Here is a 113,472-nt window from a genome sequence, read left to right as displayed (position 1 = left end):
GACCGCTGGACCGGCAGAGGCTGTTGACCGCCGACGGCGCGGCCCGCCGTTTGAGCCTGCTGGCCGATCTCCTCGACGACGCCGAGAAGGTCATCCGAGCCCGAATCGAGATGGGGTAGTGGAAGCCGCCGGGATAGGCTGATCGATTGCAGGAGGAAGCCGTGCCCAACCGCTCGAACAACGCCCAAGAGGACAACCCGCCGGCCAAAGTGGCCGCCGAATTGAAGACACTGCTCATCGACTACGCCCGCCAGGAGATCGTGTCGCCGCTGTCTCAGCTCGGAAGAACGCTGAAGCTCGGCCTTCTGGGCGCGCTGAGCATAGGCGTGGGGCTGGTTTTCTTGGCCATAGCCGGATTGCGCCTGCTCCAGGCCGAGGCTTCCGGGGTGTTCGACGGAAACATGAGCCCCCTGCCCTATCTGGTGGTGCTCGTCGGACTGCTCGTGGTGCTGGCAGTGCTGGTGGCCGCCAAGACCCGCACATCTAGAGGAGGCCGCTCATGAGCGACATGGACATGGACATGGAACCCGAGCCGATCGACAGAGACGATATCCGGGCAAAGTTTGAAGACCTCAAGACCAGCCTGGACCACACCGCCGACGCGGCACGCGCTCCGATGCTGGCCGTGGGCATTGGCACCGTGGCGGTTCTGGTGGTTTTGGCTTTCCTGCTGGGTCGGCGGCGCGGTCGGGCCGGCCGGACCGTGGTCGAAGTTCGCCGGGTCTGATCGGGCGGGGAAGATGCCGGACCCGCTGGGATATTTGCGCCGACAAGCCATCCGGCGCGGCGTGGCGGGCGGAAGCCGGGCATGGCTCGTGGTGGGCGGTGTGGCCTGGGGGTTGCGCCTGTTGACCCGAATGGCCGGCACCCGCCGCCTGCGAGCTGTGCTGACCGATGAGCTGCGCCCCGGCGAAAGCCTGCTCATCTCCCATCTGCCCGACCAACCCAGGAAGGCGCCTCCTGATTCGGCGACCCGAAACGCCCCATCCCGATCGACCGGATGAGCCGGACGCTCCAAGCCGGCGAATTGGTGCTGCTCACCGACCGGAAGGGCCGCCGCTATCTGGTGACGCTGGCCGAGGGCCGTGAATTCCACACTCACGCGGGTTCGGTGGCCCACGATGCGCTGATCGGCAGCACCGAGGGCATTCAGGTGCGCACGACCCGAAATGCCGAACTGACCGTTTGGCGCCCCACCCTCCGCGACTATGTGCTGAAGATGCCCCGGGGGGCGCAGGTGGTGTACCCCAAGGACAGCGCGGCCATCATGATGCTGGCCGATGTGTTCCCCGGTGCTCGGGTGCTGGAGTCGGGCGTGGGATCGGGGGCTCTGTCGATGAGCCTGCTAAGGGCCGGGGCGATGGTGCTGGGCTATGAGATCAGGGAGGACTTTGCCCAGCGAGCAGAGGAGAATGTGAAGGCCTTTCTGGGATCAGATGTCTCCGAGCGCTACCAATTGGAGATCCGGGATTGCTCCCTGGGGATCGACGCCAATGAACTGGACCGGGTGGTGCTGGACTTGCCCGAGCCCTGGAAGGTTGTGCCCCACGCGGCCGCCTCGCTGCATCCCGGCGGCATCCTGGCCGCCTATACCCCGAGCATTGTGCAGGCCGTGCAGCTAAGGGAGGCCTGCGAGGCCGGGCCCTGGGCGGCGGCGTCCACAGTGGAGATACTGCACCGTGGCTGGCACATCAAAGAAGACGCGGTCAGACCCGAGCACCGAATGGTAGGACACACCGGGTTCGTTACCACCGCCCGCAGGCTCGCCGGCTAGCGGCAGAGGACTCGGCCACCCCGCAGGCTCGCCGGCTAGCGGCGGAGCTCAGTGGATGGAGCTCAGACCTCGATGAAGATGCACTCCCCAGGGCATTCCTCGGCCGATTCGATGGTGGCCTCTTCCTGGCCCTCGGGCACGATGGCCAGCCCCTCGACCCCGCCCGGCTCGCTGAATACCGTGTCGCCCTCTTTCACGTAGGCCAGACCGTCGTCGAGCAACGTGAATACATCGGGGGCGATCTCCTCGCAGAGACCGTCACCAGTGCAGAGATCCTGATCGATCCAGACCTTCATTTGCATCGGTGCAGAGCCCTTTCGTGACGAATGGCGGACGCCGGGAATGGTAGACGCTGGGGGTGCCTAGAGTGTAACCGACCTGAGGGCGATCTCTGCTGTGCGGCGGAAATTCCTCTCGGAGGGCCTGAAGTCAGCTCGCATTTGCGCAACGGCTATTTTGCTGGGGGCGTATAGAGTCGGGGGATATGGCACAGGGCAACGCCACAGCGGACGAGGAGAGGCCAGCCGAGGAGATTCCTTGGGCTGAGCAGGTGGCGGCGCTGGAGAATGAGGTGGCTGCCCTCCGCCAACGGCTTCAAGATGCTCCCAAGCGGGTTCGCACCTTGGAGGAGCGGCTGCTGGAAACCAAAGGACAGCTGGCCAAGGCCGTCTCCCAGAACGAGAAACTCACCTACACCCTGCGCGAGGCCCGCGAGCACATCTCCGCTCTGCGCGACGAGGTGGACAAGCTCACCCAACCGCCATCGGCGTACGGAGCGTTCTTGGGCCACAACGACGACAACACGGTCGACGTGTTCTCCGGGGGGCGCAAGATGCGGGTCGCGCTGCACCCGGAGATTGCGGCCGATGAACTGCGTCGAGGCCAAGAGGTGGTTCTGAACGAATCGCTGAACGTGGTGCTGTCCCGGGTGGGCGATGGCACCGGCGAGGTGGTGACCGTCAAAGAGGTGCTGAGCTGCGGCCGACGGGCGATCATCGTCGGTCGGGCCGACGAGGAGCGGGTGGTGGAGTTGGCCGCGGAGCTGGCCGATCAGCCGTTGAACAGCGGCGACACCGCGCTGATGGACTCCCGTTCAGGGCTGCTCGTCGAGCGGCTGCCCCGACCCGAAGTGGAAGATCTGGTGCTGGAAGAAGTGCCCGACGTCACCTACGAGCAGGTCGGAGGACTTGACGAGCAGATCGAGCAGATCACCGACGCGGTGGAACTGCCCTTCATGCACCAGGAATTGTTCGCCGAATACCAGCTTCCCGCCCCGAAGGGCATTCTCCTCTACGGCCCTCCCGGCTGCGGCAAGACCCTGATCGCCAAGGCGGTGGCCAACTCCTTGGCCGGCAAGGTCTCCGAGATCAACTCAGATCGGGAGGCCCGCTCCTACTTCTTCAACATCAAAGGCCCTGAGCTCTTGAACAAGTACGTCGGCGAGACCGAGCGCCAGATCCGGTTGGTGTTCCAGCGGGCCCGGGAGAAGTCGGCCGAGGGTTGGCCTGTCATCGTGTTCTTCGACGAGATGGAGTCTTTGTTCCGCACTCGGGGCACCGGCATCAGCTCCGACATGGAGTCCACCGTGGTCCCCCAGCTCCTAGCCGAGATCGACGGGGTGGAGGCGCTGCGCAACGTGATCGTGATCGGGGCCTCCAACCGGGAAGACCTCATCGATCCCGCCATCCTGAGACCAGGGCGCCTGGACGTGAAGATCAAGATCCAGCGTCCCGACGCCGACGCCGCCGGCGCCATCTTCGCCCGTTATCTCACCACCGAGGTGCCCATCGCCGCCGAGATGGTGGAAGGACTGGGCGGAGGTGACCCGGACAAGGCGATCCAGGCCATGGTCGAGCAGACCGTGGTCGAGATGTTCTCGGAGGAGGAGCGCAACCAGTTCTTGGAGGTGACCTACCAGAACGGCGACAAGGAGATCATGTACTTCAAGGACTTCGCCTCCGGCGCCATGATCGAGAACGTGGTGCGGCGGGCCAAGAAGCTGGCCATCAAGCGCTCCATTGCCGGAGGGGCGCCGGGCATCCGCATCAACGACCTGTTGGAGTCGGTGTACCAGGAATACCGCGAGCATGAGGACCTGCCCAACACCACGAACCCCGACGACTGGGCCAAGATTTCGGGCAAGAAGGGGGAGCGGATCGTTTTTGTCCGCACGCTTTTGTCCAGCGAGGAGACAAACCAGGGCGGGCGCTCCATCGAGGGGGTCGGCCCCGGCCAATACCTCTGAATCCGATAACCGCCGGCATTCCCACTCATGTCGGGTAGCGTGCCAGCCATGTCCGTTCCCAAGATCTGCGGCATTGAGACCGAGTTCGGGATCGCGCACACCGGCACCGAGGACTCCAACCCGATCACCGCTTCTTCTCTGCTCATCAACTCCTACCTGTCGGAAGTGGAGCGCACCGGCGAGGGAGGGCCTGCATCCGGGGTGTCCTGGGATTTCGAAGACGAGATGCCCGGCAACGACATCCGGGGCATCGCCCCCCTGGGATCGCTGGCCCCCGAGATCGAGACCCACCTGGTGAACGCCGTGCTCACCAACGGGGCCCGCTATTACGTAGACCACGCCCATCCCGAGCTGTCCACCCCCGAGTGCAGCAACGCCCTGGATGTGACCCGCTACGACAAGGCGGCCGAGTTGATTCTGATGCGCTCAATGGAGTCGGCCGCCCGGGTCCTGCCCCCAGGCCAGGAGCTGGTGGTGTACAAGAACAACTCCGACGGCAAGGGCAACAGCTACGGCTGCCACGAGAACTACCTCATGGCCCGCGCCACCCCCTTCTCCCATATCGTGGTCCACGCCACTGCTCACCTGGTGACCCGCCAGATCTTCACCGGCTCGGGCAAGGTGGGCTCTGAGGCACCCGGCCTCACCACTGCGGAGATTCCGTTTCAGATCACCCAGCGGGCGGACTTCTTCGAGGAGGAGGTGGGCTTGGAGACCACGCTGAAGCGGCCGATCATCAACACCCGGGACGAGCCCCATGCCGATGCCCGGCTCTACCGCCGCCTGCACGTCATCGCCGGAGACGCGAACATGTCGGAGGTGGCCACCTTCCTCAAGGTGGGGACCACCGCCATCGTCTTGGCCATGGTGGAGGACAACGTATTGCCCCGGGAGTTCCGCTTCCGGACACCGGTGCCGGCCATGCGACAGGTGTCCTACGACCTGAGCCTGACCAAGGCGCTGGAGCTTCTCGACGGAACTACCGTCACCGCGCTGGATGTCCAGTGGGATCTGCTGGACCAGGCCCGCAAGTACGCCGACAGCCACGGGCTGGACGCGGTGGGCGGCCCGGTGGGCGACATGGTGATCGACCGATGGGAGCAGGTCTTGACCGGTTTGGAGGCCGACCCCATGAGCCTGGCCCGCCAACTCGACTGGGTGGCCAAGTACCAGCTGGTGCGGGGCTTGGCCCAGCGCCATGGCCTGCGGCCCGATGACGCCCGACTGGCCGCGCTCGACCTCCAATACCACGACTTGCGGCCAGAGCGCTCGGTGGCTGCCCGAGTGGGGCTGGAGACCCTGGTGCCGGCCCGAGAGGCCCGAGCGGCTATCTCCGATCCGCCGACAGACACCCGAGCCTACTTCCGAGGCCAGTGCCTCAAGCGGTGGGCGCCCAGCATCGTTGCCGCCAACTGGGATTCGATGGTGTTCGACGTGGGCGACGAGCCGCTCCGCCGGGTGCCCATGATGGAGCCCACCAAGGGCACGGCCGACCATGTCCACGACCTTCTGGCCCGAGCCGACACCGCCGCCGATCTCCTGAACCGCTTGGGGGAGCCGAGCTCGCGCTAGGGCAACTTGCAACCGAACCCGAAGCTGAACCGCTTGGGGGAGCCGAGCTCGCGCTAGGGCATCCCGGCAATCTGTCTTCCCGTCGGGTTGTAGCCGCATCGGGGAGAGTGCGATATCGTGATCGGCACGCACCCACCCTTGAGGGGAAGAGATGGCGGAGAGAGAGCAAATCAGAAGACCCGCACCTCAACGAGAGCAGTCTGATGTCGAAGACGCTCAGGCGGTCTCGGGGCAGGGCGAGGAGTTGAAGGCCGAGCTCGACGAGCTGTTGGACGAGATCGACGAGGTGCTGGAGTCCAACGCCGAGGACTTTGTGAAGTCCTATATCCAAAAGGGCGGCCAGTAGCGGTAGTCTGCCCACTGTGACGCTGCCCCTCTTCGAAGCCGGGGGCGACCCTGGCCCCAACTTCGCGGCGTTGCTGCGCTCCGCCGGACTTGCCCCGCCGGTGCCCGATGCCCCGGCGCCCGACAGGGCCACAGCCCACGCCACCACGGTGGTGGCCATCCGCTGCCGACAGGGAGTGGTTATGGCAGGAGACCGCCGGGCCACCGCTGGGCACCTCATCAGCCATCGGACCATCGAGAAAGTGTTCCCCGCCGACCGCTATTCCGGGGTGGCCATCGCCGGGGCCGCCGGGCCGGCCATGGAGATGGTCCGGCTGTTCCAACTGCAACTAGAGCACTACGAGAAAGTGGAGGGCAAGGCTCTCAGCCTGGACGGCAAAGCCAATCAGCTGGGCATGATGGTTCGGAACAACCTGCCGGCAGCCATGCAGGGATTTGCCGTGGTCCCGCTGTTCGCCGGCTATGACAGGCCCCGCGAAATCGGTCGCCTGTTCCAGTACGACTTGACCGGGGGCCGCTACGAGGAGCGGGAGTATGCGGTGGGAGGTTCGGGGAGCCTTCACGCGGGAACGGTCATCAAGCTGGGATACCGGCCCGATGCCGATGCCGATGAGATGATCGACCTGGCGGTGTCGGCCCTGTTCCGCACCGCTGAGGAGGACTCCGCCACCGGCGGCCCTGATCTGGTGCGGGGCATCTACCCGGTGGTGGCGGTCATCGGCGCCGACGGATTCGACCGAGTGGCCGATGCCGACGTAGAAGCGCGCTTTCGCGACCTGTTGGCCAGCTTGGAGACCAGTGGGGGTGCTTCATGACCGTTTTGGCCGGTCTCGGGAATTGCAGAGGTGATTCACAGTGACCATGCCCTTCTACGTCGCCCCCGAGCAGCTGATGAAGGATCGGGCCGACTTCGCCCGCAAGGGCATAGCCCGAGGCCGGGCCCTGACCGCGCTCAGCGTGCAGGACGGAATCGTGATCTGCGCCGAGAACCAGTCCAACACGCTGCGCAAGGTGAGCGAGATCTACGACCGCATCGCGTTCGCCGGTGTGGGCCGCTACAACGAGTTCGACCAGCTTCGCATCGCCGGGGTTCGCCATGCCGACCTCAAGGGTTACACCTATAGCCGCGAGGACGTGGACGCCCGGAGCCTGGCCAACCAGTACGCCCAAGTGCTGGGCCAGACCTTCACCCATGAGATGAAGCCCATGGAGGTGGAGATCCTGGTGGCCGAGGTGGCGCCGGAGCCCCGCGGCGACCAGATGTTCCACGTCCTCTACGACGGCACGGTGAACGACGAGTCCGGCTACACCGTGCTGGGAGGCGAGGCTGACTCCATCGCCGAGCGGCTGGGCCAGGGCTACAACGGGGAATGGGACAGGGGTGAGGCGATCAGGGCCGCGGCGGCCGCGCTGGCGGGACAGGAGCGGACGTTTGCGGCCGATGACCTGGAGGTGGCCATCCTGGTGCGCGAAACCGGTCGGCGGGCGTTCCAGAGGATCGAGGGCGACGAGTTGGCCGGGCTGCTGAGCTGATGGACCGTCGCATCTTCGGGATAGAGAACCAGTAGTCATGGACCGTCGCATCTTCGGGATAGAGAATGAATACGGCGTGACCTGCGCGCTTCGGGGCCATCGACGGCTCAGCCCCGATGAGGTGGCCCGCTACTTGTTCCGCCGGGTGGTTTCCTGGGGTCGCAGCAGCAACGTGTTCTTGGTCAACGGCGCCCGGCTGTACCTCGACGTGGGCTCCCACCCCGAGTACGCCACGCCGGAGTGCGATTCCGTCTACGACTTGGTGGCCCACGACAAGGCTGGCGAGCGCATTCTGGAAACGCTCATCGACAGCGCGGAACTGCGGCTTCGGGAGGAGGGCATCCAGGGCGACATCTACCTGTTCAAGAACAACACCGATTCAGCCGGCAATAGCTACGGCTGCCACGAGAACTACCTGACGAGCCGGCGCGACGATTTCAGCGAGTACGCCGAGGTGTTGATCCCCTTCTTGGTGAGCCGCCAGATCTACGCCGGGGCCGGCAAAGTGCTCCAGACCGCCCGGGGGGCTGCCTACTGCATAAGCCAGCGGGCCGAGCACATATGGGAGGGGGTGTCGAGCGCGACCACCCGTTCCCGCCCGATTATCAACACCCGTGACGAGCCCCACGCCGATGCCGAGCGCTATCGGCGGCTGCACGTCATCGTGGGCGACTCCAACATGAGCGAGTACGCCACGTTCCTGAAGGCGGGGGCCACCAGCATTCTGCTGCGAATGCTGGAAGATCCCTCGGTGGTGCTGCGGGACATGACGCTGGACAACCCCATTCGGGCCATTCGGGAGATAAGCCATGACCAGACCTGCACCCGCCGCATCCGCTTGGCCAGCGGCCGCGAGGTAAGCGCCCTGGACATCCAGTCCGAATACCTCGACCGGGCCCTCAAATATGCCGAGAGCCGCGACCTGGACCCCCAAGAGAAGCAGTCCCTGCAAATGTGGGAGCACTGTCTGACCCAGATAGCCAACGATCCCCTCAACTTGGCCCGGGAATGCGACTGGGTGATGAAGTACCACCTCATCGAGGCCTATCGGCAACGCCACGACCTGGCCTTAAGCGATTCCCGAGTGGCCCTGCTAGACCTCCAGTACCACGATGTGAATCGGTCGCGCAGCCTCTTCTACCGAATGCAGAACCGGGGCATGACCGAGCGGATGTGCGGGGACGCCGAGATAAACCATGCCGTAGAGAACCCGCCGGCCACCACCCGGGCCCGACTCCGCGGCGAGTTCATCCGGCGGGCCAAAGAGCGCAAGCGGGACTACACCGTGGACTGGGTTCACTTGAAGCTGAACGACCAGGCCCAGCGGACCGTTCTGTGCAAGGACCCGTTCCGGGCCCATGACGAGCGGGTCGAGAAGCTGATCGAATCCCTGTGATGGCCAGGCCCAAGCCGGAGCAGCAGGCCGACCGCCCCAAGGAGGCATCGCGCTGATGGTCGAGGGGCGTCGCCGAAAGCCCGAGCAGGTCAGGCTGGAGCGCTTGCTCCGCCTCATCGCCGCGTTGATAGAAACGCCGCGCTTTTTGTCCATCGAGGAACTGCACACCCGGGTGGGAATTGCACGGGGGGAGGACTCGGCCGGGTATCCGGCGAACGGCCCGGCGGCCAAGCGGGCTTTCCATCGGGACATGAACCAACTGGCCGATGCCGGCATACCGGTCATCTCTGGGCCGGTTCCGGGCCAGGATCGGGAGATCTGGGGATACCGCATCCGCAAGCAGGACTACTCGCTGCCGGAGATGGACTTCGAGGCCGACGAGCTGGCTGCCCTGCACCGGGCGGCCACCGCGGTCCGCTTCGACGGGGTCTCGGGATCGGAGACGCTGTGGAAGCTGGGCGGCCGGGTGGGGGAGGGAACCGACGCCGAGTTGGCCGCGGTGCCCGTCCATCCCGCGCTGGCCGACCTCTTCGTGGCAGTCACCGAGCAGAGAGTGGCCGAGTTCGACTATGGCGGGCAGCCCCGCTCGGTCCAGCCGTGGACCCTGGCCTTTGATCTGGGCCACTGGTATGTGGTCGGCCACGACCAAGGACGGAACGACAAGCGCACTTTCCGGGTGGATCGGATCGAGGGCGATGTCGCCTTGGGCAAGCCCGGCGGCTTCCAGCAGCCGGAAGGCACGGCGCGCTGGGTACCGCTCCAGCCGTGGAAATTTGGAACCGGCCCGGCTATGACCGCCCGGCTGAGGGTTGATCCCGACCAGGCGGTTTGGGCTGCGCGCCGCCTCGGGCAGGAGCCCTCCGAGAAAGGCTCTGACGGGTCTGCGGTGTTCGAGATAGCGGTTCGCAGCCCAGATGCCTTCCGATCCCTGGTTTTGGAGTTCTTGGAGCACGCCGAAATACTCGGCCCCCCCGAGCTGCGCGCCGACATGGTGGCCTGGCTTGAAGGGATCGCCCGATGATTGGGCACTGCGGATATGGCCCTCTTGAGGTAGCCGCCGATCGCAGGGGGCTGGGCGCGTGAGCAGGCTGAGCGCGGGGGATCGCCTGATGCGGATGCTGGAACTGGTCCCCTGGGTGATGTCTCAGGGCGGGGCTGAGCTGAGCGAGGTGGTCCATCGGTTCGACTACCCCGAGCAGGAGTTGCGGGAAGACCTGGTCAAGGTGCTGTTCGTGGTGGGCCTGCACCCGTTTACCCCAGATGAGCTGATTTACGTCATGGGCTTGGACGAGGAGGACAACGGCGGCTGGGTGGCGATCAGCAACGCCGACTACTTCTCCCGCCCGCTCCGGCTCACCCCCGGCCAGGCCCTCGGCTTGATCGGGGCCGGGGAGGCGCTCCTGTCGGGCGCCGACCCCGATGGCCCGCTCAGCCGGGGGCTGGCCAAGCTGGCGGACGCGCTGGGGGTGAGTGTTGGCGAGGACTTGGCCGTGAGCCTGGGGGAATCGGCCGACGAGTGGGTTGAGCCGCTGCTGGCCGCGGCCGCCGACCGCCATCAGGTCCAGATCCGCTACTTCAGCTTTGGAAGGGGCCAGGAATCCGATCGCGTCATCCACCCCCACCGAGTGTTCTCAGAGATGGGCAACTGGTATGTGCAGGGGCATTGCCAGATGGCGGGGGGGGTGCGAGTGTTCCGCATCGACCGGATCAGGGCCCTGGAAGTCTTGGAGTCTGTCTTCGCCCCCCCCTCCGAGACGGGCCCGCCCTCGGCCTTCCAAGCCCGAGACACTGATCCCCGGGTGGTGCTGCGCCTGGCGCCCACAGCTTTGTGGCCCACAGCTTCGTGGGTGATGGAGCGGTACCCGACCGAAGAGCAGGCGCACTTGGACAACGGAATGATCGAGGCCACCCTGCCGGTAAGCGAGATCGGCCGGCTGGAGCAGCTCCTGCTCCAGCTTGGGCCTCAGGCCGAGCTGCGCCGCGCCGATCCGCCGGTGGCCGCCGACCAAGCGCAGCTCGCCGCTCGGCGGGTTCTGGCCCGATACCAGTAGAGGACTCCCACATCGTGAGCGACGAGAGCAGGCCCGCTCCACAAGAGGCTGCTTCGCCGGGCCCCGTCCCGGACTCCGCAGAGGAGACCGGAGAGGCAGCAGAGTCCAAGCCGGGCAAGTCCGCCCTGCGGGTCACAATCGAGTGGGTGGCTGTCTTGGCCGGGGCACTGGCTTTGGCTTTGATATTGCGGGCGGTGCTCTTTCAGGCGTACTACATCCGCTTCACCTCCATGGAGCCCACCCTGAGCAACGGCGACCGGGTATTGGTGAACAAGCTGGGCTACGACCTCCACGACATCAACCGCGGCGACCTCGTGGTGTTCGAGCGGCCCCAGGGAGTGGGCGGTCGGCAAGCCGATGACCTGATCAAACGGGTCATCGCCCTTCCCGGCGAGGTCATCAAATTCGTCCAAGGGGAGGTGTATATCGACGACCGGCGTCTCTATGAGCCTTATCTGGAATCATCTGGCATCACCGCGGGCGGCATGCCCGACAATTGCGGGCCCCTGGTGAATGGAGGCTGCCGGGTCGGAGCGGGCGAGGTGTTCGTCATGGGCGACAACCGGGCCAACTCCACCGACAGCCGGTCATTCGGCCCCATCTCTGAGCATCTGATCGTGGGACACGCCTTCCTGCGCATCTGGCCGGTGACCGAGTTCGGCCGGCTCTGACGAGGACGAGCCGAAAGCCACCCCCCGTCAGCAGTTGGGGAATGGGGAACCGGCTGACGATGAGGGGCTGGCAGTGGGGGAAGGGGAGGGGGGCTTGGGTGATCTGCCCCGGGGCTAACAGTCGGGGTGGTCGTGGCCGTGACCGTGGTCGTGGCCGTGGCCGTGATCGTCGAAGACGTGGATGACACCGCCGGAATGATCTTCGTGCTCTCCGTGGAACACGCAGTCGTCGGCATCGCCGTGGGCCATGCGCAAGCCGAAAACCTCTTGCATATTCTTGTTGTTCAGGACCTCTTTGGGAGTTCCCGCCGCGACCAGCCGATTGGCCAGCAGCACAACCTGATCGCAGAGCTCGGCCTCGTCCATGTGGTGGGTGGATATCACCACGACCCGGCCCCGCTTGCGCTCTTCATCGATGATGCGCAAGATCGTGGCCTGACTGGGCATATCCAAACCGGTGATGGGCTCGTCCATCAACAGCACGTCGGCGTCTCGGGCCAGGGCCTGGGCCACCAGCACGCGTTGTCGCTGCCCACCGGACAGCTCCCCGAATTGGCGGTTGCCCAAATCGGCGACATCCAAGCGGTCAGCGGACTCGTCGATGAGCTCGCGGTCTTTGGCGTTGATCCGCCTCATCAGGCCTTGGTCGCTATAGCGGGACATGCGCAGCACGTTGGCCACCGTCACCGGAACCCAGGTTCGGTTGCCGTGCTGCTGAGCCACCAATGCCACTGACTTCTTCGCCGGCAGGGGTCTGATCGTGCCCGCTGACGGCTGGGACAAGCCGCTCATCAGCCGGAGCATGGTGGTCTTTCCTGATCCGTTGGCCCCAATCAGGGCGGTAGAGGTGCCGTACTCGAAACGGCAGGTCACATCGGCCAGCGCCCGGTGGCCATTTCCGTATTGGGCCTCCACGCCCTCAAAGGCGATGGCATCCGGTTGTCCGACCTCGGCCGCGGTCACACCCACGGCTTCAACGATAGCAGTTGTCCAGGGCGTTCCTCATGCGCTCGACGTGGTCGCTGTACACCGCGTCGATGCCCATGTCCAGCAGTTCGCTGAGCACCCGAGGCTGCTGGGCATCCCAGCCAAAGCACAAGACCCCGAACCGGTGGAACAGGGTGACCAGGCCGCCGGTCCAGTCGGTTTGGTGGAGGTTCACGGAATCGATGCCGACCTCGGCCAAGACGGCGGCCCGCCGCTCCGGACCGCCGTCCATGCGACTCAACCGGGTGGAGTTGCACAAGCGCACGTCGGGCCACAGCCCCCGCAGCCCAGCCAGGGTGCCCACATCGGGGTGGCACAGCCACAGCCGTTCGCGGAGCGGATGCCCGGTGGAGGCCGCGGCCTCATCCACGGCGGCGATCACCGCGGGCGCCGCATCGGAATCCTTTAGGTCGAGTGACAGGTCGAAATCGGCGCCGCATGTGCTGTACAGCTCGGCCAGGGTGGGAATGTGGCCGGGCAGTTCGCCGCGGCGGCATTCGTTGATGGGGCGCCGCCGTCTCAGCCGGCCCCGGCGCACCCATCCGTCGTGGTCCAGAACCGCTTGGCCGTCGGCAGTAACCCACACGTCGCTCTCCAGGCCGGCTGCCCCCATCCCCAACGCCAAGGAGAACGCCGCCAGCGTGTTCTCTCGCTCTTGGGCTCGGGCACCCCGATGGGCGAACCCGATCGGGGGCATTTGGAGGGGGGAGATTCGGGGCGCCACCGGTTCATCTTGGGCTGCCGGCAAGAGCTCGAACAACCCCGCCCCGGAATGGGAGCGATAGCCTCGGAGCGTGGGGAACCTCGGATGGGCCGAAGTCGCGGTGATCGTGGTGTTGGCCTTGGTGGTTCTGGGGCCGGACAAGCTGCCGGGAGCGGCCCGTCAGATCGCCGGTGTCATCCGACAGGTACGACGGATCACCACCGGATTCCAGCAGGAACTGCAAAACGCCCTCGATGAGCCCGTCGAGGCTGAGGCCCGCCGCAGAGGAGAGCTGGCCGTGGAACAATCCAACCAGACAAGCGATCCAACCGCCGACCCGCCCCCGAGCAACCAGTGAGCAACACCGCCGACCCGCCCCCGAGCAACCAGTGAGCAACACCGCCGACCCGCCCCCGAGCAACCAGTGAGCAACACCGCGGGCCGCTTTAGGTCCGACGATGAGACCATGCCCCTGATGGAGCATTTGGCCGAGCTGCGGGTGCGGCTCATCAAGTGCATCTTGGCCGTGGTGGCCGGAGCGGTGGTCTGCTGGGTGTTCTACCCCCAGATACTGGACCGGTTGGTCCAGCCTTACTGCGATGTGATCCCCGAAGAGGCGGTGACCGAAGAGGCGGCGAGACAGAACCTGTTCGGCGGGTGCGAGCTGCTGGTGCTGGATCCGCTGGAGCCGTTCTCGGTGCGGCTGACCGTGGCGGGATACGGGGGAGTGGCCCTGGCGATTCCGGTGGTGCTCTGGCAGGTGTGGCGGTTTGTCCAGCCTGGCCTCTACCCCCGAGAGCGGCGGCATGCGGCCGCGTTCACGGTGGCCGGCGCCCTGCTGTTCGCGCTGGGGGCCGGCTTGGCCTATTGGAGCATCCCCCGGGCGCTGAACTTCTTGGCCTCGATCGGGGGCGAGGACTTGGTGACTGGATTCTCCCCGGCCAAGTACCTGTCGTTCGTGGTGAAGATGATGGCGGCATTCGGCATAGGCTTTGAGTTCCCCATACTGCTGGTGTTCTTGCAGCTTGCCGGAATCGTCCACTACCGACAGCTGATCCGGGGGCGGCGCTTCGCCATCGTCGGCATCGTGGCCCTAGTAGCGGTGATCACCCCCAGCGGGGATCCATTCACGCTTATGGTGCTGTCGGTGCCCATGTACTTGTTCTACGAGACGGCCATCGGCATCGGGTGGATGCGAGCCCGCCGAGAACGCCGCCGAGCCGTTGAGGGGGGAAAAGCCCCAGAGGAAGCCGATGCCGATTCAACGAAGTGAGGACTGGGGGATGCCAGGAGGCCTGAGCCCCGACGGCGCGCTGGTTCGCACCGACGCCGAGGCCCGGTCCCTGGTGGAAGAAGCCCGACGGGCCAACCGGCCCCTGCCCGAACTGGGCTTGCTGGGAGGCGACCTGTGCCGCACCCTGGGGGGCAGGGGCGACCTCGGCACAATCCGCTCCCCCGAAGCGTGGCGGTTCGCAGTAGATGTCGGCGCCGCGCTGTTAGACGGCCGGTTGTTCTGGTTCTGCGCCCACCTGACGGCCCGGCGGAGGGGGTGGGCCGGCGAGGCGCTGGTAGCCATGAACGCCGCCTGGCGGGGAAGCTGGAATCTGGGTCCCAAGGCCCACCCCGGCGATGGGCTCCTCGACGTCTCCCATGGGCGGCTGTCGGCCGGCGACCGGCTGCGAGCCCGGCGCCGGGTGGGCACCGGGGACCATCTGCCCCACCCCAATATCCGCTACCACCGCACCGGTGCCTTCCAGACGGTGCTCGAGCAGCCGCTGATGGTGGAGTTGGACGGACAACAGGTTGGGCGGGCCACCAATCTGTCGATTCGAGTGGAACCGGCCGCGCTCATCGTCGTGGTGTGAGCCGCACGACCGGCAAATCCCGATGACCGGCCATGCGACTACTAGCATTCGCCCCGTGACCTCCGATCGGGCCAAGCAGCAGATGGCCTCAGTGGTCGATGCCCACACAGCACGCCTGGTCGATGTCTCCCACCGTATCCACGAAGTTCCCGAACTCTGTTTCGAGGAGCACGCCGCCCATGATCTGCTGTGCTCGGCCTTGGAGGAGGCTGGACTGGACGTGGAACGCTCGGCATTCGGCTTGGAGACCGCTTTCGTGGCCCGGGCCGGGAGCACGGGGCCTGAGGTGGCGGTGATCTGCGAGTACGACGCTCTCCCGGAGATCGGGCATGCCTGCGGCCACAACGTGATCGCGGCCGCCGGGCTGGGTGCCGGATTGGCGGCGGCTTCGCTGGCCGAGGACCTGAGAGGCCGGGTTCGCATCGTGGGCACCCCCGCTGAGGAGGGCGGGGGAGGCAAGTGCTACTTGTTGGAGCGGGGCGCGTTCGACGGCGTCAGCGCGGCCATGATGATCCATCCCGCCAACCACGAACTCACCCGAATGAACGCCATCGCAGTGGAGCAGATCGAAGCCGCCTATACCGGCCAGTCGGCCCATGCCGCCGCCTCGCCCCACAAGGGCCGCAACGCCCTCGATGGGGCGGTCTTGGGGTATATGAACGTGGCCGCGCTCCGCCAGCACATTCGGCCCGACGAGCGCATCCACGGAATCTTCACCCGCTCCGGCGACAAGCCCAACATCGTCCCCCATGATGCGGCTGCGGAGTGGTACGTCCGCTCCCCCGAGCTCGACAGCCTGGCCGAGTTGAGGGCGCGGGTGGTGGGCTGCCTCGAAGCCGGCGCCGCCGCGGCCGGCGTCGAGATCGACTGCCGGCGCAAGGCGCCGATCTATGCCGACATGATCGACAACCAGGTCATGCTGAACTTCTACATCGGCAACGCCGCCTCCGCCGGGCGGATCGCGCGCGAGCCGCAGGGGGCTGCTGTGGTGGGGAGCACCGACATGGGCAACGTCAGCTATGCCGTGCCCTCCATCCACCCCATCATCAAGGTCGCCCCCGAGCATGTCGCCATCCACACCCCGGAGTTTGCCCGCCATGCAAGATCCGAGAGCGGCGACCAGGCGGTGCTGGACGGGGCGAAGATGCTGGCCATGACGGTTGCCGATCTGTGGATGGACCCCGATGCCCTAGAGCGGGCCGCCGATGAGTTGGCCTCCAGCCTGCAATGACGCAGTACGTTGCCGAGCAGTTCACCCTAGAGGAGGGGGATATCCTCCGCCGGTATTTCACCAACCTGGACAGGCCGGTGTTCGCCCTGGTGAACCTGCCAGAGGTGGTCAAAGGGGCGCTGTTCGCCCGCTACAGCCGGTCGGCCAAGTCGTTGCGAAGGCTGTTCTTAGACGAGTTCGTCGGCGAGCTGGATATCAGCGGCGACGTGACCATCGACGCCACCGTCGGTCTGCGACGAGCCGAAGAACTGTATGACCGGGTGTTCTTCGAGTACGGGGACGACTCGGTGGCCCAGCTGGGCGGGGTCCATCTAGCCTGCGAGCAGGCCTCCAACATCTTGACCAAGGTGCTGGAATGGGGACGGCTGATGTCGTATCTGGAGCAGTCCACCCGGTACATCGACTACCTGGCCCGGATCGGGGGGCGCTATCGCTACTTCCGCGACCCTGAAATCGGGGAGTCGCCCTTGTCGGGACGCTATGTGAGCGATATGGACCGGATGTTCGAGGCCTACGGCCAGCTCCTGCCGGCCATGGCCGACTTCTACCGCCAGCACGCCCCCAAAGACTCCAGCTCCTCTGACTTCGCCTACCGGCAGGCTATTCGAGCCAAGGCGCTGGATGCGGTGCGGGGGATGCTGCCGGCAGCGACCGTGTCGAACGTCGGCATCTACGGCACCGGCCAGTCCTACGAACTGCTCCTGCTGCGGATGCGGGCCCACAATCTCCCAGAGGTCCAGTCGTACGCCGACCTGATGCTGGCCGAGCTGCGCAAAGTGATTCCCTCCTTCTTGAAGCGAGTGGACCTGGAAGACCGGGGCGCGGCATGGAGCCGCTATCTGGGCGACGTCAGCGAGACCCTTGAGAGCGTGGCCGACCACCTGGTGCCCCCTAATCTGCCCGCCGATGACGCCCCGACGGTTCGCCTGGTGGACTTCGACCCACAAGCCGAGATCAAGATGGTGGCCTCCATGCTGTACCCCTACACCCATCTGCCCGAGGAACAGCTGGAGCGCGAGGTTAGGGCCATGGGCGCCGAAGACCGGCTGTCGGTGGTACGGGCCTACGCGGGGGCCAGGGCCAACCGCCGCCACAAGCCGGGGCGAGCCTTGGAGCGGCCCTTCTACCGGTTCGACATCTTGGCCGACTACGGCGCCTTCCGAGACCTCCAGCGCCATCGAATGCTCACCATCGAGTGGCAGGAGCTCACCCCTCAACACGGGTTTGCCCGCCCTGACGCGATAGGCGCCGCGGGCTGCGCCCCGGTGTTCGACGAGGTCATGGAGCGATCAGCGGCTCTCTACCACCTCTTGAATCGGGACTTTCCCGAACAAGCCTCCTATGCGGTGTGCTTCGCCTACAAGGTGCGCTTCGCTATGAGCTTGAACGCCCGATCGGCCATGCACCTCATAGAGTTGCGCACCACTCCCCAAGGCCACTCTGCGTACCGGAGGGTTGGACAAGAGATGTGGCGGCTCATCCGAGACGAGGCCGGCCACACGGCAATCGCAGAGATGATGAAGTTCGTCGACCTCAGCGAGGAGCCCCCTTTGGGCCGCTTAGACTCCGAAAGCCGAGCCGAAAAGCGGCGCCATGCCGAAGGGCGGGCCTAGGCCCTCACAACTTTGATCGTCAAAGAGCACGCATCGCGGGACAAGGGTGTCTATGATCCGCGCTGATCGAAAAACCTGAGAAAGGGACCAGGGGGAGAATGACTGACCCTGAAGAGCACGAGGACATCCCGGCAGAGGACTTCGGCGATGACGACATCGACGTAGATCTCGACGACGACCTAGAGGACGATCTTGACGACGACCTAGAGGACGATCTCGACGACGAGGATGAGGACGAGGAGGCCGACAACGGGTCGGCCAGCGGCTCGGCCATGTCCGACGAAGAGGACGGCGACACCGAAGACATCGACCCCGACAATGTGGAGGCCGATCTCGACACCATCTTGAAAGATCGCCTGGCCGCGGGTGACGACGAGGACGAGGACGAGGAAACCCCCGACCCGGTGCCGGAGACGGCGGGCCAAGTAGCCCCCAAGCGGGACAACGAGTGGACGTGCCAGGGGTGTTTCCTGATCGTCAGCTCCAGTCAGTTCGGGCCCCGCGACAACCCCCGGTGCCCTTCGGGGGAGGAACCCTGCCTATCGCTGGATCGACTGTGAGTTCCGCCGAAGACCTCGATGCGCAGCGGGAGCCGCGAGACCAAATCCTCGATGCGCTGGTTTTCGCGCCCCTGGGGCTCCTCTTGGCGACAGACAAGCCGAGCGCGGATCTGGCTGATCGAGGCCGCCGACACCTGAAAGCCGCTCGCATGCTCGGTCGCATGGCATTGGGCCACTCCTCTGCCCCGACAGATGCCCGCGCCGACCCTCCCGATCCTCAGCCTGGTTGAGCAATGAGCGAGCGGCCCAAGGGCGGCGCAGCCCGACCAGTCCGATCCGACGAGATCGGCGCCATAGCCGGATTGGCTCGGGAAGCCCGCCGCGAGGCCCTGGAATACCGGGGCGGTGAACGATGGATGGCCACCCAGGCTGCTCCTGAGCCGCTTGAAGACCATCTCGCCGGGCTGATTGCTGATCCTGAAGCCATATTGCTGGCAGGCATCTGGGACGACACGCCGGTGGGGTACGGATGGGCTCGGCGAATCGTCCGGCTGGACGGGTCGCCGATTGCCCGGATTGAAGAGCTGTTCGTCACCCCGCAAGGCCGTTCGGTGGGAGTGGGGGAGTCGCTGTTCGACCATCTGGTGCGGTGGGCTCGAGATCAGAAACTCGTGGCGATCGACGCCTTCGTGCTGCCAGGCCACCGCGAGGCCAAGAACTTTTTCGAGACGTTCAAGATGACCGCCCACGCACTGATAGTCCATACCCAGCTTGATCAAGACCAGGCGCCATGAGCGGGCCGGAGCTGTGTGTGGGGGCGGTGGCGGTGCGTGACGGCGCCATACTGCTCATCCGCCGAGGCACTCCGCCGGGGCAGGGGCTGTGGTCAGTGCCCGGCGGCCGCGTGCAGCGGGGGGAGAGCCTGGCCGATGCTGCCCGCAGGGAGCTGCTGGAGGAAACCGGGCTGGAGGGGGAGGTGGGCGAGGCAGTGGGCTGGACCGAGCTCATCGGCCGCCGACGCCATTATGTGGTGGTGGACTTCTGGGTCACGGTAGACCCCGATGCGACGCCTACAGCCGGCACCGATGCAACCGACGCGGCATGGGTGGCCCTAGGCGAATTGGAGGAGTGGGACTTGGTGGACGGCCTGCTTCAGTTCTTGGCCGACCACCGGGTTATCTCCGACTAGCGGTCTGGGCCGCGGCGCCCCGGCGGCTGCGTCTCGGGGGCGGGGTGGGTTCCACGCCGAACAAGGCGGCGATATGGGGAACTCGCTCGGAAAGCCTGGTGACCTCGGCCAATAGTTCTTTGTCGGGATTCTCCGGGACTCCCAAGGGCTGAACGGTTCGGCGCACCGGCGAGAACGCCACCGCCCCCAGCACTGTTATCCAGCGCTTGGACGGCGTGTCGCCGGCCAAGGCGGCGTTGGCCGCTTCGGTCAAACGGGTGACCATGTCCTGGGGGAGGGGCACTCCGGCTTTCGGGGGCCGGGAGCTGAGCCTCAGGGCCCGGACCATTCGCCCGTCGGCCAACGTGGCCGCCACTTCAGCCAGCCACTCGGCGTGCTCCCGATCCACCCGCTCGGTGAGCTTGCTGCGCAGATCTTCAGCAATCGCCTTGGCCTCGTCTTCGGTTGCGCCGTCTTCTGAGGCGACCACGACCGACCGCAGATCGCGCAGGTCGACATCATCGATGCCGGCCAGTGCGGCCTCAGCCCGATCCATCCACTCTGCTGCCCGCATCCGGGAAAGGAGCTTGCCGGCCTCGGCGAGGAATTGATCGCCGGGCTCTGAGTCGGGCCCTTTTTCCTTAGCAGCCTGCTTGGCCGGTTTGGCCCCGGACTCCGGCTTGGCCTCCTTCTCGGGCTTGGCCTCGGACTCCGGCTTGGCCTCCTTCTCGGGCTTGGCCTCGGACTCGGGCCTGGCCTCCTTCTCGGGCTTGGCCTCGGACTCGGGCCTGGCCTCCTTCTCGGGCTTGGCCTCGGGCTCAGAAGAGTCGAGGGCTGCGGCGACCTCCGCCTCCGAAGCCCCCGCTTCGGCAATCGGCTCTGACCCAGCAGCCTCGGCTTCGGCAGCCTTGCGGGCTGCCTCCTTCTTGGCTTGGGCGGCGTCCCGGGCCTTCTTGCGCTGAGCCCGCAAAGCCTGCTCAACCGAGGCGACGCCCTCTCGCACCATCCTCTCGCCCACGGGCTTTTGCTCCTCGGGCAGGCCATCGATAAGCGCCTGACGGTGAGCGCGCCCCGGGCGCAGGCGCTTGGCCTGGGAACGGTCGTCGTCGCGGCGAGACTCCCGGCGATCCCGATCCTTGGAATCGCTCCGGCCGCGGCGATCCTGACGTCCCCGCCGGTCGCCGGCATCGCGGTCTCGGTCTCGGCTCCTGCGGTTGGCCACCAGCTTGGTTGTTACCAGCGGCTGTTCCCGGCCCGACCCCAAGATCTCCAGAGTCTCAGGCAGGGGACGCTTCGACTTGGGTTGGAACACCTCGATTATCTCGATGCCTTCCATGTGGAACTCGGCTTCGACGGTCAGCTCATCGCCCACGCCGGCCGAAAAGGCGATCAGGTCGCTAGACAGCTCGCCCTTCGGTTCCCTCGCGCCAGCGGCTCGCCATGTCCAAGACCCGTCGGGCCGCTGGCTGGTCAACTCAATCTCAATCCTGCGGGACACCGGCGGTCACGCTACCGCATGAGCGGGGAAGTGCAGAACTGCAAGAACTCATCGGCATGCCCCCAACACTGCGGTTGCGGGAAGGCCGAAGCCCCCGAGCTCGACGGCCACCGTCCCCGCGGCCGGGGTGAGGCCGGTGAACACCCGTGGGCGCCACGGCACGCGGGCTTCTACCCGCAGAACCGGAACTCCGGCCGTTTGGTTGACGCAGCCGGTCAAGACGGTGCCGTCGGGACGGGTGGTGTCTACGGTGCTGGAGTCGCACCCCGTGCTGCCGCAGCCGTCGATGAACACGGCCGCGGCTCTCTCGGCCCGATCAGCGGCCAGATTGCGATTGGAAACCAACTCGGCCTGGTCGGCCAGCGATCCGGTGGCCACGGCCACGGCCAGACCCAGCGACAACAGCACGATAGCGGTAGACAAGATGCCTACTCGACCGGCTCGACGGCGACGGCGACAAGCCGGTTGATCCTCACCGAGTCCCACATCTCGACCGGACAGATAACCACCACGGCCACCGATGGTGAGTCTCCGGGGCTGTTGGGAGCGCGCGGCTGGGAGATCAAGCTGATATCGAACGAGGCATCGGTCTGGTTGCAGACTCCGGCAGTGGCAGCTAGGGCGGACTGCTCCACAGTGGCAGCCACTTCGCCCCACCGGGCCCGAGCCGACGGTTCGGCGCCGACCGCGGAGGAGTCGGCCAGGGTGTCGGCGGCATACACCGCGGCAGTTTCTGTGAAGACCGATGTCCGGTATTCGGCCGACCCCAGAGTCCCGGCGGCGTCGAGCACCGCCACGCCGAGCACCACGACCGGCAGGATCAGCAAGAACGCGACCGCGTCGCTCACCGGGCCCCCCTCCGCTTCGGCCCATTGAGCTCAGGCATAGTCAGCACGACCCGGTAATGCTCAGGGCTGCGGAGCGGCCCACCGACCGACAGGCCGTCGCCGTCGCGGTCAGCGCCCCTAGCCGGGTGTCCAGCGGAGCGGCGGAGACCGCAACGATCAGATTGCAGGCATCGGCGGATACTTCGATGGCCACCGGCTGCACCGCCAAGTGCTCGATCTGGCTCAGAGCCGCTCGGGTTGCGGCCGTCTTCACCTCGGAACGAAGCGGAGCTTGGCACTGCCAGCCGACTTCGGCGGCGGCTCGAGCAGCAGCAGCGGCGGCCGCCTGAGAGGCGGCATCGGCTGAGAGCCGGGTCACATGGCTTGCGTACAGACCGGTGACCACCGCCAACAAGAACATCAGCAGCACCGAGGTGCGCAGCACCACCAGCGACGATGCCATGGTCGACTACCCACAAGTCTGGGTGCCGGCCGTCCAAGTGCCGCCCACCGCGGTACACAGCTCATCGCTGGTGATCCGGGCTTTGTCGATGTTGTCCCCGGCTTCAGGGGCATTCGAGCTGAGCTGGCTGTAGACGATGATGGCCACGATGGCGGCGGCGGCAATGGCGACCACGATCAAGATCATCTGGACGATTGCTGATTGCATGGGTGGTTTCTCCTTTGGTACAGGGCTACCGGCTCGCGTCAGAGCACGAAGATCACGGCGGCCATGACGGTAAGACCAGCGATCGCGGCCACCAGGGTGACCGTGGTTCCGATGGCCCGGCTGAGCTGGTCGATCGCCAGGCGTCGCTCGGACTCCAAGGTCCGAACCGATCGGGACAGGGACTTGTCCAGCAGGTCTGACGACGCCGCCCCGGCCCGTTCTGCGGCCACCACCGAGGCCAGCAACGGCTCGGCAGGGGAGCCAGCAATGGCCGCGGCGACTGCGGGCAGCGGATCCCGTCCGGCCTCCAGAGCAGCCCCGATGGCCCCCCGAGCCACGGTGAAAGCCCGACCCGATACCGTCACGGCAGCGTTGACCGCGGCAGCGTTGATGGGTTGTCCAGCCGACGTCAACAGCCGCAGCTTGCGCATCCACTCGAGTACCTTTTGGTCTCGTTCCCGGCAGTAGGCCGCGGCGGCCAGCGATCTGATTGCCATCGGCGCCAGGCGGGGCAGCCATGTTCCGGCCACTACCGCCAAAGTCAGACCTGCGGCCCAGCCGGATGCCGACCGACCGACGAGCCCGCCAACCACGGCGCCGGCAGCCGACAGAGTCCAGCTGGCCGTCGAGACATGGTTGGGGGGCCAGCCGATGGCCGCCGCCTGGATGGCAGCCCGGCTGCTGGTACTGGGCGGGGACAGCAGCAACGCCATCACCGCGGCCACCCCTGAGACGCCGGCGACAAAGTTCATCGTCCCGCCCGCCAGGCTGGGGCCAGCACCCGGGCGCAGAGCGCGGCGGTAAGCAGCGCCAGAAGCAGCAGGAACTGCTGGCCGACCGCGGAGGAAAGCCAGACGCCCACGTCTCGGGCAGCGAATCCGGTGACCGCCAGCATGCCCGCAGCCATCACCACGGTGACCGCGATTTGAGGCATGAGGGCGGCCACATAGCGGTGGAAGTGGCGAGCAGTCTCGGCCGCCTCCATGGCCTCGTCGGCCAGGACGCCAGCCAATCCCACCCACTGCGAACCGCCCCGAAACGCTTCGTCCAACACGGTGGCCAGCATCTCGGCGATAGGGCGTTGGATGGTGGTGGAAAAGCGGTTGGCCGCCTCGGCCATTCCGCCCGTCTCGCACTCAGATGCCATCAGCCGTGCGGCCGCACCGACCCGGCCGGCAACCAGCGGCGCTGCTTGGCGGACGGCTTCCACCACCGTGGGCGCCACCAGCGCCTGGTTGGCCAGTCCGTTGGCCAACTGGGCCAGCTCGTCGGCTTCCCGCAGGCTGCGGCGCGACCTGACCTGAACCGCGATTGCCCATACACCCACGCCGGTCAGCACCATGGCGGCCACGCCGGCCGTCGCCCCCACCAGCACCAGTCCGGCGATGAATCCAAGGGCGACCAGGGCGGCGGCCAGCAGCGGCCCGGCTTGAACCGTGCGCCGCTGGGCCAAGAGCAGGCGCCCCATAAGGAGCGACGAGGGGGTTCCGGCCGAGGTTGGCCACCAAACCGCCATCATCATGGCGAACCCTGCGGCCAGGGCCAGCGCGGCTTGCGCAGTCATTGGCTCATCACCGAGGAAGCCGCCGCCGGCAAAGAAGACACTGCCGGCCTCCTGTCGGTTCCCGGCGCCTGTCCGCCGGCCGCTCGCAGGTCTATCCCCACTGCCTGGTACAGGCGCTCGACTTGGCCATGGGGTCGGCCCACCGGGGAAGACCACCGCTGTCCGGGGGGAAGAGCCCAAAGGCACCGGGTGTCGATGATGTCTTGGCGATCGTCATAGCTGACGATCTGGGTGACATCGGAAATGACCCGCTCTCCCATCTCGTTGCGGCCCATCCACACCAGCAGATGGACGGCAATGGCGATCTGCTGGCGGGCAAACCGGGGATCGGCCCCCTCGCTGCACGCGTACGACAGCAGTTTGGCCAGCACCCCCGGGCCCGGCTGGCTGTGCAGCGTGACCAGGCAGCCATTGAGCCCGCTGCTCATGGCGTCGAGCAGCGCAAGAGTGCCCTCGCCCCTCGTCTCGCCGATCACCAGCTTGGACGAGTTGGCCCGCTTGGCGTCGCGGATGTGGTCGCTCATGGTGAGCTTCCCCACTCCGTCGTTGTTGGCATCCCGGGTGAGACGCTCGAAGCTGTTGGGGTGGATGCCGTATTGAGCCAAGCGGAGCTCAGGGGTGTCCTCTATGGTGTCGATCCTCTCCGATCCGTCGACGGTGGCCAGCAGGGCCTGGCACAGCGTGGTCTTGCCGCCGCCCATGGCCGCCGCGATCACGATGTTGGCCCGGACCGGGCCGGAAACCGCCCCCGCCAAGAGCTTTTGGAGCGGAGGGGCGGCAACGTTGAGGTCGGCCAGCGTGGCCTTTCCGGCCATGTTCGACCGGAGCACCATGGTTGGGGGATGGCACATGAACGCTTCGGCGTGCAGCCGCCACCGGTCGCCGAGGCGGATGTCCAAACGGCTGTCGAGCATGTCGAAGCGCTGGGGCTGCCCTCCGGAGAAGCTAGCCAAGTGCCGGGCCGTCTCGATCAGCTCGTCATTGGACGCAAACGGCGAGTTGCGGCGCTCACGCTGCCCCTCGGCGCGATGGACGATCATGCACTCGCCGCCTCGGATCTGGAACTCTTCGACTCCGGTCTCCTCCAGCAGATCGGCCAGACGGGACTGGGCGGCCTGCGATGCCGACCACAGGTGGGTCTCTCGGTCGAGCGGGTCGAGTCGGCGGGGGGCGACCGCGGTCCACGCCATGCGACGCCCGAGCCGGAGCAGCCACCGGCGGTGACTCCGGCCCAGCTCGGTGGGCACCCAGAGTGTGAACACCCGGCGGCGGCGGAGCCGCTCGGCGTCGGGCTGATCGTCGGACACCACCACCGACACAATCGGCGTGGAACGGCGAGCCCCCGAATCCAGCCGAAGCTGGGAGCGGACGTCGGTGCTGTCGACGGCAGTGATCCACAGCACCGCGGCGGCTGAGGCCACCGCCGATTCCAGGCGGAGTTCCGGCTCGTCGTCTTGCATGAACAGCACCGTGGGATGGCCGGCAGCCGACGCCTGGTCAACCTGGGTCGGGGAGGTGGCCAGAACCACACCGGGGGCGGTGCTGGCAATGCCCTCCAGCACTCCGTCCAGCACCCGCTCCACAGCCTCGCCGTCGAGCCATCGGTCTCTTATGGCCAAAAGCATCAGCTGATCGCCCCATCCGCCTCGGGGGCGCCCGTGCTATGACATGGAGGCCAGCCACCAGGAGGCGACTCCCATATCCACCACTGGCCATCGGACAGCACAGAGGCCAGTTCAGGGGTGGCCTCTATGGTCACGCTGGTGGCGGCGCCATCGTCGTCCACTGCGATCAAAGTCACCAGGGCGGCTGCGCATCCGCCGGAGGAGGGGGAGAACACGGCCCGGTCTCCGCCAGCCGGACCGGAACCACCCCACATCTCCGCGCTCACCATGAACCGCATCAGCGCGGTCGTGCGGTTGGCGTCACCGCTTTGCCTGGGGCGCAGCATCCTGGGCGAGACCAGCGTGCCCTCGGGCACATCGACTGCCGCTATGGCATCGGCCAGCTCAGCGGGCAAAACGAACAGCGCCGCCAAGTCGGCCGGCATGTCGACCGTGGCATGATCGCCCGGCGGGTGGCCCTCGGCCCACCTCTGGGCGGCCGCCACCACCGAAACCTCTGCCATGTCTTGGCCGTCTCGGGACAGCGCGGCGATCGCGGCAATGGTGACGACCAACACGACCGCTGCGGCCAGCAGGCGCCAGCGGAGGGCAACCGGCCATGAGGCGGGCGACCACTGCTCGCGGTTCAGCCGGTTCACCATATCGAGATCCGTTCGCCCAGATATTCGGTTGGCTCGCGGAACCAGGAAAGATCATCGGCCAAGTCCACGGTGTGATGATCGCCCTGTTCAGAGGTGTACCGAACTTGCAGCCGCCACATCCAGAAGCCTCGGCGGGGTATCGACCACCGGCAATGCCCGTGGGCTGCCTCCCAAGCCGGGGAGAGCGACAACACTCCGCCTTCCGGCACTGTCCACCGGGGCAACTCGTTTGGCGGGCACCAAACAACTGGGGGATCGTTTCGGGAAAAGGCAGTTCGGAACCACTGTTTGCGCTGCGTGCTCAGCCAATCCCACTGCGCGGCGGCCACTTTGGCCATGCCCTCCGCGGCCACGGGGCCGGGAGACTTCAGCTTGGCCAGATCAGCAGTCTCGTAAGGAAGCAGTTCCCGAAGCGATACCCCGACGCCTGTAGCCGTCCACAGGCACCCGTTCACCGGGTGATCTACCACATTGAGCGTTGCCCCCGGACGCAGGGCCGTCCAGTGTCGCACCGCGCCGCCCGCTCTCGAAGCCGCGGTCAAGAACAGCCGCCCGCCCGGAACCTCTGGATGGTGGTAGCCGGTGAAGCCGTCGTCATAGGGGACAATCGACTCCCACCGCAACCGCCCCAACAGCGACATCCGGGTCTCGTCGGTCCACGCTGACGAGCAGGTCTTCGCAGTCTGGGTGGGCGGGGGGATGGGCCGGGACGGGGGAGCAGTGGGCCAGGGCGGGGGAGTAGTGGGCCGAGCAGTAGCCGTTGGGATGGGCCGCGGCGGGGGGGTGGGGGCCGCAGTAGCCGTCGGCGGGGGCGGAGGCGTTGGGGTGGGCGCCGCAGTAGCCGTCGGTGAAGGCGGGAGAGTCGGCACAGCCGTCGGGGTCGGTGAAGGGGTGGGGACCGCAGTGGCGGTCGGCTTCGGCGCGGGATTGGGGGGCGCAGTAGCGGTAGGCGTCGGGACAGCTGTCCGCGTCGGCGCGGGCCGGGGCGTCGGCGCAGCCGTCGGTGGGGGCGGCGGTGGCTTCTGTTGCATGGTGTAGGACCAGTAGCTGCTCCGCTGCGTCCAACTGTGGCCGGCAAACTCGTACCAGCCCCCGCTGGTGTCGGGCCCCGGCGGGCCATGGCCACACCCCACGCTCGTGCTGTGAACGACGCAGGAAGTGGAACGGCTATTTCCGGTCGGCTGTTTGCCGTAGGGGGTGCCGGCGTACTCGACAAACAGGTTGGTGTGGTCGTACTCGTGCACCACTTGGGTACGGCTGGTCCAGCACCATTGGCCCGGCGACGCGGCATCGCACGGGGTCAAGTCGAAGTCGAACTTCAGATCGGCAGTCCCCGGTGCCGGGCTGAGCAGCATTGCGAGCAGCGCGGCAGCCACCGCGGTGGCGACAGGCCGCCGCATTCGGTCAGCACGTCTCATTGGTGTTCATCCCCACGTGTTGGTGCATTCCGGGCACCGCGCCCGGGGCCTCGGCATTCAGCGCGGAGTTCAAGGTCCAGTGCTCGGCACACAGCCGTGTTATTCCCGGAACTTCCAGGAGCGCTGCAAGATTTGCTTCGAACAGCACACAGGACTCGGTGGCGATCTTCTCCATTTTGGGATGTCCCTTGATCTCCAAGCCTCGGAACACGACGTCTCGGCACTTCTCTGCGAAGGGACGCCCGTCAAGCGGAGTTGGATTTCCAATGGTCGGGCACTGCGTCCATGAGTTCCCGTGTACGCCGTCTGCCCTGTAGTCGTCGGAGTACGCCTGCTGCACGCACCCGCGGTCCGCTCCGTAGCGCTGTATCGACTGCTCCATCAAGCCTGCGCTGGTGGTGCAGTTCAGTACGGCGTGTGCGACACGCTCATCCTCGGGCCATGACGAGGAATCAGGTGGGGCTGCATGGTAGTTCACGCACCGGGTCATCCAGTCCAAGGCCTCCGGGGGCGGTGACATCACGCGGAACCCGCCCAATTCCTCCAAGGTGGCAGGCCGCAGCACCTGGTATTCACCAGGAGAAACCTCTGTCCACGCGCTCCTGACCGACGCCGGCGGCGGTCGGTACCCCGGGCTGTGCCCGCCCTCGTCGGTGGCACCGGGAGCGATGTCCTTCCAGCTTGGATCGGGCTCCTGCCCATCAGCGACGGGGTCGGGGTGGGAATGGGTGCTTGGCTGGTTGACCACCGGATCTGAGATGTCACCACCACCGGAGCCGAGGCTGAGGGTCCAGCCCTCGGGCAGCTCCGGTGTCGGCAGCGCGGTGTATTCCGGTGAGGGATCGGCCGGTACTGCGACGGGGGTGGATCCGGGGGCGGGCGGCACCGCCACCGTTGAGGAGGATCTCGGTTCGGATGCTTCCACCCATTCGGGGCTCTCAATGGGCCCTGCGGCAGCAGTCGCCTGCGGACCAGTAGCCGGCGGAGCAGTAGCCGGCGGAGCAGTAGCCGGCGGAGCAGTAGCCGGCGGAGCAATTGTCGAAGAGGCCGCGGGCGGATCGGCCCCGTTGCCCGCACAGGCACTCAGCAGCAGCGCTGCGACCAGCCCCATTCGGTGTAAGGCGCCCATAACGCCCTCGCATTCCACACATTTCGACAGGGGCCTTGGAGGCCGATAGTTCTGGCTCAAGCCAGCCATAGCAATCTATTTCATGATGTACCCGATGTCAACAGATATTTTCAATGAATTGCCATATGGCGTCGAGCTCTTCGAGGGCCTGGATATCGGAAGCGCCCTACTGGTCTGGCATAGGGCAAGGATGCGGGGGTGGGGGGGTGCCCCTCGAACTCGTCCGCTTTCCTGGCGATGCGCGCCAAGTCGTACACATCTCTGGCCCGCCTCCTGATGTTGTCGAGATCGCCGGACTCGCACATCTCGGTCTGCGCCAGCAGCTTGTTCATGGCCGTCGTGCCGGGGCCGAGTGTGCGGAATTCAAACCCGCCCAATTCGGGGTGGGCTTCGAGCAGATCGGGATCGCAGACCCGACCGATCATCGACATCACGGGGACTTTCTGAGTCCACAGCGGCGGCTCGTCGACGGCCCGGAAGGCGATGTCGATGCTGGATACCTCCTGCTTCTTCTCCCTGAACTCCAGGAAGTAGCGGCCTTGGCTTCTGCTGGTTTCCCTGAAGGTGCATCCGATCTGCGCCGATGCGGCCATAGCAGCCTTCTTGCACGCCTGCCGCAGCATCTTGGGAGTGACCCCCTCAGCGGGAGCGAGGATCATGTCGATGTCCTGTGACCAGCGTTCCGTGATGGCCCAAGCGGCCGACAGAGATGTGCCGCCTCCGACTCGCATATCCCGAGCCTGGTGGGGCAAGAATCGAATCGTCCAAGGAGGGCATCACCCCATAGCCGTGGTCGCGCTGGCACGGCTGCCGCCAATAAATGCCAGGGGTGAACCTTCCGATGATCGGCATGTCTGCCGCCATCAGCCTGGAGAGGACGTTGCGGGCCACATGCCGCTTGCCCGGAACCGCCGCCGAGCGGAACCATGTGCCGGCGGGGAGCGCCTCAATCCATTCGCGGGCGACACTGGAAGCACTTGGTTTGGTGACTGCCAGCGCTGAGCTAGCCATGTAGAAAGCGTACCGTGCCCTATGAGAGCCGCGTTCCTGCTTTGTCGTGGACTTGGCCTTCTCCTGCCTGCATCCTCTGGCTCCGAGCGTTGAGAATCTTTGTTATGTAAAGTTAGTCGGGGCCTTCAGTCAGTTTCCTGTGCTGGGGCCTCTGGGGGGCTGCCCTCAACGTTGATCTTGGGGAGAATGCGATCGAGCCAGCCCGGGAGCCACCAGTTTCGGGTGCCGAGCAGTTCCATCGTGGAAGGCACTATGAGCATGCGTACCAGGCTGGCGTCGGCGGCAACCGCGGCCGCCAGGCCGATGCCGAACATCTTGATCGCCCGCTGGTCCTCGAACACGAAGCTCCCGAAGACGAACACCATGATCAACGCGGCGGCAGTTATGACCCGCGCCGTGGCGGCCAGGCCGTCGGCCACCGAGTTGACGGGGTCGCCGGTTCGCTCGAACTCCTCTTTCATGCGCGACAGCAGGAAAACCTCGTAGTCCATGGAAAGGCCGAACAGCACTGCGAACAGCATCATGGGTATGAACGGCTCGATCGGGCCGGGCTCGACTCCAATGAGGCCACCGAGCCAGCCCCATTGGAACACCGCGACCAGCACGCCGTAGGCCGCGCCGATCGACAGCATGTTCATAATCACCGCTTTGAGCGGCACGACCAGCGAGCGGAATACGGCCATCAGCAGCAAAAAGGAGGCACCTAGCACCACGATGAAGAACAACGGGGTGCGGACCTTCAAATAATCGCTGACATCGACCTTGACAGCCGTGAAACCCGTCACTTGAGCATCGAGGCCAGTCCCGGCGGTGGCCGCGGGCACAACGGTTTCGCGTATGTCCTTTACGAGGGCTTCGGTCTCGATGGTCTTGGGCCCGGTGGCTGGCCTAACCTCGATCGCCGCGGCGGTCGGAGCAACCGGGTTGTTCGGAATTGGAGGAGTTACGAAACTGACTCCGTCGGTGGCGCCAAGAGCCTGCGACAGGCTGGCGAGCTCATCCATCTGCGACGGCGACGACACCTCGGCCACCACCAGCAGCGGGCCGCTGCCACCGGGTCCGAAGCCGGCGGCAGTCAGGTCATAGGCCTTGCGGGTGGTCGTGTCGGCAGAGAAGTTGCTCTCATCTTGAAAGCCGTATCTCAGATCCAAAACCGGCGCAGCCAAGAGAAGCAAGACGACGGTGCCGCCGATGGCGAAGGTCCAGGGCCGGGCCTGCACCCTGCGGCTGAGCCGATACCAGCCGGTGTCTCGCAACGGCTTCTCCCGGCGCGGCCGCAAGACTCGTCGCAGCCGGTTTCCCTCTCCCCCGAACAGTCCGGCCACCAGCACGATCACAGCCGCTCCAAGGGCAAAAACCAGGAGTTGCCGACTGCCGGCACCGAAGCCGAACAGTGCCACGCTGACCAGCACCGCAACCACCATGCCCCGGACGCGGGTTGTGGCAATCCGGTCGCCGAGCAGAACGATCAGAGCAGGCAAGAGTGTGACCGAGCCCACCAGCACGACGGCCACCGTGGCCGCCGCCGCTATGGCGAAACCGTTCACGAGCGGGATCCCGATCGTGAGCATCACCAGCAGGGAGGCGACCGTGGTCGCTCCCGCGAACACGGCCGACCGACCGGATGAGTTGAGGGCTGTGGCCAGCGCCTGCTCGGGTCCGTGCCCGCTGCTGAGGGCATCGCGGTAGCGGGTGATAATGAACAGGGCGTAGTCGATACCCACCCCCAAGCCGATCATCAAGCCGATGGCGGGCGCGAAGTCCGGCACCGTGATGATGTTGCTCAAGACCACGATTCCAGCCGTGCCGATACCCACCGTTATGAGGGCCGCGCCAATGGTGGCACCCATGGCCACTACCGAGCCCAACACCGCGATCAGCACGAAAATGGCGAAGGCGAGCCCAATAGCCTCCGACTCAGGCGGCTGGAGCTCAGCGAACCAAACACCGCCGACCTCCACATCGAGGCCCTCCATCGACCGGAGATCGAGCTCCTCGATGAGGTCCTCGATCTCGGCGCCCACCTCCTGCGCATCGGTGCCGCTGGTCCCGGGCGGAAGGCTCACGTCGGCGTAGGCGATCAGCCCGGCCTCACCACCCTGCTGGGCGATGCGGTACTGCCCTCCCGGACCGTAGGGCGAGATGACCGTGGTGCCCTCGATGGCGTCGACTCTGGCCAGCAGCTCGCTCAGCGCGGTCAACACTGCTGGGTCGTCGATGCCCTGCTCAGCCCGGAAGACAACAGTCCCTCCGGGCCCGGCGCCGACACCCCCGAAGTGGTCTTTGAGAATCTCGCCGCCAGAGTGGCTCTCGGTGCCGGCAATGGCGAGTTCGCCGCTGTAGGAAGCCCCGAGGCTCCCAGAGATACCGGCAATCAACAAGAGAGCAGCGAGCCAGACTGCTAGCCCGCGCCAGGGATGCCGGAAGCACCATCGGGAAATGGACGTGTACATAGCCGAATCCTAGGCCAGCGGCGGCTGGCCTATATGCTTCCCCTTGGATGGCACGGAAAGTCGTAATCGTTGGCGGAGGGGCCGCTGGACTGAGCGCAGGATTCACCCTCCAAAAGCACGGGCTCGATCCCCTCCTCCTCGAGGCTGGCGACCAGGTCGGCGGACGCATGGGCGGCGACAGAGTCGATGGGTTCTCGACGGACAAGGGCGCCGACTTCTTCCCTTCCTCCTACGACGTCACCTTTCGCATTTGCGAGGAGTTGGGCCTGCCGATTATCCGCACCAAGATGGATATCGGCTGGTATCGGCACGGACGCTGGGTTGTCACCACCCCGATCGACTCTCTTGGCACCTTGCTCAAGAACATTCGACCGTTCTGGACCTTGGGACTCCTGTCTCCCCGGGGAATCTGGCCCACCCTGAAACTGGCCAAGGGCCTCCGGGCCGATGCCCAGTATCTGAATTATGCCAGCGACCACAAGATTGCCGAACTGGACGGGGAGGAAACCTACGGCGACTTCCTCGACAGACTCAGCGTGCCAAAGCATCTAAGGGTCACGTTGGAGGGTTTCCTGGAATTGACGATGGGCTACCCCGAACAGTTCGGTGCAACCTGGATCCGGGCGTTTCTGGGCGAGGTGCTGTTCAAGCCAACCCAACTCTACGTCCCCCAGGGAGGGTGCAGTGCGCTGTCATACGCCCTGGCTGACAGATTGGGGGGAGGCATACGCCTCTCCACACCGGTGAGGCGTATTGTGATCGAAGACGGCGTGGCGACCGGTGTGATCACCGGTGACGGCGAGCGCATCGGGGCAGACGCCGTCATTTGTGCGGTACCGGCTACCAAGGCGCTCGAAATCATGCCAGACCTGTCACCGAGGATTCGCCACGCACTCAGCAAGGTGAACTACTCGCGCGGCATCCGAGTGGTGGTTGGACTCAACCATCGGCCGCTTCCTGCCGGTTGGAGTGTTGCGCTGTACCCCGAGGACAACACTCCGGCGCTGCTGGACCGCACCGTCAACCTGCCCGAATGCGCGCCGCCCGGCAAGAGCACACTGGATCTTTGGGTGGGGAGAGACCGCGCCGAAGAGCTGTTCCCGCTCGACGATGAGGAAATCGTCCGGCAGATGCTCGGCGACGCCCGCCGCAATGCCCCTCCCGGCTCCGCGATCCCCAACGACGACGATGTGCTTTTCACCCGCGTCTACCGGTGGAACGAGGCTGTCTGCATGGGACAGCCCGGAATGTTCAAGGCCATTGTGGAAATGCGCAGTCAACTCAACCAGGACGTGAAGAACCTCTTCATTGCAGGCGATTACATGCGGTCGCCTATTGTCAACGGCGCCACGACCAGCGGCGTCGAAACCGCAGAAGAGGTCGCTGAGGTGCTGGGGCAGCATTCCTGACCCCGGCAGCTCACCCCAACTGTCCCAGCAAACCACCGGTATCGGCTGACGAAACAACTGCGCTTTTGAATTCACCACCGGACTCCCGGCGGTGAATTAAGCTGATAGCGCCTAGCAGAATTGATGCAGCTACAATGAGAAATAGTCTACGTTGCTCCCCCCCCCCCCCCCCTCCCCCGTGCCGATGCTTAGAAGGCACCAATGAAGGTGCCCACCTGCTATCGACACCCAGGCGTTGAGGAAGCCCGCGCCTTCGATCCGGAAATGGCCGGCAACTACCTGGCGCACACCGTGATCGGCGATCCCTTGGCGGATGCCGCAATAGAGGCACTCTCTTCGATGAAGCAGTCAGCATCGGAGGAGGGGCGCCTAATCGCCGCCTACATGAACAAAACCGACGGGGAGAACCTGCCCGATGCGCCCCCTGAGGTCGAAGCGCTCTTCGATCATGCATCGACGCTGCCCGACTGGCTTGAGCTGTCGGCGCTGGCCCCGGGCGTCCACATGTTCCACCGGAACTTGAAGATGGTTCTGGGGGGGATGATCGCGGGCACCCTCGTGGAAGGCTTCTCGACCAACATCAGCAAGTCGTTCTTCATCACTGGCCGACTGCGCGACCAAGGGGTGCGGCGCCTTCAGCAGAATAACCGCCATATGACAGAGATATTCTTCCCCAACGGGTTGGAGCGCTTCGGAGACGGGTGGAAGCTCTCGGTCAGGATCAGGCTCATCCACGCCCAGATCAGGCGCCTGCTCACCGAATCCGAGGAGTGGGACGCCGACGCGTGGGGAACTCCGCTGAGTGCGGCCCACATAGGTTTCGCCATTACCGCATTTTCTGCCCGGCTTCTCAAACATATGAGAAACCTGGGAGCGACCTACAGCGACGAGGAGGCTGCCAGCTTCATGACAGTGTGGCGCTACTCGGGACACCTGATGGGGATCCCCGAGTCGATCCTCTTCCGCGACGAGGCAGAGGCGCTGAAGCTGTTCGAGGTCGGTGTCATGAGCGAGCCGAAGCCCGACTTCCACTCCATTGCGATGGCGAACTCACTGGTCAACTCGGCGCCCCCCGTGGTCGGCGTCGACGGCCGAGACGAGCAGCGGAAGCTGGCGCAGTACGTATACAGGGTGTCGCGGGCCCTCATCGGGAACACGCTGGCCGATCAGCTGAACTACCCCAAGCAGGTCTCATTCGGGGTACTTTCCTGGCAGCGCGCCCACTCGAGGTACTACAAAATCATGTCGAGGATCCTCCCAAAGCATGCGCGAATGAACAGCTTCAACGATTTCATGACGCTCATGTCCGGTTCGAGGTTCGACGAGCAGGGCATCCCCTACCAGATGCCCAACCACGTCTACGCCGAGGAGTCAGACAAATGGTAGGAGCAAGCGCCTCGGGGTGGCGACCCCGCTAGAGCGCGGCCCGGCCGGCGCTGAGACCTCCGTCAACATAGATCACCTGGCCGGTGACGTAGCGGGCGTCGTTGGAGGCCAAAAAGCCCACCACGTCGGCAATGTCGTCGGGCCGACCGGTTCTCCCCAACGGCACAGCCCGTGCTCGCTGTTGGCCCTTCTCCCCTTCGTAGTTGACCTGGGTGCTCTCGGTCTGGATCATGCCCGGGCCGACCGCGTTGGCTCGAATGCCCCGAGGGGCCAGTTCCAGGGCGGTCTGCTTGGTGAAGCTGTCCACCGCAGCTTTGGACGGTGGATAGATGCCCACTCCCGGGGAGTTGGAAAAGGTGGCATTCGATGAGAGGTTGACGATGGCCGAGCCCGGTCCCATCAGCGGCGCCAGTGCCTGGGTGCAGTTGAACACCCCCATCACGTTCACCTCCAGCACCCGGCGCACATCTTCGGGCGCCATCGTGTCCAGATTGGCGAAGATCCAGATGCCGGCGTTGTTCACCAGCACGTCCACCTGATCAAGCGACTCGGCCAAGGCGGCCACTGAATCAGGATCGGACACATCGCACTGCCGCCATTCGCCGCTGAGCGCTTCGGCGGTGGCGGCCGCCGACTCGCGACTCTGGTCCACGGCCACAATGTGATAGCCATCGGCGGCCAGACGCGTTGCGATCGCCCGACCGATTCCTTGACCGGCGCCGGTTACTACTGCTGTTCCCATCGGGTCAGCATGACAGATGGGCGACCGGCGATTGCTACGGTCCCGGCGTGCATCAACACAGCCACTCCTATCGCTGGGTGATGCTCGGCGCGCTGTGGATGGTGTATTTCTCCTTCGGGATAGCGGTATTCGGGATGACCCCGCTGGTAAACGTGATCCGGGAGGACTTGGATCTGAGCAAAGGGGCCATGGGAACGATTCTGGGGGCTTGGCCTCTGGTGTTTCTCGTTGCGGCGATGCCATCTGGAGCGCTGGTCGATCGGCTCGGACTGCGCCGCTCGCTGGGAATCGCCACCGTGATCATCTCTGCCTCCGCGCTGTTGCGTCCGGTCGTCACCAATTTCATCGGCATGTTCGGCTCGGTGGCATTGTTCGGCCTCGGCGGGCCGCTGGTTTCGGTGGGCGCTCCCAAGCTGATCAGCGTGTGGTTCGACGAGGAAGAGCGAGCGCTGGCCATGGGGATCACCATGTCGGCACCGGCCATCGGCGGAGTTCTGCCCCTGGTTACCGCCAACAGCCTCCTCATGCCGGCATTCGACCAGAGCTGGCGGGCGACGCTCATGGTTTACGCCCTCATTACCGTGGCGGTCATCGCCGTCTGGTTGATCGCCGCTTCCGCCGGAGAGAAACTCGCTGCCGGGGCGGACCGCGATGCCAATCCCGACCACGGCTTCTCTGGCGCCAGGGGCCTCCTGCGCCATCGAGCCGTCCGGCTCATGCTGATAGTGGCCCTCGGCATGTTCTTCTTCAATCACGCCCTCAACGGATGGCTCCCCACCGTGATCGAAGACCGGGGATTCTCCAGCTCAGCAGCGGGCTACCTGGCCGGCGCGGTCACCGCCCTCAGCATCGTCGGTGCGCTGCTGGGGCCGCGCCTGATCCCAGAAGGCAGTCGGCTCGCGGTAATGGCCGGGGTTTATGCCGTATTCTCCATCGCCTCCATTCTGCTCTATGTGGACGTCAAGGCGACCACCTTGGCCGGGTTGGCCATCATCGGCTTGAGCAGAGGGCTGGCTGTACCGGTTGCCCTTGTGGTGATGATGCAGCTACCCGGGGTGGCGCAGCGCAATATGGGAGCGGCCGGGGGGTTGTTCTTCACCGTTGGCGAAGCCGGCGGGGTAACCGGGCCGATCTTGTTCGGCGTTCTAGCCGACATCGGTGGTTTCGGCGCCGGGCTAGTGCTGCTTGCCGGGGTTGCCGGCCTGACCGGAATCCTGACCCTTGGCCTTCGCTCGGCAATGGCCCGGGTGGGGGTCGACTAGGCGCCCCGACCCTCGATGAGCTCTTGCAGGGCGTCGTCTTCGCTCACCAGCTTGGTCACCACCGCCTCGTCGACGTCGGCGACGATGATCTCGCCCACCTCGTCGGAGACTGAGGCGAAGAAGCCCAGCTCCTTCATGCCCACGGCCTGTCGGTAGTTGTCCTGGGTTGGTGTGAGGTATTGGATCGACACCGCGCTGTAGCGGCGGATGAGGTACAGGTGCATGAGGGCCATCAGCCGCTTGCGGCGCAGCGCGGGACTGTGGGTGTTCTGGTCTCGCACTGAGAGGATGGCGCGGCCCCGCCGGTCGTTCAGCACCCCGAACACCACGTTGGCCAAGTCGTTGGCGCCGCTGTACACCACCAATTCGAGTATTTCCGACCCCGCGGAGTAGGGCCGCAGCTTCACCTTCAGCAGGGCGTCGATGGCGTTGTGGGCCGCCCAGCGCTCCAGCCAGGCCTCGAGCTCTCGGGTGGGCACCTCGGTCTGCGCCAAGTGCTGGAACTGGGTTGAGCCCTTGCCCATGGCCCGGGTGGTGGCGGTGCGCCCCGAGCTGGCCATGAGCCCGGCGTCTAGGCGGGGGCCGCCGACCAGGGTTTGGGGCGTCTTGTAGGGCGAGTCCACCAGGCGGAACCTCCGCTGGAGCCGGGCCAGGGCCAGCATCCCGTCCTGTTGGAGGGCGGCGGCGAATTCCTCTCCCGCCATTCCATCCACCTGGTGGCCGCCATAGGTGATGAAGTTGAACACGAACCCCAGCCGGCCCAATTCCGCGGGGAATTCCCTCATCTCGTCCTCGCTCATCCCGGTGGTGTCCCAGTTGAACGACGGCGACAGGTTGTAGGCCAGCATCTTGTCGGGATGCACCGCATGGACGGCCTCGGCGAACTCTCGGGCGTCGTCTAGGTCGGCGGTCTTGGTCTCCATCCACAGCAAGTCGCAGAACGGGGCCACCGCCAGCGACTTGGCCACGGCATAGGGGATCCCGCCCTTTACCTGGTAATACCCCTCGGTGGTCCGGGCCACCTCGGGATCCCAGGCCACGTCCAAGCCCATCTCCACGGCCCGCTCCCGGGCGGTGTCGGTGTCAACTGTTCGGGCGTAGCTGAGCCACTCGCCGGCATCCATCCCGAAGGTCTCCCCCTCCGCCGACCGCATGGCCAGCTGGTCGGCCACCGCCTGGGCATAGGTGGCCAGCCCCGACGCCCGGTGCCATGCCTCGGCCAGCGCATCTGAGACCCGGTCCACTGCGTCGTCGGCTCGGGGATCGGGCGAGGAATGGTAGGTGACCGCGGTCTTCTCGATTATCTGGTTGACCCCGGTCTGGTCAAGCCATCCCATCGCCCGCTTGTAGCGGCTCTCGGGAACGGCATACAGCAGGTGGCCGTTCACTCCCTCCACTCCGACCTCGGCCAGCCGGCGCAATACCGCCAGGTAGGCGTCCTTGTAGGAGGGAACCGACAGCTTTGTGGCCCCCATGATGAACGGCTGGTCGCGCTCGTCGGTCCCGCCGTCCAACAGGTTGGCCGCCTCCGCGTCGGTGCGGGCCACGATGATGCCAGGCACTCCCATCACGTCGAGTTGGAATCGGGCCGCGTTCAACCGCTTGATCTGCTCATCGCACGGCACCAGAACCTTTCCCCCCTGGTGGCCGCACTTCTTGACCCCGGGTTTTTGGTCTTCGATGTGATAGCCGGGAACGCCGGCCTCCACGAAGCGGCGGATCAGATTGCGGACATGGGCATCGCCGCCGTGACCGGTGTCGGCATCGGCAATGATGCTGGGGGTGAAGTCCACCACCGGGCTGGCCAAGCGCTCAGATGCGGGCATCCGGGATAGCGCGAAGCGCTGGTTGCGGTCGGCGGTCAGCAGCGCCCGCACCAGTCCGGCCGCCTCGTCGGGCACCATGCTCAATGGGTAGCTGGCCAGATCAGGACCGGGATCCTCGTGCAGAGAGCCCTTGGCCGACGTAGCCCATCCGCCCAGGTAGATGCCCTCGATCCCCGCCCGCTTCATGGCGACGGCCTGGCCTGGCGAGTACGGGCCGAACGTGGAAATGCACTGGCCCTGGTCGAACAGCTCCCGCAGACGGGCATAGAAGCGGTCGGCGGCCACGCGGGCCACGGTGTAGTCCTGGTCGATCGCCCCGCGCTGCTCCACCACCTGGCGAGCCGAGTACAGGCGAGTCACCCCCTCGAAGCGGGGCGAAGCCATCCACGCCTGGGTGGATCGGACCTCGGCATCGAATGAACCGGCAGCGTTGACGGCCATGCTGACACCTCTTTGATGGCTAGGGGGTTGTCGTCCGGGCAGGCTAGCAATCGCGCTGCTTCTAGCCGCACCTTTATTGGCGCGAAGTTGGAACTTGCTGGAGAAAACAGAGCCTGATGCCTAGATGGCTCCAATCCACAACCCGCCGAATGTGTATTCCCAAGACACCCCACTAGGCAGGTTGGAGGTCCACTGCCAGCACCACAGGTAGTTTTCGGCACCGATGGCGCACGAATGCCGCACACCCGCGGCTACGGCGGTGTACAGGCCCCTGGGCGGGTCGGTCTGACCGTCGCCGTTGTGGCCCCAGCAGGCGATGGCGCCGGCGGTTCTGGTGGCGCATGTGTGCCATCGTCCGGCGGAAATGGCGGAGTACTGGCCATCGGGCGCATGCAACTGCCCGTCATCGCCGTTGTAGCCCCAGCAGGCAATGGCGCCGTCGGCATCTATGGCGCACGAATGCCGCTCACCCGCGGCAATGGCGGAGTACCGGCCACCGGGCGCATCCAACTGCCCATCGCCGTTGTAGCCCCAGCAGGCAATGGCGCCGTCGGCATCTATGGCGCACGAATGCCGCTCACCCGCGGCGATGGCGGAGTACTGGCCACCGGGCGCATCCAACTGCCCGTCATCGCCGCGACCCCAACAGGCGATGGCGCCATCGGTGTCGATGGCGCACAGATGCCTTCCGTGCTCCCCGCCCGCGGCGATGGCGGAGTACTGGCCATCGGGCGGGTCCAACTGAGCGTGGGAGCCGCGGCCCCAGCAGGCGATGGCGCCGTCGGCACCGATGGCGCACGAATGCTCCCCGCCCGCGGCGATGGCGATGTACTGGCCATCGGGCGGGTCCGCCTGCCCGTCGCCGTTGTAGCCCCAGCAGGCGATGGCGCCATCGACTCTGATCGCGCACGAATGCCGCACACCCGCGGCGATGGCGGAGTACCGGCCATCGGGCGGGTCCGCCTGCCCGTCGCCGTTGTAGCCCCAGCACACGATGGCGCCATCGACTCTGATCGCGCACGAATGCCGCTCACCGGTGGCGATGGCGGTGTGCGGGCCGCCGGGCCTGTTCAGTTGGCCGTGGTCGCCATGGCCCCAGCACATGATGGCGTTGTCATCTCTGATGGCGCACGAATGCCGCTCACCGGTGGCGAGGGCGGTGAATTGGCCGTCGGGCGCGTCTAGCTGACCCCCATCGTCGCGGCCCCAGCACACGACCGCGCCGTCATCCCTGATGGCGCACGAATACCCCAGCCCGGCGGCGAGGGCGGTGTAGCGGCCCTCGGGCGCGTCTAGCTGACCCCCATCGTCGCGGCCCCAGCACACGACGGCGCCGTCATCCCTGATGGCGCACGAATGGTCCGTGCCGACCGTGAGGGCGGTGTAGCGGCCGTCGGGCGCCTCTGTCTGGCCGTGGGCGTTGTGGCCCCAGCACACGATGGCGCCGCCTTCTCTGATCGCGCACAAGTGATCAGAGCCAGTCGAGCTAGAGGCGATGGCGGTGTAGCGGCCCTCGGGCGCGTCTAGCTGACCCCCATTGTCGCGGCCCCAGCACACGATGGCACCGTCGTCTCTGATGGCGCACGAATGCCCTAGCCCGGCGGCGATGGCGGTGTAGCGGCCCTCGGGCGCGTCTAGCTGGCCCCCATCGTTGCGGCCCCAGCACACGATGGCGCCATCCCTGATAGCGCACGTGTGCATTTGCCCGGCGGCGATGGCGGTGTGCTGGTCAGCGCAGACGCCGAGGACGGCATCGGCATCGATGCCGAACCGGCAGCGGTAGGCGTTGAGGAGAGCCTCTTGGGTGGAGATGAGCTGGTCGCGCCGCTCGAGTTCCTGCATGGTGGGCGTGCCGGCGAACGGGGCGGGTAGAGAGACAGTGCCAGCGGGCTCATCGCCGTCGCAGCCGCCGGGGACGGCATCGGTGTCAATGCTCAACCGGCAACGGTAAACGTTGAGCAATGATTTCTGGGCGGCGATCAACTCGTCGCGCTCTGTGATTTGCTGGCCGGTGACAACGCCCCCTGACGCCGGCTGCGCGCCGGCAGCCGCGACGGCCAGCACCGGAACCAGCAAACACCACGCAACCAGAACAACCAGCAAGAGTTGCCTAACCCGCATAGAAACGGAGCATACCGACTACTAGTCGCAGGCGCGGGCCGATTGGGAGACAACCACGTCATTGATGGAACAAGACAGGCCGCCGGGCCTTACCCTGATTGCTTGTGGCCTACGAGACGTATGGAATGATCGAGGTGGCCAGACCTCTGGCCGAATTCGCCGTCAACCGGTTGGCACCGGGAACTGGTGTAGATCCTGGGCAATTCTGGGCGGCATTCGGCGGGATCGTTGAGCGTTTTCGACCACAGGTTCAGGCATGCCGCAACGAACGAGACGATCTCCAAGCCCGGATTGACGCTTGGCACCAAGACCCTTGCACCCAGCCCGATGAGGCCATCTCCTTCTTGCGCTCCATCGGCTATCTAATCGATGATCCCGGACCGGTGCCGGTGGTCACCGAGGGAGTCGATCCGGAGATCGCAGTGATGGCCGGGCCGCAGCTCGTGGTGCCGGTGGACAACGCCCGCTTTGCCCTCAACGCGGCCAATGCCCGCTGGGGAAGCCTGTATGACGCCTTCTACGGCACCGATGCCATCGACGAGTCTGGAGGAGCCGAGCGGGCCGGGCCGTACAACCCGGTGCGGGGACAGCGGGTGATTGACCGGGTTCGATCCCTGCTGGACAGCCATTTCCCCCTGGCCTCGGGATCGCACGCCGACGCGGTGGCCCATGCGGTGTCCGACAGCCGGCTGCGGGTGGGCCTGTCCAGCGGCAGCTCAACCGGGCTGGCCGATCCCGAGCAGTTCGCCGGCCACACCGGCGATGCGTCGGCGCCAAAGACGGTGCTCCTGCAAAAGCACGGGCTCCACATCGAGGTGGTCATCGACCGAAACCATGACATCGGCCGCGACGACCCCGCAGGAATCGCCGACGTGATGGTGGAGTCGGCGCTGACCACCATCATGGACTTGGAGGACTCGGTGGCCGCGGTGGACGCCGATGACAAGACCCTGGCCTATGCCAACTGGCTCGGTCTGATGCAGGGCAGCCTCACGGCTTCGTTCGCCAAGGGCGGCCGGGCCATGATCCGCAGCCTCAACGCCGACACTGCGGCAACTGATCCGTCGGGGAAGCCGATGACGGTGCGCCGGCGCAGCATCATGCTGATTCGCAGCGTGGGCCTGCACATGGACACCGACATGGTGCTGGTAGGCGGCCAGCCGATTCCGGAGACCATCATCGACGTAGCGGTGGCCGCCTGGTGCGCGAAGTTCGATCTGGTCGGTGCCGGGCCTCACCGCAACAGCCATACCGGGTCGGCCTACATCGTGATGCCGAAGCTGCATGGCCCCCGCGAGGCCGCTTTGGTCGGGGAGCTGTTCACCGCTGTTGAAGACATCCTGGGTTTGGGTCTCAACACGCTGAAGGTGGGGATCATGGACGAGGAGCGCCGCACATCGCTCAACCTGGCCGCCTGCATCGCCGAGGCCTCCGGGCGGGTGGCGTTCATCAACACCGGGTTCTTGGACCGCACCGGAGACGACATCCACACCAACATGTACGCCGGCCCCATGATCCCCAAAGCGGAGATCAAGGCATCGGGATGGCTGACCTCCTACGAGGATGCCAACGTGGCCGTGGGGCTGGCCATGGGCCTGCCGGGGCACGCGCAGATCGGCAAGGGGATGTGGGCCAGGCCCGACGACATGGCCGCCATGCTGGACGAGAAGATCGGTCACCCCCAGGCGGGGGCGTCAACCGCGTGGGTCCCCTCCCCCACCGCGGCCACCCTTCATGCCCTGCATTATCTGGAAGCCGACGTGGCTGCCCGTCAGCGCCAACTGGCCGCCTCTCCCGCCGGCCGCGACGCCGCCGTTCAAGCCATGCTGGCCCCCGCCGTGCTTCCGCCGGATCGCGAGCTGTCTCCCGCCGAGGTCCAGCGGGAGCTGGACAACAACGCCCAGGGCATCTTGGGCTACGTGACCCGGTGGGTGGGCCAGGGAGTGGGCTGCTCCAAGGTGCCCGACATCGACAACGTCGCGCTGATGGAGGATCGGGCCACCCTGCGGATCTCGTCCCAGCACATCGCCAACTGGCTGCACCACGGGCTGCTGGACGAAGATCAGGTAGTGGAGGCCATGCGGCGAATGGCCTCAGTGGTGGACGCCCAGAACGCCGACGACCCCGATTATGAGCCCATGGGCGACGACTTCTCGGCCAGCGTTCCGTTCAGCGCGGCCATCGCATTGGTTCTCGAAGGCCGCGACCAGCCCAACGGCTACACCGAGGCCATCCTCACCGCCCACCGCCGCCGCCAGAAGGCAGCGGGCTAGACAACCAAGCCCGGCCCTGCAACCCCCCGGGGCTCAGATCGACGGATCTTCCCTGGCATTCTCATCTGCCGAAGCTTCTACAACCCCCAGGGGCTCAGATACAGCACTGCTATCCCGCGGAAACCGCCCCTTCTGACGACGCAGTCGGCTGCCACTGTTATGATATCGGTGATATCAACGGCAATGGGGTCGCACCGATGGGTGACATATTGATCCGAGGGGTACCTGACGACTTGGTGGTGGAGATCGATGCCAAGGCGTCGAGCGCTGGGCTGTCCCGGGCCGAGTATCTAAGACGAGTGCTCGCTCGAGAATGCACCAGAGGGCACGGTCGGACAACAGTGGCTGATTTGGAGCGTTTCGCAGAGCGCTGTGCAGACCTCGCTGATCCTGAAGTGATGGCCAAAGCCTGGTCGTGACTGGCTGGCTCATCGACAAGTCTGCCTCTGTGCGATTGGCGAGCAGTCCCGATGTTGAAGAGTGGACGTCAAGAATTCAGCGCGGCCTAGTTCGAGTTACGACACTAACCCAACTTGAAATCGGGTTTTCGGCTCGTTCAGCCGAGGACTACCGCATAACCCTCGAGGAACCCCCGCTGGCCGAGATGCCCGTGGAGTACATAACACCTGCAATTGAAGACCGAGCCTTGGAGATTCAAAGGTCTCTGGCAATTCTCGGCCGACACCGGGCACCGGCGATCCCCGATCTCCTGATCGCCGCTACTGCCGAATCTGCTCAGCTCACCGTGCTTCATGTGGACAAGGACTACGAGCTGATAGCCGAAGTCACCGGCCAGCCAGTGGAACGGCTTCGGCTGCCATAGACCCCACCGCTATTCTGCCGGGCGTGAGCGACCGACCAGACCCTATCCGCATTGAAGACCTCGTAGAACCGGTACTTGCTCCTGAGATCGCTCAAATGATGGAGCAGACGGCGCCCATGGCCGATCAGATCGAGCTGAGCCCCGAGGCGATTCTGGGGGCGGCCACCGCTCAGACCGGGCTCAGCGACTTCGGCCCCGACGAGTTCCGGGCCCCGCTCGAAGTGCTGTGCCGCTCATTGGACACCGAAGCCGACCACTCCCCCATGGGCCGGGTGAGCAGCTTCAGCCAGCTCACGGCGTTTGCGGCCAACCGGCTGCGCACAGAGCAGTACATCAAGGACCACCCCGATGCCCTAGATGTGCCCATCGACCGTCCCATCGTGATCGCCGGACTGCCCCGCACCGGCACCACCCATTTGCACAACCTCATCTCCGCCGACCCCGCACTGCGGTCTCTGCCCTGGTGGGAGGCCATGGAGCCGGTTCCCCCTCCCGAGGAGGCCGGAACCGCAGAAGGCCGCATCGAGCGGGCCAAGAGCGGCCTGGTGATCCTCAACACGGCCATGCCCCACTACGCCCGCATGCACGAGATGACCTGGGATCACGTCCACGAGGAGATCCACCTGCTGGGCATCGATTTCTCCACCATGCTGTTCGACTGTCTGGCCGTGCTGCCCACATGGCGGTCGTACTACAAAGAGCACGACCAGACCCCCCACTACCAGTACCTGAAGCGGATTCTCAAGGTGCTCACCCACCAGCGCCCGCCCCGGGAGCGCTGGGTGCTCAAGTCGCCCCAGCATCTGGAGCAGATAGGCCCATTGATGAACGTGTTCGGCGACGCCACCGTGGTGTTCACCCACCGCGATCCGGTGTCGATCACCGCCTCGTTCGCCACCATGATCTGCTACTCGGCCCGCATGAGCGCCACCCATCCGGTTGACGTCTGCGGCATCGGCCAGTGGTGGGCCCAGCTCATCGCCGACATGCTCCAGTCGTGTGCCGACGACCGCGACCTCGTTCCCCCCGAGCAGTCCATCGACGTTTTGTTCCACGAGTTCATGGCCGACGACGTGGCCATGGTGGAGCGCATCTACAAGCTGGCCGGCCAGCCGTTCACCGCAGAGGTCAAGGCGGCCATGGACGCCTACATGGCTGGTCATCCTCGGGGAAAGCACGGTCGGGTGATCTACGACCTGGCCGACTTCGACATGACCGCACAAGAGCGCCGCCAAGCGCTCAGCTTCTACACCGACCGCTTCGCAGTCGAGCTAGAGCACTAGCCCAGCTCTCTCGAGCCTCACGGGCTGTCGATGAGCAGTCGGTCGGCCCGCACGAAAATACCCTCGGCAGTGGCGGTCACTGTTCCTTCGCACACCATCTCACCGGAGACGTGCAGCTTCCGTCCTTCGCCGCCCGTCGGCCAACCCCGCAGAGTGATGTCTTTGAGCAGCGGCGTGGGCCGCCGGTACACCACTTTCAGCGTGCCGGTGTAGCCGCCCTTGTCGTTGACCACGTTGACCACCCCCAAGAGCTCGTCGAACACCATGGCGATGATCCCGCCGTGGACCATGCCCGGCGGGCCGGCGAAGACCGGCGACAGGTTCATTCGCCCGTGGACCTCGTCGCCCTCGGCCCAGAACTCGGCGGGGGGCGAGGCCGGGTTCAACCGTCCGATGATCGGGCTGTATGGGAAGAACGCCATCGGGTCACGCGATTCAAACCCGGCTTCCAGATCGCCCATGACCCCCTGGTGGTGGAGCCCCTCCATTTGCTCGGCCTCCAGCAGTCCTGCCGCTTGTTCCAGCATTTCAGCGGCCTCTGCCACCGCGTCGTCGCCAACCGCAGTGACTCTGGCCGCGTTCAGCAGCCGGCGGGCCGCTCCGGCCAATGCCAGCCGCTCAACCCCAGCACCGTAGTCGGGGCTAGAAGCAGCGCTAGGGGCTTCCCAGAGGGGTTTTTCGCTCAAGGGTGTGCGGGCGCCGGGCGCCGATTATCCGGGGCTGTACCCGTACTCGACCACATGGTCGGTGCCGGGCAGGCCGGGGGTGACCACCCCGGCTCGCCATCCGCCGTCCACGTTCAACTCGGCGCCGGTTACGTACGACGCCTCGTCGCTGGCCAGGAAAAGGGCGGCGCAGGCGATCTCGATGGGTTCGCCGACTCGGGGAATGGCCTGGAAGATGTAGGGCTCTTTCTCCGCCCGAGGATCATTCATCGGATTGCCCATAGGAGTGTTCACCCCGCCGGGGTGAATGGAGTTGACCCTGATGTCGAACCGGCCCCACTCGATGGCCGCCGTCTTGGTCATGCCCCGGATGGCGAATTTCGAGGCGGTGTAGCTGATGAGGCCGTTCTTGGACTGCTGGCCGTCGATGGAGCTGATGTTCACGATGGAGCCCCCGCCGGCCATCTTCATGGGCTCAAGTGCCGCCCTCATGCCCAAAAAGGTGCCCACCTGATTGACGTTGATGACCGCCATGTAGTCCTCAAGGGTGGTTGCCTCAATGGCAGCCGGCCTGAGGATGGCCGCGTTGTTGACCAGAACCGTCAGCGGTCCCATGTCGGCGGCGGCGTCCAGCGCTGCGCCCCAATCGGACTCCCGGGACACGTCGAGGTGTACGTAGCGGGCATTCTCGCCAATGCTGGCAGCCACCTGCTCGCCGTCTTCGTCTAGGACGTCCCCCAGCACCACTTTGGCGCCCTCTGAGGCGAACAGCCGGGCCTCGGCCTCACCTTGCCCCCGAGCAGCCCCGGTGATGATCGCAACTTTTCCGTCCAGCCGTCCCATCTCGGTTTCTCCTTCATTGATCGGGCGGTGCTTGCCGGCGCCACCCTACTTGCCATCCTCATGCCGCCCTAACCTGTGCCCATGGATATGGGATATCGGGTGTTCGACGCCGACAATCACTACTACGAGCCCCGAGACGCCTTCACCCGATACATCGACCCTGCCTTCGCCGACCGGGCAGTGCGGCCTGTCATCGAGCCCGACGGCGCCGAGGATGTCTACATCGGCGACCAGCGGTTCACCTTCTTGGAACACCGCAGCTTCGACACCGCTCCCAAGCCGGGAATGCTCCGGGAGATGCTCCAGGCCATGAAGCAGGGCCAGGGTGGGGGCAGCGCGGTCAAGAGCAGTCAGGTGTCCGAGCCCCACCGCCCCGAATACGTGACGCGGGCCGCCCGGGTCGAGGTTCTCGACGATCAGGGCGTGGAAGCCGCGGTGCTGTTCCCCACGCTGGCGGTGTGCGTGGAGCACTTCATGGTGGACGACCCCGACTTGCTGTACGCCAACCTGAGGGCCTTCAACCGCTGGTTGGACGACGAATGGGGCCTCAACCGGGACGGGCGCATCCACGCCCCTCCCCTGCTGTCGCTGGTGGATCCCGACCGGGCGGCAGCGGAGTTGGAGTGGGCGCTTGACAGAGGGGCTCGAATCGTGTCCCTGCGCCCCGGACCGGCCGGCGGCCGCAACCTCGCCGACCCGGTCTTCGACCCGTTCTGGGCTCGGATCAACGAGGCCCGGGCAGTGGTCGGATTCCACATCGGCGAGTCGGGCTACAACCAGTCGATGTCGGTACACTGGGGAGAGGCGCCCAATCCCCCCTCGCACCGGCAATCGGCCTTGCAGTGGACCTGCTTCTACGGCGACCGCCCCATCATGGAGACGATCGCCGCCCTGATCTACGCCAACCTTTTCACGGCATTCCCCAACGTGCGGGTGATGAGCGTGGAGAACGGCAGCCTGTGGGTGGACTACCTGATGGCCGCCATGAACAAGATGAACCGCATGGGCCGCAACGGGCCGTGGCTGCGAGGTCCGCTGACCGAGAAGCCCAGCGACATCTTCCGCCGCCATGTGTTCGTGTCGCCATACCATGAGGAGCCGATTGCCGAGTTGGCCCGCTCCATCGGGGCCTCGCAGGTGCTGTTCGGCTCCGACTGGCCCCACGCCGAGGGCCTGGCCGAACCGCTGGACTTCACGGAATCCCTGGTTGGCATGTCCGATGCTGAGATCCGGATGATCATGCGCGACAACCTGGCCGGGCTGGTGGCCCCCTAAACGACTCCGTCCCGCTTGTCGCGGAAGAGCCGGGGATCGTAGGCCACATCGCACCGCTCCAGTGCCGCCTGCCACGCTGGGCTGTTCATCATCACCCGCCGGAGCCCGAGGATAAGCGCAGTGGCGGCCACTCGGGCGCCAGGGGCGGCCGTCAGCCCCAGCAGTGTGGTCAGCCGACGGGGAATCGTGGAGATTGCCCCGTTCATCAGTACCTGGTACCCCGTCCGCTGGGCCGCGGAAATCGGGGGTTTCCGAAGGAATCCGATGGCGTCGCGCATCCCCGGACTGGATGCCAGAGCAGGGTGCCCGCATATCCAGGTCCTCAACTCGGACGCCGTTGCCGGCAGGGGTGATGCTCCCAGCATCTCCCCCACCTTCGTCTGCTCGACCACGAATTGGTCGGCTTCTGCTTCGGTCAAGCGGCCTCCGAAGCGCTGGTAAGCCTCCAAGAAGGAGTCGGTGAGGGAGTTGTGAACCCATGCGGCCAACTCCGGGGTAGATGCGCTGTAGGGCTGCCCGCGGTGCGAGGTGCCGCTCACGCCTTGGTGGGCCGTCTTTACCAGCTCGACGGCCTCGGCCACCTCGGGCATGGCGCCGTAGGTGGCCGATGTGACATAGAACGATGTGCGGCTGAGCCGGCCCAAGGGATCGTCTCGATAGCGGCTGTGGTCGTCCACCCCGGCCACCACCTCCGGGTGAGCGGCCTGGATCAACAGCGCCCGGATACCACCGACGAACACGCTCACATCGCCGATCACCCGCCAGCTCACTGAATCGGGGCCGCACAGTCCCGGATCGCCGGGAAAGTCGCCGGTATGCCTCAGCGGCATGTCGGCGTGGGCGAACATGCCCCTTACCGAGTTGACCACTCGAGTCTTCGCCCAGTGCAACATGGCTACTCCACCTTACGACCGTTCCAGATCGGTGAGGTCTATAACAGGGCGCCTGTTCACAGTCGCTATTGTCCCCCGGCATGGAGATGCTTCCCAGCCCTGAGCCCTTCGTCGGCGAAATCGATTTCGGCGAGGGTCCCCGGTGGCACGATGGCCGGCTCTGGTTCTCGGACTTCTATCAGTACTCCGTGAACGCCGCGTCGCTGGACGGAACCGTCGAGGTGATCGTCGAGGTGCCCGGCCAGCCTTCAGGCCTGGGGTGGATGCCCAATGGCGATCTGCTGGTGGTGTCGATGCGCGACCGCCGGGTGCTGCGCTACGACGGCACCGCGCTCCATGAGCATGTCGACATCTCCGGGATCGCCACTTCGCTCTGCAACGACATGACCGTGGATGCCGAGGGTCGGGCCTACGTGGGCAACTTCGGGTTCGACCTGCACGGCGGTGAGGATGTGGCCGCCGCCACCCTGGCATTGGTGCAGCCCGACGGTACGGCTGAGGCTGCGGCCGGCGACTTGCTATTCCCCAACGGCGCGGTGATCACCCCCGACGGCGCCACCTACATCGTGGGCGAGAGCTTCGCCAGCCAGTTCACCGCGTTCGACATCGGGCCGGAAGGCCGGCTGGAGAACCGGCGGCTGTGGGCTGCGGTTCCCGGCACCATCCCCGACGGGTGCTGCTACGACGCCGAGGGAGGCATCTGGTACGCCGATGCGGTGGGCCGGGCCGCCCTGAGGGTGCTTGAGGGGGGCGAGATCACCCACCGGGTGGAGACGGAGCTCAACTGCTTCGCAGTAATGCTGGGAGGAGACGACCGGCGCACGCTCTTCTTGGTAACGGCACCGGGATCCCATCCTGATGAGGTGCAAGGCCTTGGCCAAGCCCGGATAGAGACCGTTCGGGTGGAGATTCCCGGCGCCGGGCTGCCTTAATTCACCGCAAGAGGACCAAGGAGCAAGATGATGAGATTTTCTGTAAGGGTGGCCTTGGTCGCCGGAGCAGGATCGGGCATCGGCCAGGCCACCGCAGGATGAGCTGGGATCCGTCGGGCCAAAGGGTGCTGATCACCGGTGCCTCCTCGGGCATCGGGGCCGCCTTGGCGGTTGAACTGGCCCGGGGTGGGGCATACGTGGGCTTGGCCGCCCGCCGGGGCGACAGGCTCGAACAGGTATTGGGCGCGGTGCGAGACGTCGGCGGCGACGGCTGTTGGTGGACGCTGGATCTGGCCGACCTCGCCAGCGTGGCACCGTTTGCCGAACGGGCCTGGGCTGATATGGGGACCATCGATGTGCTGGTGAACAACGCGGGCGCCCCTCGGCGGCGGTCGATGAAGCGGCTCACGCCTGAGGAATTGGACGAGACGATGGCGGTGAACTTCACCGGTTCGGCTCGGCTCACCCTGGCTCTTCTGCCCTGCATGCTGGAGCGGGACTCAGGGGCCATCGTGAATGTGTCGTCTATGGGCACACAGTCGATGGCGTTTCGAACCGGGGCCTACGCCGCGGCCAAGGCTGCGCTAAATCTGTTCACAGAAGGACTGTATTTCGATTTGGCCGGAACCGGCGTTAGAGCCCATTTGTTCACCCCCGGCTCTACCGCCACCGAGTTCTCCACCCCGAAGCCGGGGAACGACGACCCGTTTCCCCAGCCGCCTGACGCCTTCATGGACCCGGTGGATGTGGCCCAAGCGCTGATCGCCAAGCTGGGCAACGACGACTTCGAGGGGTTCGCCGCCCCCGCCCTGCTTGAGACCGCCCAAGCCAAACGACCCGACCCCAACGGCTATCTCGTGCAGGCGATCGAGATGATGACTCGTCGCTAGCTAGTCGATTCTCGAGAAGGTCCGGCCGGGGAACAAGTCCACCACTGGCTTCCAGAGATACTCCAAGCGCCAGGCCCGACGGGCCAGATAGCGGAGCACATCGGCCTCATTTCCCGCATCCTGGTCTTGGATGGCTTTATCCAGATCCATCAGCCCATCTTCGAGCGTGTCGGACCGGCGGCCAATGAGGGCGGCGATCTCATCCAACTCGATGGCGGCCAGCTGCGGGCCGATCTGCTTCTGGCGATCCAAACACTCCACCAACAGCGTGGCGTGCTCCAAGCGGTGGCGGGGGTAGTCGCCCTCCACCGCGGGCAGCACCTCATCGCGCAGGTTGGCAATGACGACTCCTTCCAGCGAGCCGGCCATCTCATCGTCGGGAAGCTCGGGTCGCTCCAACTCGATTCCCATTGCGTCGGCCAGCGCCTCGCACGTGGCCCGCTCACAGATGTAGCGGTAGGCCCAGTTCATGCCGTTGGGCATCTGGGGATCGTTGATCACGGTTATACGGGCCAGCGACACGATTGATCGCACGAACTGCTGCACTCTGTAGTAGCGCACCGAGTCGAGGTGTACCGGGAAACCGGACAGTTCCTGGTAGCGGCGAAAGATCGGGCCAAGACCCTCGTCCGGGGTCGAAGGGCAGAAGAACTCCCGTGTGCAGATGTTGCCGAAGTCCTCCATGGGATCTCCGAAATGGGCCCATTCCCAGTCGACGATGGCGCTTACCCGCCCGTTCAGGAACATGAAATTGGCCGGTCCGGTGTCGCCCTGCAACAGGCTCACCCGGTCGAGCCGCTCGGGAACATGGTTCCGAATCCACTGGAGCGAGAAGGTGTAAAGCGGGTCGGTCACCATGCCGTCGAGAAAGCGCTCCACAAAATCCACCTCGCCCAACGCGCACTCCGCCGACGTGGTGGGCACCGGCATGTGATCGAGTCCCAGCGAGTCGGGGTCCAGGGAGTGGAGCAGGGCCAGTTGCCCGATGAAGTCCTCGAGCACCGAGGCCTGCTCTTCGGGCTCGGCGTTGTCCAAGTCGGCCCGCCCGGGCATCCGCTCGTGCAGGGCGGCCTGGAGATCTTCATTCCACCCGCAGATAGCGGGCACCTTCATGCCGGTCTCGACCAGTGCGGTCTGCACTTTGGCCTCGCTCTTCACCGAATGGGTGCCGCTGCCGTCGCCCTCACGGTCGAGGCGCAGGAAGTACTCGGCCACCGAACCGTCGGAGCGGGTCACATCCACCACCCACGCCTCTCGCCGGGCGATGTGGCGCTTCAGATGGGTGACACGACCGCCTCCCGCCTCGGCGATCCAGTCGGTCATCCCATCGGGCAAATCGTGTTTGAGCTCCTCAGCCATCCCGATGGCTTACCACGCCCCGCCCACCGGTGTCGCCGCGCGATCCGCCCTCGCCCGCTGCGGTTGCGCCCGGCCACGCCTATGCTTCGCCATATGAGCGACGAACGAGTATTCGGCGATGTGGCCACCAAGCTGCTGATGGAGAACGATCGGGTAAAGATCTGGGAGATGCGCCTTGACCCTGGCGAGCGGGGCGATCTCCACCGTCACGACCACGACTACGTGCTCGTTCAAGTGTCGGGCGACAAGATTGCGGGAGATTTCGAGCCGGACACGGCCGGGGAGTTCTCCGGCCTGGTGGAGGGCGACGTGATCCCCGGCCAGCCCATGTTCATCTCCAAAGGCGGCATTGAGGCCGCGGTCAACACCGGCGCCGAGCCCTACTACGAGATCTTGATCGAGCTGAAAGGCTGAGCTCTCCAACAACTCATCAACAGCCGCACGATGCGGCGTATGCCTGGCGGCTGCTGGTAACCCTGCTCGCCGGCCAGGTGGTGTTCGGCTCCACCATGACCATCATCGGGGCCTCTCTGTCGGACATCTCGGAGAATCTGGGCACCACCAACGCCACGCTGTCGTGGGCGGTCTCCGCCCCGTTCCTGGGCTTGGCTGCGGGAACCACGGTATTCGGGACACTGGGCGACTTGTGGGGCCATCGGCGGATGCTGATCCTCGGCCTGATGGCGTTCACGGCAGCTACCGGGGTGTGCGGGCTGGCCTGGGATGCCTTGAGCTTCATCGGCTTTCGGGCGTTGGTAGGGCTGGGCGGCGCCATGATGATTCCCAACGGAATGGCCATAATGATGGCCGCATTCCCGGTAAATCAACGGGCTCGAGCCATGGGCTGGTTCCAATTTGCCGCCGTGGGAGGCCCGGCCATCGGCTTGGTCACCGGCGGAGCTCTGGTGGACGCGTTGGGCTGGAGGGCGATTTTCGCGGTCTACACGCCCATCGCGGCAATCGGGCTGATCGCCGCGGTCATGGTGGTGCGCCCTTCCCATCCCGGCCAGGCCAAGCCAGTCGATATCGCGGGCGCCCTCAGCCTGGTGTCCGCGGTGGTCGTCTTGATGGTGGCTCTGGACCGAGGGGCCACCCTGGGCTTCGCCCACCCTTTGGCGTTGGTGCTCTTGGCCCTCGTGCCGGCAACCATTTGGGCGTTTGCGGCTATCGAGCGGCACACGTCTCACCCGATGGTCCCGCTTGAGTGGTTCCACCGCCGGAACTTCGCCGGGCCGGCGGTGGCCTCGGCCACGGCCAATGCGGCCTATATGGGCGGGTTTATCCTCGCTCCCCAGCTCTTGCAGGAGCGCTACGGGTACACGCTGACGGCGGCCACTGTGTTCCTGGTTGTTCGGCTGATCTCTTTCAGCCTCAGCTCGCCGGTGGGTGGTCGGCTGACCGCCACCCGGGGCGAGCGGTGGACGTCGTGTTTGGGAAGCGTGATGGTGGTTTTGGCAATGGTGTCTTTTGCCGCCGGAGCGTTGGTCGACGCTGTGGTGCTGGTAATTGTGGGCCTGGCGCTGGCCGGCGGAGGACTGGGCGTGGCCGGGCCGGCGTACCAGGTGTCGGTAGTGGGGGCAGTCCCGATGGACCGTCTGGGGGCCGCAACCGGAATGTTCCAAACGCTCACCAGCCTGGGCACAGCCGCCGGGGTCCAAGTTCTGGTGCTGGCCGTGGGCGAGAAGGGCACGGGAGCAGCTTTTGCCGGCGCATTTTGGCTCGGCGCGGCGGTTGCCGCGGTCGGCGTTTTCGGGGCGCTGGCTATTTCTTCAACCAACCCCGCTGCGGCGAAGTAGCGGTCAGCTCTGGCCGGTCAGCGCGGCCAAGACCTTGGGGGCCATGATCTCGGCTAGCTCGAGGCACTCCTCTTTCGACCAGATGGCGATAGGGATCCACGGATAGTCCACGGTGAGGAACTCGTAATCGGGGCATCCGCTCACCCGGGCGATGGCCTGGGCTGAGCCCCTCATCTCCTCGTGGACGATGGCGACGCTGGGAACGCCGGCCCACTCCAACTCCACTGCGTCCCGCAAACTGCGGGCACTGCAACTGCCTCAACCACCGAATCCGGTTATGGCGACGGTGGCCTCCTCGGTAAGCCGGCTCCAATCCCCGGGGTCGGGCGGAATCGACACCGAGCCCTTCACCACCTTCAGCGGGGCTTGCGGATCGCTCAGCTTGGCCAGCTCGTCATACAGGGCATCCAGGAAGATCTCCCCCTCGCCGAGGCCGTTGGCCACGAGGGCGACCACCGCCCCGTCCAGACTGGCCGGCCGGGGAGAGAAATCGTGGTCGTCGGTGCGGTCGAACGGGCCGGATGTGGGGTCGAGGCCGATGAGGGCAGTCATATTCTCAGATTACCTTAATGGCGCTCGTCCGGGCGGCGGGTGGCCTGGGAGATGGGCTCGGTGATGGCGAGGGCCAGGTGGGGCAACAAGAGCCAGCTGGCGCCCATGCCGGCGCCTCCGGCGGCCACGACCAGGATGCCCTCGGGTTTGCCGATGCGGGCCATGCGGTCGGATGCGCTGGTGGCGGGCGCGTTGAGCCGGGGCCACAGGTACTGCTGGACGTCGGCTTTCGACCACCCTTCTGCGATGAAGAAGCGATGGTGCTCGTGGCCGATCACGATCACCACGTTGCCGTCCTCGCCCAGCCAAGAGTCACCGGCGATACCGTTGGCCCGGATGTTCGACACCAGCGTGTTGCACACCCCCTCGGCGCTTCGGCTGGTGAAGTCAGTGGCCTCAACCATCTTCATCAGCGAGTGAACGGTTGCCGCGCTCTGCTCGGGGGCCAGTCCCCGCTGCACATGCAGAGGCGCCCAGTCGGAGGCCTCCTCGTTCTCCCCGAAGCAGAAGGAGTAGCGGGCCGGCGTGGAGTAGCTGGCCCGATCCAGGAATCCGGGTATGCCCCGGCACACGTTGCGGATCACCAGGCGCAGCGCCCGGCCGATGGTGGCGTTGGCCCGGAATCCCGGCCCGAAGCAGCCTGCCCCCGAGGCCACTCCCAGCTCGTTGCGCACAGGGCCGTTGACGATCACCACCTGAGCCGCCCCGGAGAGCGTGCCGGTGGTGGAGTGGCAGTTGCCCTTGGGATGCAAGTGAGCCCGCACCGCGGCCACCACCGCGGGAAAGTACTCCGGCAGGCAGCCGGCCATGACCGCGTTCACCGCGGCCTGCTCCGCAGTGCAGGTCACCTCCCGGGTGGGAACAGTGCCCAGCTCCTCATCTCCGGAGAGCCCGGCACAGGCCAAGAACGCGGCCACCTTCTCGGGGGTGGGCGCCATGATGGGCAGCCCGTCGGTCCACCCCCGCTCGAAATAGTCCTCCACCAAGGCTTCGTAGTTGTCGTAGGCGTGTTGGGCGGCCGCGGTCATGGCCCAAAGTTAGAGCTCATGGCGGGTGGTCTCCCATACAGAGCGGATGGCAAAGCTCGACCGGAGGCGGCCCACGCCGCTGAAGCGCGACAAGTGCTGATTGTGGATCCTCTCGAAGTCCCGCTGGTCGGCCACCGCCAAGTGGAGCAGGTAGTCGGCGTCCCCGGCCATCAGATGGCACGACATCACCTCCGGGCACTCCACCACCTCCTTCTCGAACTGGCGCAGGGATGATTCGCTTTGGCTCTCCAAGGAGATCTCGACGAAAACGTCCAAAGAGCGGTTGATGGCCTGCGGGTCGACGATCATCACGTAGTCGGCGATCACTCCGTCGGCCTCTAGCCTGCGGACCCGGCGATAGCAGGCCGAGGGCGACAAGCCCACTCGGTCGGCCAACTCGGCGTTGGACATTCGAGCATCGCCTTGAAGCTCGTTGAGGATGGATCGGTCTGTGGAATCCAAATCCGCCACCGCGCCCACTCCCCTCTCATGCCATCAGATCTCATGCCATCAGAACCCTTAGAGCAGAACTCCTAAAGTCTTGCGCCATAAATTATCCGACTTTATAGAAACAATCGAAGAATATATCCTTTTCCAAGCACTATAGCGACTTATTTTCAAGATTTATTCACCTCTGGCGCGAGTAAGATGTCACCATAGCCTTGGGATCGCGGCGGAGGCAGCAGATGCGCATTGGGGTTCCGAAAGAAATCAAGAACGAAGAGCGAAGAGTCTCTCTGACTCCCGGCGGCGCCGCCGAGCTCGCCGGCCGGGGCCACGAGGTTCTCGTAGAGCGCGGTTGCGGTTCGGGGGCCGGGTTCGCCGACGAGGAGTACACCGCCCACGGTTCTCTTGTCGCCGATTCGGCTGAAGAGGTGTTCGAGTGGGCCGAGATGATTGTCAAGGTCAAAGAACCCCAAGCCGAGGAACGGGCCCTCCTGGGAGAGGGCCAGGTTCTCTTCACCTATCTGCACCTTGCGGCCGACGCGATCCAGACTGCGGAGCTGATGGAGCGGGGCGTCACGGCCATCGCCTACGAATCGGTGGTTGGCCCCAACGGCGGTTTGCCTCTGTTGGCCCCCATGTCGCAGGTTGCGGGACGGATGTCGATCCAGGCCGGGGCCCACTGCCTGGAGTCTTCGGCAGGAGGCCGAGGAGTGCTACTAGGCGGTGTCCCCGGCGTGGCCCCGGCCAAGGTGGCGATCATCGGCGGGGGTGTGGTCGGACGCAACGCGGTGCAGATGGCCATCGGGCTCGGCGCCGATGTCACGGTGATCGACCGCGACGTGTCGGTGCTGGAGGACTTGAGCTCGCGTTATGGCTCGGCTCTGCACACCCTGCACTCCAGCGGAGGCGCCCTAGAGGAGGCGGTACTCGGCGCCGACTTGGTGATTGGCGCCGTGCTCATTCGAGGTGCTCGGGCGCCGCGTCTGGTCACCGCCGAGATGGTGGAGATGATGCGGCCACGCTCCGCAGTCGTCGATGTCGCCATCGACCAGGGGGGCTGCATTGAGACATCCCTGCCCACCACCCACGCCAAACCCACCTATCTGGCCTTCGACGTGGTCCACTACTGCGTGGCCAACATGCCCGGCGCAGTCCCCCGAACGTCGACTTTCGCCTTGGAGAACGCCACTCTTCCCTATATGGCCAATCTGGCCGATCAAGGGCCGATGGAGGCTTTGCGGTCTGATGCCGGGCTGCGAGCCGGGTTGTCGGTCTGCCGGGGACAGATCACCGAGCCGGCGGTGGCCGAGTCGCTGGGGCTCGACCACACCGCACCCGAGCAAGTCCTGGGCCGTGGCCGGCGCGCCGCTTGAAGGATTGCGCCTAGATCAGCTCGGCCATCCGCTCAGCCATGGCGATGACGTTCAGGTTGGTGTTCGCCCTCGGGGTCTCCGGCATTATCGAAGCGTCGCAGACCCGCAGCCCCTCGGTGCCCCACACCTGACCGCGGGGCCCAACCACTGAGGCCCGGTCGTCGGCATGGCCCATCGCGCAGGTGCCTGCCCCGTGGTAGAAGGCCACATGGTTGGCGAACACATGGGCCGACAACTCCTCGCGTGCCAAGCTTGGGGGCAGGAAGACCGGGCCCTCGGCCACCTTCTTGTACGGGGGCGACGAGAGCAGCTCCAATCCCAGTTCGAAGGCCTCAACCAAGCGCTCGAGATCGGGCCTGTGGGCCAAGAAGGGGTAGGTGATGGCCGGCCGGTCTATCGGGTTCGCCGACACCGGGCGGACCGACCCCCGGATCTCCACCTGTTGCAGGGCGGCGTTGAAGGCGAAGACGGTGTCGAGACCCCCAGCCTCGGCTCGGCGCCGGGAATTGGCCGACAGATCGATCGCTCCCACCGGGAAGAGCTGAAGGTCGTTGGCCGGACCCGTCGAGCTGGTGAACCGCAGCAATGTCTGAATGGTGACATCTCCGGGAGAGACCATCCCCGGTTTGGGCGCCGCGAACAGGTAGACGGCCGGGTGGTCGGAGAAGTTGGCGCCCACGCCCGGCCGGTCGGCAACAACGGGGACTCCCATTCCGGCCAGCTCTGAAGCTGGGCCGACACCGGAGCGCCACAGCAGCATCGGCGACTGGACCACTCCGGCAGCCAAGACAACCTCGTCAGCGGGAATTGTCTCCTCCTGGCCGCCGACCACCGTTTCCACCCCAGTTACCCGATTGCCGCCCCAGCGCAATACCCGCGCCAGGCAACTGCCTCGAACCTCCAGGTTGGGACGGCCTCGGATCTCAGGGGTCAGGTAGGCGTCGGCCGCGGACACCCGCTGCAAGCCCCGGCGGTTCCGGGGCAGTGGACCAGCGCCAAACGAGCCAGGAGCGTTGTGATCGGGGATATAGCCGTGGCCCGCTGCGCCGCAAGCCTCATAGAACACCGCATGCACCGGGCTGAGCTCCGCCTCCGGTGTTCGGACGATGGGCAATGGGCCATCGCGGCCATGCCATCTGTGGTCGCCGTCGGGATCGGACTCCAGTCGCCGAAAGCTGCCCAGCACCGCCTCCCAGCGCCATTCGTCAAACCCCCAGCCATCGAAATCAGCCGGCATGGCCCTGACTGCGATGCCGCCGTTGACCGCGGAGCTGCCCCCGATCACCCGCCCCCGGGGATAGGGCTGCGTTCGCCCCCCGGGCAACCTCACCTCGTCGCCCCAGTCGTGGCGGGGATGGGACGACACGGTGATGTCGGCCAGTTCTGGAGGCAGCCGAGTGCCGTGGTCGGGACCGGCTTCTAGGAGCAACACCCGTCGGGCGGGATCCTCCGAAAGTCGCGAAGCCAACACCGACCCCGCCGAGCCCCCTCCCACGATGACGGTGTCGAACGCCCTTTCAGCCTCCACTCTGCTGCGCGGCCTTGTTGGATTCGCGCTCGCCCCGGACGAATGCCTCCCGGGCTTTTTCGCCTTCTCCCATGAGGTTCAGCTCATAGGTGAACCCCTGCTCGAAACGGTAACTGCGGTGTACATCCACCGGATCGATCCCGTTGATCGACCATTTGGCCTTGCGGATCACTCCGGGCGGTTTGGCCGCGATCACTCCGGCCACCCGGCGGGCCTCGTCAATGAGCTGATCGCCCGGCACCACGCTCAGCACCGTGCCCCACCGGTGCAGATCCTCGGCGGCAACCGGCTCACAGCTGTACATCATCCAGCGCATCACCTTCTCGGGCACCAGCCGAGCGGTGTGGGTGGCAGCCCCCAGGGCGCCATTGTCCACCTCGGGCATGGAGAACTTGACTCCCTCGGCGGCCACCACCAAATCGCAGTTGCCCGCGAGGCCGATGCCCAGTCCCAAGCAGAAGTCCTGCACCGCGGCGATAACCGGCACCGCGCAGTCGTACACCGCGCCGAAGGCCTCATAGCAGGCATCGCCAGTGCCCAATACCCCCTCGAAGCCCTCCATGGCCTGCATCTCTTTGATGTCGACCCCGGCGTTGAACCCCCGGCCCACCGCGGTGAGGATGACGGCCCGCACGTCGGAGTCGGATTTGAAGCCCCGGAAGACCTCGGCCAGCCGGTAGGTGTCGGCAATGTTGAGGGCGTTCACCGGCGGATTGTCCATGGTGACAACCGCGATGCCCTGCTCATCGGTCTCAGTGTGAATGGCCACAGTGCGCTCCTTTGCCCGACTCTGGTTCCCGGCGGCTCAGCGTATGCCTACCCCGCGGCGGCTACTAGCTTCTACCCCAATAGACTTCCTGTTCCCAGAAAGCGAGTCCATCTTGCGCATCGGCTATCTGATCGACACCAACCACGGGTACTACGACCAGCCCCTGCCCGAACCCCAAAACGCAGCCGGCGCCCTCGACGCCATGATCGAGGAGGGCATCCTCGCTGAGCAGTCCGGTTTCCACTCCATTCAGGTGCCCGACCGCCATGGCCGCACCGAGTCGTATTTCGGCTCGCCGCTGAACTTGCTGATGATCCTGGCCCGGGAGACCAACCGGGTGGCCATCGGCTCCTACTGCCTGGTCAACACCCTCTACCACCCCATGCTGATAGCCGAGCAGTGCGCCATCATCGACAACATCTCCAGGGGCCGGCTGTACATGACCTGGGGCCGGGGCTTCCATGCCGGCTACTGGGGGCAGTTCGGGGTTCCGTCTGAGCGGATGCTGGGCCGCTACCTGGAGAACGTGGCCGTCATCGACAAGGCGCTGCAATCCAAGGGCGAGCGGTTCAGCCACGACGGCGACTTCTATGAGGTACACGATGGCCTGCTCTCCCCCAACTCCTACCAGCAGCCCCGGTTCCCGTTCTGGGGAGGCGGCCAGCTCCCTGCGGCCATCGAGCGGTGCGGGGTCTACGCCGAGTCGTGGACATGCGACGACTTCCCCATCCTCAAAGAAGTCTGGGACCAGCAGGCCGGCGCCTACCGGGCCAAAGCCATCGAGCACGGAAAAGAGCCGTTCATCGTCTTGATGCGCAAAGCATGGGTGGCCGACACCTTCGAGCAGGCCGCCGAGCAGTACGGCAGCCACTACGTGCCCGAGATGCGCTTCTACTGCGAGCAGGGAATCCTGGCCCACCATCCCGAGTTCGACTCCCCGGAGAAGATCACCACCGAGTCGGCCCGCGAGCACATCGTGGTGGGCACCCCCGCCCAGTGCCGGGAGCGCTTGGAGCAATACCACGAGGAGCTGGGCGTGCAGTACTTCACCGTTCAGTTCCGCATGGTCACCGGCCCCTCCTTCGAGGCCACCCGGGAGCAGATCCAGCGCTTCGGCGAGGAGGTGGTGCAGCCCCTGCACCGCAAGTACCCCGCCCCCGACCATCCGGCCATCCCCGCGGCCTGCCGGTGGTGACCCGATGAGCTCGGCAATGCCAACCCCGACCATCGAAGAGCTAGAAGCCCTGGTGGGCCGGCCCTTGCCCGGAGGGACCTACACCGTAGAGCCGTGGCGGATGTGGTTGACCAACGACGTGGTGGGCGCCCCCCAGCGCACCGACGGCGTCGCCCATCCCATGTTCTGCTACTACGGCGCCATGGCCGGAATGGGCCTCACCATCGAAGAGATGTTCACCTTGTGCTCGGCCTCGGCCGACGACGGCCCCATGTTCGGCGAGTCCGACCTGCAACAGATCCGGCCTCTTCAGATCGGCACCACCTACACCGTTCGGGGCGAGATAACCAGTGCGGTGCGCAAGCAGGGGGCCCGCACCGGCACCTTCGACATCGTGGGCTTCCGGCTGGAGGTTGTGGCCCCCGACGGCGAAGTGTCGGGCGTGGTTACCAACTCCTTCGTCTATCCCAGGAGGTCGGCGTGAGCCCAGCACCAACCCCAGCAGTGGGCGATGAGCTCCCCCGGCTGGTGATCGAATCGGTGGACGCCGAGAAGATGAAGACCATGGCCGCCCTGCTGGGCGACCCCAACCCCATCCACTGGCATGTCGAAACGGTTAAGGATCTGGGCATGGGCGATCAACCGGTGAACCAGGGGCCCAACAACATGGCCTATGTCATGAACATGCTGGGCGATTGGGCCGGGGGCACTGAGCGCATCCAGCGGATGCGGGTGCGCTTCTTGGACAACGTCTTCGCCCATGACCGCTTGGAGGCCGGCGGTACCGTCACCTCAGTGGATGATGACGGCACCGTGGAGTGTGAGATCTGGCTGGCCCGCGACGGCACTCATCCTGTCCTGGCCGGAACCGCCACCCTGCTGTTGGGCTAGGTGGCCATCCTAACGTTGTAGGCCCCGGAGAAAGACCGGATCACCAGCGCGACCAAGAACATCGCCACCGTGCCCAGGGCCATGGTGGCGCCGGCCGCGGTGTCGTGGTGGTAGCTGATGAGCAGGCCGACCACCACGGCGACCGAGCCAAGGACCGCCGCGGTGATCATGATGTAGGGAATTCGGCGAACCAGCATGGCCGCGGTGGACGGTGGGGCGACCAAAAAGGCGAACACCAACAGGTTCCCGACGGCCTGGAACGACGCCACGATGGAGATGGCCAACAGCGCCAGCAAGGCGGCGTGGGCTAGGCGGGGCCGCAGCCCCATAAGACGGGCTTGGACCTCGTCGAAGGTCATCACCAGAAACGCCCGGTGCAGAAGCACGACTCCCAGCAACACGATTCCAGCGATGATCAATTGGCGAATGAGGTCGCTGTTGGTCACCCCGGTGATGGAGCCGAACAGGAACCGCGTGAGGTCGCCGGAATACGCCCCCGAACTGCTGGACATGATCACCACCGCCAGGGCCAAGAACCCCACGTAGAGCAATCCGATGGAGCTGTCGTCGGGCAGCGGCGAATAGTTCCGTATGAGGTTGATCCCCGAGACCATGACCAACGCGGCGATCAGCGCCCCAATCGTGGTGTCGCCCCCTACGATGAAGGCGATGGCCAGGCCGGGCAGCACTCCGTGGGCCAGTGCCTCGCCGAAGAAGCTCATCCCCCGAAGGACCACCCAGGTTCCCACCGTGGAGGTGGCCAGCACGGCCAGCAGCCCCGACCACAGGGCGTTGCGCATGAAGATGTTGTCTATGAAGGGATCGACCCACCAGTCGCCCGGACTGGTCAGAAACTCCATCCCCCGAACTCTAGGTCAATCTCTCCGGATGCCCGGTCAGCCCAGCCCCTCGGCAATCTTCTGGGCATTGCTGCGCAGGTAGCTGATGTAGGTGTCCGAATCGCTCCCCGCCGGGCCCAGCGATCCGGTGTCCAGGGTCACCACCTGCACATCGGCTTCCCGGCCCAGGGCCTCGGCATCTTGAGAGCTGTGGGAGGACTCGGCGAATATGGCGGTAACCCCGGTCTGGCCAATCAATCCGATGAGCTCTTGGAGTTCGGCCGGATTGGCCGCCCCAACGGAGGAACCCCCGGGAATCACCGTCCCGACCAACTCGAATTGGTACCGGTCGGCGAAATAGCCGAGGGCGTCGTGGTTGGTGACCAGGAGGCGCTCCTCATGGGACAGCGGTGTCAGGATTTCATCGATCTCCGCGTCCAGCGCCATCAACTCGCCCCGGTATTCCGATACGCAGGCATCTAGCGCAGCGGAGTCCAGGCCAGCCTCTGAGGCCAGGGCCCCGCTGAGGGCGGGAAGGGCATCGGCAACGCGAATCGGATCGAACCACACGTGGGGGTCCTCTGCCCCGTGGCCATGTTCCTCTTCTTCCTCTTCCTCTTCTTCCTCTTCCTCGTCGTGGTGCTCCAATTCCATGCCGGGGGCGAAACCGATGGTTGCGATGTGATCGGCCATGTGGAACACCGGGGTGCCTGCTTCCTCCACTGCATCAATGGTGTCCTCCAAACCCTCTTCCAAGTCGAGGCCATTGGCCACGATCATGACGGCTGCCTCCATCCGGCCCCGATCCTGCAAGGAAGGCTGGAAGGCGTGAGGGTCCCCGCCAGGGGGAATGAGCGTGATCACATCGGCCAGGCCGTCGCAGGCCACATTGGCCACCACATCGGCCCAAATGGAGGTGGTGGCCATCACCGTCGGCAAGCCGCCGCCCGCTTCGTCGTCGTCATTGCCACACCCCGAAACGATCAGGGCCAATACGGCCACCACGAGAATGAACCCGCCGACTGGCTTGTTGATATCAGTAATCGTTCTCACTCTCGTTACTGTATTTGGGAATGAGTGCCATTCGCAAGCATCTGGTGAGATACTGAGGTCAAATGACTGCCTCGCCCGCCCCCGCGCCTCACAACAAGGACCCCCTTTCCGAGATCCACCTCCAGGTCGGCGTCAGGTTGGACCGGCAAGAGCACCGCTATACCAGCGGGCGGAGACAGCTCGTTGAAGTGCTGGCCCGGGCAGGCCAGCCGATGACGCTGCCCGACATCGTGGGCGCCGATCCGGAGCTGGCCCAGAGCTCGGTGTACCGCAACCTGGATGTACTGGTTCGCTGCGGGGTCATCCGCCGCATCAGCGCTGGAGGCGATCATGCCTACTTCGAGCTGGCCGAGCCGCTGCTAGACCACCACCACCACCTGATCTGCATTAGCTGCGGCACTATCGAGGACATTCGCATCGAAAGCGATGTCGAGCGCCTCGTCGACCAGAGCTTGGCCGATGTCGCTTCCCGATCCGGGTTCACCCCCATCCATCACAGCCTCGACCTACACGGCCACTGCGCCGACTGCTGATTTCCGGCCGATGCGGCTGACCGAGCTCCGACTATGCCCAGAGTTGGCCCAATGGCGCCGTGATGTCCGGGACTTCCTGGGTGCCGAGATGGCCCCCGACAAGACAGCCGACCATGTCGATCCCTCCGACCTCACCGGCTTAGACCGGGCCTTCGAGCGCCGGCACCAGAGGGAGGCCGCACGCCGGGGGATGCTGGCCGTCTCCCTGCCAAAAGGCGACGGCGGCCTCGGCAAGTCTCGGGCCTGGAAGCATGTGTACGACCTAGAGGCCGCCTACCACGGTGCGCCTTCCATCGACACCGGCGTGACGCTGTGCGGATTCGTGCTCTCCCGCTTCGGCACCCGAGCCCAAAAAAACCGTTGGCTGAGCCCCATGGTCGAGGGCGAGATGCTGGGCGCCATCGCCTACAGCGAGGCCGGTGCCGGCAACGACCTGGCCGCCATCTCCACTACCGCCACGCGGGTCGCCGGGGGGTGGGAGTTGTCCGGCGTCAAGTCGCATGTGACCGGGGCCCACAAAGCCGATGTGGCCGTCGTGCTGGCGGTGACCGACCCCAAGGGAAGCGCCCGATCTTCGATGACCATGTTCCTGGTTCCCCTGGACGCTCCTGGGATACAGGTGCGGCGAAGGCCGACCATAAACCGCTGGACCCTTGGTGAGGTCGCATTTCTTCGCGTTCAACTCGACGACGATTTCGTGCTCGGCGAGGTCGGCAAGGGTTGGTCGCAGGCAATGGCCGCGGTGACCGCCGAGCGGGGCTCCCTGGCTCACTATGGATGGGCAGAACGCTGGTTGGAGCGACTGCCGGCGGGAGTTCCCCCGCGGGAGCGGGCCCGGCTGCATGCCACTGCCGCTCGGGTCAGAGCCTTTTCCCAGCGGTTGATCGACTACGAGTTGGCCGGCCGGCCAGTGGGATATGAGGCGTCAGTGGTGAAGGTGACAGCCACCGAACTTCTCCAAGACATCGCTCGGGTCGCCCGGTCTGGTTCCGGACCGGGCGAAACCGACTGGACTGCGATGTTTGAAGAAGGGCCGCCGTTTTCCTACGACGTCCTCGAGGCGATCCATCCAACCATCTCTGTCGGTGCCAACGAGACCCACCGAGACATGATCGCCGCCGCTCTGCTTGACCAGGGACCTCCCGCCCGCTCTCCCCTGCTTGCCACCGGCAACGACAGCGTCGTCGATGCCTGCGCTGACATGGCGACTGACGCCCGCAAGATCATCGCAATAACCGCCCACGATGCCCTTGGGCGACCTCTGTATGGGCAGCAGGTGGGAAATTTCCAAGTGGCGCGCCATCGGTTTGTGGACATGGCTTTGGCAGCCGAAGCAATGGAACTCACCGCCGTGGAGGCATCAAACGCCCCACCCGGCCCCCAGCGCGACTACTTGGTATCAGCGGCCAAGGTGACCAGCAACGAGGGTCTGTTGGATGTCGTAGCCGGCGCCCACCAACTTCACGGTGCCGACGGCTACTACCGCGACCACCCCCTCGCGTCCTATACCCGCCAAGCCTGGAAAGCCCAATCTCAGGGCGGAACCACCGCGGAGCATCTGGAGCGGTTGGCCCGTTTGACCGAGTAGCCCGCTAGACAGGGGCGCTTCCGGCGATAGTGACCCGGTGGAGCACTCGCTCTTCGCCGGTCACATCACCGACTACGGCGTGCTGGGTTGACCGGTTGTCCCAAATCACCAGGTCGCCGTCGCGCCAGCGATGCCGATAGGTGTTCTCGTAACGACCGATTGCCCCGTAGAGGTGCTCCAGCAGCGGGCGGCTCTCTTCTGGTGTCCACCCGTCTATCCGGGTCACGTAGTTGTCGTTGACGAACAGAGCCTCCGCCCCGGTGTCGGGGTGAGTCCTCACCACGGGGTGGACGGCAACAACCGCTTCGTGCTCCAAGCCGGCGTCGGCGGCCAGGCTGGTGCCCTCATGGACAGCAGAAAGGGTGCGGAGCACGGCCTGGAATCCAGGCGACAGCGATGCGAACGCCTTCACTGCGCTGGCGAACATCGTGTCGCCGCCCACCTCGGGCAAAACCCGGGCCAGCAGCAGGGTGTAGGCGTGTGGGTCGCTCATATGGGTTGAATCGGAGTGCCAAGTCTGGGTGATGGGATTCGGGTCGTAGATCTTCATGATCCCCGGATATCCCTCGATCGACGGCACATAGGGGTGGATTGAGATGTCTCCCCACTGGGCGGCAAAAGCGAGCTGGTCTTCAGGGGTTATCGCTCCCTGATCGCGGATGCAGATGACACCGTGCTCATGGAGGGCGTCGCGCACCGCGGCGAATGCAGCGCCGTCGATCTCCCCAGTCAGATCCAGCCCTAGCACCTCCGCCCCCAGTGCCCCTGCCAGTCGCCGGACCTCCATGACGAAGGACTTTAGCCAGTCATTGGATGCCCAATTGCCCGGTCATTGAATTCGCGATGCGGCCTTGTGGACCGACGGCGCTGTCCACCGGACGATCTCCTCTATGGCCGTGCCCACGAGCGAGCGATCGGGAGGTGGGTGCGAACCCAGGCAGTCTTTGAGTAGGGGTGTTGTGGCTGGTCTAAGGTGTTTGCGATGAGGAGTCGGCGGGGCCTCAGGTCTCATTTGGTGCTGCGGTTGGGGGCTGGGGGTTTGGTGTTGGCGCTTTTGGGCGTGACGCTGCACGCCGCGCCGGCGGTGGGCGAGTCGGCGCAGTTCGAGTCGGCGTTTGCCGCCTGGGGCGGGGCGGTTGTGGCCGGGGTTGAGGCGCCTCAGGGGGGCTCTGGCGACGGGCCGGCCCCTGGGGATGACGGGGAGTTCGGTTTAGGCGACGGGCTTGCCCCTGGGGATGATTTGGGCGGTCCGGGGCTGGGCGAGGCTGTTTCGGAGCTGGGTGTTTTGGATTTGGTGGGGGCCGACGGTGTTTGGACGATGATCGACGGTGGCCGCGAGGTTCCGTTGCGGTTGTTGGACGAGTCGGAGGTGGCAGAGCTGGGCGAGGTCCGGTCGTTGGCGGCGTCGTCGGCGGCGAGCGCGTATGCGCCTGGGGCGGTTGGGAACGCGTCGGGTGCTTCGGCGTCGGGGGCGGGTGCGGCGGCGAAGCCGAACACCTGGTTCGTGTCCGACACCGGGCAGCCGCATCTGTTGGTGGGCGGTGTGAACGTGCTTTTCGGTTCGCATGTGGGCGGGCCGGCCATCGAGGCGGTGTGGGGCCGCCATGGCGTCGCGCCCGGGCGGGTGTCGCCGCTGGGCGAGTTGCCCAACGGGTTCTTGGTGAAGACGGTGTCGGACGCGGAGTCGCTGCGTCTGGCGGACGCGTTGTCGGCCGAACCCGGTGTCGAGGCTGCGGTTCCCAACACGTTCACGCCGTTCGAGGTGGGGCCGGTCGCCATGGATGTGGAGGCTTCTGACTATGCCTCGCAGACGGCGGCTGCTAGGCAGCGTTGCACCAAGTACACCGGCCTTTGGGCCGATGAGCTGTCGAGCTGCCAGTGGCACTTGGACGCGTCTGGCGACTACCGGTACGACGACATTTCCCCTTCCTGGTCTTGGCGGAGGGTCAGGGATCCGGTGGCCGATCTAAACCTCGGCGATGTGTGGTCCGCGACGATGGGGGCCGGGGTGACGGTGGCGGTGGTGGACCGTACTTGGAATCCGAACCACGAGGACCTCGTCGACAACGCGGACACCAGCCGGAGCACGAACTGGGGCGGTTTCACCTCGGAGACCACCCGAAGCGGCGCCTATCACGGTACTGCGGTTGCCGGGGTTGTGGGCGCCCGCGACAACGCGGTGGGCGGGCGCGGCGTCGCGCCCCGGGCCACGCTGGTGAACTACAACCTGTTGGACAACTACTCCGAAGCGAGAGCGGTCGAGGCGCTGACGCTCAACATGGAGTCGGTGGCGGTGGCCAACCACAGCTACGGCGCTACGTCCCGCGTTGGGTTTGCTATGAATGGTTTGGCGTGGGAGAGGGCCTTGGAGACCAGCCTCGAGCAGGGGTTCGGCGGCAAGGGAACCTCCCATGTGAAGGCGGCCGGCAACGGCAGCTTCTATCGTGATAAACCGCGCTACTGGTCGGCCCACGAGGAGGCCAACAACTTTCGCGGCATCATCTCGGTGTGCGCGGTGGGCCCGTCGGGGACGTTGGCGTAATACTCCGAGAGAGGCCCCAATCTGTGGGTGTGCGGGCTGTCAAACGGCGGCCCGGGCCAATCGGGGATCTTGGCGCCCATGGGTCAGAACCAATACCGCGACACTTTCGGGGGCACCAGTGCGGCTGCGCCGATGGTGTCGGGGGTGATCGCGTTGATGCGCAGCGTGAACGCCGAGTTGACGTGGCGGGATGTCAAGGTGATCCTGGCCGACACGGCGCGCAAGGTAGACCCGCAAGACTCCCACTGGCTGAGCGGCGCCCGGAAGTACAGCTCTATGGGGCCGGTGGCCGAGTCCTACTCGTTCAGCCACCGGTACGGCTTCGGTTTGGTCGACGCCGATGCCGCGGTGGATGCCGCGGCGGGCTGGACGCTGTTGCCCCCGATGCAGACCTATGCGGCTTCGCACACCGGCGATGTGCCGCTGCCGGGGCGCGGCGAGGAGATCGAGTTGGCCACAGATGTGGCGACGGCCATCGATTTCACTGAGCATGTCAAGGTCACCGTGGCCGGCGACATATCGGACTTCCGCGACTACCGGTGGACGCTGGTGTCGCCTTCGGGCACCGAATCGCTCCTATCGCCGGAGACCGGGTCGTGCATAGAGGGCTGGTGCTCGTTGCGGAGTTCGTTCGACTTTGGGTCGTCGCGCCATCTGGGCGAGAACCCGAAGGGCACCTGGAAGCTGAGAATCCAGCACATGCCGACTTACCCGGACTGCCGCCCAGAGACAGCCACCTACACCGGCTGGTGGCACACCGTATATTGCGGCACTGGCTTCGGGGAGGTCATCAGCTCGTGGGGAATCGAGGTGACGGGGCACACGGGCGGGACATCGGAGCCGGTTTCTTTGTCGGTTTCGGCGGCGAGCGTCGCGGAGGGCGGGAGCGTGGATGTGACGGTGTCGGTGGGCGGCCTGGCGCCGACCGAGGATCTGGTGGTGCCGCTGGCGTTCGCCGGCGTGACCGCTGAGGCGGGCGCCGATTACTCGGCGCCGGCGTCGGTGACGGTGCTGAAGGGCTCGTCTTCGGCGACTGCGACGATCTCTATCGCCCAGGACAGCGTGCATGAGGGCCCTGAGGCGTTCGCGGTCAGGTTGGGCGTTTTGCCGTTGGGGTATCGCCCTGGGTCGGGGTTGGTGTTGGTGTCGATTGCTGATGACGATCCGCTGCCGACATTGACTCTGCACGCCGCAAGCGCGTCGGTGGTCGAGGGCGGTTCGGTGGATGTCACGGCGCGGCTCAGCGGCTTGTCGTCTGAGGATGTGACCGCGACTTTGTCCGCGGCGGCGGTCGCTCCGGCCCAGCCATCAGACGGGTGGCTGGCCTCGCCGGCGGTGTTGAGGGTCCCGGCGGGGTCGACGGCGAGTTCGGGGTCGGTGGTGTTCGCGGCGTCGCAGAACGATGTGTACGAGTTGTCGGGGTCGGCGGCGAAGTCGTTTGAGGTGTCCGCTGTCGCTGTCGGCGGCAACGGCGTGGCCGACCCGGCCGCGATCACGCTGGGGATCGACGACGACGAATCGACCCCGGTGGTCTCCATCGTCGGGGGCGCCGCTGTGGTGGAGGGTTCCGCGGCGGAGTTCACCTTGACCGCCAGTCCGAGGCCGTCGGCCGAGCTGGCGGTGAGCGTGACGGTGGCCCAGCAGGGCGCGTTCGGCGCGGTGACCGGTTCGCGGGTGGTGACCATCCCCGCCTCGGGCCGCGCGGTGCTGGTTGTGGCGACGACCGGCGACTCGGCGGTGGAAGCCGACGGGTCGGTCACCGTAACGGTGACCGCGGGGGCCGATTACACGCCGCCGCCGGCATCGGCGAGCGTGGCGGTGTTCGACGACGACAGTCCGAGGCCGCGGGTTTCGGTCGCCGGCGGGCCCGCCGTGGTCGAGGGCGCGGCGGCGGAGTTCACCCTCACCGCGTTCCCGGTGCCTTCTGGCGATCTGGCGGTGGGCGTGATGGTGGCCCAGCAGGGCGAGTTCGGCGTCGTCGCAGGTTCGCGGTCGGTGGCGGTCCCCGTTTCGGGCAGCGTTGTGCTGTCGGTGGCGACGGCCGGCGACTCGTTCGGCGAGCCCGACGGGTCGGTGATCGTGACTGTGGTCGACGGTCTCGACTACGACCTGGGCACGAGCAGCACGGCGACGGTCGTTGTGGCCGACGACGACGGCGGTCCGGTGCCGGTGGCGGTGTCGTTGTCGGCGGCAGACGCCTCGATTCCTGAGAATGGGGGCGCGACCGATGTGGAGATTGCTTTGAGTCGGGTGCTGGTGGTCGGTGAGACGGTGAGCGTGCCGATAACGGTGTCGGGTGTGCCGGGCAGCGACTGGATATTGGGCGACCCGGCCGGGCCGGGGGTGGTGCGCACCGGCTATGGCAGCACCACCGCGGTGGAGTTCAGCGTCGGCGGGCGCGCCGCGGTGATGCGCTTCGAGGCGATAGACGACGCCGCCATGTTCGACCGGCCCATCACGTTCGCGTTCGGCACCGGGACAAGGGCTGTGACCCATACCGGGTTCGCCGGCGGCGTCACAGCAGGCGGGCCGGTTACCATCACCATCGCCGACAGCGACCTCCCGCCGGTGTGCGACGGCCCGCCGACGGTGTCGGTGGCCGACGCCACCGCGGCGCGGGGCGAGGACCTCGAATTCCGCGTCGTTCTCAGTTGCCGGTTCAGCGGTACGGTGGTGGCTCATTACTACATAGCGCGCGACGGTGAGATCGACGGGAATACCCAAAAGGTCACGTTCGGGCCCGGCGGCACGCACGCGACGGCGAGCGTGCCCACCAAGGACTCCGACACGGTGAAATTGCAGGTCGCATGGGCCCCCGGCGCCGCGAACGCCTTCCGTGTGCCCGCGGCCACCGGAACCGTCACCGAAACCCCGCCGGTGGTCAGCATCGCCGCCGGCGGCGACATCACCGAAGGCGCCGCCGCGACGCTCATCGTGACTGCGGTTCCCGCGCCACAGAGCCCGATCACCGTCACCATGGACATCTCCCAAAGCGGCGACTTCGCCCATAGCGCAGGGCGGCGAACCCTCGTGCTGAACGGCGCGGCGATGGTCTACTCGGTTGCGACCCGGGATGACAGTGTCGACGAACCCGACGGGTCGGTCACCGTGACGCTGGTGGACGGCGCCGGCTATGACTTGGGCACCAGCAGCGCGGCGACGGTGGCGGTGGCCGATGATGATGACCCGGTGCCGGTGGTGACCATCGCCGCGGGCGGCGACGTCACCGAGGGACACAGCGCGACGTTCACCGTCACTGCGGTGCCTTTGCCGGCGAGCCCGATGGCGGTCGATGTGACGGTGTCGGCGGCCGGGGACTTCGGCGCGACGACCGGCACCCGTACGGTGACGGTGCCGACCTCGGGATCGGCGACGTTCGCGGTCTCTACCTCCGACGACAGCGCCGACGAGGCCGACGGGTCGGTCACCGCCACTGTGGTGGACGGCGCCGGCTACGACCTGGGCGCTGACAAGTCGGCGACGGTGGGTGTGGCCGACGACGACGATCCGGCGCCGCAGGTGGACATCACTGCTGGCTCGGGGGGCACCGAGGGCACAGATGCGGTGTTCACCATCACCGCTACGCCGCAGCCGGCCGCCGACCTCGATGTGGCCGTGGCGATCGCGGTGTCGGGCGATTACGGCGCCGCAACCGGAACGCGGACCGCGACGATCTCGTCGGGCACCACCCAGGCGACCCTGACCATCGCCACGGTCGACGACGGCGACGACGAGCCCGACGGCAGCGTCACCGCGACTTTGGTCGCGGGCAGCGGTTACACCGTCGGCCCGCTGGCGTCGGAGACGGTGCAGGTTCTCGACGACGACGACCCGCCGCTGGTGATCCCCGAGGTCAGCATCGCTGCTGCTGGGGATGTGACCGAGGGCGCCGACGCGGTGTTCACGGTGACCGCGGACCCCGCGCCGCCGGCCGGTGTTGACGTGAGCGTCACTGTCTCGGCGGCCGGCGACTGGGGCGTCGCGGCCGGCCCGCAGACGGTGACGCTGGCCGCGAACACGCCGACGGCGACGCTCACCATCCCCACTGCCGGCGACTCCGTGGACGAGGCCGACGGCAGTGTCACGGTGTCGTTGGACGCTCCGGGCGCGGACGCGGGCTACGCGGTCTCGGCGACCCAGGGCGAGGCGTCGGTTGCGGTCGCTGATGACGATGTGGATCCGCTGACGGTGTACATGATCTTCTTCTCGACCTCGATAGCGGAGAACGGCACCGGCTATGACAACCAGGCCGGGCTGAACATCGGATTGACGCGGACGATGCGGTCGTGGGAGACGCTCACGGTGCCGTTGAGGGTGACCGGTGGCGACGAGGGCGCGCAGTGGACGATGCGCGACCTCAACGATCCCGACGCGGTGTTCGCCAACGACTTCGAGGTCACCTTCGGCCCCGGCGACCAGCGCGTCGAGTTGGCGTTGACGGCTGTGGCCGACAGCGACTGGGCCGACCACGAGATCACCGCGTGGTACGGCACCGGCCCCCGGGCGCCGACCCTGAACGGCAGCACCGACGGCGTGATATTGGGCATCTCGTGGGGTCCCGACGGAACCGAGCGAGCCGACGGTTCCACCACCGTCGTCATCATCGACAGCGACGAACCTCCCCCCGAGGTGAACATCACCGACAGCACAGGCGGAACCGAGGGAACCGACGCTGTGTTCACCATCACCGCCTCTGAACCCGCAACAGCCGACCTCGACGTGAGGGTGGACATCACCACAACCGGCGACTGGGGAGCAACCACCGGCACCCGCACCGCCACCATCCCAACAGGCAGCACTGAGGCCACCATCACCATCGCCACCACAGACGACGACACCGACGAGCCCGATGGGTCGATCACCGCCACCCTCACCGCGGGCAGCGGCTACACCATCGGACCCCACCCGTCGCAAACCGCCCAGATCGCCGACGACGACGACCCGCCCCCCGAGCCCGCCATCCCAGACTGCGCCGCCAGCCCCAGGGTGTCGGTGGCCGACGCCGCCGCCCAACAAGGCCAAGACCTCCAATTCGAGATCAGCCTCAGCTGCCGCTCAAAACGCGACGTCACCGTCTACTACGCCGTCGCCCACGACCGCCGCCTCGGCAACGTCATCACCATCACCATCAACAAAGGCGAAACCGGCGCAACCGTCAACGTCCCCACCGCGGGCACTGACGCAGACATCGAGTTCCACATCGTGTACCTCATCGGCGCCGCCAACTACACCGCCAAAGCCAAAGCCACCATCACCAACTAACGGTCTTTTTGGCGACTCATGCTGGGGTGGTTGAGGGTCCCTGATTGGGGGCCTTCGATGCCGTAGAGGGCGGCTGCGTTCTCCCACAGAAGCTTGTGCCGGACCTCGTCGGAATGGCCGGCGAGCGACGCCTCTATCCGCTCGCGGACGTTGCCGTAGAGGCAGGTCGGATGGGGGAAGTCAGTCTCGAACAGCACGTTGTCGACGCCGATCTTGTCGAGCAGCCGCTGGGGAGCGGTCTCCTCGAACCAGTAGCAGGCATAAACCTGGCGGCGGAAATACTCACTGGGCATCATCTCGAAGTTGGGGGCTTGGCCGAGTCCGCCGCATTCATTGAAGGAGTGGTCCACCGCCTCAAGCACGAAGGGGATGAAGCCGATGCCGCTCTCCACCGACACGAACTTGAGGTCGGGATAGCGAGGCAGCACGCCGGATCCCAACAGGTCGGTGAGCTGGATTCCGTTTTTCAGGAACATCTCCAGCGACGCGTAGGCGTAGGTCGACGGCTTGCCGTGGGCCGCCATCCGCTCAGGAGTGAAGCCGGTAGTGGTGTCGCCGCTGCCGATGTGGAAGCTGATGGGAAGTCCAGCCTCCTGGGCCACCGACCACAGGGGACCCCAGTGGGGGTCGCCGAGCAAGGGCAGCCCGAACCGCTGGGGCTCCCCGGTGAACAAAACAGCCCGGTGGCCGAGTTCAGCGCACCGGGCGACCTCGGCCACCGTGTCGTCGATGTCCCAGAAGGGTGTTGAGATGACGGCCACGAACCGTCTCGGGTCGGGCGAGATCCAGTCGAGTTGGAAATTGTTGTAGGCCTGCACGCAGGCCAGCATCAGCTCGCGGTCTTTCAACTTCAAGAAGTGCTGCGCCCCGAAGCCGCCGACGTTCGGATAGAGCACCTGGGCCCAGATCCCCTGTTCGTCCATGAGCTTCAGCCGCTCACTGGCATCATAGGCGGCGGGGTGGATCTCCTCGAACACCGAAGGGCCGGCAGGAAAGGGCTCCGGCCACCCGGCCACCGCGGTCATGCCAACTGAAGAGAACACCTCTCCGCCCACGAACCAGTGGTCCTTGCCCTCGTCGGTGCGCTCGACCCGGGGCACCCGGTCCTTCAATTTGGCGGGAACCCGAGACACAAAGGTGTCAGGAGGCTCAGTCACATGGGTATCGACGTCGATGACGAGCTCGGTGCTGGGCATCCCCCAAGTCTGCCCCACTCCTCTACCAACCGTCAGGCTGGCTGCATTGATCCCTATTTGGTTATGCGCGCCATACCCCCGTCGATCACCACGGTTTGGCCGTTCATGAAGCTCGATTCGGCCGAGCACAGGAACACCAGCAGTCCGACAAGGTCTTGGGGTTCACCAGGCCGTCTAACGGTTTGGCGGGCCAGCAACCTCTGCACTTGCTCTTCTGGGAGCTTGGCGGTCATCACGCCGGGAGCAATCCCATTGACCCTGATGTTGTCGCCCGAGAGCTCATCGGCAAGCACCTTGGTAACACCGTTGAGGGCGAGCTTCGAAACCGTGTAGGCGCCGGCATCGATCAGCGCGCCGTTGGACGACTGGTTGACGATGACGCCCCCGCCGCGGGTCCGCATCGACTCCGCGCAAGCCTTGGCGCACATGATCGGGGCGACAGTGTTCACGGCCAGGATCTCCATCCACTCTTCGGCGGAGAGGATGACCGCCTCGCTCCACTTCCCCCGGGCCAGCCCCGCGTTGTTGACCAGGATGTCCACCCCGCCGAATGCGTCGATGGCGGCTTGCACCATGGCATCGATGTCGTCGCTGGAGGTGACATCGCACCGGACGCCAACAGCCCGAGCCCCAGCGCCGGCGATCTCATCGGCAACCCGGCTAGCCGCTTCGCCATCAATATCGGCTACCACCACCGCGGCGCCCTCCGAGGCCAGGGCGTGGGCGTAGACGACACCCAGCCCCCCAACCCCGGCACCTCCGGCACCGGTGACTATCGCAACCTTGTTTTCGAGCCTCATTCGATCACCTCAAGTATTCGACGCAGCACGGTAGTCGCTGATTGCACCAGAGATTTGGCGCCAAGCGAACTGCAATAGTCAAGGATTGTGGGCGAACCCATCTACTATCCCACCAGCACACGCCTGAGCAGGTGATGCCGAATGGGGGGAAATTAGTGCCAAGCAAGCAAGATCTCTGTCAACACTTGTGCCTGTATCGGATCAGAACCCCATGACCACGGTGGCCCAAATCGTGGCCAACGACCTCTGTGTGGGTTGCGGGCTCTGCGAGACGATCACCAGCGGTCGGGTGAAGATGGCCATGACCCCCGCCGGTTCGCTGCGGCCATCGCCTATCGACGGTTTCAACCCCGAGGAGGAGCAGACGATCATCGGCGCATGCCCCGGAGTGGTGGCCGAAGCCCGATCAGACCCTGGCCTGCCGCTCGACCCCATCTGGGGACACCACGGCACCATGAGGCACGCCTGGGCCGCCGACCCAGAAGTACGGTTCAAGGCGGCCACCGGAGGGGTGCTCACCGCCCTGGGCCAATACCTGCTGGACTCGGGAACAGCGGCGTTCGTCCTGCATGTGGGGGCCGACCCGGCTCAGCCGATGCGGAGCCGGTGGGTCAGCAGCGAGACCTCCGAGGCTGTTCTGGCCAACACAGGGTCGAGATACGGGCCAACCGCGCCGCTGGCCGGACTGGGCGCCGCGCTCGATCGCAATGAGCCACTCGCCATCATCGCCAAACCCTGCGACCTCGGCGCGGTGCATCGGCTGGCGGCGGTCGACCCCCGAATAGACGAACTGGTTGTGGCCCGGCTGACCATGGTGTGCGGCGGCCAGTCGCACTTGTCCAAGTCGCAGCGGCTGCTTCGACAGTTGGACATCTCGGAGACCGCCGTGTCGCTGTTCCGCTACCGGGGTCACGGAAATCCCGGACCGACCAGGGTGGAAACCCGCGACGGACGGGCCTTCGAGATCCCATATCTGGAGATGTGGGAGGACGAGGGCACCTGGGATCTTGAGACCAGGTGCAAGCTGTGCCCTGATGCCCTGGGAGAAGCCTCAGATGTCGCCGTCGCCGATGTATGGCCCGGTGGTGCGCCCGTTGGCGAGGATGACGGATTCAGCGGCATCGTGGTTCGCAGCGAGGTCGGCGAGTCTCTGGTCGGCCAAGCCGCGGCCGACGGCCATATCGTGCTCGGCGAGCCGATCAGTCCCCGAGAGTTAGACGACATGCAGCCCCACCAAGTCCGCAAGAAGCAGGCTCTGGCCGCCCGGTACCGGGGCATGGCCGACGCTGGGGTCTCCCCTATCGCCACCCACGGACTGCGGATCGAGGAACTGGGCCATCGCCTCTCCCCCGCCGAAGCTGACGCCCAGCGAGCCGGCACCGCAACCCGAATGAAGGCCGCCCGCTCTTGAAGGGCGCCGAGAACGATCACCCCGGCGTTGACGGCGGCGTCGCGAGCGCCGGTACCCGCGGGGCCGGCGATATCGCCGGCGCCGGCACATCAGGTTTCACGGCTTGTCGCCCCAACGGCCTTAGGCGATCACTCCTTTGGCCTTCAGGTCGATCACGTCGTCCCAGTCCATCCCCAGATTCTCGGTGAGAATCTCGTCGCCGTGCTCGTTGAAGCCCGGCGCCCTTCCCGGCGCGGCCGGCTCGCCGTTGAATTGAACGGGGGGCGCCACCAGCTTGAACGGAATCCCGTGTTCGTTTACCGCATCCTGGACGTATCCGTTGGCCCGCACCTGAGGATCGTCGACGATCTCCAAGGTGTCGAGCGCCGGCGTCCATTGACCGGAGAAGTCGGCGAACAGTTCCCGGACCTCGTCCAGGGTCCGGCACATGACCACTTCGCTCACGATGTCGCTGGCCGGGCCGGCGTTGGCCATCAATGCCTCATGGGTGGCGAACCGCTCGTCGTCGATCAGCTCGGGGCGGTCGATCACCCCGCAGAACTCCTGCCAGTAGGGGAGGGGCTGGAGGCAGGTGATGTTGATGGTGTACCCATCGGCGGTGGCGTAGTTGCCCAGCAGCGGATGGCTGCGTCCGCTCAGGTCGACCGGTCGCCACGGCGTGTTGTTCACGTGCGACATGGCCACGCCGGCCCCCATGGCCCACAAGCCGGTTCCGAGCAGCGACACTTCCAGGGAAATGGCCTCGCCGGTGCGCTGGCGGTGGAACAGCGCGGTGGCGATACCACCGGCAATGGTCATCGCCCCAATAGAGTCGCCGTACGCCGGCCCCGGCTGCGAGGGCATGCGGTCGTCGTCGGTGTGCCAGGTGCCTATTGCCGCCCCCGATCGCACCCAGAACGAGGTCATGTCGTAGCCCCCCCGATCGGCTTCCGGACCCTTGTGGCCCCACGCGGTGCCCGCGGCGTAGACGATGCTCTCGTTGTGGGGCCGCACCTCTTCCTCGGTGATGTGCAGCCGCTCACGCACGTTGGGCGGCTTGTTGGTGAGGAAGACATCGGAGATGGCGATGAGCCGGTGCAGTATCGACATGCCCTCCTCGGTTTGGAGATCGAGGCCGAGGCTGCGCTTGCCCCGGTTGGCATGCTCCATGATGGCGTGAACCTGGCCTGAGAGATCAAGCGCCCCGCTCGACACCAGACCCCGAGCCGCGTCGCCCCGCTGAGCGTGCTCGATCTTGACGACGTCGGCGCCCCAGTCGGCCAGCACCGCGGAAGCCGCGGGCACGAAGGTGTGATCGGCGACATCCAGTATGCGGATGCCCTGCATCGGTTGAACCATGATCAGCCCCTCTTGCTCAATTTGGCCGAGTGCTTGGAGTGCGCGACGGCTCCGTTCTTGTCTACCGGATCAAACCGCTTCAACCCTGATCCCAGCTGAGAGGGCCGTCCGAGGTTGCCGCCGTCAACTTCGACTTGAACGGCCCTGGTCCCAACTTGAGGAGGCCGATCAGGCTGACCGAAGCCTGGACATCATGAGCATGAAGACCACCGTGCTGGGCAGCGCCACTATTGCCACCGCGCTGCCCACATCGAGACTGGCTCCAGCAATGCCGCCAATCGCCAGCGGAATCACCAAGAAGGCGGTGCGCATTCCCGCGGTCAGCGCACCGAGCCCTGCGCCTGGCTGGCCGGGGCGCTTCGCCGCGGTGTCATAAGCCGAGGGCAAAAGCGCAGCGATCCCAAGCCCAGCTAGGGCGTAGCCGGCAACAATGAGATACCGGTTCGGAACCAGCGAGGCGATCGCCACCCCGGCCCCGGTCATAGCCACCGACAGTCGCATAAGCCTGTCGTGTCCCAGGCCCACGCTCATCCAATCACCGGCGAATCGCGCCGCAGTCATCCCACCCATCACCGCCACGTAGCCGAGGGCCGCGAATCCAGCAGAGGCGCCCAAGTCGTCGTTGAGGCGAAACGCGGCCCAGTCGATGGACGTGGACTCCATGGTCGCCGCGGAAAACCCAACCAACCCCAACAGCACCAGAGCCGCTCTGGAGCGGTGGACGATTCCACCGACCCGGCCCGAATCGGAGGCTTCGCCAGGTTGGCCGGGAGTCTCATCGACTCGAAGAAGCCCGGATCCGACATAGCCGATGACCGCGAGCATCACCGCGGCGGCAACTATGAGATGAACGGGCAGGGAAACCCCGGCGGCCGCCACTTGCGACGACGCTGTTCCCCCGATCAGGGCGCCCAGACTCCACAATCCATGAAGTCGGTTCATCACCGGTGAGTGCCGACGGGCGCTCAGCCATGAGCCCTGCATGTTCATAGCGACGTCGACCAGCACATCGAAGGCCATCATCAACGACAGGCCCACCAGCAGCAGCGCCGGCGTGGTGGAGAGCCCAATGACGGCCAAAGTCATCGCCAGCAGAGCCCCGGCAATGAGCAACACCACCCGGGTGCCAAAGCGAGAAATCGCGCCACCAGCGCTGGCGCTGCCTACCAGACCGAATACTCCGGCGATCGACAGCAGTGCCCCCACGCCGGCGATAGATATCCCCACGCGGTCGCGTATCTCCGGCATCCGGGGTATGAACGAGGCGAAGATCGCCCCGTTTGCGAAAAATTGCACCGCAACCGCCCGGAGCGCCCGCTGGTCAGTTCGGCTGAAGGTGCCAGGCACCGAGTGAGCGTACTCATACTTCGCCGATCCCAAACAGATGGGCGGATTCACCTCGGCGATGTGAACTCGCCTAGACAGTTGCATGAGGATGCAGACATGACCGAGGTGTACCGCGACCCGCACGCCGCGATAGGCGACCGCGTGGCTGATCTCCTGGGCCGCATGACGCTTGAGGAGAAGGTTGCCCAACTCGGGGCGGTCTGGCTCACCGCGGTGGTGAGAGACGAGGTGTTCGACGCCGACCATGCCGCGGAGATCCTGGCCAACGGCATCGGACAGGTCACCCGCATCGGTGCCAGCACCGGCCTGTTGGCCAACGAATCGGCCCAACTGGGCAACTCGATCCAGCAGATTCTGGTGGAGCGCACCCGGCTGGGAATCCCCATGGTCATCCACGAAGAGGGGGTCGGCGGCTTCCTTCACCGCGGCGCCACCACGTTCCCCCAGGGGTTGGGGCTGGCCGCCACCTGGGATGTCGAGTTGATGGCCGAGGTCGCTGAGGTTATTCGCACCCAGATGACCGCGGTCGGCGCCCGCCACAACCTGTCGCCGGTGCTTGATGTGGCCCGCGACCCCCGATGGGGCCGGGTCGAAGAGACCTATGGGGAATCTCCCGAGCTCTGCGCCCGCATGGGAACTGCCTACGTGCAGGGGCTCCAAACCGACAACCTGGCCAACGGCGTGGTCTGCACGGGAAAGCACTTCCTCGGCTACGGCTATTCCCTGGGGGGACGAAATCAAGCCCCGGTACACATCGGCGAGCGGGAGCTTCGCGAGGTGTATGCCGAGCCGTTCGCCGCAGCCATACGCGACGCCGGCCTGGCCTCGATCATGAACAGCTACTCGTCGATCGACGGAGAACCGGTCGCCGCCAGCAGAAGGCTGCTCACCGACTTGCTGCGCGGGGAGCTGGGCTTCGATGGGACGGTGGTGGCCGACTATTTCGCCGTCCTCCAGCTGCATTTCAACCACATGACGGCCCTCGACGCGGCTGAGTCGGCGATCCAAGCCCTCTCGGCCGGACTGGACATCGAACTGCCCGCCCTCGACTGCTACAAGCATCTCCCGGAAGCGGTGCGTGCAGGCCGCATCGGCGAGGCAATCGTCGACGAATCCTGTGCCCGGGTGCTGGCCCAGAAGTTCCAGCTCGGCCTGTTTGAGAACCCCTACGTGGACGCCGATGCCGCCCTTGCGCTGTTCGACACGCCTGAGCAGCGGGCTCTGGCCCGGCGGGCCGCGGCCGAGGGAGTCATCTTGTTGAAGAACGAGGGGGTTCTACCCCTTGACCCCTCGATCTCCCGACTGGCGGTTGTCGGCCCCCACGCCGATGATCCCCGGCTGCTCCAGGGCGACTATCACTATCCGGCTCACCTGGAGATCATCTATCAGGGGCGCACCGAGGCGGTGACCGAAGCGCTGGGGGGCATCGGCGCCGACATGGACGCCGATCAGCTTCCCGAGGCGGGAGGCCGGTTCTCGCCCGGACCGCACTTCAATCCCCATGTGACGCCGGTTGGCGGCCTTCGAGATGCCCTGCCCCACGCCGAGGTCGTCCACGTCGCCGGGTGCGCCGACGCGGGCCGCGACACATCCGGAATCGCCGCGGCGGTTGAGGCCGCGGCGGCCGCCGACGTTGCCGTGGTGTGCGTGGGCGCCCGATCGGGGCTGGTGGCGGAGTCCACCGTGGGCGAAGCTCGCGACGCCACCGATCTCCAACTGCCGGGCGTGCAGTCGCAGCTTGTCGCCGAGGTGGCAGCCACCGGAACTCCGACCATCGTCGTGGTGATCAGCGGGCGGGTTCACACCCTCGAAGAGGAGTCGGAAGCCGCCGACGCGTTGCTGTGGTCGATCCTGCCCGGCGAGGAGGGCGGCAGGGCCATAGCCGACGTGCTGGTCGGCGCGGTCAACCCGGCCGGCCGCCTGCCGGTCACCATGCCCAGGCACGTTGGACAGATACCGCTGCACCATGACATGCGGCGGCGAGGGGATCGATCGGAGTTCTACGGGGACTACGTCGACCGCAGCGCCCAAGCGCGGTACTGGTTCGGCCACGGCCTGTCCTACACCACCTTCGAATACGGCGATCTGACGGTGGCCGCGGGGTCGACCACTTCGGCAACCGAGATTTCGGTGCCGGTTGCCAATGCCGGCCAGCGCGACGGAGACGAGGTGGTTCAGCTCTATGCCACCGATGAGGTGGCGAGTGTGGCCCGGCCCATCCGCGAGATGATCGGGTTCGCCCGGGTGTCGATCCCCGCGGGCCAGACTCGCACCGTCGCCTTCACCGTCCATCCCAGCCGCCTGGCGTTCCATGGCCGGGACATGGAGCTCATCGCCGAGCCGGGCCTCTTCACCTTCCGGGTCGGGGCCTCATCATTCGACCCCGACATGCGCGAGGCCCAAGTGGAGCTGACGGGTGAAGTTGCCCGCTACGACCGTCAGGCCATCGTGGCCACCTCCGTGGAAGTCACTTGAGCGGCTACTCCCCTGCTCTGGCGGTCACGGGCGCCACAGGGCTCGCGGCAGTTGCTTCTCCTTGTCGATGAAGGGCAGCAACTCCACGGTCGCCTCGTGCAGTTCGCCGTCGTGGTCCTGCAACTGGACCCTCTTGCCCACCCACTCGTCCCCGGGCAACGGACGATCGAAGCGCACGTAGCCGACTCCCTCATCTCGGGTGGGCGACCATGTGCCGATGGTTATGTGCCCGGCCGGAGCGTGCTCAAAGCACACCGACATGAAGGTTTCCGGCGTCGCGGTCGGGCAGGCCAGCCCAAGCAAGAGCTGGCTGCGGTCGGCGGTCTCCAACGCGGCTCGGCCGATGAAGTCCGCCTTGTCGAAGTTGACAAAATGCCCGAGGCCGGCGCTGAACGGAGTCAGATCGGGTTCGATGTCGCTGCCGTTGTCCAAAATGCCGGCTTCGATCCGCCGTATTCCCATGGATGACGAGGTGCTGAACTCCATGCCGAACTGCTCGCCGCTGGCGAACAAGTGATCCCAGAGGGCATCGTGGTCGGTCGGCTCGGGGCCGCTGTTGCAATAGACCTCGATTCCCACCTCCCCGGTCCATCCGGTGCGAGAGACCCACAGCAACTGGCCGCCAATGTCGAAGAACCCGGCCCGGAAGTACTTGAATTCGTCCGACAGCCCGCCGCCGGTGGCGGCATTCAGCACATCCAGCGACTTCGGGCCCTGGATTTGCAGCACCTGCGAGTTCGGATCGGACACCTCGGCATCAAGCCCGATAGCAGCGGCCTTGAGCCAGCTCATGAACTCGCCATTGGCCTTGACATACCAGTAGCGATCCGCCCCCAGCCGCATGACCACGCCGTCCATCACTATTGCGCCGTCCTCATAGCAGGCGAGGGCGTAGCGGCATCGGCCCACACCCAGCGTGTCCGCTTTGCAGACGAGAACCTTCTCCAGCACCCCAGCGGCATCGGGTCCGACGATCTCAAGCGGCTGCTCTGGAACGTCGTACAGCATTACGCCATTGCGCAACTTCCAATAGTTGGGAATCGGATCCTCTTCGTCGGACGCCTTCAGCGGATACAGGCGGCCGCAGTACAGGCCGAAGATCGTTTGATCAGTGCCATACCGACCGGCAAACGGCGACTTGTGCTGCCGATATGAACTGAGATCGACCGTCTCGAACGCCTCGATGTAGTAGTGCCTATCCCCCGCCATAGGGCATTCAGCCTATAGCCATTTCCATCGGCCCAGTGAATGCCCGTGGCGGCGTTGGAGCCAGCAGATGACACCGCGTTTTACTGGGGCCACTCGATGTTGTAGTCGTCGAACCAGAACCGGGCCTCGCGGATGGCATCGGGTTCGGTCCGCAAGTCGAGGTCTTGGTTGAGCTGCTCGGGGGTGGGCCCGATCTGTTCGGCGATCGACGAGAGGCCCTCGATATCCAGGTTGTAGCAGCGCACGGCGTTGAGCCCGAGCAACAGGCGGGTCTCCTCCACGGGGATCTGCTGGAAATCGGTCTCGAGGCGCTCGATCGTGTTGGGCCAGCTTCCCTCCGGGTGGGGGTAGTCGGTGCCCCACATCAGGGCGTCCACACCGTTCACGTAGCGCCGCCGCAGCTCGACCTTGCTCATGGTGGAAGCGCCGATGAACACGTTGGCGCCGATGTACTCCGAGGGCAGGCGCCCGATGAGGCCCTTGGTGCGCGAGCTCATCTTCTTGACCTTCCAGTTGCGTCCCCCGAACATGGCGTCGGCCTTGAACAGCAAGTCGCCCAACCACCAAGAGCCGCATTCCACCGGCGCGTAGCGCAGGTTGGGATGGCGGTCGAAGGCCCCGGAGAACAAGAGCTGCCACAGGGGGCGATGGGTCCAGAACGCGACCTCGAGCATGTACTGGGCCATGTTCTCGTTGTACGACGGGGTGTCGGCTTCGCCCGAGTGGGTATGCACCACGAGCCCGGCCTCGGCGCAGGCGGCCCACACCCGGTCGTAGCTCTCGTGGCCGTAGGAGGGGTGCTCGTGCCACATGGTCGGGATCATGATGCCCCGCACGCCGGGCTTGCCGGCCAGCGACTCGATCTCTTTCACCGCCTCGTCCACGCCGTGGGTGATGGGCACCAAGGCCACGCCGGCGCGGCGCGGCGGGTTGGTGGCGCAGAACTCCTCGAGCCAGCGGTTGTGGGCCCGGGCACCGGCCCAGGCCCGCCGCGAGTCGGTGATCTGCCCAGCAGAGAGTCCGGCCCCGAACGGGGGCGCCTCCATTCCGGTGACCGCATCGCCGTCAGCGAAGATGATCTCCCCGGCAACCCCGTCGGCGTCGAGGGTCTTGTCGCGGATGTCGGGATCGTAGGCACCCTTCAGCCCGATCTCGTTCTCGCTCTCCCACTGCTCGACGTACTCGCCGTTGAGCTCCTCGACCATGGCCCGGTGCTGATGGCGGGTCACCAGCCACTCGTCGAACTCGGGATGGAGCGACGACTCGAGGTACTCGCGGTAGTCCTCTACGAACAATCCGGCGTGGGTGTCGGACGAGACGATGATGTAGGGGGCGTTGCTCTGGTCAACGCCGGCGACAGGGTTGGGCATTGGTCGGCTCCCTCTTCAATTCGGGCTGAGCACACCAGCTAGAGCGCTGACCACACTGTACTGCCACGCCGGCGACGACTCGCCAATGGCACGCTCGGGGAGGGTGGGCGCGGAGGGACTCGAACCCCCGGCCTCTTCCTTGTAAGGGAAGCGCTCTTGCCATCTGAGCTACGCGCCCGGTGCGATGGCCAGGTTAGACCGGCGACGCCGACCCTCCCGCACCAATACCCTCGCCAGCAGGGGCGCCGAAGGTGCGCCGCTGAGCCAGGATCTCGGCGAGCAGCGGCGGGGTGGCTGCCACTACCGGCGAGCGAGTCTCAGACAGCGCGTCGGGCAGAAGGGGCCGCCCCCATGCCTCGCCCATCGCCACTCCAGCCTCGGCGCACACCAAGGCGCCGCCCAGGTAGTCCCAGGTGGCGTGGCCCCCGGGTGTGCAGTCGATGTAGGCGTCGAGGACGCCCTCGGCCACCGCGCACAGATCCAGGGCGATCGAGCCCAAGACGCGGTATTGCCCCCAGCCAAGATGCCGGGGGGGCAGATGGGTCAGCCCCACGGTGGCCTCACCCAAAAACTGCTGAGACGTCGGCCCTGATCCCCGCCGGCGGTGCTCTCCCGATGCCGGGGCGAGTTGCCGGCCGTCGACGGTGGCCCCCCGTCCCCGAATCGCCCGGTACGCCTTGCCGTTCACCAGGTTCTGCACCAGAGCGGCCAGCAACCCGCCAGAGTCGACTGCGCACATGCTGGTGGAGTACCACGGCAAGCCCCGAGCGGCGTTCGAGGAGCCGTCCACCGGATCGAGCACCACCAAAAGGTCGCGCCCGGGGTCGTGCGATCCCGATTCCTCGCTGAACACCCCGAAGCCGGCCTCGGCCAGCACCTTCCGGGCCGCCTCGTCGGCGGCAACGTCGAAGCTGTACTGACCCTCCCGGTTGCCGGTCATCTTCCAGCCGTCCACCCGAGATACCGCCTCGGCCACCGCCGCTGCGGCCCGGTCGAAGACTGCCAGAATCCCGTTGCCGTCCACCAGACGAAGCTAACCGCTATCGGATGGCCAACAAGGTCAATTTCGCGGTTCAGACCTGGTTCGCCAGCGCCGCCCCCTGGGGCCGGCAACGGGTAGCCAGGGCAGCTCTTGCTGTGGCAGTGTTGGGCTCTTGGCTGTCGTCGATATCGCTACCTTCATCGCCGATCTCAAAGACCATGCCGCTGACCACGGCTTCCATGTCCACGATGATCGCCATTTCGTGGAGACCTACTCCATGCGCCAGGCATGGGAGGTGGACCTGCACCCCTCGGCTGCCTGCGGCGGCCCGCTCGACGTACACATCACCCTGGAGGTGGATCCCCGGGTGATGCTGAGCTTTGAGGACCACATGATGGAACTGCCCGAGGGGGTGGAGCCCACCGAGGACTTCAAGCTGCCCATGGTGGTGTCGTGGAGCCTGCCGCCGCTGCCCGATGGCCCCGACCTGCTGCTTTTGGCCACCGACCTCGCCGGCATCGGCGGAATGGACCTGCCGCTCGACGTGTCGGCCATCGACGCCTACGCCGCGGTGACCGACGCCCCCGAGCGGAGCGTGTCCATCACCGCCCGGGTGGAGGTCTCGATCAGCGGCATGTTCACCGGCCAGGAGTGCCTGGGCGGCGTGATGCCCAAAGTTGCCGATATCAGCGAGTTCCTGCTGGACCGCGCCCCGGCCTGGCTGGGGGATATCTGAGAGCTGCCTGGCCGAGGGCAGCCACATCGCGAACTCCTTGCTAAAGGCCGGCAGCGAGTCGGTAGCATGGTTAACCCATGGTCCGTCGGCTCAAGATCATCGTTGCGCCGGAAATTGCCGGCAGCGCTCGGGGCTGGCGCCACTTCCCGGGCCAAGTCTTCATCGTGACGGTGGCCGCGCTCATCTACTTCGGCGTGCGGATGCTCACCAAGGGGGCGGAGGTTGCCGCCTTCAAGAACGCCTACGACCTGCTCACCTTCGAGTCCACCCTGGGCTTGGACCTGGAAGCGTGGTCGCAGTCGGCAGTGCTCGACTACCACTGGATGGTCACCTTCTTCAACTGGGTGTACATCTGGCTGCACTGGCCGGTGATCATCGGCGCCCTGCTGCTGCTGTACCGCTACAACCGGCGCCGCTACACGCTCATGCGCAACGCCATGATCGTGTCCGGCGCTCTGGGACTGTTGTTCTTCGCCTTCTTCCCGGTGGCCCCGCCCCGGTTCTTCGACGGCTTCACCGACACAGTCACCGACCTGTCCACCTCCTACCGATACCTTCAGCCTCCTTCAGTGGTGAACAAGTACGCCGCTTTGCCCAGCTTCCACGTGGGGTGGAATGTGCTGGCCGGGGTGGTGCTGTTTCGCAGCACGCGGTCGATTCCGGTGCGGATATTCGCGGTGGCCTCACCGCTGCTGATGTCGGTGGCCGTGGTGCTCACCGGCAACCACTGGGTGATCGACGGCTTCGTGGGCACCGCACTGGCCCTTATCGGTTTGTACGTCGCGCACCGCCTCGGCTGGCTGACCCGCCGCTGGCAGGAGCCGAGCGAAGAAGATGCCCCCGGCACAGCCGGGCAGATGGGCACGGGCTCGGCCAAACAACCCGAGTTGGCCAAAGTGGGCCCGGCGGGGATCGAACCCGCGACCGAGCGATTATGAGTCGCCTGCTCTGACCACTGAGCTACGGGCCCGCCGACATCCTAGTGGTCCGCCTATTGGTCGGCAGGGGTGGATTGCGAAAGGCAAGTGCCGTCGCACTGATGCCGGTTTGGCTCCGGGGGTGAGACTCGAACTCACAACCTAGCGGTTAACAGCCGCTTGCTCTGCCGGTTGAGCTACCCCGGATCGACCCGTGATTTTACCCCCTCGGCGGGTTGGCTCACTCATCCAATACCACCGACAGCACCGAGACCACCACCAACGGGACGCCCAACCACTGCCACCCGCCGAGTTGCTCGTCGAACAGAAACCAGGCCCACAGCACCGCCAACGCCGGAGCGACCATATTCATCAGCGTGATGGCCCTCAGGGACACGTGCCGGTGGCTGTAGTTGACCATCAGGTGGGCAAGTCCGGCGGTCACCGCCATGGTGGCGGCCACCCCCCAGCTCCAACCGTCGGCAATGACCAAGGGGTCGAACGACAGCAGCGCGATCGGCAGCATCATGGCGGTGGAGATCGCGGACCATCCGGCCTGGTACTCCAGGGCGCTCAAGTGGTTGCGAGCCACCCGGGAAGCCACCAAGTAGCCGGCAAACGACAACACGGCCACTACCGCCAGCAAGTCGCCGCCCAAAGACCCGCCTCCGGTGCTGTCTGGCCGGCCCAGAAGCACCAGGATCATTCCGGCGATGGCCACCGGCGTGGCCAGCTTCACCCGATAGCTGATCTGCTCGCCGAATACCCGGCTGGCGGCCCACAGCAGGAATATGGGGGCAGTCGAGCCGATGATCATGGCGTTGGCCACCGAGGTGGTCTTGATGGCGGTAAAGAACGTGGCCGCATTGACGGTGAACACCACGCCGCCGGCCAGGGAGTGGCGCAGCACCCGGCGGTCGAGCCGCCCTCCCCGCAGATGCAGCGCAGCCACCGACCAGGCCGTCGCCCCGAACAGTCGCCAGAATGCGAACGGCAACGCGCCGAACTCGTTGTCGCGGACGAATATGGGGCCCCAGCTGAACAAGAAGATGCCGGTGGCCGCAGCCCACATCCCCACGCCCCGCCGGGCAGCGGGCGTTGCGGCGCCGGGCGCGCCGGGCTCCGAAGCGGGGGGCGAAGAGCTAATGGTCGAACGCCGGCAAGACGTGGCGGCCGAGGAGCTCGATGGAGGCCATGACCTTGTCGTGGGGGATGTTGTAGGGCTGCACCGCGCACAAAAGGAGGTCGGTGCCGATCTCCTCGTAGCCCCTGGCCAGGCGGACCACCTGGTCGGGGTCGCCGATGAGCGCGGTGCCCATCTCCACCAGCCCTTCCAGATTCATGGCTTCCTGGACCATGCCACTGTCCAGCACATCGGTGACGGCGCTGAGATATTGGAAGTCGTTGAAATCAAGGCTGCGGTCGGCCTGCCAGGCGGGCATCGACGCGGAGAGCTGCAATGCGGCGACGGGATACCACTCGAACGACTGCCGCCCCACCTCGCAGGCCTCGTCGGCGGTGGGGGCGCAGTGGGCCATGGTGAAGCTGGCCACCCGGTTGTTGATGCGACCGCCCACCGGATCTGTGCAGCCGGCGATGGCGTTGCGGTAGATGTTGATCTTGGCCTCGAGGTCGGGCATGGGCACGAACACGCTGAACGACAAGAGCCCCATCCCCATCGACCCCGCGATGCGGTGGGTCTCATCGCTGCCCGCCGCGGCCCACATGGGAGGGCACGGCTGTTGGACCGGCTTGGGGATCACCCGGCGCCGGGGCATCGACCAGTAATCGCCCTCGAAACTGTATTCGTCGTTCATCCAGCAGCCGGCGGTGTGCTCTACGGCCTCGGCCCACATGGCCCTGGTCTCGTTGGGGTCTATGCCGAAGCCCTCCAACTCGGCCCGGCTGTTGGACCGGCCGGTGCCGTACTCCACCCGCCCGCCGCTGATCACATCCAAGGTGGCGGCCGACTCGGCCGAGCGCACCGGGTGGTTGTAGGGCTTGGGGGCGAGCCGCACCCCGTAGCCGATGCGGATGTTCTCGGTGCGGGCCGCGATGGCACCGTAGAGCACTTCGGGGTTGGAGCAGTGGGAGTACTCCTCCAAGAAGTGGTGCTCCACCGTCCACACGCTGTCGAAGCCCATCTTGTCGGCCAAGACGGCCTGCTCCAGCACCTCCTGGTAGGCCCGGCGCTCGCTGTCTTCGTCCCAGGGGCGGGGCACGGGGATCTCGTAGAACAGCGCGAACCTCATTGGCTCGACACTGCTAGCTGTTGGGAGACGAGGCGATCAGGCTCAGCACCGTGTTGGGGTCGAGGGGCTGGCGGTTGGGATACACCCCGAAGGGGGCCAGGGCGTCTACCACCGCATTGAACACCGCCGGGGGCGCCCCGATGGCGCCGCCCTCCCCAGTTCCCTTGTGCCCGCCAGGGGTATCGGATGGCACGACCACATGGCCGCACTCCAACTCGGGCACATCGGCGGCGGTGGGCACCAGATAGTCGAGGAAGGTGGAGGCCAGCGGGTTGCCGCTCTCGTCGTACACCGCGTGCTCGTACAGCACGCCGCCAATGCCCTGCGCCACACCCCCGGCGATCTGGCCGTCGACCACCATGGGATTGATCAGCACCCCGCAGTCCTCGCTGACCACATAGCGCAGCAGCGTGATCTTGCCGGTGCCCGGGTCGAGCTCGCAGGTGCAGATGTGGCAGGCGTTGGAGTGAGTGGAGGGCGGGGCCTTGTAGCGGGCGGTGTGCTCGAGGCCAGCCTCGGTCCCCGGCGGCAGCGCGTCGGAGTTCTGATAAGCGGTGGCCGCCACTTGGGCCATGGTCATCGACGCTGCCGGTGTGCCCTTGACCGAGATCACCCCGTCGGCCACCTCCAGGTCGTCGGCGGAGGCCTCCATGAGGTGGGCGGCGATGGCCACCACCTTGTCCCGCACGCCCGATGCTGCCGCCCGGGCCGCGCTGCCGGCGATGACCGCCGAGCGGCTGCCGCCGGTGCCGAACCCGTAGCCGGAGCCGTGGCCCTGATGCAGGGTGACGTCTTCGGGGCGTACCCCGAGCTCGTCGGCCACTAACTGGGCCATGGTGGTCTCCAGGCCCTGGCCGTGCGAGCCGGTGCCCATGAACACGTTGACGTGGCCGTCCACCTCCACCCGGAGCATGGCCGACTCGGTGCCCAGCGGACCCATGCCCATCGACGTGGGCTCTATGTAGAGGGCCATGCCCAGGCCCAGGTAGCGACCCTGCTCTCGGGCCGCGGCCTGCTCGGCCCGGAACTCGTCGTAGCCGATCATCTCGGCCGCCTGCTCCAGGGTCTTCTCAGGCGAGATGGTGGTCTCGAAGTACAGCCCGGTGGACACCTGATAGGGCAGGTCTTCAGGGGTGAGCACGTTGCGGCGGCGAAGCTCGAGCGGGTCCATGCCGATCTCCCGGGCCACCCGGTCGATCATCTGCTCCCGGGCCACGCTCTCCATCTGCCACGGGCCCCGATAGGCGCCGCGGCCACAGGTGTTGGTGTACACCGTTCGGGCCCGCCAGCTCACCGGCCCCATCCGGTAGGGGCCGGGGTACAGCATGGTGGCCATGGCCCCAGGGGTGGCCGGGCCTCCCAGCGGGTAGGCGCCGTCGTCTTCTAGCTGGTCCACGTCGGCGGCCAGAAAGCTGCCGTCTTCGCCCACCGCCATGGTGACCGTCATCTGCTCGATGCGGGCATGGTTGGAGGCCAGCAGGTTCTCCCGCCGGTCTTCGATCCACTTCACCGGGCCGGCGAGCAGCTTGGCCGCCACCAGTACTGCCATATCCTCGCGGCCCAAGAACATCTTCTGGCCGAAACCGCCGCCCACATCGCCGAAATGCACCACCATCTTGTGCTCGCCGATGCCCAGCACGCGGGCCCCGACAAGCTGCAACTCGTGGGGGCTCTGGGTGGACGCCCACACCTCCATGACCCCGGCGTGGGGCTGCCAGGAGGCCACGATGCCCCGGGTTTCCATGGGCACGTTGGTCTGGCGGTGCTGGTGCCATGTCTCGGTGATGATGTGGGCCGCGTTCTCGAAGGCCTCCTTTTGGCCCGGGTTGGGCACAACCAGATCGTGGGCCAGATTGCCGCCCAGTTCGGGATGGACGTGGACCTCCGCGTCGGCCGCGGCCTCGTAGTCCACCACCGGGGTAAGCGGCTCGAACTCCACATCGACCAACTCCAAGGCGTCCTCGGCGATGTAGCGGCTCTCGGCCACCACCATCACATAGGGGTCGCCCACGAATCGCACATCGCCGTCGGCCAGCATGTTGGCCGGGGGCGCAGGCGACGTCGGCGGGTGCAGCGACGCCCGCAGCGAGTCGTTGTAAGAGTTCAGGTCGGCGCCGGTGAACACGGCGCGAACCCCATCCAGGGACTCGGCCTCTGAGGTGTCGAGGCGGGTGATGGTGGCCCGGGCCAGGTCGCTGCGCCCGAAGGCGGCGTGGAGCATGCCGGGCAGGACGATGTCGTCCACATACCGGCCGTGCCCGGTCACCAGCCGGGGGTCCTCCAGCCGCTTGACCGACTGGCCCACATATCTCGCCGCGGCTGCTGTACTCATGAGTGCTCTCCCTTGAGGCGGGCGGCGCTGACGCCCAGGGCCGCTAGGTGAATCATGATCCCCCACTTCCCTTCATGGTGGCCGCGGCTTGGCGGGTGGCGGCCACGATGCCCTGGTACCCGGTGCAGCGGCAGAGGTTGCCGGAGATGCCGTGGCGGATCTCATCGTCGGAGGGGTCGGGGTTGGCCTCCAAAAAGGCGGCCACCGACACCACGAAGCCGGGCGTGCAGAACCCGCACTGGAGGCCATGGCAGTCGCGGAACGCCTCCTGCACCGGGTGGAGGGTTTCCTCGTCGAGGGCGAGTCCCTCCACTGTGGTTATGTCGGCGCCGTCGGCCTGCACTGCGAACAGCAGGCACGAGCGCACCGCCTGGCCATCCATCAACACGGTGCACGACCCGCACACTCCGTGCTCGCAGCCCAGGTGGACGCCAGTACACATGGCCTGCTCCCGCAGGAAGTCGGCCAGCGTCAGACGGGGCTCGGCCGCTCCCCGGCGGGTGCGGCCGTTGACCGTGATCGAGATGGGAATCTGGTCAGCCATTGCCGGCCTCCGAGGTCAATTGGGACAGCGCTTCGGCCAGCACCCGGCCCACCAGGGTGGAGCCGGCTTGGCGGCGGTAGTCGGCGCTGGCGTGTACATCGCCGATGGGGTCCATGTCGTCGGCGGCCAGCCTGCCGATCTCGGCGGGGTCGGCATCGGCGGCGGACAATCCCATCAGAGCCGCCTCGACCGAGGTGGCCCGCAGCGGTGTGGGACCCACGCCCAGCATGCCCACCGCGGCCCGGTTGATGCGGCCATCGCCATCGGCGCCGATGCCCACCGCGGCGCCGGCCAGCGCGAAGTCGCCGCTGCGCCGGGCGATCTCGTCGAAGGCGAAGCCGGCGGGCTGCTCCCATGAGGGGAACCGGAGGGCGGTGAGCAGCTCATCGGGGGCCACCGCGGTCGTGAAGGTGGACTCGAAGAACTCGGCCGCTGAAACCTCGCGGTTGCCCGATGCCGACGCGATCTCAGCCACCCCGTCGAGCGCAAGCATCACCGCGGGGTACTCCGACGCCGGGTCGGCGTGGGCGATTGAGCCCCCGATGGTGCCCCGGTTGCGGATCTGGAAGTGGCCGATGTGGGGGGTGGCCAAGTGCAGCAGCGGCACTCGCCCGGCCACCGCGGTGTCGGATTCGACGGCGGCCTGGCGGGTCATGGCCCCGATGCGGACACCGCCGTTGTCGGGCGACACGCCGAACAGCTCTTCCACCCGGTTCAAGTCCACGATGTGCTCGAAGCGGGTGAGGCGCATGGCCAAAAGGGGCACCAGACTCTGGCCGCCGGCCAGGAGCTTGGCGTCGTCGCCGTGCTCGGCGAGCAGGCCAACCGCGTCGGCCACTGTCTCGGGAGCATGGTAATCAAAAGAAGCAGGTTTCACCGCCGGAGACTGTAGCCCGGCTGATAACTCACCATGCAAGCAACCGGCTGCGTCAGCGCTGCAAACATTGCCAACCCACCAGCTCTGAGCTTCAGCACTGCATACGTGGCCTCCAGCGGGTTCTGGCAGACTGTGGCGATGGCCGACGCAGCCGAGGCGCTCCGCAGCTACTGGAACGACCGGGGACCGGTGTGGGTGGAGTATCGGGAGAGGCTCGATGCCATGCTGGCCCCATTGGGAGAGGCCGCCATCGCCCGGCTGCATCCCGACCCCGGCGAGCACGTGCTGGACATCGGCTGCGGCACCGGCACCACCAGCTTGGAGCTGGCCCGCCTGGTGGGCGAGGCCGGGCATGTGACCGGGGTGGACGTTTCGGGCCCCATGCTGGACGAGGCCCGGCGCCGGGCCGACAACGCCGGGTTGGCCAACGCCTCGTTCGTGGTGGCCGATGCGGGGGCCCACCAGTTCGAGCCCCGCCACTACGACGCCGCCTTCTCCCGCATGGGGATCATGTTCTTCGCCGAGGCGGTGGCCGGGTTCACCAACCTCCGCAGGGCGCTGCGGCCCGGCGGGCGGCTAGGCTTCGTGTGCTGGCGGTCGCCGGCCGAGAACTCCTGGGTCACCGAGCCGGGGCAGGCGGTGGCCGATATCCTGGGCCCACCCGAGCCGATGGACCCCGAGGCGCCCGGGCCGTTCTCTTTGGCCTCGGCCGACCGGATCAGCTCAGTCCTCACCGAGGCCGGGCTGGTGGACATCGACATCACCCCCCATGACCTGCCCCTGAGCATCGGCGACGGGACCACCGATGAGCTGGTCCGCTACTACACCGACCTCCTGCCCGCCACGGCCATCCCCGACAATGCCGAAGAACACGTTATCGACCGGGTCAAAGCCGCCCTCGGCGCCATGGTCGAGCGCCGCCGCACCCCCGAAGGCATCACCATGGGCGGCGCCGCCTGGCTGGTCAGCGCCCGGGCCTAGCTGGAGCCGCTAGCCGCTTGAGCCCGGCCTCTGGCCGCCTCTGTTTGGCGGCGGGCGCTGCGGCCGGCGATAACAGACCACACCACTACCAACACGGTGGCTGCGGCCATGTAGCCGTGCATCTCGCGAAGCCCGATCTGATCGGCGAGGGCGCCGAGCGGGAACGCCACCAGGCTCTGGGCGCTGAACGCGATCATCACCAGGCTCTGCACCCGGCCGTGGTACACCGGCTCGGCCAAGATGAGCGACATCGACATGTTGGCGGTTTGGAATGTGGTGGCCGCGCCGCCCAGGAAGAAGAGCACCGGCAGCGCCACCAGATGATTGGGAGTAACGGCGAGAACACCCACGCCAACCGCCACCGTCGCCAAGCTGAAGACCCGCAGCCGCCAAAGCAGGCTGTTGTCGCGCATACGGGCCACTTGGAGGGCGGTGACGGTGCCGCCGAGGGCGTTGGCCCCCTGGAGAATGCCCAGCCATAGCGCCCCCACGCCGAACACGCTCTCGGTGAACTTGGGCAGAAACGCCATGTAGGGCATGGCCACCAACAGCATGAGCGCGGTGGAGATGACCACCACGCGCAGATAGGGCTGCCGGGCCACGTAGGACACCCCTGCGGCGATCTCCTCGAAAGGGCTGTTGGCCTCGCGCTGTTGGGGCCGCGACTTCGGCAGCATCAGCACCGGGATGGTCCCCAATGCGGTGAGGCCCGCGCTCAGAAGGTACACCCCGGCCAGCCCGAAGCCGGGAGTGTCGGCCAGCACCCCGGCAAGAGCCGGCCCCACCGTCTGGGAGCTGGCCACGGTCAGCTGGGTGAGCGAGATGGCGTTGGACAAGAGCTCGCGCTCGACCACCTCGCCTGTCATGGCGATCCGGGCCGGCCCCATGAACGCGAACGACGACCCCTGGATCAGCGCCGTGAGCAACAGCATCCAGAACTGCTCCAGGCCCAACACCACCATGATCCCGAGCCAAAGGGCACTGAGGGACAGCGAGACATGGGAGCCGACGATGAGCGCCCGACGGGGGAATCGGTCGGCGGCCACCCCTCCGAACGGGGTGACGGTGACCATGCCGATGCCGAAGGCCAAAAGCACCAAGGCGAAGCTGGAGTTGCTGTCGGTGAGCTGGATGGCCAGCCAGCCCCGGGCCAGGATCTGCATGCCGACCGCGAGGAACGCCACCAGCCCCGACCACCACAACAGGGCGTATTCCCTATTGGACAGCGACGCGAACATCCCGGTTGTCGAGGCGGGGGCGGCGTCGCTCACGCTGCGACGGTACCGGCCTTCGGCTTCCGACGCGGCACTTGCCGCCCCGCTGTCGTAGCTTCAGGCCATGGCTGACTCCAATACCGCTGAGGAAACCAAGGCCGTGCTGCGGCGGTGGTACGACGAGATGTGGGGGGCTCAGAACCCCGACTTGGTGCCGGAGTTGGCCGGGCCGACCTACGTGCGCCACGAGATGGGCGGCACCCGGTCGGTGACCGCCGAGGAGTACCAGCAGCAGGTGGCCGCGCTATGCAGCCAGGCCGAGTTCACCGACCTGCGCTACCGCCTCATCGCCGAGGACGACCACGTGGTGGCCATCGGCTCATGGAAGGTGGACGGCAACCAGTGGGATTGGGTGCAGGCCTTCCGGGCCGAGAACAACAAGCTGGTGGAGACATGGCTGTCAGGCATCGGCTTCGAGTCGAACTGGGGCTCCGAGGTGGTCCGCCCCTGAATGTCCGAGGAAATCAACGCGGGATTCGCACCGGCGTTGACATGGAGAAACCTCAATGTGGCAAAGTGTCGCAGGCGTAGAACCGATCAGGTGCCAGCCGGTGAACGTCTCTTGGGAATCCAACAAATCAAAGGAGCCGGCTGGTGAGAGTTCGACGGATGGTGTGGGCGTTGATCGCGATGGGGCTTGTTACCGCGTCGTTGGGAGCAGTGGCGGCCAACGCTCAAGACGGCGGCGATGGGGCCTCCGACAGCGGCGAGTTGCAACTGGTGATCCTGCACCACAACGACGGCGAGTCGCAGTTGGTGCAGGCATCGTCTGATCTGCCCGATTACGGCGGCGTGGCCCGCTTCGCCTCGCTGGTACACCAGCTCCGGTCGCAGGCTGCCGACGACGGCGCCGCGGTGATCACCATCTCGTCGGGCGACAACTTCTTGAGCGGCCCCGAACTGTCGGTGAGCCTGGATGACGACAGCCCCTTCTACGATGCGCTGGCCCTCAATCTCATCGGCTACGACGCCTTGACCATCGGCAACCACGAGTTCGACCTGGGCCCCGACCTCTTGGCCCGGTTCATCGCTGAGGCCACCACCGCTCCGTTCATCAGCGCCAACCTCGACTTCTCCGGCGAGCCGTCGCTGGCCGCGCTGGTGGATGAGGGCCGGATCGCCCCGTCGGCGGTAGTGGAAAAGCAGGGCCGCAGCATCGGCATCATCGGCGCCACCACCCCCGACCTCACCTTCATCTCCAGCCCCCGCAACGTGGCGGTGATGTCCAACGTGGCTGAGATCGTGCAGGCCGAGATCGACCAGCTCACCGGCGAAGGGGTGGACATCATCGTTTTGTCCACCCACTTGCAGGCCCTGAGCGGCGAGGTCGACCTGGCTGCCCAGCTCATCGGCGTCGACGCCATCGTGGCCGGCGGCAGCGGCGCACTGTTGGCCGACGACAGCACCGTGCTGCTGCCCGGCGACGGCGACCCCTACGGCCCCTACCCGCTCACCGCCACCCTGGCCGACGGTTCCAGCGTGGCGGTGGTGACCACGCCGGGCGACTACACCTACGTGGGCCAGTTGACCCTGAGCATCGACGCCGACGGCAACGTGACCGCCATCGACGAGGCCAGCGGCCTGCGGCGAGTGGCCGGCGGCGCCGAGGCCGATGCGGTGGCACCCCACCCCGACGTGGTGTCCCAGGTGACCGAGCCAGTGGCCGCCGCCCTTGAAGAGCTGGCCGCCGCCCCGGTGGGCACCACCGAGGTACCCCTCGACGGCCGGCGCTCGCCAGGCATCCGCACCCATGAGACCAACCAGGGCAACCTGCTGGCCGACGCCCTGTTGTGGAACGGCCAGCGGCTGGCCGCCGACTTCGGCGTGCCCCAGCCGGTGGTGGCCATCCAGAACGGCGGCGGGATCCGCAATGACTCGGTGATCCCGGTGGGACCGGTGAGCGAGCTGGAAACGTTCAACATCTCCCCGTTCGGCAACTTCGTGACCGTGATCGAAGACGTGTCGCCCGCCCAGATGAAGGTGATCTTCGAGAACGCCGTGTCCCGGGTGGAGAGCTCCAGCGGCCGCTTCGCCCAGATCGCCGGCATGACCCTGGTCTACGACCCAGCCGGCACCCCCCAGGAGATCGGCGAAGACGACACCGTGACCACCGAGGGCACCCGAGTGCAATCGATCACCCTCGAAGACGGCACCGCGCTGGTGAGCGACGGCGCCGTGGTGGACGGCGCCCCCTCCATCGCCCTGGTCACCCTCAACTTCTTGGCCAACGGCGGCGACCAGTACCTGTTCGGCGACGGCACCCGCACCCACCTGGGCCTCACCGACCAGCAGTCGCTGGCCGCCTACATCAAAGACGGCCTCAACGGCACCATCGGTGCTGCCCAATACCCCGAGGGCGGCGAAGGCCGAATCACGGCTGCCATGGCTGATGACATGGACGACATGGGCGACATGGATGATATGGACGACGAGGTGGAGGAGATGACCGGCGACATGGATGATATGGACGACGGCATGGCCGGGGAAATGGACGGCGAAGAGCTCGCCGCCACCGGCGTCGAGAGCCGCCTGCTCCTCATCATCGCCGCCGCCCTCGTCATGGCCGGCCTCCTGCTCGCCAGCCTGTCCCGGCAGCTCAACCCCACCCGCCGTCAGTATCCGCTCAATCCCTAGAGGATCCGCCATTTGCCAGCTCGAAGGGGGTTGAGCGAACTGCCCTAGCCCCTATCCTGCCCTGACGCGGGCTTGGGCCTGCCAGGCGGGTCCGGATCTGACTCTGATGGGCTGCCGATAATCTCGTGGTGGAGATACCGGTACAGATCTTGTGCTCTGTCCCTGAGGTAGTCGAGCACGCCATCATCATCACCGAAAACTCGATCTGGTTGAAGCGGGCCAGGGTCTTCCAGCAGTTCGACAATTCTCATGATGTCGCGGCTGGCGGGCGTAGTTCCGTACCGGCGCATATGGAACAAGATGCCGTCTTCGAGCGAATAGGGGGATAGCTCATCTATGGCCTTAATGTCTATGTAGTCGCGGAGCTTCGGCCGATACAGGATGACGTCCAGCTTGGCTGCCAGCAGGTCAGGCAGCGACCCCACTCTCATGCCAGTCACAAGGATCGGGGCCCTCAAAACGGTCAAATGCCCCACCTCTGGTCGGGGCTGCGGCCGGAAAACCTGAACGGCGACACCGTCAATCCGGGCATCAAGAACATCTGCCCCCGCGCTGAGAGTTTCGACCCTCTTGCCCGGTGCGATCTGGACAAGCTTGCCTACGAGGGCCTCGCCGGAAAAGGGCTCGAAAGTCATGTAATCCAAGTCGAATGAGATCCTATGGTTCAGATGTATCGTCAGCGCCGTCCCCCCCCCATAATCGACCCTTCGATCCCTTGGACAGCCTGCGCCAGTACCGGCCACACCTCGATCATTTCCGCCGGGAGCACGTCGCGGTAATCGCCGACCTCAGGCACGGCCGCTCCTGGTCTCGATGGCGGCGTCAATACACGCGGCGAGATGACCCGTGTCGTACCCGCGCATTTGCCGGCACTTTGACAGGGCACTCACCGGAAGCGCATTGAGCGCCCACTGCCTCGCGGCCCGGTCGGGACCGTCGAGCAACACCCCGGCCACGTAGTCGGCATGCTCAGGGAGCTTGAGCTCACCAGCTTCGGAGCCAGACCAGAACACCCACCAGAACTCCGGCGGAACCCGAACAGGACACTCCCCGTGCTCGCTTGTTGGCCATCTCGGCAGATGGGCCAACGCCGTGACGCATTCCTCGGTCAAGGTCAGGAACCACAGATCGACGTCGAGAGATTTGTACCCCCAGGGGATGCTGGCTGTCTCCTTTTGGGCGTACTCGTCCTCTGCAAGGCGACCCAGGCATCTCTGGGCGTGCCTTTTGGAGATGCGCGCCGCATCAGCCACCTCTTCAGCCCGAACGCCCCGGGGCCTGTCGCGCAGCACCGCCAAACACGCCCGTTCGGCTGGAGTCATATCGACGGTCGGATCGTCCTCAGCGGCGAGGTAGCCGGGCAGCCGGGACCGCTTCGCGTGAGAGGGATCGGGATCTTGGACCAGCAGTGCCCGGAGGCGATCTTCCCCAAGGGGTTGCCTCGTCGCCTCCAAGGCAGCCAGCACCCGGCCAGCCGTGGCCGACGACACTCCGAGCATTCGGGCAAGATCAGAGCGCCGGCCTTCCCAGCGCACTGCCGCGGCAACCCACCGGCCAGCCCCGATCCTCGATCCGTGCATGGCCGTTCCGGAGGTAACGGTGAAGTCGCTGCGGCACCCGCGACACCGCCATCTCAAAGGCGGCACCCCCGACCTCACAGCTACTTCGCCAGATCCGCAATTAGGACACCGGGGACCGTCCGGCCAGCGCAAACCGGCTATCTGCCGCTCAGCAGCGAGATCGTCGAACACCTCCCCATCAAGCAGCGACACCGGTCCCGTCACCCACCCAGAATAACGCAATGGGGTGTCAACTTCAAAAATATCCGACATCGACACCTGAGTGGCGACGTGTAGCCCCAATGGGCCTTAGGGCTCGCGTAGATAGGTGAGAAGCTCACCCGACACCTTCGGGGCGTTGCGCGGGCACTAGAGGTCTAAGGGCCTCACCTGAGGTCGGCAGCGGTATGGGGCTTCGCATAAAGCGGCGTCGCCCACGCCTGACGATCTTCGCCAGAATCTGGGCCGCATCCCCAATGTCTTCGGCGAGATGCGCATCCGATCGGCTCACAGAACTACAGCGTCCTCCACAAGCGCCCGATGCTTCACCGTCAAGCCGCCCATCGAAACCACATCCGCATCGCGGCCCAGCATCTCCTCAAGGTCGGCTTTCAGCCCGACCAGAGCCGTCAGCGACCCTTTGGTACCGAAATCAACGAGGAAGTCGCAATCGCTGTCTGCACCGTCTTCGCCACGGACAGTCGCATTGCGTCGAGGACTACTAAGCCTTCCAGCATCTGAGAATCCCAACCTACAAAATCCGAGATTCTCAGCCTACAGATTCTGATTTGAGCAAGCCTGCTGCCGAAACCTCCAGCTCAACCAGCCCAAAAGGCAAGGACAGCACCCCGATGCACTCTTCCTAGCCGGCCTCCATCTACCGGCGATTGAGGTGTCTACCGTACAATACATCTGTGCTACAATCTTGTCGGTGAGCACAACTACCACGGTCCGTCTCAGTGACCAGGAGCGAGAGCTGCTTGCTGAGCTTGCCGATGAGTACGGTGGCCAATCAGGTGCCATCCGAGAAGGCATCCATCTCCTCGCCCAACAGAAACACCGGCGCGAAGCCCTCCGCGAGTTCTTGGACGAATGGGTTGAAGAAACAGGACCGCCGGACCCCGAAGACATCGCCGAGATGCGCCGCCGCTACTTCCCCAAGTGATCCTCGACGCGGGGCTTCTCATAGCAGTCGACCGCGGCGAGTACACCGCCCGCTCCTTCCTGGCCGCCACATTGCAGGAGGGCGCTGTGCTGCACACGACCGCTCCGGTTGTCGCCCAGGTGTGGCGCGACGGAAGCCGACAGGCCCGGCTCGCCAAGTTCCTCGGAACAGTTGAAGTACACGATTTCACCCTTGCCGATGCCCCAGTGGTGGGAGGACTGCTCCGCCGGTCCCAAACCTCAGACGTCGTCGACGCCCACCTAGTGGCCCTCGCCCTCCGCCTACTCGACAGTATTCTCACCGCCGACACCCCAGACTTCTCCGCCATCACCTCCCACCTCGGCCCCAGAGCCCCGCACATCCACCACTGGCCATAGCCAAGGGACTGCTACAGCGGTCAGGGTGCCAGCGCGGTGATGGGAAGAACGGTCGTCCCGTCGGGGCGGTCGTAGCCATAGCCGGTTGCGGTGATGATGAGCAGTTTGGAAGGTGCGCCCACCTTCTCTGTGTCTACCTTCTTGCTGAGCCTGAGCAGAGAGCTGGCAGCCTCTTCGATCCACTCCTCGCCGCCGAGCTTGGCTTCGACGGCCATCCACCGGCCATCGCGGGTCTCAACGATCACATCAGCCTCGAGCTTGTCGCTGTCGTGGTAGTGGTAGACGGTGGCATCGTTGCGTTGCCCATAGATGCGTAGGTCGCGCACCACCAGTGATTCGAACAGGAACCCGAGGGTATTCAGATCCCCTAGAAGCCGGTCTGGTGTTGCGCCGGTGGCCGCGGCGGCCAAGGAGGGATCGGCAAAGTGCCGCTTGGGAGAGCTGAGAAGCGTCGCCCGAGACCGAAGATGGGTAGACCAATGAGGCAAGTCCTCCACGATGAACAGGCGCTCCAACGAGCGGACATACTCAGTTGCCGTCGTGCGGTTGAGGCCCCGCTCGCCCGGCGCCTCTCTGGCCAATTTCGTGAATGAGGCCATGGTGGCGATATTCCGGCTGACGGAGGCTATGAGCCGTTGAACCCCGGTGGGATCGCGCACCACGCCGTCGACTGAGGAAATGTCAGTGCGGCATATCTCGCCGAGGTAGTTGCGGAGCAGGAGTTGGGCCTGGGCGACCGGCTTGTTGAGGTGCCGAGGCCATCCGCCACGGCAGATTGCATCGACGACATCGGCAAACGAAGCCTCTGGACGATGGACTGCTACCTCATCTCCGTCGAGCAGCGACTTGAGCGAAGCCTCACCGGTGCTCTCGCCGGTTTCGAGAAGAGACATCGGGCGCATTCGAACTCGGCCGATTCGGCCAGCCCCAGAATGCCTGGTTATGTCGTCGACGGGCACCGCGGAGCCGGTGAGCAGAAATCGGCCGGTGCGCTGCCCCTCGTCACAAGCGTGGCGAACCTGGTTCCAAACATCGCCGGCGAGCTGCCACTCATCCAACAAACGAGGCTCCTGCCCGGCCAGAACGTAACCCGGCGCCGCCGCAATAGATCTCCGGGCGTTGAGGTCTTGGTCGAACAGCACCTCGCTCTTGGCGAAATTGCGCCCGCTCCACGTCTTGCCGCACCCCTTCGGCCCCTCGATGACGACAGCCGGCATGGCTGCGAGCGTCTCAGCAATTGCCTCATCGCTGACTCGCGAGATGTAGCCCTCAGGCGTAAGCGTTGCCGCCATATCGACTCCCAGCAGGTGTGGGGATAATTCTCCATCCTACAGTTTCTGGTACTTACAGCCTACACTTTCTGGACATCTCAGCCTACAGATTCTAGGAACCTCAACCTGCAGATTCTGATTTGAGCGAGCCTGCTGCCGAAACCTCCAGCTCAACCAGCTCAAAAGGCAAGGACAGCATGGCCGGACCCCTCGCCCCATCCAAAGAGACCCAACCGCCGTTAATCGCTTCGGGCGGTTCGCTCGCGACCCTCTGCTAGAGACGCCTGTGCCCGTCGGGACATTCTTGACCGGGTGTGGGGAGCGGGTGGCGGCAGGGCTGTCCCGTTTCTGTGGAAGCGCCACAGAAACGGGTTATCGGCATCTCAGGTCTACCTTGGAACTGATCGCCTTCGTTAGGTTGCGCAGATTCGCCGCTGGGCCGACCGTGCTGAATGTTTCGGAGCTCTTCGCCTAGCGCAGCGGCGAGGCGTGGCACTTCGTCTTCTGCAATTTGCCACAGCGCGTCATGGTCAACTCTTCCGTAGTCGTGAATGAGGAAATTGCGGGTTGCTTTCGCCTCGCGAAGCGGAAGGTCTGACCTCCGCTGTTTGAGTTCCGCGGTAAGGCTTCCGGCTGCTTCGCCGATGATCTCCACGAGTCTCTCCGTTGTCCTGCGCGGCTCGAAGTCTGAGTCGTATCTACTGCGGCCGCGCGAGACGACTATCGCCAGTTCCCGGGCAGCCTCCAATATGTCCTCTATGAGATCTTCGTCGGATTTCACAAGAGCAGCGCATCTGCGAATAACTGCTCGTATCCGGGTTTCACATTCTTGGCCTCTACCACATCGACATTGCATCCCAAGAGATCCTCGAGGTCGCATTGGAGGCCAGCGAGGTCAAACAGGGTCGCGCCTGAGGCGGTTTCAACAATGAAGTCGCAGTCGCTTGCGTCCACGTCTGAACCGCGGGCGACAGAACCAGTAAGTGCGATAGAGGTGGCTTTGCGGCGAGCAGCAATGGAGCGAATCTCTTCGCGGCGCTCTCCGAGAATGAGGTCGCGGCGACTCTTAGCAAGCTGGCCGTCCGCTTTGACAGCGGCCCTAGTACCGTTCCGCTCTAGGCCAGCCTCGTGTTCCACGCGCCAAATTCTAGCTTCCAAGAACGGTCGGTGGCGGATGACATCCGACGCCGCCGCCATGTGCAGCCGCTACTTCCCCCGGCAACCCTCGACACTGAAACCCCCGACTTCTCCGCCCTCACACACCACCTCGGCCCCAGAGACCCGCACATCCACCACTGGCCATAGCCGGACACCCACCTCGGCGGACTGGGTTTCGGAGAAACTGTCATAGGCCGATGCCATTATCGGAGGCCCCAGCGGGACTACCGTCAATAACACCGGTGTAGTTCCCATTCAGCCCCTTAGGAGATGGCGTGCACGAGGTTTACCTCGATTACAACGGGTCGGCACCGCTCGACCCACGGGTGGCCGAAGCCATGATCCCTGCGTTGCAATCCGGAATTGGCAATGCTTCATCGGTTCACCGTTTCGGGCAGCGCCAAGCAGCGGCCGTTGATGATGCCCGCGAACGCGTCGCTGCACTTGTAGAGGCCTGCCCATCAGGGGTGGTCTTCTGTGCAGGGGCCACCGAAGCGAACAACCTGGCATTGATCGGACTGGCTGAAGGCGCTCCGGCTGAGCGAAACAGAGTCGTGATCTCGGCGGTAGAGCATGCCTCAGTGCGCGAGCCAGCCCAATGGCTGCATGAGCAAGGCAAGGCCAAGGTGGATGTGGTCGGGGTGACCCAAGGCGGATTCGTCGACCTCGATGAACTTGACTCGCTGTTGGGACCTGACGTTTTGGCCGTATCGGTAATGGCTGCCAACAGTGAGACCGGGGTTTTGAACCCATTGGATGAGGTAGCGGAGCGGACAGCCAGCGTTGGAGCTGTGTTTCATTGCGATGCCACTCAGATGCTGGGACGACTGCCATTGTCGCTGGGTGATGTAGGGATCGACCTCTTGTCCATGAGTGGTCACAAAATCTGCGGTCCAGGAGGCGTTGGAGCGCTAGTAGCGACGCGCCATTCGCTAGCTCGCCTTCGGCCAGTTATCCACGGAGGAGGGCATGAACGGGGTCTACGGTCAGGATCGCTGAACGTTGTCGGGATCGGCGGGCTTGGAATGGCCGCGGAGTTAGCAGCCGAGGAACGTGATGCCGAGTCTGCTCGGGTACGCGCACTGAGGGATCGGCTGTTGAATGGTCTCAGATCCGAGCTAGCAGGGGTTCACGAAAACGGAGATCCAACTCAACGACTCCCCAATACGGCCAGTGTGCGTTTCGAGGGTGCTGATGCCGAGGCGGTTGTCTTCAATATGGATCCAGTAGCCGTCTCCACCGGATCAGCTTGTAGCTCGGGCGCAATCGAACCTTCCCACGTGCTCTTGGCCATGGGCCTTTCCCGCGACGAGGCATTCGAGTCAGTCCGTTTCAGCTTGGGACGGTTCACCACCGAAGCCGAGATCGATGCCGCCATTCGACAGGCCGTCAAGGCAGTGGACTATGTCCGCGCCATGACAGGAAGCGACGACTGATGCGACTCGCCGAGGCCGCCAATGATGTGTTTGCCAGACATGAGACGTTCCATCCCCGATACGGATGGTTCCGCAAGGCATATGCCACAGCAGCAGCACATGAACGTGGATTCACAGCCGAAGACGCTCCGGTTGCAATCGGCGTCGGAAAAAACATGGTCCGTTCGATCAAGTTCTGGGGCCTAGCGGCCAAGATCATCACTTCAGATCCCAATTCAGCCAGCAAACGCTCTCCTGACATGATTCCCACCCGATTCGGTCACAGCCTCTTTGGACCAGACGGGTGGGATCCATATATGGAGGATCCAGGCACTGTCTGGCTCCTTCACTGGATGCTTCTCGCCCCGCCATCGTTGTTACCGGTCTGGTGGCTTGCCTTCAATGAGCTACACGCCGTCAATTTCGATGATGACATGCTGACCGGTGCCATAGCTGCTCAGATAGAGGCTGCTGGGACATGGCCGATGCCTCACCACACTGCGATTGAGAAGGACGTCTCGGCGCTGCTCCGCACCTACGCTCCCGCTGTACGAACCTCACGAACAAGCTTCGAAGCCTTCTTTGACTGTCGGCATGACAACTTAGATTGTCAGATAGACAACCAACAGATAGCATTTCCCGGTGCAACAGGACTCCTTGAGCAGTGAGCTCCAGTCTCAAGTAGATCGCGCAGTTGATCGCCTTCGCATGGCGGGTACCGACCTCCAGAATATCGAAGTGAAATCAGGCGCGGGAGGCCTGCCAAAGTCGGTAGCCGCATCAGTTTCGGCTCTTGCCAATGCTCGAGGCGGACTCGTCATTCTTGGGCTGAGCGACGGTGATTTCGTGCCAGTGCCCATCGATGCGAGAAAGCTTGCCAACGACCTCGCTTCGACTTGCGCCAACGAGCTTGAGCCCCCGATCCGAGCAGATATCGACATAGCTGAAGTGGATGAGCAGCCTGTGGTAGTCGCGATGGTAGAGGAGCTGCCTGCTGGACGAAAACCCTGCTACTTGAAGTCGAAGCGGCTCGAAAGCGGATCGTATATACGTACCCATGACGGCGACCGCCGCCTGAGCCTCTACGAGATCCACATCCTCATGTCCGGGCGAGGACAGCCTCTCGACGACATTGCAGTCGTGGACGGAGCAAAGCGAAGCGACCTCGACGAGAACCTTGTCAGCGCTCTCCTCAGCCGTATTCGAAGCCGACGGGGACCGGCGATCGCCGATCACAGCGACGACGATATCCTCCGCATTCTGAGCGTGACCGCTGGAGAGAATTCCGAGCCTTCCATCACACTTGCGGGAATTCTGTCACTGGGCCGATATCCTCAGCAGTTTTTCCCCAGCTCAATGTGACCTTCGTGGCGTACCCAACAGTAACCGGCAGGCCAATGCGAAACGGTATCCGCTTTCTCGACAACGTTCCCATCGACGGGCCGATCCCCCTGATGGTCGAACAAGCTCAAGCCGCTGTACGGCGCAATACCACCCGACGAGCTGAGGTTACCGGTGAAGGACGCCTCGATCTATGGGAGTACCCCGACGAGGCGGTACGGGAGACCGTGGTGAACGCTCTTCTGCACCGGGACTATCACCCCTCCGCCCATGGAACCCAAGTAAGGGTCGAGCTCTATCCTGATCGGCTCGAGGTTGTGAATCCTGGAGGACTCCACGGCCAGATTAACCGCGACCTCCTCTTCGCCAAACCGGTCTCCTCATCTCGCAACTCTCGACTGGCCAAGCTGCTTGAAGACATCGAGATTCCCCACACCAATCGAGCGGTATGCGAAAACCGAGGGTCGGGGCTGCTGGCCGTTGCCGCTTCCCTATATGAGGCAGGACTCGACTTACCGGTCCTCGAAGACCGAATCAACGACTGTTCCGTGACCATTCGAGGCCGCGCCTACCTCGCCGAGAACGAGGCCGCGGCTTCGCCCGGCCCGCTCTGGCCCATTCCATCCCGGCACAGCGATGAACCCTCGACCACCCGCAGCAAGATCGAAGAACTGCTCAGCGAGGGTCCTCTCTCGACCGGAATGCTGGCAGACAGGCTCGACGTCTCCAGACAAGCGGTGCTCAGGTGGATGCGTATCATGGAGGAAGAGGGAGAAGTAGAGCCGACAGAAATCGTACGGCGAAGCCCGCGAAACCGCTGGCGGCTCGTGGTCTCAGATCCGACGGCATCCTAAGACCGACAGGGGCACGCGCCAGTGGCCCCCCAATTTGAGGTGGCTCAGCAGCCCATGGGCTGGAGTTCGTCTTCTAGGCCTTCTTCTTCTCGTACCAGGTTCCAGCCGAAGCGCTCGGCTAGGGCTTCGCGGCCTTCGTCGGGGCCGCTGGCGATGATCTCGTCGCCGGCATAGAGCACGGCGCTGCCCCGGGGGCGATACATGTAGCGCCCGGCCCGGCGGATGGCCAGCACGGTGAAGCCGGGCTCGATGTTGAGGGCCAGTTGCTTCAGCGAGGTGCCGTCGGCGCCGCTGCCCGACGCCACCGGGAGGTCAACTACCACCTCGTCGGAGTCGCCGAGGGCGATCTCCAAAATGGGATGGACCTCCTCGCCCTGTTCCACCAGCGAGATCATCTGGCGGGCCTGATCGCCGATGTCCTCGGCGGCTTGGCCCAGATGCAGCAATCCCCGCAGCGGCGCGGGGTCGATGTTGTTGGCCGCGGCCCGCAGCACCCATAGCTCAAGCTGGTGGTTCATCTCATCGAGGCGGCCCTCCAACAGCCGCACCTGGGCGGCCAGGCCCCGGTCGTTGAGCACCAGCGCCGAGTAGGCAAGCCCCACCGCGGCCTCCGAGAGGTCCTTCATCTCCACCAGCACGTCCACCGCCCGATCCAGATCGGAGATCCACGGATCCTCAGGGGCCATCGGCTCCTCCCACATGGGTGCGGCGGCCAGTTGGTGCAGCCTCATGATCCCCGCGGGCGAACCCCGCAGAAACAGCACATCTCCGGGCATCATGAGCTGGTCGCCGCCCACGTCGGTGATCCAGCTGCGGTCCCGGCGTATGGCCATGACCCGCATCCCGGCCACCACGGGCAGCTCCAGGTCGCCGAGGGGGCGGCGCACCATGTGGGATCCCTCGTGTACCACCAAGCGGTGGGAAATCTCCTCGGCGCTGGTCATGTCGGCCACCAGCTCAGCGGGGATTCCCAGGCGGCGGGTCACGATCCGGGAGATGTCCACCGCGTCGTTGGCGATCCGCTCGATGGCGCTGATCACCTGGAGCACCGACGACATGCCGTCGGCCTCACGGGGGTGGCGAACGGCCAAGATGCACACCGCCCGCATGCCCTGCACCAACTCGGTCATCTCGATCTCGAGCTCGTCTACTTCGGTGGCCATGTCCGGGTCGCCGAAGTACAGGGCGGCATAGGCCAGATCCACCATCAGCTCGGAGAGATCCTTGGCCTCGGCGAGCATGGCCCGAAGATTGCGGGGTTTATCGTCCATTGTGAACTCCCTTCAAACTAGTGGTGTGTTGTGGGCAATTCACCCTGCCCCTATCGCCTCGATGGCGAACACCAGGGTGAGGGCCCCTACCAGATCGAGCACCGCGGTCACCGTCGGAATGCCAACCGAATCGGGGTCGACCCCGAAGCGGACCGCGGCGATGGTTCCGTAGTAGGCCATGGCCACCACCACGACCAAGGCCAAGACGCCCCCGACCAGCGCCACCCCCACCAGTCGGCCCAACCCCGGCCCTGCCAAGTCCACCACAGATCCCGCTCCATGGGAGACCAGGGCCAAAAAAGCGAACACCGGCAGCGCCAACCCCACCGTCACCCCCACATCGCTGCGGGCCCGCCGCTGGGGCACAATCGAGGGGCCGATCAAGCCCAGGTGCAGTTTGCTCGACAGCCGATTGGCCAAGATGCCCCCCAACGCGCCGGCGGTGGCCAAAAAGCCTGGTATCAGCACCAACAGCACGGGGCGGTCGGAGAACACGTCGAACCGGTTCTCCACGGTGACCCCGGCCATGAGCGACAAGAACCCGGCCAGCACCAACACCGGCATCGACTCTCGCAGCACGGTGCGCAACAGCGGGGCCTGCGACCGGACGGCGGCCACCAGCGACCCCACGGTGGCTGCGGCCACCACTGCGGCCACCACCGGGGTCACCACGTCGTGGCGCACCAGATAGGACGCCAAGATGAGTGCGGGCAGGGCCAGCACGTCGCCCGCTGCGGTCACCATGGGGGCGGTCACGTTGTCGGGATCGAGACCCCAGCGAACCGACGCGGTGGCCATGCCCAGCGTCACCAGCATCACGAAGACCGAGGCCAGCGTGCCTCCCACCACCGAGATGACCACGTAGTCGGCCACGCCGATGGCGTTGTCCACCCCGAGATTCGACGCCGCCGCCGAGGCCAGCAAAGCCAGCACCAGCGACAGCACGAGGGTAAGCACCATCGATGCCCACACATTTTGGCCCACCACGCTGGACGACCGCAGCGACAGGCGGAACGTGCCGGTGTGGATGGCGGTGCCCAGCCGGCTGCCCAGCGCCCCGAAGATCTTCCCCGGCAAAGCGATGGCCGCCGGCACCAGCAGCAAGAGTCCGGGCAGCTCGGCCAGTCGCTCGTGGCTTCGGCCCAGCACCACGCCGGCGACCACGCTGGTCACCGCCAGAATGCACAACGCCCCCAACGACTGGCGTACGCCGCGGGGATCGGGGCCGAGCAGCCACACCCGGGGCAGGCGCAGCTGTGGATGGCGAACGCCGGCGAAGCCGAAGAGCTTCATGACCAGGCCCGGCGCGGTGACACTTCTGTGACAGAGGGAGTACCGCGCCGCATTTCCCGGTACCCCACCCCCGCTATCCCGCCGCGGCCTGGCCCAGCTGGCGCAGACGGGCCTGGCAGTGGTCCCAGGCCTCCCGCAGGATGTCGGCCACCGGGCGCACCTCGTCGATGCGGCCCATCACCTGGCCCCCGAAGGGGACGGCCACGTCCATCTGCCCGCCGAAGTACTGGTCCATAAGCCGGTCGAGGCCAGGCATCTGCACCTGGTCGTGGTGCTCCATCTCGGCGGTGAGCTCAGTGCGCAGCGCCCGCATGCCGGGACGGCCGAACCGGTTCAACAAAACGGTGTCGGTCTCAGCCGCGTCCACCACCGCCTGCTTCCAGTTGTCGTGTACCGGCGACTCGGCCGACGACAGCATCCGGGTGCCCATCTGCACCCCGTCGGCCCCCAGGGCCAGCGCCGCGGCCATCGACACGCCGTCGCAGATCCCGCCCGCGGCAATCACCGGCACATCAACAGCAGCGACGACCAGCGGGGTCAGCACCATGGTGGACGATCCGTGGGGGTTCTTGAAGCCGCCGCCCTCCACCCCTTCGACGATGAGGCCGTCCACCCCGGCGTCCACTGCCTTGAGGGCCCCCCGCAAGGTGGGCACCACATGGAAAACAGTGACCCCAGCGTCTTTCAGCATCGCGGTGAACCGGTTGGGGTCGCCCGCCGATGTGGTCACGAACCCCACCTCATGTTCGATCACGAAATCGATCACCGTGGCGTCGGGCACCAGCAGTTGGGCGATGTTCACCCCCCACGGCCGGTCGGTGAGGTCGCGCATCTTGGCGACATCCACCTTGATGTCGTCAAGCTGCCCCGAAGAGGTCTCGACAATGCCCATGGCGCCGGCGTTGGAAACGGCGGAGGCAAGCTGGGCTCGGGCGATGTAGCCCATAGGGGCCTGCACGACGGGGATGTCGATGCCCAACAGCTCGGTAATCCGGGTTCTCATGGCGCCAGCATCACCGCCAGGCACTCCTGGTGCGAAATCCGAATGCGGGCCGGGCAAAGTCGTCGGCCACCCAGACAGTGGATTCGGCGCGCCCGGTGCGAGCCCTGGCCCAAAATCCTGGGCAGCGAGCCCGTCGGCGTCATCTCCGGCGTTCCTGGCCCAGGCCGCGGCGGCGCATGATCTCCCGCAGAACCGGGGGCATCGGACGGCGTAGCGGACGATGGAAAAGGGGCAGGCGGTGATAGGGCGACGGCCGGTCGCTGCTCCACTTGCCCGGGGGTGCCGAGGTGATCGAGGCCAGTCCCACCAGGCAGGTGTCGTAGTTCACCCGCCAACCGGCATAGTCGCGCCACGCCTGCTCCCGGTCGGCCACCACCGGAACTCCGGCCCGCTGAAGGGTTTCATAGGTTTCGTGGAACTCGTGGCGGCGCACGGTTATGGGCGCGGTGGGATCGGGATCGGGGTCGTAGTCGATGGCAAAGAAGTCGGCGATGTTGCGCAGCGCCACATAACCGGCCCGGATCATGAACGGCGCCGAGGGCGAATGGGGCACCGCCACCGTCGACAACATGATGGCGGCGGCGTCCAGCACCGCGCCCGCCGCGGTCACCCACGACCGGTCGGGGCGCACCGAGCGGAAATAGGCCAAAGCTGGGTATGTCTGATGGGTCTCTTCGAGCTGAACGAACCAGTGCTCCCACTCGGTCCACGCCTCGCCGGCCGACTCAAGGGCGCCGTTCTCATGGGCCAAGACGATCATGGCCTCGGGAGTCGGAGGGGTTCCCGCCCTGATCTCCAGGCGGCCCACTGCCACTTCCCGGGCGCTGAACGCGCTGTACATAGTGGGCAAGTAGCTGATCAACAGCGCCACGATGCCCAAGCCGATGAGCGCCTCGCACACCGCTAGCAGCAGGCTGAACAGGTCTTGCGTCTCCCGAAAGCCCAAGGTGGTGAGAGACGAGCCGCTCAGCACCAAAGCGGCCTGGTAGGGACGCACATTCAGCGACCAGAACATCAATGAGAACCCGTAGGTGACGCCCGAAGCCCATACCAAGGGCAGCATCATGAGGGTGGTCGGAGCGTAGAGGGCCAGCAGCGCGTCGCGGGCCTCGTACGGCTTGCGGCGCCGGGCCAGGGCCGAGAACAGCAACCCCATGCCCGAGTACAAAAAGCGCATCAGCAGGCTGCGCTCGGCTCGGGGCACCACCACCGTTTGAACTGCGGCCATGAGCGTGCCAATAGCGATCAGCGCGCCAATGGCGAACACAAACCCCTCGGACACGCTCATAGTGGCCACAGATTACGGGAAAGCCGCCGCCGGCGAGCCCAACCAAGAAATACCGCTCGCACCAGCAGCCAAGCCCGGGTCCCGTGATGATGGCTACCGCTACTGTTCAGCCATGGCGAGAATCCAGATCGGCCCCGAGCTCACCAACGATGCCCCGGTGGGAACCGCTATCGGAGCAGTCCCGCCTCGGCGGACTCCCGTCGAGGTGCCCGCCCATCGGTATATCTCTCCCGAGTGGGCCGAGTTGGAGACGGCCCATGTGTGGCCCAAGGCCTGGCAGCTGGCCTGCACGGTCGACCATGTACCAGCGCCGGGCGATTGGTTCGAGTACTCGGTGGGCAATTTGTCGGTGCTGGTGGTGCGGGGCGACGACGGGGTGCTGCGGGGGTTCCAAAACGTGTGCCGCCACCGGGGCAACGTGCTGTGTACCGGTTCGGGGTCGGGACTGACCGAGCTGCGCTGCATCTACCACCGCTGGAGCTGGACGCTCGACGGAAAGCTGCGCGAGGTGCCG

The 113,472-nt window shown here is 65.7% G+C and carries 110 protein-coding genes, 3 tRNA genes and 1 pseudogene (2 of these 114 only partly in view); 56 read left to right on the top strand and 58 right to left on the bottom strand.

Going from position 1 to position 113,472, the window contains the following annotated elements; translation table 11 throughout:
* The 5 genes in view from ACOGXA_RS02195 to ACOGXA_RS02175 are tightly spaced (at most 27 nt apart) and all read left to right on the top strand, a layout consistent with a single transcriptional unit that may run on beyond the window.
* Positions 1–119, top strand: the 3' end of a protein-coding gene (locus ACOGXA_RS02195) for an LON peptidase substrate-binding domain-containing protein (protein WP_419925650.1). 502 nt of this gene lie to the left of the window's left edge; 119 of the gene's 621 nt are visible here — the last part of the coding sequence; its start codon lies off the left edge, out of view; it ends in the stop codon at positions 117–119.
* A gap of 27 nt (positions 120–146) precedes the next feature.
* Positions 147–503: a hypothetical protein gene (locus tag ACOGXA_RS02190; protein ID WP_419925649.1), complete on the top strand. Its 357-nt coding sequence runs from the start codon at positions 147–149 to the stop codon at positions 501–503.
* Entirely contained in the window at positions 500–727 is a 228-nt protein-coding gene (locus tag ACOGXA_RS02185) for a hypothetical protein (protein ID WP_419925648.1), read from the top strand. Before ACOGXA_RS02190 ends, ACOGXA_RS02185 begins: the two co-directional genes overlap by 4 nt.
* Before the next feature lie 13 nt (positions 728–740).
* On the top strand, positions 741–1,004 hold the full coding sequence (locus tag ACOGXA_RS02180) for a hypothetical protein (RefSeq protein ID WP_419925647.1): 264 nt from the start codon (positions 741–743) through the stop codon (positions 1,002–1,004).
* Positions 1,001–1,774, top strand: coding sequence for a tRNA (adenine-N1)-methyltransferase (locus ACOGXA_RS02175; RefSeq protein ID WP_419925646.1), 774 nt, complete (start codon positions 1,001–1,003; stop codon positions 1,772–1,774). The genes ACOGXA_RS02180 and ACOGXA_RS02175 overlap by 4 nt, the downstream gene beginning before the upstream one ends.
* A 62-nt stretch (positions 1,775–1,836) precedes the next feature.
* Here the strand turns inward: ACOGXA_RS02175 and ACOGXA_RS02170 are convergent, their stop codons facing one another.
* Positions 1,837–2,070, bottom strand: coding sequence for a ferredoxin (locus tag ACOGXA_RS02170; protein ID WP_419848251.1), 234 nt, complete (start codon positions 2,068–2,070; stop codon positions 1,837–1,839).
* 188 nt (positions 2,071–2,258) lie between these two features.
* On the opposite strand from ACOGXA_RS02170, the gene arc reads away from it, so the two are divergent.
* From arc to lepB, 9 genes are all read left to right on the top strand, one after another.
* Positions 2,259–4,019, top strand: a complete 1,761-nt coding sequence (gene arc, locus ACOGXA_RS02165; RefSeq protein WP_419925645.1) for a proteasome ATPase — start codon at positions 2,259–2,261, stop codon at positions 4,017–4,019.
* A 48-nt stretch (positions 4,020–4,067) separates the two neighbouring features.
* Positions 4,068–5,591: a depupylase/deamidase Dop gene (gene dop, locus ACOGXA_RS02160; protein WP_419925644.1), complete on the top strand. Its 1,524-nt coding sequence runs from the start codon at positions 4,068–4,070 to the stop codon at positions 5,589–5,591.
* A gap of 151 nt (positions 5,592–5,742) precedes the next feature.
* Positions 5,743–5,937: a ubiquitin-like protein Pup gene (locus ACOGXA_RS02155; RefSeq protein WP_419925643.1), complete on the top strand. Its 195-nt coding sequence runs from the start codon at positions 5,743–5,745 to the stop codon at positions 5,935–5,937.
* Positions 5,938–5,953: 16 nt separating this feature from the next.
* On the top strand, positions 5,954–6,751 hold the full coding sequence (gene prcB / locus ACOGXA_RS02150; RefSeq protein ID WP_419925642.1) for a proteasome subunit beta: 798 nt from the start codon (positions 5,954–5,956) through the stop codon (positions 6,749–6,751).
* A gap of 46 nt (positions 6,752–6,797) precedes the next feature.
* Positions 6,798–7,469, top strand: coding sequence for a proteasome subunit alpha (gene prcA, locus ACOGXA_RS02145; RefSeq protein ID WP_419927031.1), 672 nt, complete (start codon positions 6,798–6,800; stop codon positions 7,467–7,469).
* 37 nt (positions 7,470–7,506) lie between these two features.
* The gene (gene pafA / locus ACOGXA_RS02140; RefSeq protein ID WP_419925641.1) at positions 7,507–8,865 is read left to right on the top strand and encodes a Pup--protein ligase; all 1,359 of its coding nucleotides are present in this window, start codon (positions 7,507–7,509) and stop codon (positions 8,863–8,865) included.
* A 55-nt stretch (positions 8,866–8,920) separates the two neighbouring features.
* Positions 8,921–9,886 carry a helix-turn-helix transcriptional regulator gene (locus ACOGXA_RS02135; RefSeq protein WP_419925640.1) on the top strand — a complete coding sequence of 322 codons (966 nt, stop codon included), beginning with the start codon at positions 8,921–8,923 and terminating at the stop codon, positions 9,884–9,886.
* 58 nt (positions 9,887–9,944) lie between these two features.
* Positions 9,945–10,916, top strand: coding sequence for a helix-turn-helix transcriptional regulator (locus tag ACOGXA_RS02130; protein ID WP_419925639.1), 972 nt, complete (start codon positions 9,945–9,947; stop codon positions 10,914–10,916).
* 14 nt (positions 10,917–10,930) lie between these two features.
* On the top strand, positions 10,931–11,587 hold the full coding sequence (lepB, locus tag ACOGXA_RS02125) for a signal peptidase I (RefSeq protein ID WP_419925638.1): 657 nt from the start codon (positions 10,931–10,933) through the stop codon (positions 11,585–11,587).
* Between the two features lie 114 nt (positions 11,588–11,701).
* Here lepB and ACOGXA_RS02120 read toward each other — a convergent pair whose 3' ends face one another.
* Complete coding sequence (locus tag ACOGXA_RS02120) at positions 11,702–12,556, bottom strand: metal ABC transporter ATP-binding protein (RefSeq protein WP_419925637.1); 855 nt, start codon at positions 12,554–12,556, stop codon at positions 11,702–11,704.
* 4 nt (positions 12,557–12,560) lie between these two features.
* Complete coding sequence (locus ACOGXA_RS02115; protein WP_419925636.1) at positions 12,561–13,271, bottom strand: glycerophosphodiester phosphodiesterase; 711 nt, start codon at positions 13,269–13,271, stop codon at positions 12,561–12,563.
* 97 nt (positions 13,272–13,368) lie between these two features.
* Here ACOGXA_RS02115 and tatB point away from each other — a divergent pair, with 97 nt between their 5' ends.
* The 8 genes from tatB (at position 13,369) to ACOGXA_RS02075 (ending at position 19,675) form a co-directional block, all read left to right on the top strand.
* Positions 13,369–13,635: a Sec-independent protein translocase protein TatB gene (tatB, locus tag ACOGXA_RS02110; protein ID WP_419925635.1), complete on the top strand. Its 267-nt coding sequence runs from the start codon at positions 13,369–13,371 to the stop codon at positions 13,633–13,635.
* A gap of 66 nt (positions 13,636–13,701) precedes the next feature.
* A complete protein-coding gene (gene tatC, locus ACOGXA_RS02105; RefSeq protein ID WP_419925634.1) occupies positions 13,702–14,550 on the top strand; it encodes a twin-arginine translocase subunit TatC in 849 nt (282 codons plus the stop codon).
* A gap of 10 nt (positions 14,551–14,560) precedes the next feature.
* A complete protein-coding gene (locus tag ACOGXA_RS02100) occupies positions 14,561–15,142 on the top strand; it encodes a hypothetical protein (RefSeq protein WP_419925633.1) in 582 nt (193 codons plus the stop codon).
* A 55-nt stretch (positions 15,143–15,197) separates the two neighbouring features.
* On the top strand, positions 15,198–16,373 hold the full coding sequence (locus ACOGXA_RS02095; protein ID WP_419925632.1) for a M20 family metallopeptidase: 1,176 nt from the start codon (positions 15,198–15,200) through the stop codon (positions 16,371–16,373).
* Complete coding sequence (locus tag ACOGXA_RS02090; protein WP_419925631.1) at positions 16,370–17,986, top strand: FAD-dependent thymidylate synthase; 1,617 nt, start codon at positions 16,370–16,372, stop codon at positions 17,984–17,986. Before ACOGXA_RS02095 ends, ACOGXA_RS02090 begins: the two co-directional genes overlap by 4 nt.
* A 98-nt stretch (positions 17,987–18,084) precedes the next feature.
* The gene (locus ACOGXA_RS02085; protein ID WP_419925630.1) at positions 18,085–18,546 is read left to right on the top strand and encodes a hypothetical protein; all 462 of its coding nucleotides are present in this window, start codon (positions 18,085–18,087) and stop codon (positions 18,544–18,546) included.
* Between the two features lie 233 nt (positions 18,547–18,779).
* Positions 18,780–19,280 (top strand): N-acetyltransferase family protein, encoded by a 501-nt coding sequence (locus tag ACOGXA_RS02080; protein ID WP_419925629.1) that lies wholly within the window; start codon positions 18,780–18,782, stop codon positions 19,278–19,280.
* Positions 19,277–19,675: an NUDIX hydrolase gene (locus ACOGXA_RS02075; protein WP_419925628.1), complete on the top strand. Its 399-nt coding sequence runs from the start codon at positions 19,277–19,279 to the stop codon at positions 19,673–19,675. The genes ACOGXA_RS02080 and ACOGXA_RS02075 overlap by 4 nt, the downstream gene beginning before the upstream one ends.
* Here ACOGXA_RS02075 and ACOGXA_RS02070 read toward each other — a convergent pair.
* From ACOGXA_RS02070 to ACOGXA_RS02005, 14 genes are all read right to left on the bottom strand, one after another.
* A complete protein-coding gene (locus tag ACOGXA_RS02070) occupies positions 19,662–21,152 on the bottom strand; it encodes a hypothetical protein (protein ID WP_419925627.1) in 1,491 nt (496 codons plus the stop codon). The two genes, ACOGXA_RS02075 and ACOGXA_RS02070, sit on opposite strands and share 14 nt — an antisense overlap.
* Positions 21,153–21,200: 48 nt before the next feature.
* Positions 21,201–21,575 carry a hypothetical protein gene (locus ACOGXA_RS02065; RefSeq protein WP_419925626.1) on the bottom strand — a complete coding sequence of 125 codons (375 nt, stop codon included), beginning with the start codon at positions 21,573–21,575 and terminating at the stop codon, positions 21,201–21,203.
* Between the two features lie 5 nt (positions 21,576–21,580).
* On the bottom strand, positions 21,581–22,000 hold the full coding sequence (locus ACOGXA_RS02060) for a hypothetical protein (RefSeq protein ID WP_419925625.1): 420 nt from the start codon (positions 21,998–22,000) through the stop codon (positions 21,581–21,583).
* A 40-nt stretch (positions 22,001–22,040) separates the two neighbouring features.
* Entirely contained in the window at positions 22,041–22,442 is a 402-nt protein-coding gene (locus ACOGXA_RS02055; RefSeq protein WP_419925624.1) for a hypothetical protein, read from the bottom strand.
* Between the two features lie 6 nt (positions 22,443–22,448).
* Positions 22,449–22,649: a hypothetical protein gene (locus ACOGXA_RS02050; RefSeq protein ID WP_419925623.1), complete on the bottom strand. Its 201-nt coding sequence runs from the start codon at positions 22,647–22,649 to the stop codon at positions 22,449–22,451.
* A 38-nt stretch (positions 22,650–22,687) separates the two neighbouring features.
* On the bottom strand, positions 22,688–23,401 hold the full coding sequence (locus tag ACOGXA_RS02045; RefSeq protein ID WP_419925622.1) for a type II secretion system F family protein: 714 nt from the start codon (positions 23,399–23,401) through the stop codon (positions 22,688–22,690).
* The gene (locus ACOGXA_RS02040; protein ID WP_419925621.1) at positions 23,398–24,213 is read right to left on the bottom strand and encodes a hypothetical protein; all 816 of its coding nucleotides are present in this window, start codon (positions 24,211–24,213) and stop codon (positions 23,398–23,400) included. Before ACOGXA_RS02040 ends, ACOGXA_RS02045 begins: the two co-directional genes overlap by 4 nt.
* On the bottom strand, positions 24,210–25,838 hold the full coding sequence (locus ACOGXA_RS02035; protein ID WP_419925620.1) for an ATPase, T2SS/T4P/T4SS family: 1,629 nt from the start codon (positions 25,836–25,838) through the stop codon (positions 24,210–24,212). The genes ACOGXA_RS02040 and ACOGXA_RS02035 overlap by 4 nt, the downstream gene beginning before the upstream one ends.
* A complete protein-coding gene (locus tag ACOGXA_RS02030; RefSeq protein ID WP_419925619.1) occupies positions 25,838–26,479 on the bottom strand; it encodes a hypothetical protein in 642 nt (213 codons plus the stop codon). Before ACOGXA_RS02030 ends, ACOGXA_RS02035 begins: the two co-directional genes overlap by 1 nt.
* Positions 26,473–27,120 carry a hypothetical protein gene (locus ACOGXA_RS02025; RefSeq protein ID WP_419925618.1) on the bottom strand — a complete coding sequence of 216 codons (648 nt, stop codon included), beginning with the start codon at positions 27,118–27,120 and terminating at the stop codon, positions 26,473–26,475. Before ACOGXA_RS02025 ends, ACOGXA_RS02030 begins: the two co-directional genes overlap by 7 nt.
* A complete protein-coding gene (locus tag ACOGXA_RS02020) occupies positions 27,074–27,544 on the bottom strand; it encodes a hypothetical protein (RefSeq protein WP_419925617.1) in 471 nt (156 codons plus the stop codon). The genes ACOGXA_RS02025 and ACOGXA_RS02020 overlap by 47 nt, the downstream gene beginning before the upstream one ends.
* Before the next feature lie 339 nt (positions 27,545–27,883).
* Positions 27,884–28,789: a hypothetical protein gene (locus ACOGXA_RS02015; RefSeq protein ID WP_419925616.1), complete on the bottom strand. Its 906-nt coding sequence runs from the start codon at positions 28,787–28,789 to the stop codon at positions 27,884–27,886.
* 347 nt (positions 28,790–29,136) lie between these two features.
* Entirely contained in the window at positions 29,137–29,757 is a 621-nt protein-coding gene (locus tag ACOGXA_RS02010) for a nucleotidyl transferase AbiEii/AbiGii toxin family protein (protein WP_419925615.1), read from the bottom strand.
* Positions 29,758–30,162: 405 nt separating this feature from the next.
* Positions 30,163–32,490: an MMPL family transporter gene (locus ACOGXA_RS02005; protein ID WP_419925614.1), complete on the bottom strand. Its 2,328-nt coding sequence runs from the start codon at positions 32,488–32,490 to the stop codon at positions 30,163–30,165.
* A gap of 47 nt (positions 32,491–32,537) precedes the next feature.
* Here ACOGXA_RS02005 and ACOGXA_RS02000 point away from each other — a divergent pair, with 47 nt between their 5' ends.
* Entirely contained in the window at positions 32,538–33,899 is a 1,362-nt protein-coding gene (locus ACOGXA_RS02000) for a protoporphyrinogen/coproporphyrinogen oxidase (protein ID WP_419925613.1), read from the top strand.
* A gap of 291 nt (positions 33,900–34,190) precedes the next feature.
* A complete protein-coding gene (locus ACOGXA_RS01995; RefSeq protein WP_419925612.1) occupies positions 34,191–35,285 on the top strand; it encodes an oxygenase MpaB family protein in 1,095 nt (364 codons plus the stop codon).
* Between the two features lie 28 nt (positions 35,286–35,313).
* On the opposite strand, the gene ACOGXA_RS01990 is transcribed toward ACOGXA_RS01995, so the two are convergent.
* On the bottom strand, positions 35,314–36,027 hold the full coding sequence (locus ACOGXA_RS01990) for an SDR family NAD(P)-dependent oxidoreductase (RefSeq protein WP_419925611.1): 714 nt from the start codon (positions 36,025–36,027) through the stop codon (positions 35,314–35,316).
* A gap of 47 nt (positions 36,028–36,074) precedes the next feature.
* Between ACOGXA_RS01990 and ACOGXA_RS01985 the strand changes: the two genes are divergently transcribed.
* Positions 36,075–37,289, top strand: a complete 1,215-nt coding sequence (locus tag ACOGXA_RS01985) for a CynX/NimT family MFS transporter (protein WP_419925610.1) — start codon at positions 36,075–36,077, stop codon at positions 37,287–37,289.
* Here the strand turns inward: ACOGXA_RS01985 and ACOGXA_RS01980 are convergent.
* Together ACOGXA_RS01980 and ACOGXA_RS01975 are read right to left on the bottom strand one after the other, a co-directional pair.
* Entirely contained in the window at positions 37,286–39,556 is a 2,271-nt protein-coding gene (locus ACOGXA_RS01980) for an isocitrate lyase/phosphoenolpyruvate mutase family protein (protein WP_419925609.1), read from the bottom strand. The genes ACOGXA_RS01985 and ACOGXA_RS01980 overlap by 4 nt on opposite strands.
* 120 nt (positions 39,557–39,676) lie before the next feature.
* Complete coding sequence (locus ACOGXA_RS01975; protein ID WP_419925608.1) at positions 39,677–41,677, bottom strand: hypothetical protein; 2,001 nt, start codon at positions 41,675–41,677, stop codon at positions 39,677–39,679.
* 125 nt (positions 41,678–41,802) lie between these two features.
* On the opposite strand from ACOGXA_RS01975, the gene ACOGXA_RS01970 reads away from it, so the two are divergent.
* The 4 genes from ACOGXA_RS01970 (at position 41,803) to ACOGXA_RS01955 (ending at position 46,056) form a co-directional block, all read left to right on the top strand.
* The gene (locus tag ACOGXA_RS01970; RefSeq protein ID WP_419927030.1) at positions 41,803–43,950 is read left to right on the top strand and encodes a malate synthase G; all 2,148 of its coding nucleotides are present in this window, start codon (positions 41,803–41,805) and stop codon (positions 43,948–43,950) included.
* Between the two features lie 197 nt (positions 43,951–44,147).
* On the top strand, positions 44,148–44,369 hold the full coding sequence (locus ACOGXA_RS01965) for an antitoxin (protein WP_419925607.1): 222 nt from the start codon (positions 44,148–44,150) through the stop codon (positions 44,367–44,369).
* Entirely contained in the window at positions 44,360–44,773 is a 414-nt protein-coding gene (locus ACOGXA_RS01960) for a PIN domain nuclease (protein ID WP_419927029.1), read from the top strand. Before ACOGXA_RS01965 ends, ACOGXA_RS01960 begins: the two co-directional genes overlap by 10 nt.
* 23 nt (positions 44,774–44,796) lie before the next feature.
* Positions 44,797–46,056, top strand: a complete 1,260-nt coding sequence (locus ACOGXA_RS01955) for a sulfotransferase family protein (protein WP_419925606.1) — start codon at positions 44,797–44,799, stop codon at positions 46,054–46,056.
* A gap of 17 nt (positions 46,057–46,073) precedes the next feature.
* On the opposite strand, the gene ACOGXA_RS01950 is transcribed toward ACOGXA_RS01955, so the two are convergent.
* Positions 46,074–46,664 carry a PaaI family thioesterase gene (locus ACOGXA_RS01950; RefSeq protein ID WP_419925605.1) on the bottom strand — a complete coding sequence of 197 codons (591 nt, stop codon included), beginning with the start codon at positions 46,662–46,664 and terminating at the stop codon, positions 46,074–46,076.
* Between the two features lie 102 nt (positions 46,665–46,766).
* Positions 46,767–47,564: a glucose 1-dehydrogenase gene (locus ACOGXA_RS01945; protein ID WP_419925604.1), complete on the bottom strand. Its 798-nt coding sequence runs from the start codon at positions 47,562–47,564 to the stop codon at positions 46,767–46,769.
* A gap of 81 nt (positions 47,565–47,645) precedes the next feature.
* Here ACOGXA_RS01945 and ACOGXA_RS01940 point away from each other — a divergent pair, with 81 nt between their 5' ends.
* Positions 47,646–48,839 (top strand): amidohydrolase family protein, encoded by a 1,194-nt coding sequence (locus ACOGXA_RS01940; RefSeq protein ID WP_419925603.1) that lies wholly within the window; start codon positions 47,646–47,648, stop codon positions 48,837–48,839.
* On the opposite strand, the gene ACOGXA_RS01935 is transcribed toward ACOGXA_RS01940, so the two are convergent.
* Complete coding sequence (locus tag ACOGXA_RS01935) at positions 48,836–49,732, bottom strand: oxygenase MpaB family protein (protein WP_419925602.1); 897 nt, start codon at positions 49,730–49,732, stop codon at positions 48,836–48,838. The genes ACOGXA_RS01940 and ACOGXA_RS01935 overlap by 4 nt on opposite strands.
* 86 nt (positions 49,733–49,818) lie before the next feature.
* Between ACOGXA_RS01935 and ACOGXA_RS01930 the strand changes: the two genes are divergently transcribed.
* Together ACOGXA_RS01930 and ACOGXA_RS01925 are read left to right on the top strand one after the other, a co-directional pair.
* Positions 49,819–50,664, top strand: a complete 846-nt coding sequence (locus ACOGXA_RS01930) for an SMP-30/gluconolactonase/LRE family protein (protein ID WP_419927028.1) — start codon at positions 49,819–49,821, stop codon at positions 50,662–50,664.
* A 98-nt stretch (positions 50,665–50,762) separates the two neighbouring features.
* Positions 50,763–51,554, top strand: coding sequence for an SDR family NAD(P)-dependent oxidoreductase (locus ACOGXA_RS01925; protein WP_419925601.1), 792 nt, complete (start codon positions 50,763–50,765; stop codon positions 51,552–51,554).
* Here ACOGXA_RS01925 and ACOGXA_RS01920 read toward each other — a convergent pair whose 3' ends face one another.
* Positions 51,555–52,913: a phosphotransferase family protein gene (locus tag ACOGXA_RS01920; RefSeq protein ID WP_419925600.1), complete on the bottom strand. Its 1,359-nt coding sequence runs from the start codon at positions 52,911–52,913 to the stop codon at positions 51,555–51,557. It abuts the gene before it with no gap.
* Positions 52,914–53,006: 93 nt separating this feature from the next.
* On the opposite strand from ACOGXA_RS01920, the gene ACOGXA_RS01915 reads away from it, so the two are divergent.
* Together ACOGXA_RS01915 and ACOGXA_RS01910 are read left to right on the top strand one after the other, a co-directional pair.
* Complete coding sequence (locus ACOGXA_RS01915; protein WP_419925599.1) at positions 53,007–53,327, top strand: hypothetical protein; 321 nt, start codon at positions 53,007–53,009, stop codon at positions 53,325–53,327.
* 77 nt (positions 53,328–53,404) lie between these two features.
* On the top strand, positions 53,405–54,709 hold the full coding sequence (locus ACOGXA_RS01910) for an MFS transporter (RefSeq protein WP_419925598.1): 1,305 nt from the start codon (positions 53,405–53,407) through the stop codon (positions 54,707–54,709).
* Between the two features lie 3 nt (positions 54,710–54,712).
* On the opposite strand, the gene ACOGXA_RS01905 is transcribed toward ACOGXA_RS01910, so the two are convergent.
* From ACOGXA_RS01905 to ACOGXA_RS01895, 3 genes are read right to left on the bottom strand one after another with little or no spacing between them, the layout of a single operon-like run.
* Complete coding sequence (locus ACOGXA_RS01905; protein ID WP_419925597.1) at positions 54,713–55,261, bottom strand: UGSC family (seleno)protein; 549 nt, start codon at positions 55,259–55,261, stop codon at positions 54,713–54,715.
* A 14-nt stretch (positions 55,262–55,275) separates the two neighbouring features.
* Positions 55,276–56,289 carry a hypothetical protein gene (locus ACOGXA_RS01900; protein WP_419925596.1) on the bottom strand — a complete coding sequence of 338 codons (1,014 nt, stop codon included), beginning with the start codon at positions 56,287–56,289 and terminating at the stop codon, positions 55,276–55,278.
* A gap of 9 nt (positions 56,290–56,298) precedes the next feature.
* Positions 56,299–56,760: an Lrp/AsnC family transcriptional regulator gene (locus tag ACOGXA_RS01895; protein ID WP_419925595.1), complete on the bottom strand. Its 462-nt coding sequence runs from the start codon at positions 56,758–56,760 to the stop codon at positions 56,299–56,301.
* 215 nt (positions 56,761–56,975) lie between these two features.
* Between ACOGXA_RS01895 and ald the strand changes: the two genes are divergently transcribed.
* On the top strand, positions 56,976–58,109 hold the full coding sequence (gene ald / locus ACOGXA_RS01890) for an alanine dehydrogenase (RefSeq protein WP_419925594.1): 1,134 nt from the start codon (positions 56,976–56,978) through the stop codon (positions 58,107–58,109).
* Positions 58,110–58,119: 10 nt separating this feature from the next.
* On the opposite strand, the gene ACOGXA_RS01885 is transcribed toward ald, so the two are convergent.
* Both ACOGXA_RS01885 and ACOGXA_RS01880 read right to left on the bottom strand, forming a co-directional pair.
* Positions 58,120–59,637 (bottom strand): GMC family oxidoreductase, encoded by a 1,518-nt coding sequence (locus ACOGXA_RS01885; RefSeq protein WP_419925593.1) that lies wholly within the window; start codon positions 59,635–59,637, stop codon positions 58,120–58,122.
* Positions 59,627–60,406 carry an enoyl-CoA hydratase family protein gene (locus ACOGXA_RS01880; protein WP_419925592.1) on the bottom strand — a complete coding sequence of 260 codons (780 nt, stop codon included), beginning with the start codon at positions 60,404–60,406 and terminating at the stop codon, positions 59,627–59,629. Before ACOGXA_RS01880 ends, ACOGXA_RS01885 begins: the two co-directional genes overlap by 11 nt.
* Before the next feature lie 43 nt (positions 60,407–60,449).
* On the opposite strand from ACOGXA_RS01880, the gene ACOGXA_RS01875 reads away from it, so the two are divergent.
* Genes ACOGXA_RS01875 through ACOGXA_RS01865 form a run of 3 tightly spaced genes read left to right on the top strand, consistent with a single transcriptional unit; the run spans position 60,450 to position 62,471 of the window.
* Positions 60,450–61,601 carry an LLM class flavin-dependent oxidoreductase gene (locus ACOGXA_RS01875; protein ID WP_419925591.1) on the top strand — a complete coding sequence of 384 codons (1,152 nt, stop codon included), beginning with the start codon at positions 60,450–60,452 and terminating at the stop codon, positions 61,599–61,601.
* A gap of 16 nt (positions 61,602–61,617) precedes the next feature.
* Positions 61,618–62,064: a hypothetical protein gene (locus ACOGXA_RS01870; protein ID WP_419925590.1), complete on the top strand. Its 447-nt coding sequence runs from the start codon at positions 61,618–61,620 to the stop codon at positions 62,062–62,064.
* The gene (locus tag ACOGXA_RS01865; RefSeq protein ID WP_419925589.1) at positions 62,061–62,471 is read left to right on the top strand and encodes a MaoC family dehydratase; all 411 of its coding nucleotides are present in this window, start codon (positions 62,061–62,063) and stop codon (positions 62,469–62,471) included. Before ACOGXA_RS01870 ends, ACOGXA_RS01865 begins: the two co-directional genes overlap by 4 nt.
* Here ACOGXA_RS01865 and ACOGXA_RS01860 read toward each other — a convergent pair.
* Together ACOGXA_RS01860 and ACOGXA_RS01855 are read right to left on the bottom strand one after the other, a co-directional pair.
* Positions 62,468–63,331, bottom strand: coding sequence for a metal ABC transporter permease (locus ACOGXA_RS01860; protein ID WP_419925588.1), 864 nt, complete (start codon positions 63,329–63,331; stop codon positions 62,468–62,470). The genes ACOGXA_RS01865 and ACOGXA_RS01860 overlap by 4 nt on opposite strands.
* A 36-nt stretch (positions 63,332–63,367) precedes the next feature.
* On the bottom strand, positions 63,368–64,363 hold the full coding sequence (locus tag ACOGXA_RS01855) for a metal ABC transporter substrate-binding protein (protein ID WP_419925587.1): 996 nt from the start codon (positions 64,361–64,363) through the stop codon (positions 63,368–63,370).
* 62 nt (positions 64,364–64,425) lie between these two features.
* On the opposite strand from ACOGXA_RS01855, the gene ACOGXA_RS01850 reads away from it, so the two are divergent.
* Both ACOGXA_RS01850 and ACOGXA_RS01845 read left to right on the top strand, forming a co-directional pair.
* A complete protein-coding gene (locus tag ACOGXA_RS01850) occupies positions 64,426–64,896 on the top strand; it encodes a Fur family transcriptional regulator (protein ID WP_419925586.1) in 471 nt (156 codons plus the stop codon).
* A gap of 10 nt (positions 64,897–64,906) precedes the next feature.
* Entirely contained in the window at positions 64,907–66,484 is a 1,578-nt protein-coding gene (locus ACOGXA_RS01845) for an acyl-CoA dehydrogenase family protein (protein WP_419925585.1), read from the top strand.
* A gap of 4 nt (positions 66,485–66,488) precedes the next feature.
* Here ACOGXA_RS01845 and ACOGXA_RS01840 read toward each other — a convergent pair whose 3' ends face one another.
* Positions 66,489–67,271 carry a TauD/TfdA dioxygenase family protein gene (locus ACOGXA_RS01840; RefSeq protein WP_419925584.1) on the bottom strand — a complete coding sequence of 261 codons (783 nt, stop codon included), beginning with the start codon at positions 67,269–67,271 and terminating at the stop codon, positions 66,489–66,491.
* Positions 67,272–67,466: 195 nt separating this feature from the next.
* On the opposite strand from ACOGXA_RS01840, the pseudogene ACOGXA_RS01835 reads away from it, so the two are divergent.
* A pseudogene (locus ACOGXA_RS01835) lies at positions 67,467–69,260 on the top strand (S8 family serine peptidase); the annotation flags it as partial.
* Between the two features lie 42 nt (positions 69,261–69,302).
* A complete protein-coding gene (locus tag ACOGXA_RS01830) occupies positions 69,303–74,288 on the top strand; it encodes a Calx-beta domain-containing protein (RefSeq protein ID WP_419927027.1) in 4,986 nt (1,661 codons plus the stop codon).
* Here ACOGXA_RS01830 and ACOGXA_RS01825 read toward each other — a convergent pair.
* Both ACOGXA_RS01825 and ACOGXA_RS01820 read right to left on the bottom strand, forming a co-directional pair.
* Positions 74,285–75,484 carry an amidohydrolase family protein gene (locus tag ACOGXA_RS01825; protein ID WP_419925583.1) on the bottom strand — a complete coding sequence of 400 codons (1,200 nt, stop codon included), beginning with the start codon at positions 75,482–75,484 and terminating at the stop codon, positions 74,285–74,287. The genes ACOGXA_RS01830 and ACOGXA_RS01825 overlap by 4 nt on opposite strands.
* A 53-nt stretch (positions 75,485–75,537) precedes the next feature.
* Positions 75,538–76,284 carry an SDR family NAD(P)-dependent oxidoreductase gene (locus ACOGXA_RS01820; protein WP_419925582.1) on the bottom strand — a complete coding sequence of 249 codons (747 nt, stop codon included), beginning with the start codon at positions 76,282–76,284 and terminating at the stop codon, positions 75,538–75,540.
* Positions 76,285–76,495: 211 nt separating this feature from the next.
* On the opposite strand from ACOGXA_RS01820, the gene ACOGXA_RS01815 reads away from it, so the two are divergent.
* Entirely contained in the window at positions 76,496–77,695 is a 1,200-nt protein-coding gene (locus ACOGXA_RS01815) for a Coenzyme F420 hydrogenase/dehydrogenase, beta subunit C-terminal domain (protein WP_419925581.1), read from the top strand.
* Positions 77,696–77,815: 120 nt separating this feature from the next.
* Here the strand turns inward: ACOGXA_RS01815 and ACOGXA_RS01810 are convergent, their stop codons facing one another.
* On the bottom strand, positions 77,816–79,033 hold the full coding sequence (locus ACOGXA_RS01810; protein WP_419925580.1) for a CaiB/BaiF CoA transferase family protein: 1,218 nt from the start codon (positions 79,031–79,033) through the stop codon (positions 77,816–77,818).
* 168 nt (positions 79,034–79,201) lie between these two features.
* Complete coding sequence (locus tag ACOGXA_RS01805; protein ID WP_419925579.1) at positions 79,202–80,380, bottom strand: MFS transporter; 1,179 nt, start codon at positions 80,378–80,380, stop codon at positions 79,202–79,204.
* A 96-nt stretch (positions 80,381–80,476) separates the two neighbouring features.
* Here ACOGXA_RS01805 and ACOGXA_RS01800 point away from each other — a divergent pair, with 96 nt between their 5' ends.
* Positions 80,477–82,855, top strand: coding sequence for a glycoside hydrolase family 3 N-terminal domain-containing protein (locus ACOGXA_RS01800; RefSeq protein WP_419925578.1), 2,379 nt, complete (start codon positions 80,477–80,479; stop codon positions 82,853–82,855).
* 24 nt (positions 82,856–82,879) lie between these two features.
* On the opposite strand, the gene ACOGXA_RS01795 is transcribed toward ACOGXA_RS01800, so the two are convergent.
* From ACOGXA_RS01795 to ACOGXA_RS01780, 4 genes are all read right to left on the bottom strand, one after another.
* Positions 82,880–84,064, bottom strand: coding sequence for an aminomethyltransferase family protein (locus ACOGXA_RS01795; RefSeq protein WP_419925577.1), 1,185 nt, complete (start codon positions 84,062–84,064; stop codon positions 82,880–82,882).
* Between the two features lie 80 nt (positions 84,065–84,144).
* Complete coding sequence (locus ACOGXA_RS01790; RefSeq protein ID WP_419925576.1) at positions 84,145–85,434, bottom strand: amidohydrolase family protein; 1,290 nt, start codon at positions 85,432–85,434, stop codon at positions 84,145–84,147.
* 104 nt (positions 85,435–85,538) lie between these two features.
* A tRNA-Val gene (locus ACOGXA_RS01785) sits at positions 85,539–85,612 on the bottom strand.
* A gap of 15 nt (positions 85,613–85,627) precedes the next feature.
* Positions 85,628–86,458: an inositol monophosphatase family protein gene (locus ACOGXA_RS01780; RefSeq protein ID WP_419925575.1), complete on the bottom strand. Its 831-nt coding sequence runs from the start codon at positions 86,456–86,458 to the stop codon at positions 85,628–85,630.
* A 130-nt stretch (positions 86,459–86,588) separates the two neighbouring features.
* Here ACOGXA_RS01780 and ACOGXA_RS01775 point away from each other — a divergent pair, with 130 nt between their 5' ends.
* A complete protein-coding gene (locus tag ACOGXA_RS01775) occupies positions 86,589–87,152 on the top strand; it encodes a hypothetical protein (protein ID WP_419925574.1) in 564 nt (187 codons plus the stop codon).
* Between the two features lie 77 nt (positions 87,153–87,229).
* On the top strand, positions 87,230–88,090 hold the full coding sequence (locus tag ACOGXA_RS01770; protein ID WP_419927026.1) for a phosphatase PAP2 family protein: 861 nt from the start codon (positions 87,230–87,232) through the stop codon (positions 88,088–88,090).
* Here the strand turns inward: ACOGXA_RS01770 and ACOGXA_RS01765 are convergent.
* The 7 genes from ACOGXA_RS01765 to ACOGXA_RS01735 all read right to left on the bottom strand — a co-directional run bounded on the left by ACOGXA_RS01765 (position 88,050) and on the right by ACOGXA_RS01735 (position 94,074).
* Positions 88,050–88,122, bottom strand: a tRNA-Ile gene (locus tag ACOGXA_RS01765). The genes ACOGXA_RS01770 and ACOGXA_RS01765 overlap by 41 nt on opposite strands.
* A gap of 78 nt (positions 88,123–88,200) precedes the next feature.
* A tRNA-Asn gene (locus tag ACOGXA_RS01760) sits at positions 88,201–88,276 on the bottom strand.
* Positions 88,277–88,310: 34 nt separating this feature from the next.
* Complete coding sequence (locus tag ACOGXA_RS01755) at positions 88,311–89,141, bottom strand: DMT family transporter (protein ID WP_419925573.1); 831 nt, start codon at positions 89,139–89,141, stop codon at positions 88,311–88,313.
* Between the two features lie 70 nt (positions 89,142–89,211).
* Positions 89,212–90,321, bottom strand: a complete 1,110-nt coding sequence (locus tag ACOGXA_RS01750) for an LLM class flavin-dependent oxidoreductase (RefSeq protein ID WP_419925572.1) — start codon at positions 90,319–90,321, stop codon at positions 89,212–89,214.
* Positions 90,322–90,334: 13 nt separating this feature from the next.
* Entirely contained in the window at positions 90,335–92,653 is a 2,319-nt protein-coding gene (locus ACOGXA_RS01745) for a xanthine dehydrogenase family protein molybdopterin-binding subunit (protein ID WP_419925571.1), read from the bottom strand.
* Between the two features lie 52 nt (positions 92,654–92,705).
* Positions 92,706–93,197 carry a (2Fe-2S)-binding protein gene (locus tag ACOGXA_RS01740; RefSeq protein WP_419925570.1) on the bottom strand — a complete coding sequence of 164 codons (492 nt, stop codon included), beginning with the start codon at positions 93,195–93,197 and terminating at the stop codon, positions 92,706–92,708.
* Positions 93,190–94,074 (bottom strand): FAD binding domain-containing protein, encoded by an 885-nt coding sequence (locus ACOGXA_RS01735; protein ID WP_419925569.1) that lies wholly within the window; start codon positions 94,072–94,074, stop codon positions 93,190–93,192. The genes ACOGXA_RS01740 and ACOGXA_RS01735 overlap by 8 nt, the downstream gene beginning before the upstream one ends.
* 138 nt (positions 94,075–94,212) lie before the next feature.
* Between ACOGXA_RS01735 and ACOGXA_RS01730 the strand changes: the two genes are divergently transcribed.
* Positions 94,213–95,055, top strand: a complete 843-nt coding sequence (locus tag ACOGXA_RS01730) for a class I SAM-dependent methyltransferase (protein ID WP_419925568.1) — start codon at positions 94,213–94,215, stop codon at positions 95,053–95,055.
* Here the strand turns inward: ACOGXA_RS01730 and ACOGXA_RS01725 are convergent.
* Positions 95,052–96,326, bottom strand: a complete 1,275-nt coding sequence (locus ACOGXA_RS01725) for an MFS transporter (RefSeq protein ID WP_419925567.1) — start codon at positions 96,324–96,326, stop codon at positions 95,052–95,054. The two genes, ACOGXA_RS01730 and ACOGXA_RS01725, sit on opposite strands and share 4 nt — an antisense overlap.
* Positions 96,327–96,393: 67 nt before the next feature.
* Here ACOGXA_RS01725 and ACOGXA_RS01720 point away from each other — a divergent pair, with 67 nt between their 5' ends.
* Both ACOGXA_RS01720 and ACOGXA_RS01715 read left to right on the top strand, forming a co-directional pair.
* A complete protein-coding gene (locus ACOGXA_RS01720; RefSeq protein ID WP_419925566.1) occupies positions 96,394–96,780 on the top strand; it encodes a hypothetical protein in 387 nt (128 codons plus the stop codon).
* Between the two features lie 143 nt (positions 96,781–96,923).
* The gene (locus ACOGXA_RS01715; RefSeq protein WP_419925565.1) at positions 96,924–98,963 is read left to right on the top strand and encodes a bifunctional metallophosphatase/5'-nucleotidase; all 2,040 of its coding nucleotides are present in this window, start codon (positions 96,924–96,926) and stop codon (positions 98,961–98,963) included.
* Between the two features lie 44 nt (positions 98,964–99,007).
* On the opposite strand, the gene ACOGXA_RS01710 is transcribed toward ACOGXA_RS01715, so the two are convergent.
* The 3 genes from ACOGXA_RS01710 to ACOGXA_RS01700 form a co-directional block, all read right to left on the bottom strand.
* Positions 99,008–99,706 carry a nucleotidyl transferase AbiEii/AbiGii toxin family protein gene (locus tag ACOGXA_RS01710; protein ID WP_419925564.1) on the bottom strand — a complete coding sequence of 233 codons (699 nt, stop codon included), beginning with the start codon at positions 99,704–99,706 and terminating at the stop codon, positions 99,008–99,010.
* 45 nt (positions 99,707–99,751) lie between these two features.
* Positions 99,752–100,747, bottom strand: a complete 996-nt coding sequence (locus tag ACOGXA_RS01705; RefSeq protein WP_419925563.1) for a transposase — start codon at positions 100,745–100,747, stop codon at positions 99,752–99,754.
* Between the two features lie 282 nt (positions 100,748–101,029).
* Positions 101,030–101,272, bottom strand: coding sequence for a nucleotidyltransferase family protein (locus tag ACOGXA_RS01700; RefSeq protein ID WP_419925562.1), 243 nt, complete (start codon positions 101,270–101,272; stop codon positions 101,030–101,032).
* 181 nt (positions 101,273–101,453) lie between these two features.
* Here ACOGXA_RS01700 and ACOGXA_RS01695 point away from each other — a divergent pair, with 181 nt between their 5' ends.
* Both ACOGXA_RS01695 and ACOGXA_RS01690 read left to right on the top strand, forming a co-directional pair.
* Positions 101,454–101,687, top strand: coding sequence for a ribbon-helix-helix domain-containing protein (locus ACOGXA_RS01695; RefSeq protein WP_419925561.1), 234 nt, complete (start codon positions 101,454–101,456; stop codon positions 101,685–101,687).
* Entirely contained in the window at positions 101,684–102,064 is a 381-nt protein-coding gene (locus ACOGXA_RS01690) for a hypothetical protein (RefSeq protein ID WP_419925560.1), read from the top strand. The genes ACOGXA_RS01695 and ACOGXA_RS01690 overlap by 4 nt, the downstream gene beginning before the upstream one ends.
* A gap of 20 nt (positions 102,065–102,084) precedes the next feature.
* Here the strand turns inward: ACOGXA_RS01690 and ACOGXA_RS01685 are convergent, their stop codons facing one another.
* From ACOGXA_RS01685 to ACOGXA_RS01675, 3 genes are all read right to left on the bottom strand, one after another.
* Positions 102,085–103,356 (bottom strand): ATP-binding protein, encoded by a 1,272-nt coding sequence (locus ACOGXA_RS01685; protein WP_419925559.1) that lies wholly within the window; start codon positions 103,354–103,356, stop codon positions 102,085–102,087.
* Between the two features lie 253 nt (positions 103,357–103,609).
* A complete protein-coding gene (locus ACOGXA_RS01680) occupies positions 103,610–104,191 on the bottom strand; it encodes a DUF86 domain-containing protein (RefSeq protein ID WP_419925558.1) in 582 nt (193 codons plus the stop codon).
* Positions 104,113–104,532 (bottom strand): nucleotidyltransferase family protein, encoded by a 420-nt coding sequence (locus ACOGXA_RS01675; protein ID WP_419925557.1) that lies wholly within the window; start codon positions 104,530–104,532, stop codon positions 104,113–104,115. The genes ACOGXA_RS01680 and ACOGXA_RS01675 overlap by 79 nt, the downstream gene beginning before the upstream one ends.
* Positions 104,533–104,768: 236 nt before the next feature.
* Between ACOGXA_RS01675 and ACOGXA_RS01670 the strand changes: the two genes are divergently transcribed.
* The 4 genes from ACOGXA_RS01670 to ACOGXA_RS01655 are packed head-to-tail and all read left to right on the top strand — an operon-like array spanning position 104,769 to position 108,103.
* Positions 104,769–105,929, top strand: a complete 1,161-nt coding sequence (locus ACOGXA_RS01670; RefSeq protein ID WP_419925556.1) for a cysteine desulfurase family protein — start codon at positions 104,769–104,771, stop codon at positions 105,927–105,929.
* Positions 105,929–106,576 (top strand): DUF4007 family protein, encoded by a 648-nt coding sequence (locus tag ACOGXA_RS01665; protein ID WP_419925555.1) that lies wholly within the window; start codon positions 105,929–105,931, stop codon positions 106,574–106,576. The genes ACOGXA_RS01670 and ACOGXA_RS01665 overlap by 1 nt, the downstream gene beginning before the upstream one ends.
* On the top strand, positions 106,551–107,270 hold the full coding sequence (locus tag ACOGXA_RS01660; protein ID WP_419925554.1) for a helix-turn-helix domain-containing protein: 720 nt from the start codon (positions 106,551–106,553) through the stop codon (positions 107,268–107,270). Before ACOGXA_RS01665 ends, ACOGXA_RS01660 begins: the two co-directional genes overlap by 26 nt.
* Before the next feature lie 35 nt (positions 107,271–107,305).
* Positions 107,306–108,103 carry an ATP-binding protein gene (locus ACOGXA_RS01655; RefSeq protein ID WP_419925553.1) on the top strand — a complete coding sequence of 266 codons (798 nt, stop codon included), beginning with the start codon at positions 107,306–107,308 and terminating at the stop codon, positions 108,101–108,103.
* A gap of 44 nt (positions 108,104–108,147) precedes the next feature.
* On the opposite strand, the gene ACOGXA_RS01650 is transcribed toward ACOGXA_RS01655, so the two are convergent.
* The 4 genes from ACOGXA_RS01650 to ACOGXA_RS01635 all read right to left on the bottom strand — a co-directional run bounded on the left by ACOGXA_RS01650 (position 108,148) and on the right by ACOGXA_RS01635 (position 112,958).
* Positions 108,148–109,374, bottom strand: coding sequence for a potassium channel family protein (locus ACOGXA_RS01650; protein ID WP_419925552.1), 1,227 nt, complete (start codon positions 109,372–109,374; stop codon positions 108,148–108,150).
* Between the two features lie 39 nt (positions 109,375–109,413).
* A complete protein-coding gene (locus ACOGXA_RS01645; protein ID WP_419925551.1) occupies positions 109,414–110,667 on the bottom strand; it encodes a magnesium transporter in 1,254 nt (417 codons plus the stop codon).
* 73 nt (positions 110,668–110,740) lie between these two features.
* Positions 110,741–111,670: an NAD(P)H-dependent flavin oxidoreductase gene (locus tag ACOGXA_RS01640; RefSeq protein ID WP_419925550.1), complete on the bottom strand. Its 930-nt coding sequence runs from the start codon at positions 111,668–111,670 to the stop codon at positions 110,741–110,743.
* Positions 111,671–111,809: 139 nt separating this feature from the next.
* Positions 111,810–112,958, bottom strand: coding sequence for a hypothetical protein (locus ACOGXA_RS01635; RefSeq protein ID WP_419925549.1), 1,149 nt, complete (start codon positions 112,956–112,958; stop codon positions 111,810–111,812).
* Positions 112,959–113,070: 112 nt separating this feature from the next.
* On the opposite strand from ACOGXA_RS01635, the gene ACOGXA_RS01630 reads away from it, so the two are divergent.
* Positions 113,071–113,472: the 5' end (the start) of an aromatic ring-hydroxylating oxygenase subunit alpha gene (locus ACOGXA_RS01630; protein ID WP_419925548.1), read on the top strand. The gene runs 993 nt beyond the window's last position; 402 of the gene's 1,395 nt are visible here — the first part of the coding sequence; the start codon lies at positions 113,071–113,073; its stop codon lies off the right edge, out of view.

The sequence above is a fragment of the Candidatus Poriferisocius sp. genome (assembly GCF_965208475.1).
Classification (GTDB): domain Bacteria; phylum Actinomycetota; class Acidimicrobiia; order Acidimicrobiales; family Bin134; genus Poriferisocius.
The sequence above is the reverse complement of the archived record's forward strand: the minus strand, read 5'-3'. Positions and strand labels throughout refer to the sequence as shown.

Excerpts from the sequence above, each read along its gene's own strand:
- ACOGXA_RS02185 (WP_419925648.1), top strand. The coding sequence starts at position 500 with ATGAGCGACATGGACATGGACATGGAACCCGAGCCGATCGACAGAGAC.
- ACOGXA_RS02180 (WP_419925647.1), top strand. The coding sequence starts at position 741 with ATGCCGGACCCGCTGGGATATTTGCGCCGACAAGCCATCCGGCGCGGC.
- ACOGXA_RS02175 (WP_419925646.1), top strand. The coding sequence starts at position 1,001 with ATGAGCCGGACGCTCCAAGCCGGCGAATTGGTGCTGCTCACCGACCGG.
- ACOGXA_RS02170 (WP_419848251.1), bottom strand. The coding sequence starts at position 2,070 with ATGAAGGTCTGGATCGATCAGGATCTCTGCACTGGTGACGGTCTCTGC.
- arc (WP_419925645.1), top strand. The coding sequence starts at position 2,259 with ATGGCACAGGGCAACGCCACAGCGGACGAGGAGAGGCCAGCCGAGGAG.
- dop (WP_419925644.1), top strand. The coding sequence starts at position 4,068 with ATGTCCGTTCCCAAGATCTGCGGCATTGAGACCGAGTTCGGGATCGCG.
- ACOGXA_RS02155 (WP_419925643.1), top strand. The coding sequence starts at position 5,743 with ATGGCGGAGAGAGAGCAAATCAGAAGACCCGCACCTCAACGAGAGCAG.
- prcA (WP_419927031.1), top strand. The coding sequence starts at position 6,798 with ATGCCCTTCTACGTCGCCCCCGAGCAGCTGATGAAGGATCGGGCCGAC.
- pafA (WP_419925641.1), top strand. The coding sequence starts at position 7,507 with ATGGACCGTCGCATCTTCGGGATAGAGAATGAATACGGCGTGACCTGC.
- ACOGXA_RS02135 (WP_419925640.1), top strand. The coding sequence starts at position 8,921 with ATGGTCGAGGGGCGTCGCCGAAAGCCCGAGCAGGTCAGGCTGGAGCGC.
- ACOGXA_RS02115 (WP_419925636.1), bottom strand. The coding sequence starts at position 13,271 with ATGCCCCCGATCGGGTTCGCCCATCGGGGTGCCCGAGCCCAAGAGCGA.
- ACOGXA_RS02100 (WP_419925633.1), top strand. The coding sequence starts at position 14,561 with ATGCCAGGAGGCCTGAGCCCCGACGGCGCGCTGGTTCGCACCGACGCC.
- ACOGXA_RS02090 (WP_419925631.1), top strand. The coding sequence starts at position 16,370 with ATGACGCAGTACGTTGCCGAGCAGTTCACCCTAGAGGAGGGGGATATC.
- ACOGXA_RS02085 (WP_419925630.1), top strand. The coding sequence starts at position 18,085 with ATGACTGACCCTGAAGAGCACGAGGACATCCCGGCAGAGGACTTCGGC.
- ACOGXA_RS02080 (WP_419925629.1), top strand. The coding sequence starts at position 18,780 with ATGAGCGAGCGGCCCAAGGGCGGCGCAGCCCGACCAGTCCGATCCGAC.
- ACOGXA_RS02075 (WP_419925628.1), top strand. The coding sequence starts at position 19,277 with ATGAGCGGGCCGGAGCTGTGTGTGGGGGCGGTGGCGGTGCGTGACGGC.
- ACOGXA_RS02055 (WP_419925624.1), bottom strand. The coding sequence starts at position 22,442 with ATGGCATCGTCGCTGGTGGTGCTGCGCACCTCGGTGCTGCTGATGTTC.
- ACOGXA_RS02050 (WP_419925623.1), bottom strand. The coding sequence starts at position 22,649 with ATGCAATCAGCAATCGTCCAGATGATCTTGATCGTGGTCGCCATTGCC.
- ACOGXA_RS02045 (WP_419925622.1), bottom strand. The coding sequence starts at position 23,401 with ATGAACTTTGTCGCCGGCGTCTCAGGGGTGGCCGCGGTGATGGCGTTG.
- ACOGXA_RS02040 (WP_419925621.1), bottom strand. The coding sequence starts at position 24,213 with ATGACTGCGCAAGCCGCGCTGGCCCTGGCCGCAGGGTTCGCCATGATG.
- ACOGXA_RS02035 (WP_419925620.1), bottom strand. The coding sequence starts at position 25,838 with ATGCTTTTGGCCATAAGAGACCGATGGCTCGACGGCGAGGCTGTGGAG.
- ACOGXA_RS02030 (WP_419925619.1), bottom strand. The coding sequence starts at position 26,479 with ATGGTGAACCGGCTGAACCGCGAGCAGTGGTCGCCCGCCTCATGGCCG.
- ACOGXA_RS02025 (WP_419925618.1), bottom strand. The coding sequence starts at position 27,120 with ATGTCGCTGTTGGGGCGGTTGCGGTGGGAGTCGATTGTCCCCTATGAC.
- ACOGXA_RS02010 (WP_419925615.1), bottom strand. The coding sequence starts at position 29,757 with ATGCGAGTCGGAGGCGGCACATCTCTGTCGGCCGCTTGGGCCATCACG.
- ACOGXA_RS02005 (WP_419925614.1), bottom strand. The coding sequence starts at position 32,490 with ATGTACACGTCCATTTCCCGATGGTGCTTCCGGCATCCCTGGCGCGGG.
- ACOGXA_RS02000 (WP_419925613.1), top strand. The coding sequence starts at position 32,538 with ATGGCACGGAAAGTCGTAATCGTTGGCGGAGGGGCCGCTGGACTGAGC.
- ACOGXA_RS01990 (WP_419925611.1), bottom strand. The coding sequence starts at position 36,027 with ATGGGAACAGCAGTAGTAACCGGCGCCGGTCAAGGAATCGGTCGGGCG.
- ACOGXA_RS01980 (WP_419925609.1), bottom strand. The coding sequence starts at position 39,556 with ATGGCCGTCAACGCTGCCGGTTCATTCGATGCCGAGGTCCGATCCACC.
- ACOGXA_RS01975 (WP_419925608.1), bottom strand. The coding sequence starts at position 41,677 with ATGCGGGTTAGGCAACTCTTGCTGGTTGTTCTGGTTGCGTGGTGTTTG.
- ACOGXA_RS01970 (WP_419927030.1), top strand. The coding sequence starts at position 41,803 with ATGATCGAGGTGGCCAGACCTCTGGCCGAATTCGCCGTCAACCGGTTG.
- ACOGXA_RS01965 (WP_419925607.1), top strand. The coding sequence starts at position 44,148 with ATGGGTGACATATTGATCCGAGGGGTACCTGACGACTTGGTGGTGGAG.
- ACOGXA_RS01945 (WP_419925604.1), bottom strand. The coding sequence starts at position 47,564 with ATGGGACGGCTGGACGGAAAAGTTGCGATCATCACCGGGGCTGCTCGG.
- ACOGXA_RS01940 (WP_419925603.1), top strand. The coding sequence starts at position 47,646 with ATGGATATGGGATATCGGGTGTTCGACGCCGACAATCACTACTACGAG.
- ACOGXA_RS01935 (WP_419925602.1), bottom strand. The coding sequence starts at position 49,732 with ATGTTGCACTGGGCGAAGACTCGAGTGGTCAACTCGGTAAGGGGCATG.
- ACOGXA_RS01930 (WP_419927028.1), top strand. The coding sequence starts at position 49,819 with ATGCTTCCCAGCCCTGAGCCCTTCGTCGGCGAAATCGATTTCGGCGAG.
- ACOGXA_RS01925 (WP_419925601.1), top strand. The coding sequence starts at position 50,763 with ATGAGCTGGGATCCGTCGGGCCAAAGGGTGCTGATCACCGGTGCCTCC.
- ACOGXA_RS01920 (WP_419925600.1), bottom strand. The coding sequence starts at position 52,913 with ATGGCTGAGGAGCTCAAACACGATTTGCCCGATGGGATGACCGACTGG.
- ACOGXA_RS01915 (WP_419925599.1), top strand. The coding sequence starts at position 53,007 with ATGAGCGACGAACGAGTATTCGGCGATGTGGCCACCAAGCTGCTGATG.
- ACOGXA_RS01900 (WP_419925596.1), bottom strand. The coding sequence starts at position 56,289 with ATGACCGCGGCCGCCCAACACGCCTACGACAACTACGAAGCCTTGGTG.
- ald (WP_419925594.1), top strand. The coding sequence starts at position 56,976 with ATGCGCATTGGGGTTCCGAAAGAAATCAAGAACGAAGAGCGAAGAGTC.
- ACOGXA_RS01875 (WP_419925591.1), top strand. The coding sequence starts at position 60,450 with ATGCCTACCCCGCGGCGGCTACTAGCTTCTACCCCAATAGACTTCCTG.
- ACOGXA_RS01870 (WP_419925590.1), top strand. The coding sequence starts at position 61,618 with ATGCCAACCCCGACCATCGAAGAGCTAGAAGCCCTGGTGGGCCGGCCC.
- ACOGXA_RS01860 (WP_419925588.1), bottom strand. The coding sequence starts at position 63,331 with ATGGAGTTTCTGACCAGTCCGGGCGACTGGTGGGTCGATCCCTTCATA.
- ACOGXA_RS01850 (WP_419925586.1), top strand. The coding sequence starts at position 64,426 with ATGACTGCCTCGCCCGCCCCCGCGCCTCACAACAAGGACCCCCTTTCC.
- ACOGXA_RS01845 (WP_419925585.1), top strand. The coding sequence starts at position 64,907 with ATGCGGCTGACCGAGCTCCGACTATGCCCAGAGTTGGCCCAATGGCGC.
- ACOGXA_RS01840 (WP_419925584.1), bottom strand. The coding sequence starts at position 67,271 with ATGGAGGTCCGGCGACTGGCAGGGGCACTGGGGGCGGAGGTGCTAGGG.
- ACOGXA_RS01830 (WP_419927027.1), top strand. The coding sequence starts at position 69,303 with ATGGGGCCGGTGGCCGAGTCCTACTCGTTCAGCCACCGGTACGGCTTC.
- ACOGXA_RS01825 (WP_419925583.1), bottom strand. The coding sequence starts at position 75,484 with ATGCCCAGCACCGAGCTCGTCATCGACGTCGATACCCATGTGACTGAG.
- ACOGXA_RS01820 (WP_419925582.1), bottom strand. The coding sequence starts at position 76,284 with ATGAGGCTCGAAAACAAGGTTGCGATAGTCACCGGTGCCGGAGGTGCC.
- ACOGXA_RS01815 (WP_419925581.1), top strand. The coding sequence starts at position 76,496 with ATGACCACGGTGGCCCAAATCGTGGCCAACGACCTCTGTGTGGGTTGC.
- ACOGXA_RS01810 (WP_419925580.1), bottom strand. The coding sequence starts at position 79,033 with ATGGTTCAACCGATGCAGGGCATCCGCATACTGGATGTCGCCGATCAC.
- ACOGXA_RS01800 (WP_419925578.1), top strand. The coding sequence starts at position 80,477 with ATGACCGAGGTGTACCGCGACCCGCACGCCGCGATAGGCGACCGCGTG.
- ACOGXA_RS01795 (WP_419925577.1), bottom strand. The coding sequence starts at position 84,064 with ATGGCGGGGGATAGGCACTACTACATCGAGGCGTTCGAGACGGTCGAT.
- ACOGXA_RS01790 (WP_419925576.1), bottom strand. The coding sequence starts at position 85,434 with ATGCCCAACCCTGTCGCCGGCGTTGACCAGAGCAACGCCCCCTACATC.
- ACOGXA_RS01770 (WP_419927026.1), top strand. The coding sequence starts at position 87,230 with ATGGTCCGTCGGCTCAAGATCATCGTTGCGCCGGAAATTGCCGGCAGC.
- ACOGXA_RS01755 (WP_419925573.1), bottom strand. The coding sequence starts at position 89,141 with ATGTGGGCTGCGGCCACCGGCATCTTCTTGTTCAGCTGGGGCCCCATA.
- ACOGXA_RS01750 (WP_419925572.1), bottom strand. The coding sequence starts at position 90,321 with ATGAGGTTCGCGCTGTTCTACGAGATCCCCGTGCCCCGCCCCTGGGAC.
- ACOGXA_RS01745 (WP_419925571.1), bottom strand. The coding sequence starts at position 92,653 with ATGAGTACAGCAGCCGCGGCGAGATATGTGGGCCAGTCGGTCAAGCGG.
- ACOGXA_RS01740 (WP_419925570.1), bottom strand. The coding sequence starts at position 93,197 with ATGGCTGACCAGATTCCCATCTCGATCACGGTCAACGGCCGCACCCGC.
- ACOGXA_RS01730 (WP_419925568.1), top strand. The coding sequence starts at position 94,213 with ATGGCCGACGCAGCCGAGGCGCTCCGCAGCTACTGGAACGACCGGGGA.
- ACOGXA_RS01720 (WP_419925566.1), top strand. The coding sequence starts at position 96,394 with ATGGCTGACTCCAATACCGCTGAGGAAACCAAGGCCGTGCTGCGGCGG.
- ACOGXA_RS01685 (WP_419925559.1), bottom strand. The coding sequence starts at position 103,356 with ATGGCGGCAACGCTTACGCCTGAGGGCTACATCTCGCGAGTCAGCGAT.
- ACOGXA_RS01680 (WP_419925558.1), bottom strand. The coding sequence starts at position 104,191 with ATGCAATGTCGATGTGGTAGAGGCCAAGAATGTGAAACCCGGATACGA.
- ACOGXA_RS01675 (WP_419925557.1), bottom strand. The coding sequence starts at position 104,532 with ATGGCGGCGGCGTCGGATGTCATCCGCCACCGACCGTTCTTGGAAGCT.
- ACOGXA_RS01665 (WP_419925555.1), top strand. The coding sequence starts at position 105,929 with ATGCGACTCGCCGAGGCCGCCAATGATGTGTTTGCCAGACATGAGACG.
- ACOGXA_RS01655 (WP_419925553.1), top strand. The coding sequence starts at position 107,306 with ATGCGAAACGGTATCCGCTTTCTCGACAACGTTCCCATCGACGGGCCG.
- ACOGXA_RS01650 (WP_419925552.1), bottom strand. The coding sequence starts at position 109,374 with ATGGACGATAAACCCCGCAATCTTCGGGCCATGCTCGCCGAGGCCAAG.
- ACOGXA_RS01645 (WP_419925551.1), bottom strand. The coding sequence starts at position 110,667 with ATGAAGCTCTTCGGCTTCGCCGGCGTTCGCCATCCACAGCTGCGCCTG.
- ACOGXA_RS01640 (WP_419925550.1), bottom strand. The coding sequence starts at position 111,670 with ATGAGAACCCGGATTACCGAGCTGTTGGGCATCGACATCCCCGTCGTG.
- ACOGXA_RS01635 (WP_419925549.1), bottom strand. The coding sequence starts at position 112,958 with ATGAGCGTGTCCGAGGGGTTTGTGTTCGCCATTGGCGCGCTGATCGCT.